At 67.3% G+C, this 109,699-nt stretch carries 119 protein-coding genes, 2 tRNA genes and 1 pseudogene (2 of these 122 running past the window's edge); 40 read left to right on the top strand and 82 right to left on the bottom strand.

Annotated elements, in window-relative coordinates:
* A protein-coding gene (locus IPP91_16295; GenBank protein MBL0143616.1) for an AI-2E family transporter crosses the window boundary here: on the top strand, positions 1–119 show its final stretch. 940 nt of this gene lie to the left of the window's left edge; 119 of the gene's 1,059 nt are visible here — the last part of the coding sequence; its start codon lies off the left edge, out of view; its stop codon occupies positions 117–119.
* A complete protein-coding gene (locus tag IPP91_16300) occupies positions 116–532 on the top strand; it encodes an OsmC family protein (GenBank protein ID MBL0143617.1) in 417 nt (138 codons plus the stop codon). Before IPP91_16295 ends, IPP91_16300 begins: the two co-directional genes overlap by 4 nt.
* Before the next feature lie 75 nt (positions 533–607).
* Here IPP91_16300 and coq7 read toward each other — a convergent pair whose 3' ends face one another.
* The 8 genes from coq7 to rpe form a co-directional block, all read right to left on the bottom strand.
* Positions 608–1,234, bottom strand: a complete 627-nt coding sequence (gene coq7, locus IPP91_16305) for a 2-polyprenyl-3-methyl-6-methoxy-1,4-benzoquinone monooxygenase (GenBank protein ID MBL0143618.1) — start codon at positions 1,232–1,234, stop codon at positions 608–610.
* 91 nt (positions 1,235–1,325) lie between these two features.
* Positions 1,326–2,378, bottom strand: a complete 1,053-nt coding sequence (locus tag IPP91_16310) for a porin (protein MBL0143619.1) — start codon at positions 2,376–2,378, stop codon at positions 1,326–1,328.
* Between the two features lie 203 nt (positions 2,379–2,581).
* Positions 2,582–3,376 (bottom strand): indole-3-glycerol phosphate synthase TrpC, encoded by a 795-nt coding sequence (gene trpC / locus IPP91_16315; GenBank protein MBL0143620.1) that lies wholly within the window; start codon positions 3,374–3,376, stop codon positions 2,582–2,584.
* Positions 3,373–4,410, bottom strand: a complete 1,038-nt coding sequence (gene trpD, locus IPP91_16320; protein ID MBL0143621.1) for an anthranilate phosphoribosyltransferase — start codon at positions 4,408–4,410, stop codon at positions 3,373–3,375. Before trpD ends, trpC begins: the two co-directional genes overlap by 4 nt.
* Positions 4,411–4,412: 2 nt before the next feature.
* Positions 4,413–4,979 (bottom strand): aminodeoxychorismate/anthranilate synthase component II, encoded by a 567-nt coding sequence (locus tag IPP91_16325; protein ID MBL0143622.1) that lies wholly within the window; start codon positions 4,977–4,979, stop codon positions 4,413–4,415.
* 10 nt (positions 4,980–4,989) lie between these two features.
* A complete protein-coding gene (locus IPP91_16330) occupies positions 4,990–6,468 on the bottom strand; it encodes an anthranilate synthase component I (protein MBL0143623.1) in 1,479 nt (492 codons plus the stop codon).
* A 129-nt stretch (positions 6,469–6,597) separates the two neighbouring features.
* On the bottom strand, positions 6,598–7,269 hold the full coding sequence (locus tag IPP91_16335) for a phosphoglycolate phosphatase (GenBank protein MBL0143624.1): 672 nt from the start codon (positions 7,267–7,269) through the stop codon (positions 6,598–6,600).
* 15 nt (positions 7,270–7,284) lie between these two features.
* The gene (gene rpe / locus IPP91_16340) at positions 7,285–7,944 is read right to left on the bottom strand and encodes a ribulose-phosphate 3-epimerase (protein ID MBL0143625.1); all 660 of its coding nucleotides are present in this window, start codon (positions 7,942–7,944) and stop codon (positions 7,285–7,287) included.
* 87 nt (positions 7,945–8,031) lie between these two features.
* On the opposite strand from rpe, the gene apaG reads away from it, so the two are divergent.
* Entirely contained in the window at positions 8,032–8,415 is a 384-nt protein-coding gene (apaG, locus tag IPP91_16345) for a Co2+/Mg2+ efflux protein ApaG (protein MBL0143626.1), read from the top strand.
* Here the strand turns inward: apaG and IPP91_16350 are convergent.
* Complete coding sequence (locus IPP91_16350; GenBank protein MBL0143627.1) at positions 8,412–8,549, bottom strand: hypothetical protein; 138 nt, start codon at positions 8,547–8,549, stop codon at positions 8,412–8,414. The genes apaG and IPP91_16350 overlap by 4 nt on opposite strands.
* 157 nt (positions 8,550–8,706) lie before the next feature.
* On the opposite strand from IPP91_16350, the gene IPP91_16355 reads away from it, so the two are divergent.
* Positions 8,707–9,993 (top strand): MltA domain-containing protein, encoded by a 1,287-nt coding sequence (locus IPP91_16355; protein ID MBL0143628.1) that lies wholly within the window; start codon positions 8,707–8,709, stop codon positions 9,991–9,993.
* Between the two features lie 43 nt (positions 9,994–10,036).
* Here IPP91_16355 and IPP91_16360 read toward each other — a convergent pair whose 3' ends face one another.
* The 8 genes from IPP91_16360 to IPP91_16395 form a co-directional block, all read right to left on the bottom strand.
* Complete coding sequence (locus IPP91_16360) at positions 10,037–10,762, bottom strand: DsbC family protein (protein MBL0143629.1); 726 nt, start codon at positions 10,760–10,762, stop codon at positions 10,037–10,039.
* A gap of 69 nt (positions 10,763–10,831) precedes the next feature.
* Positions 10,832–11,125 (bottom strand): hypothetical protein, encoded by a 294-nt coding sequence (locus IPP91_16365; GenBank protein MBL0143630.1) that lies wholly within the window; start codon positions 11,123–11,125, stop codon positions 10,832–10,834.
* A complete protein-coding gene (locus tag IPP91_16370) occupies positions 11,098–11,997 on the bottom strand; it encodes an FAD-dependent monooxygenase (GenBank protein ID MBL0143631.1) in 900 nt (299 codons plus the stop codon). Before IPP91_16370 ends, IPP91_16365 begins: the two co-directional genes overlap by 28 nt.
* Before the next feature lie 13 nt (positions 11,998–12,010).
* A complete protein-coding gene (locus tag IPP91_16375) occupies positions 12,011–13,159 on the bottom strand; it encodes an FAD-dependent monooxygenase (protein ID MBL0143632.1) in 1,149 nt (382 codons plus the stop codon).
* Positions 13,160–13,175: 16 nt separating this feature from the next.
* Positions 13,176–14,492: an aminopeptidase P N-terminal domain-containing protein gene (locus tag IPP91_16380; GenBank protein ID MBL0143633.1), complete on the bottom strand. Its 1,317-nt coding sequence runs from the start codon at positions 14,490–14,492 to the stop codon at positions 13,176–13,178.
* Positions 14,493–14,540: 48 nt separating this feature from the next.
* On the bottom strand, positions 14,541–15,176 hold the full coding sequence (locus tag IPP91_16385; GenBank protein ID MBL0143634.1) for an FMN-binding negative transcriptional regulator: 636 nt from the start codon (positions 15,174–15,176) through the stop codon (positions 14,541–14,543).
* Positions 15,173–15,859, bottom strand: a complete 687-nt coding sequence (locus IPP91_16390) for a nucleotidyltransferase family protein (GenBank protein MBL0143635.1) — start codon at positions 15,857–15,859, stop codon at positions 15,173–15,175. The genes IPP91_16385 and IPP91_16390 overlap by 4 nt, the downstream gene beginning before the upstream one ends.
* Before the next feature lie 19 nt (positions 15,860–15,878).
* Positions 15,879–16,874 carry a phosphotransferase gene (locus IPP91_16395; GenBank protein MBL0143636.1) on the bottom strand — a complete coding sequence of 332 codons (996 nt, stop codon included), beginning with the start codon at positions 16,872–16,874 and terminating at the stop codon, positions 15,879–15,881.
* 72 nt (positions 16,875–16,946) lie between these two features.
* Between IPP91_16395 and IPP91_16400 the strand changes: the two genes are divergently transcribed.
* The 4 genes from IPP91_16400 to rsmA are packed head-to-tail and all read left to right on the top strand — an operon-like array spanning position 16,947 to position 22,273.
* Positions 16,947–19,145 carry an LPS-assembly protein LptD gene (locus IPP91_16400; protein ID MBL0143637.1) on the top strand — a complete coding sequence of 733 codons (2,199 nt, stop codon included), beginning with the start codon at positions 16,947–16,949 and terminating at the stop codon, positions 19,143–19,145.
* The gene (locus IPP91_16405) at positions 19,142–20,491 is read left to right on the top strand and encodes a peptidylprolyl isomerase (protein ID MBL0143638.1); all 1,350 of its coding nucleotides are present in this window, start codon (positions 19,142–19,144) and stop codon (positions 20,489–20,491) included. Before IPP91_16400 ends, IPP91_16405 begins: the two co-directional genes overlap by 4 nt.
* A 28-nt stretch (positions 20,492–20,519) precedes the next feature.
* A complete protein-coding gene (gene pdxA / locus IPP91_16410) occupies positions 20,520–21,494 on the top strand; it encodes a 4-hydroxythreonine-4-phosphate dehydrogenase PdxA (GenBank protein ID MBL0143639.1) in 975 nt (324 codons plus the stop codon).
* Between the two features lie 8 nt (positions 21,495–21,502).
* Positions 21,503–22,273: a 16S rRNA (adenine(1518)-N(6)/adenine(1519)-N(6))-dimethyltransferase RsmA gene (rsmA, locus tag IPP91_16415; protein MBL0143640.1), complete on the top strand. Its 771-nt coding sequence runs from the start codon at positions 21,503–21,505 to the stop codon at positions 22,271–22,273.
* On the opposite strand, the gene gloA is transcribed toward rsmA, so the two are convergent.
* The 6 genes from gloA to glyQ form a co-directional block, all read right to left on the bottom strand.
* On the bottom strand, positions 22,270–22,653 hold the full coding sequence (gloA, locus tag IPP91_16420) for a lactoylglutathione lyase (GenBank protein ID MBL0143641.1): 384 nt from the start codon (positions 22,651–22,653) through the stop codon (positions 22,270–22,272). The two genes, rsmA and gloA, sit on opposite strands and share 4 nt — an antisense overlap.
* A gap of 105 nt (positions 22,654–22,758) precedes the next feature.
* Positions 22,759–23,487: a M48 family metallopeptidase gene (locus IPP91_16425; GenBank protein ID MBL0143642.1), complete on the bottom strand. Its 729-nt coding sequence runs from the start codon at positions 23,485–23,487 to the stop codon at positions 22,759–22,761.
* Entirely contained in the window at positions 23,474–24,199 is a 726-nt protein-coding gene (locus tag IPP91_16430) for a 1-acyl-sn-glycerol-3-phosphate acyltransferase (protein ID MBL0143643.1), read from the bottom strand. Before IPP91_16430 ends, IPP91_16425 begins: the two co-directional genes overlap by 14 nt.
* On the bottom strand, positions 24,196–24,741 hold the full coding sequence (gene gmhB, locus IPP91_16435; GenBank protein ID MBL0143644.1) for a D-glycero-beta-D-manno-heptose 1,7-bisphosphate 7-phosphatase: 546 nt from the start codon (positions 24,739–24,741) through the stop codon (positions 24,196–24,198). Before gmhB ends, IPP91_16430 begins: the two co-directional genes overlap by 4 nt.
* 4 nt (positions 24,742–24,745) lie before the next feature.
* Positions 24,746–26,851 carry a glycine--tRNA ligase subunit beta gene (locus IPP91_16440; protein MBL0143645.1) on the bottom strand — a complete coding sequence of 702 codons (2,106 nt, stop codon included), beginning with the start codon at positions 26,849–26,851 and terminating at the stop codon, positions 24,746–24,748.
* Positions 26,848–27,750 (bottom strand): glycine--tRNA ligase subunit alpha, encoded by a 903-nt coding sequence (gene glyQ, locus IPP91_16445; GenBank protein ID MBL0143646.1) that lies wholly within the window; start codon positions 27,748–27,750, stop codon positions 26,848–26,850. The genes IPP91_16440 and glyQ overlap by 4 nt, the downstream gene beginning before the upstream one ends.
* 485 nt (positions 27,751–28,235) lie before the next feature.
* Between glyQ and IPP91_16450 the strand changes: the two genes are divergently transcribed.
* Positions 28,236–30,275 carry a tetratricopeptide repeat protein gene (locus tag IPP91_16450; protein ID MBL0143647.1) on the top strand — a complete coding sequence of 680 codons (2,040 nt, stop codon included), beginning with the start codon at positions 28,236–28,238 and terminating at the stop codon, positions 30,273–30,275.
* Here the strand turns inward: IPP91_16450 and lnt are convergent.
* From lnt to miaB, 6 genes are all read right to left on the bottom strand, one after another.
* Positions 30,242–31,741 carry an apolipoprotein N-acyltransferase gene (gene lnt / locus IPP91_16455; protein ID MBL0143648.1) on the bottom strand — a complete coding sequence of 500 codons (1,500 nt, stop codon included), beginning with the start codon at positions 31,739–31,741 and terminating at the stop codon, positions 30,242–30,244. The genes IPP91_16450 and lnt overlap by 34 nt on opposite strands.
* Positions 31,742–31,773: 32 nt before the next feature.
* On the bottom strand, positions 31,774–32,619 hold the full coding sequence (locus IPP91_16460; protein MBL0143649.1) for a CBS domain-containing protein: 846 nt from the start codon (positions 32,617–32,619) through the stop codon (positions 31,774–31,776).
* A 93-nt stretch (positions 32,620–32,712) separates the two neighbouring features.
* The gene (gene ybeY / locus IPP91_16465) at positions 32,713–33,159 is read right to left on the bottom strand and encodes an rRNA maturation RNase YbeY (GenBank protein ID MBL0143650.1); all 447 of its coding nucleotides are present in this window, start codon (positions 33,157–33,159) and stop codon (positions 32,713–32,715) included.
* Positions 33,156–34,112, bottom strand: a complete 957-nt coding sequence (locus IPP91_16470; protein MBL0143651.1) for a PhoH family protein — start codon at positions 34,110–34,112, stop codon at positions 33,156–33,158. Before IPP91_16470 ends, ybeY begins: the two co-directional genes overlap by 4 nt.
* Positions 34,113–34,187: 75 nt before the next feature.
* Positions 34,188–36,860: a zinc-dependent metalloprotease gene (locus tag IPP91_16475; protein MBL0143652.1), complete on the bottom strand. Its 2,673-nt coding sequence runs from the start codon at positions 36,858–36,860 to the stop codon at positions 34,188–34,190.
* Between the two features lie 86 nt (positions 36,861–36,946).
* Positions 36,947–38,293 (bottom strand): tRNA (N6-isopentenyl adenosine(37)-C2)-methylthiotransferase MiaB, encoded by a 1,347-nt coding sequence (gene miaB / locus IPP91_16480; GenBank protein ID MBL0143653.1) that lies wholly within the window; start codon positions 38,291–38,293, stop codon positions 36,947–36,949.
* Between the two features lie 167 nt (positions 38,294–38,460).
* On the opposite strand from miaB, the gene IPP91_16485 reads away from it, so the two are divergent.
* The 3 genes from IPP91_16485 (at position 38,461) to IPP91_16495 (ending at position 42,406) form a co-directional block, all read left to right on the top strand.
* Complete coding sequence (locus IPP91_16485) at positions 38,461–40,293, top strand: S8 family serine peptidase (GenBank protein ID MBL0143654.1); 1,833 nt, start codon at positions 38,461–38,463, stop codon at positions 40,291–40,293.
* A gap of 119 nt (positions 40,294–40,412) precedes the next feature.
* Positions 40,413–41,579, top strand: a complete 1,167-nt coding sequence (locus IPP91_16490) for a hypothetical protein (protein MBL0143655.1) — start codon at positions 40,413–40,415, stop codon at positions 41,577–41,579.
* A gap of 314 nt (positions 41,580–41,893) precedes the next feature.
* A complete protein-coding gene (locus tag IPP91_16495; GenBank protein ID MBL0143656.1) occupies positions 41,894–42,406 on the top strand; it encodes a hypothetical protein in 513 nt (170 codons plus the stop codon).
* 240 nt (positions 42,407–42,646) lie between these two features.
* On the opposite strand, the gene IPP91_16500 is transcribed toward IPP91_16495, so the two are convergent.
* From IPP91_16500 to IPP91_16540, 9 genes are all read right to left on the bottom strand, one after another.
* Positions 42,647–42,722 (bottom strand) — tRNA-Met (locus tag IPP91_16500).
* 128 nt (positions 42,723–42,850) lie between these two features.
* The gene (ychF, locus tag IPP91_16505) at positions 42,851–43,942 is read right to left on the bottom strand and encodes a redox-regulated ATPase YchF (protein MBL0143657.1); all 1,092 of its coding nucleotides are present in this window, start codon (positions 43,940–43,942) and stop codon (positions 42,851–42,853) included.
* Positions 43,939–44,622 carry an aminoacyl-tRNA hydrolase gene (pth, locus tag IPP91_16510; GenBank protein MBL0143658.1) on the bottom strand — a complete coding sequence of 228 codons (684 nt, stop codon included), beginning with the start codon at positions 44,620–44,622 and terminating at the stop codon, positions 43,939–43,941. Before pth ends, ychF begins: the two co-directional genes overlap by 4 nt.
* Before the next feature lie 108 nt (positions 44,623–44,730).
* Positions 44,731–45,471 (bottom strand): 50S ribosomal protein L25/general stress protein Ctc, encoded by a 741-nt coding sequence (locus IPP91_16515; GenBank protein MBL0143659.1) that lies wholly within the window; start codon positions 45,469–45,471, stop codon positions 44,731–44,733.
* Positions 45,472–45,583: 112 nt separating this feature from the next.
* Entirely contained in the window at positions 45,584–46,534 is a 951-nt protein-coding gene (locus IPP91_16520) for a ribose-phosphate pyrophosphokinase (protein ID MBL0143660.1), read from the bottom strand.
* A 37-nt stretch (positions 46,535–46,571) separates the two neighbouring features.
* Positions 46,572–46,648 (bottom strand) — tRNA-Gln (locus tag IPP91_16525).
* 41 nt (positions 46,649–46,689) lie between these two features.
* The gene (gene ispE / locus IPP91_16530) at positions 46,690–47,568 is read right to left on the bottom strand and encodes a 4-(cytidine 5'-diphospho)-2-C-methyl-D-erythritol kinase (GenBank protein MBL0143661.1); all 879 of its coding nucleotides are present in this window, start codon (positions 47,566–47,568) and stop codon (positions 46,690–46,692) included.
* Entirely contained in the window at positions 47,543–48,058 is a 516-nt protein-coding gene (locus IPP91_16535) for a hypothetical protein (protein ID MBL0143662.1), read from the bottom strand. The genes ispE and IPP91_16535 overlap by 26 nt, the downstream gene beginning before the upstream one ends.
* 25 nt (positions 48,059–48,083) lie before the next feature.
* Positions 48,084–49,772 carry a tetratricopeptide repeat protein gene (locus IPP91_16540; GenBank protein MBL0143663.1) on the bottom strand — a complete coding sequence of 563 codons (1,689 nt, stop codon included), beginning with the start codon at positions 49,770–49,772 and terminating at the stop codon, positions 48,084–48,086.
* Positions 49,773–49,938: 166 nt separating this feature from the next.
* On the opposite strand from IPP91_16540, the gene mutM reads away from it, so the two are divergent.
* Both mutM and IPP91_16550 read left to right on the top strand, forming a co-directional pair.
* On the top strand, positions 49,939–50,751 hold the full coding sequence (gene mutM / locus IPP91_16545; protein MBL0143664.1) for a bifunctional DNA-formamidopyrimidine glycosylase/DNA-(apurinic or apyrimidinic site) lyase: 813 nt from the start codon (positions 49,939–49,941) through the stop codon (positions 50,749–50,751).
* A 17-nt stretch (positions 50,752–50,768) separates the two neighbouring features.
* A complete protein-coding gene (locus IPP91_16550) occupies positions 50,769–52,700 on the top strand; it encodes a dynamin family protein (GenBank protein ID MBL0143665.1) in 1,932 nt (643 codons plus the stop codon).
* Here the strand turns inward: IPP91_16550 and IPP91_16555 are convergent.
* From IPP91_16555 to rsmD, 3 genes are read right to left on the bottom strand one after another with little or no spacing between them, the layout of a single operon-like run.
* The gene (locus IPP91_16555) at positions 52,697–52,966 is read right to left on the bottom strand and encodes a YfhL family 4Fe-4S dicluster ferredoxin (GenBank protein MBL0143666.1); all 270 of its coding nucleotides are present in this window, start codon (positions 52,964–52,966) and stop codon (positions 52,697–52,699) included. The genes IPP91_16550 and IPP91_16555 overlap by 4 nt on opposite strands.
* Positions 52,967–52,976: 10 nt before the next feature.
* Positions 52,977–53,477, bottom strand: a complete 501-nt coding sequence (gene coaD / locus IPP91_16560; protein MBL0143667.1) for a pantetheine-phosphate adenylyltransferase — start codon at positions 53,475–53,477, stop codon at positions 52,977–52,979.
* Entirely contained in the window at positions 53,474–54,109 is a 636-nt protein-coding gene (gene rsmD / locus IPP91_16565; protein ID MBL0143668.1) for a 16S rRNA (guanine(966)-N(2))-methyltransferase RsmD, read from the bottom strand. Before rsmD ends, coaD begins: the two co-directional genes overlap by 4 nt.
* Before the next feature lie 64 nt (positions 54,110–54,173).
* On the opposite strand from rsmD, the gene ftsY reads away from it, so the two are divergent.
* From ftsY to rpoH, 4 genes are all read left to right on the top strand, one after another.
* Positions 54,174–55,121 (top strand): signal recognition particle-docking protein FtsY, encoded by a 948-nt coding sequence (gene ftsY / locus IPP91_16570; protein MBL0143669.1) that lies wholly within the window; start codon positions 54,174–54,176, stop codon positions 55,119–55,121.
* Complete coding sequence (locus tag IPP91_16575; GenBank protein ID MBL0143670.1) at positions 55,118–55,783, top strand: ATP-binding cassette domain-containing protein; 666 nt, start codon at positions 55,118–55,120, stop codon at positions 55,781–55,783. The genes ftsY and IPP91_16575 overlap by 4 nt, the downstream gene beginning before the upstream one ends.
* On the top strand, positions 55,780–56,691 hold the full coding sequence (locus IPP91_16580; GenBank protein MBL0143671.1) for an ABC transporter permease: 912 nt from the start codon (positions 55,780–55,782) through the stop codon (positions 56,689–56,691). The genes IPP91_16575 and IPP91_16580 overlap by 4 nt, the downstream gene beginning before the upstream one ends.
* A gap of 66 nt (positions 56,692–56,757) precedes the next feature.
* Positions 56,758–57,609: an RNA polymerase sigma factor RpoH gene (rpoH, locus tag IPP91_16585; protein MBL0143672.1), complete on the top strand. Its 852-nt coding sequence runs from the start codon at positions 56,758–56,760 to the stop codon at positions 57,607–57,609.
* 27 nt (positions 57,610–57,636) lie between these two features.
* On the opposite strand, the gene IPP91_16590 is transcribed toward rpoH, so the two are convergent.
* The 4 genes from IPP91_16590 to IPP91_16605 all read right to left on the bottom strand — a co-directional run bounded on the left by IPP91_16590 (position 57,637) and on the right by IPP91_16605 (position 60,513).
* Positions 57,637–58,218, bottom strand: a complete 582-nt coding sequence (locus tag IPP91_16590) for an SCO family protein (GenBank protein MBL0143673.1) — start codon at positions 58,216–58,218, stop codon at positions 57,637–57,639.
* Positions 58,219–58,232: 14 nt separating this feature from the next.
* Entirely contained in the window at positions 58,233–59,135 is a 903-nt protein-coding gene (locus IPP91_16595) for a protoheme IX farnesyltransferase (GenBank protein ID MBL0143674.1), read from the bottom strand.
* 110 nt (positions 59,136–59,245) lie between these two features.
* Entirely contained in the window at positions 59,246–59,806 is a 561-nt protein-coding gene (locus IPP91_16600) for an SCO family protein (GenBank protein MBL0143675.1), read from the bottom strand.
* A complete protein-coding gene (locus IPP91_16605) occupies positions 59,803–60,513 on the bottom strand; it encodes an SURF1 family protein (protein ID MBL0143676.1) in 711 nt (236 codons plus the stop codon). The genes IPP91_16600 and IPP91_16605 overlap by 4 nt, the downstream gene beginning before the upstream one ends.
* Positions 60,514–60,579: 66 nt before the next feature.
* On the opposite strand from IPP91_16605, the gene IPP91_16610 reads away from it, so the two are divergent.
* The gene (locus tag IPP91_16610; protein MBL0143677.1) at positions 60,580–60,777 is read left to right on the top strand and encodes a twin transmembrane helix small protein; all 198 of its coding nucleotides are present in this window, start codon (positions 60,580–60,582) and stop codon (positions 60,775–60,777) included.
* A 90-nt stretch (positions 60,778–60,867) separates the two neighbouring features.
* Here IPP91_16610 and IPP91_16615 read toward each other — a convergent pair whose 3' ends face one another.
* The 12 genes from IPP91_16615 to IPP91_16670 all read right to left on the bottom strand — a co-directional run bounded on the left by IPP91_16615 (position 60,868) and on the right by IPP91_16670 (position 71,657).
* Positions 60,868–61,719, bottom strand: a complete 852-nt coding sequence (locus IPP91_16615; GenBank protein MBL0143678.1) for a cytochrome c oxidase subunit 3 — start codon at positions 61,717–61,719, stop codon at positions 60,868–60,870.
* Between the two features lie 43 nt (positions 61,720–61,762).
* The gene (locus tag IPP91_16620; protein MBL0143679.1) at positions 61,763–61,936 is read right to left on the bottom strand and encodes a DUF2970 domain-containing protein; all 174 of its coding nucleotides are present in this window, start codon (positions 61,934–61,936) and stop codon (positions 61,763–61,765) included.
* Positions 61,933–62,463 (bottom strand): cytochrome c oxidase assembly protein, encoded by a 531-nt coding sequence (locus tag IPP91_16625; protein MBL0143680.1) that lies wholly within the window; start codon positions 62,461–62,463, stop codon positions 61,933–61,935. Before IPP91_16625 ends, IPP91_16620 begins: the two co-directional genes overlap by 4 nt.
* Positions 62,464–62,596: 133 nt before the next feature.
* Positions 62,597–64,192, bottom strand: coding sequence for a cytochrome c oxidase subunit I (gene ctaD / locus IPP91_16630; protein ID MBL0143681.1), 1,596 nt, complete (start codon positions 64,190–64,192; stop codon positions 62,597–62,599).
* Positions 64,193–64,228: 36 nt separating this feature from the next.
* Positions 64,229–65,395, bottom strand: coding sequence for a cytochrome c oxidase subunit II (gene coxB / locus IPP91_16635; GenBank protein ID MBL0143682.1), 1,167 nt, complete (start codon positions 65,393–65,395; stop codon positions 64,229–64,231).
* 158 nt (positions 65,396–65,553) lie between these two features.
* Positions 65,554–65,790 carry a DNA gyrase inhibitor YacG gene (locus tag IPP91_16640; GenBank protein MBL0143683.1) on the bottom strand — a complete coding sequence of 79 codons (237 nt, stop codon included), beginning with the start codon at positions 65,788–65,790 and terminating at the stop codon, positions 65,554–65,556.
* Positions 65,787–66,542, bottom strand: a complete 756-nt coding sequence (gene zapD, locus IPP91_16645) for a cell division protein ZapD (protein MBL0143684.1) — start codon at positions 66,540–66,542, stop codon at positions 65,787–65,789. The genes IPP91_16640 and zapD overlap by 4 nt, the downstream gene beginning before the upstream one ends.
* A gap of 88 nt (positions 66,543–66,630) precedes the next feature.
* Positions 66,631–67,236 carry a dephospho-CoA kinase gene (locus IPP91_16650; protein MBL0143685.1) on the bottom strand — a complete coding sequence of 202 codons (606 nt, stop codon included), beginning with the start codon at positions 67,234–67,236 and terminating at the stop codon, positions 66,631–66,633.
* Positions 67,233–68,096 carry a prepilin peptidase gene (locus tag IPP91_16655; protein MBL0143686.1) on the bottom strand — a complete coding sequence of 288 codons (864 nt, stop codon included), beginning with the start codon at positions 68,094–68,096 and terminating at the stop codon, positions 67,233–67,235. Before IPP91_16655 ends, IPP91_16650 begins: the two co-directional genes overlap by 4 nt.
* Before the next feature lie 69 nt (positions 68,097–68,165).
* Positions 68,166–69,392, bottom strand: a complete 1,227-nt coding sequence (locus IPP91_16660; GenBank protein ID MBL0143687.1) for a type II secretion system F family protein — start codon at positions 69,390–69,392, stop codon at positions 68,166–68,168.
* Between the two features lie 11 nt (positions 69,393–69,403).
* On the bottom strand, positions 69,404–71,110 hold the full coding sequence (gene pilB / locus IPP91_16665; GenBank protein ID MBL0143688.1) for a type IV-A pilus assembly ATPase PilB: 1,707 nt from the start codon (positions 71,108–71,110) through the stop codon (positions 69,404–69,406).
* A 91-nt stretch (positions 71,111–71,201) separates the two neighbouring features.
* A complete protein-coding gene (locus IPP91_16670) occupies positions 71,202–71,657 on the bottom strand; it encodes a glutathione peroxidase (GenBank protein MBL0143689.1) in 456 nt (151 codons plus the stop codon).
* A gap of 241 nt (positions 71,658–71,898) precedes the next feature.
* Here IPP91_16670 and IPP91_16675 point away from each other — a divergent pair, with 241 nt between their 5' ends.
* From IPP91_16675 to modC, 8 genes and pseudogenes are all read left to right on the top strand, one after another.
* Complete coding sequence (locus tag IPP91_16675; GenBank protein ID MBL0143690.1) at positions 71,899–73,173, top strand: glutamyl-tRNA reductase; 1,275 nt, start codon at positions 71,899–71,901, stop codon at positions 73,171–73,173.
* Positions 73,170–74,252, top strand: a complete 1,083-nt coding sequence (gene prfA / locus IPP91_16680; GenBank protein ID MBL0143691.1) for a peptide chain release factor 1 — start codon at positions 73,170–73,172, stop codon at positions 74,250–74,252. Before IPP91_16675 ends, prfA begins: the two co-directional genes overlap by 4 nt.
* Before the next feature lie 61 nt (positions 74,253–74,313).
* A complete protein-coding gene (gene prmC / locus IPP91_16685) occupies positions 74,314–75,132 on the top strand; it encodes a peptide chain release factor N(5)-glutamine methyltransferase (GenBank protein ID MBL0143692.1) in 819 nt (272 codons plus the stop codon).
* Positions 75,133–75,231: 99 nt separating this feature from the next.
* Positions 75,232–75,555, top strand: a complete 324-nt coding sequence (grxD, locus tag IPP91_16690) for a Grx4 family monothiol glutaredoxin (GenBank protein MBL0143693.1) — start codon at positions 75,232–75,234, stop codon at positions 75,553–75,555.
* Between the two features lie 8 nt (positions 75,556–75,563).
* Positions 75,564–75,752 (top strand): annotated as a pseudogene (locus IPP91_16695) (LysR family transcriptional regulator).
* 75 nt (positions 75,753–75,827) lie between these two features.
* Complete coding sequence (modA, locus tag IPP91_16700) at positions 75,828–76,598, top strand: molybdate ABC transporter substrate-binding protein (protein ID MBL0143694.1); 771 nt, start codon at positions 75,828–75,830, stop codon at positions 76,596–76,598.
* A gap of 5 nt (positions 76,599–76,603) precedes the next feature.
* Positions 76,604–77,296: a molybdate ABC transporter permease subunit gene (gene modB, locus IPP91_16705; GenBank protein MBL0143695.1), complete on the top strand. Its 693-nt coding sequence runs from the start codon at positions 76,604–76,606 to the stop codon at positions 77,294–77,296.
* Entirely contained in the window at positions 77,293–78,381 is a 1,089-nt protein-coding gene (gene modC, locus IPP91_16710; protein MBL0143696.1) for a molybdenum ABC transporter ATP-binding protein, read from the top strand. Before modB ends, modC begins: the two co-directional genes overlap by 4 nt.
* 56 nt (positions 78,382–78,437) lie before the next feature.
* Here the strand turns inward: modC and IPP91_16715 are convergent, their stop codons facing one another.
* Positions 78,438–79,331, bottom strand: coding sequence for a helix-turn-helix transcriptional regulator (locus IPP91_16715; GenBank protein MBL0143697.1), 894 nt, complete (start codon positions 79,329–79,331; stop codon positions 78,438–78,440).
* A gap of 63 nt (positions 79,332–79,394) precedes the next feature.
* On the opposite strand from IPP91_16715, the gene IPP91_16720 reads away from it, so the two are divergent.
* The 9 genes from IPP91_16720 to IPP91_16760 all read left to right on the top strand — a co-directional run bounded on the left by IPP91_16720 (position 79,395) and on the right by IPP91_16760 (position 86,668).
* Positions 79,395–80,099, top strand: a complete 705-nt coding sequence (locus tag IPP91_16720) for an ABC transporter permease (protein MBL0143698.1) — start codon at positions 79,395–79,397, stop codon at positions 80,097–80,099.
* Positions 80,092–80,811 carry an ATP-binding cassette domain-containing protein gene (locus IPP91_16725; protein MBL0143699.1) on the top strand — a complete coding sequence of 240 codons (720 nt, stop codon included), beginning with the start codon at positions 80,092–80,094 and terminating at the stop codon, positions 80,809–80,811. Before IPP91_16720 ends, IPP91_16725 begins: the two co-directional genes overlap by 8 nt.
* On the top strand, positions 80,808–81,659 hold the full coding sequence (locus IPP91_16730) for an extracellular solute-binding protein (protein ID MBL0143700.1): 852 nt from the start codon (positions 80,808–80,810) through the stop codon (positions 81,657–81,659). Before IPP91_16725 ends, IPP91_16730 begins: the two co-directional genes overlap by 4 nt.
* 37 nt (positions 81,660–81,696) lie before the next feature.
* On the top strand, positions 81,697–82,455 hold the full coding sequence (locus IPP91_16735) for a molybdate ABC transporter substrate-binding protein (protein MBL0143701.1): 759 nt from the start codon (positions 81,697–81,699) through the stop codon (positions 82,453–82,455).
* A 7-nt stretch (positions 82,456–82,462) separates the two neighbouring features.
* Positions 82,463–83,557, top strand: a complete 1,095-nt coding sequence (locus IPP91_16740; protein MBL0143702.1) for a helix-turn-helix transcriptional regulator — start codon at positions 82,463–82,465, stop codon at positions 83,555–83,557.
* A gap of 80 nt (positions 83,558–83,637) precedes the next feature.
* Positions 83,638–83,844, top strand: a complete 207-nt coding sequence (locus IPP91_16745) for a TOBE domain-containing protein (GenBank protein MBL0143703.1) — start codon at positions 83,638–83,640, stop codon at positions 83,842–83,844.
* A 3-nt stretch (positions 83,845–83,847) separates the two neighbouring features.
* A complete protein-coding gene (locus IPP91_16750) occupies positions 83,848–84,873 on the top strand; it encodes an iron ABC transporter substrate-binding protein (protein MBL0143704.1) in 1,026 nt (341 codons plus the stop codon).
* Complete coding sequence (locus IPP91_16755; GenBank protein MBL0143705.1) at positions 84,870–85,886, top strand: iron ABC transporter permease; 1,017 nt, start codon at positions 84,870–84,872, stop codon at positions 85,884–85,886. The genes IPP91_16750 and IPP91_16755 overlap by 4 nt, the downstream gene beginning before the upstream one ends.
* Positions 85,883–86,668, top strand: coding sequence for an ABC transporter ATP-binding protein (locus IPP91_16760; protein MBL0143706.1), 786 nt, complete (start codon positions 85,883–85,885; stop codon positions 86,666–86,668). The genes IPP91_16755 and IPP91_16760 overlap by 4 nt, the downstream gene beginning before the upstream one ends.
* On the opposite strand, the gene IPP91_16765 is transcribed toward IPP91_16760, so the two are convergent.
* The gene (locus tag IPP91_16765) at positions 86,665–87,411 is read right to left on the bottom strand and encodes an SDR family oxidoreductase (GenBank protein ID MBL0143707.1); all 747 of its coding nucleotides are present in this window, start codon (positions 87,409–87,411) and stop codon (positions 86,665–86,667) included. The genes IPP91_16760 and IPP91_16765 overlap by 4 nt on opposite strands.
* Before the next feature lie 117 nt (positions 87,412–87,528).
* On the opposite strand from IPP91_16765, the gene IPP91_16770 reads away from it, so the two are divergent.
* Both IPP91_16770 and IPP91_16775 read left to right on the top strand, forming a co-directional pair.
* The gene (locus tag IPP91_16770; GenBank protein ID MBL0143708.1) at positions 87,529–88,314 is read left to right on the top strand and encodes a DUF2189 domain-containing protein; all 786 of its coding nucleotides are present in this window, start codon (positions 87,529–87,531) and stop codon (positions 88,312–88,314) included.
* A 6-nt stretch (positions 88,315–88,320) separates the two neighbouring features.
* Positions 88,321–88,545, top strand: a complete 225-nt coding sequence (locus IPP91_16775) for a DUF2788 domain-containing protein (GenBank protein ID MBL0143709.1) — start codon at positions 88,321–88,323, stop codon at positions 88,543–88,545.
* A 12-nt stretch (positions 88,546–88,557) separates the two neighbouring features.
* Here the strand turns inward: IPP91_16775 and IPP91_16780 are convergent, their stop codons facing one another.
* The 3 genes from IPP91_16780 to IPP91_16790 are packed head-to-tail and all read right to left on the bottom strand — an operon-like array spanning position 88,558 to position 90,220.
* A complete protein-coding gene (locus IPP91_16780) occupies positions 88,558–89,034 on the bottom strand; it encodes a pyridoxamine 5'-phosphate oxidase family protein (GenBank protein ID MBL0143710.1) in 477 nt (158 codons plus the stop codon).
* A complete protein-coding gene (locus tag IPP91_16785; protein MBL0143711.1) occupies positions 89,031–89,831 on the bottom strand; it encodes an ABC transporter substrate-binding protein in 801 nt (266 codons plus the stop codon). The genes IPP91_16780 and IPP91_16785 overlap by 4 nt, the downstream gene beginning before the upstream one ends.
* Before the next feature lie 50 nt (positions 89,832–89,881).
* Positions 89,882–90,220: an MmcQ/YjbR family DNA-binding protein gene (locus tag IPP91_16790; GenBank protein ID MBL0143712.1), complete on the bottom strand. Its 339-nt coding sequence runs from the start codon at positions 90,218–90,220 to the stop codon at positions 89,882–89,884.
* A gap of 168 nt (positions 90,221–90,388) precedes the next feature.
* On the opposite strand from IPP91_16790, the gene IPP91_16795 reads away from it, so the two are divergent.
* Positions 90,389–91,297 carry a cyclic nucleotide-binding domain-containing protein gene (locus IPP91_16795; GenBank protein MBL0143713.1) on the top strand — a complete coding sequence of 303 codons (909 nt, stop codon included), beginning with the start codon at positions 90,389–90,391 and terminating at the stop codon, positions 91,295–91,297.
* 33 nt (positions 91,298–91,330) lie between these two features.
* On the opposite strand, the gene IPP91_16800 is transcribed toward IPP91_16795, so the two are convergent.
* From IPP91_16800 to rnk, 11 genes are all read right to left on the bottom strand, one after another.
* Positions 91,331–91,891: a YdeI/OmpD-associated family protein gene (locus IPP91_16800; protein MBL0143714.1), complete on the bottom strand. Its 561-nt coding sequence runs from the start codon at positions 91,889–91,891 to the stop codon at positions 91,331–91,333.
* Between the two features lie 144 nt (positions 91,892–92,035).
* Positions 92,036–92,404: a DUF1622 domain-containing protein gene (locus tag IPP91_16805; GenBank protein ID MBL0143715.1), complete on the bottom strand. Its 369-nt coding sequence runs from the start codon at positions 92,402–92,404 to the stop codon at positions 92,036–92,038.
* 40 nt (positions 92,405–92,444) lie between these two features.
* A complete protein-coding gene (locus tag IPP91_16810; protein MBL0143716.1) occupies positions 92,445–93,500 on the bottom strand; it encodes a GNAT family N-acetyltransferase in 1,056 nt (351 codons plus the stop codon).
* Complete coding sequence (locus IPP91_16815; protein ID MBL0143717.1) at positions 93,497–93,874, bottom strand: VOC family protein; 378 nt, start codon at positions 93,872–93,874, stop codon at positions 93,497–93,499. Before IPP91_16815 ends, IPP91_16810 begins: the two co-directional genes overlap by 4 nt.
* Before the next feature lie 19 nt (positions 93,875–93,893).
* The gene (locus tag IPP91_16820; protein MBL0143718.1) at positions 93,894–94,142 is read right to left on the bottom strand and encodes a hypothetical protein; all 249 of its coding nucleotides are present in this window, start codon (positions 94,140–94,142) and stop codon (positions 93,894–93,896) included.
* Positions 94,143–94,208: 66 nt separating this feature from the next.
* Positions 94,209–94,769: a hypothetical protein gene (locus tag IPP91_16825; GenBank protein ID MBL0143719.1), complete on the bottom strand. Its 561-nt coding sequence runs from the start codon at positions 94,767–94,769 to the stop codon at positions 94,209–94,211.
* 88 nt (positions 94,770–94,857) lie between these two features.
* On the bottom strand, positions 94,858–95,307 hold the full coding sequence (locus IPP91_16830; GenBank protein MBL0143720.1) for a DUF1134 domain-containing protein: 450 nt from the start codon (positions 95,305–95,307) through the stop codon (positions 94,858–94,860).
* 83 nt (positions 95,308–95,390) lie between these two features.
* Positions 95,391–95,837, bottom strand: a complete 447-nt coding sequence (locus IPP91_16835) for a thioredoxin family protein (protein ID MBL0143721.1) — start codon at positions 95,835–95,837, stop codon at positions 95,391–95,393.
* 172 nt (positions 95,838–96,009) lie between these two features.
* Positions 96,010–96,327 carry a hypothetical protein gene (locus tag IPP91_16840; GenBank protein ID MBL0143722.1) on the bottom strand — a complete coding sequence of 106 codons (318 nt, stop codon included), beginning with the start codon at positions 96,325–96,327 and terminating at the stop codon, positions 96,010–96,012.
* 200 nt (positions 96,328–96,527) lie between these two features.
* Positions 96,528–97,016 carry a hypothetical protein gene (locus IPP91_16845; GenBank protein ID MBL0143723.1) on the bottom strand — a complete coding sequence of 163 codons (489 nt, stop codon included), beginning with the start codon at positions 97,014–97,016 and terminating at the stop codon, positions 96,528–96,530.
* Positions 97,017–97,030: 14 nt separating this feature from the next.
* On the bottom strand, positions 97,031–97,453 hold the full coding sequence (gene rnk / locus IPP91_16850) for a nucleoside diphosphate kinase regulator (protein MBL0143724.1): 423 nt from the start codon (positions 97,451–97,453) through the stop codon (positions 97,031–97,033).
* Between the two features lie 453 nt (positions 97,454–97,906).
* Between rnk and IPP91_16855 the strand changes: the two genes are divergently transcribed.
* Positions 97,907–99,151 carry a GGDEF domain-containing protein gene (locus tag IPP91_16855; GenBank protein MBL0143725.1) on the top strand — a complete coding sequence of 415 codons (1,245 nt, stop codon included), beginning with the start codon at positions 97,907–97,909 and terminating at the stop codon, positions 99,149–99,151.
* Between the two features lie 222 nt (positions 99,152–99,373).
* Here IPP91_16855 and IPP91_16860 read toward each other — a convergent pair whose 3' ends face one another.
* The 9 genes from IPP91_16860 to IPP91_16900 all read right to left on the bottom strand — a co-directional run.
* Positions 99,374–101,083 carry an HAD-IIB family hydrolase gene (locus IPP91_16860; protein ID MBL0143726.1) on the bottom strand — a complete coding sequence of 570 codons (1,710 nt, stop codon included), beginning with the start codon at positions 101,081–101,083 and terminating at the stop codon, positions 99,374–99,376.
* 23 nt (positions 101,084–101,106) lie between these two features.
* A complete protein-coding gene (locus IPP91_16865) occupies positions 101,107–101,337 on the bottom strand; it encodes a hypothetical protein (GenBank protein MBL0143727.1) in 231 nt (76 codons plus the stop codon).
* An 85-nt stretch (positions 101,338–101,422) separates the two neighbouring features.
* Complete coding sequence (locus IPP91_16870) at positions 101,423–104,122, bottom strand: bifunctional acetate--CoA ligase family protein/GNAT family N-acetyltransferase (GenBank protein ID MBL0143728.1); 2,700 nt, start codon at positions 104,120–104,122, stop codon at positions 101,423–101,425.
* Between the two features lie 311 nt (positions 104,123–104,433).
* Positions 104,434–105,270 carry an OmpA family protein gene (locus tag IPP91_16875; protein ID MBL0143729.1) on the bottom strand — a complete coding sequence of 279 codons (837 nt, stop codon included), beginning with the start codon at positions 105,268–105,270 and terminating at the stop codon, positions 104,434–104,436.
* A gap of 389 nt (positions 105,271–105,659) precedes the next feature.
* Positions 105,660–105,890: a hexameric tyrosine-coordinated heme protein gene (locus IPP91_16880; GenBank protein MBL0143730.1), complete on the bottom strand. Its 231-nt coding sequence runs from the start codon at positions 105,888–105,890 to the stop codon at positions 105,660–105,662.
* A gap of 162 nt (positions 105,891–106,052) precedes the next feature.
* A complete protein-coding gene (locus tag IPP91_16885) occupies positions 106,053–108,080 on the bottom strand; it encodes a S9 family peptidase (protein ID MBL0143731.1) in 2,028 nt (675 codons plus the stop codon).
* A 206-nt stretch (positions 108,081–108,286) separates the two neighbouring features.
* A complete protein-coding gene (locus IPP91_16890; GenBank protein MBL0143732.1) occupies positions 108,287–108,694 on the bottom strand; it encodes an SRPBCC family protein in 408 nt (135 codons plus the stop codon).
* Between the two features lie 43 nt (positions 108,695–108,737).
* Positions 108,738–109,037: a hypothetical protein gene (locus tag IPP91_16895; protein ID MBL0143733.1), complete on the bottom strand. Its 300-nt coding sequence runs from the start codon at positions 109,035–109,037 to the stop codon at positions 108,738–108,740.
* Between the two features lie 55 nt (positions 109,038–109,092).
* Positions 109,093–109,699, bottom strand: partial view of a hypothetical protein gene (locus IPP91_16900; GenBank protein MBL0143734.1) — the 3' portion only. Its footprint extends 29 nt past the window's final position; 607 of the gene's 636 nt are visible here — the last part of the coding sequence; the start codon falls outside the window, past its right edge; its stop codon occupies positions 109,093–109,095.

Raw genomic sequence — 109,699 nt, forward strand, 5'->3', positions numbered from 1 at the left:
TCGGTGGGGCCGTGGCCTTCGGGTTCATCGGGATCTTCGTCGGGCCGGCCCTGCTTGCCGTGGCGTGGAGCCTCCTCACCGCATGGCTCAAGGCCCAGGATCTCAAGAAGCCCGCATGAAAGCGCGCGTGAAACTGGTCGAGGGCATCACCTTCGTCGCCGAGAGCGGCAGCGGTCACGCTGTGATCATGGACGCCTCTCCTGATGTTGGGGGGCGCGATCTCGGTGCGCGTCCCATGGAGATGCTGTTGATGGGCGCCGGGGGCTGCAGTGCGATCGACGTGGTGCACATCCTGCGCAAGGCGCGCCAGGACCTGGTGGATTGCGTGGTCGAACTCGAAGCCGAACGCGCGCCGGAGGACCCGAAGGTCTTCACGCGGATCCACATGCATTATGTCGTGACCGGCCGGGGCCTCAATCCCGCGCAGGTCGAGCGCGCGATCAAGCTTTCGAAGGAGAAATACTGCTCCGCAACGATCATGCTCGCGAAGACCGCAGAGGTTACTTCCAACTACGACATTCGCGAGGCGTGACATCGCCGTGGCCCGGCTGCTTTTCGGCTCGCTCCCCGGCCAATCTTTCGTCGGCGGGTTGCGCGACCACGCACGCTAGAGGCGGTAGGCCGTTTCCGTCATCACCTTCGCCATGAGGCGCATCGCGCCCTTGATCGGCGCCGGCAGCTCCGCCGCACCCATGGCCGTGCCCGTATTCGCGTGCCCGATCTCGTCCTCCCGCATCTGCTCGAGGATCGCCCGGCTGCGCGCATCCTTCGGCGGCAGCTGCTCGATGTGTCCGTCGATGTGCTTCTCGACCTGTCGCTCGGTCTCGACGAGAAACCCCATGCTCCAGCGATCGCCTGCGATTCCGGAAGCCACGCCCAGCGCGAACGACCCGGCGTACCAGAACGGCGACAAGAGGCTGGGGCGCGAGTCCAGCTCCCGAAGGCGTTCCGCGCACCACGCGAGGTGATCACGCTCTTGCGCCCCGGCATGTTCCAGCGTCGCTCGTATCGACTCGTCCCGCGCCAGGAGCGACTGGCCCGCGTAAAGGGCCTGCGCGCACACCTCGCCCGCATGGTCCACCCGCATCAACCCCGCGACATGGCGGCGATCGCTGTCCCCCATTGCGCCGCCGTCCTTGTTGCCCGGGATGGGACGGGACGCTGAGTTCCCACCCGACACGGTTCGCAGCGCGTTGTCCGCAACGATGATGAAGCGATCGAAGGCCGTGATCATGGGCTTGCTCCACGATGGCGAGTTGGAATGAAAAAGGGCGCGGCTTTCGCCGCGCCCTTCAGGTGTTGCTTGCAGCTTTCGCTGGAACCGATCAGAACACGTGGCGAACGCCGAGGCCGAAGCCCTTCGGATCCGCACCCGCGCCGCCCAGGGCAGCCGTGCCGAAGTTGCAGTTCATGTTCGCCGCTGCGTCCGTGGTGGAGCTGCTGTTGTCCACTTCGGCGTAGCTCGCGATGAAGAACGTGCGCTTGCTGAAGTCATAGCGGTAGCCGACGGACCACATGTCGCAATCGCCGGTGCCTTGTTCGGCATGCTGGTACGAGCCGATCAGGACATGCTTGCCCATGGCGTAGTCGGTGCCGACGTAGAACGACTTGTCCTTGACGCTGGAGCCGGGGGCCGACTTCTTGTACTCGCCGTATTGGCCCATGAGGCGCCAGTTGCCGAACGCATACCGGGCAGCGAAGGCGTTGCCATCTTCCTTCGCGTTCGGGGTCGCGGTCGTGCCGACCATGTCCTTGTGCTCTTCGTACGAGTAGGCCAGGTACAGCGGGCCCTTGGCGTAGGTAAGCGAGGCGCCATACTGCTGCGGGTTCGCCGTGGCGGTCTTGCCTTCGTTGGGGGACCACATCAGCTTCGCGTTGAAACCGCTCCAGTCGGGCGTCCAGTACGAAATCTGGTTCGCCGTGCGGCGGCTGAAGTTGCCCTGGTCGAGCGCGGCGCCGGTGATGTCGCCGATGGTCAGGTCACCGTACACGTCAACGGCGGTTTGCGACATCTTCATCGGGGAATCCCAACGGCCGAAGAACGCCGTGCCCCAGTTGCCTTGCAGGCCGACCATGCTGTTGCGGTTGGCAAAGGTGCCGGACGCGTCGTCGGGCGCGAATGCCGTCTCGAGCTGGAAGACGGCTTTCAGGCCGCCACCCAGATCTTCCGTCCCGCGAACGCCGAGGTAGGACGCCTGGTCAGAGATACGCGTGCGATTGTTGGCATTGTTGGCTGCGATCGGGCTGCCTTCCGCCTTGACCGATTCCGCGGTCAAGTAGATGCGACCGTACAAAGTCACGGGGTTTGCGGTCTGCGCCATGACGGTCGGGGCAACGCAAGCGCCCGCCACTGCCAGAGCGATCAGTTTCTTGTTCATCAAAAATCTCCTTTATTGAAGTGAGGCCGAATTCACTAAAGCGCTTTGGAACCGCATGGGGATCTTTGCCCCGATTCTTGGCACTTCTCCCAGATATTTATTGAGAAGCCATCCGCATGATGCCAAACCTGGAGCCTTCTCTCAAGGGGGGGGTGGGAAATCTGCAACAAATAGGGGTGCTTGTTGCTCTCCTGCAACGTCCTTCAGGCACACGAAAAGAGGCGCGAAAGCTCCTCTCCGGGGTCGTCGGCAGCCATGAAAGCGCCTCCAACTAAGTAGGCGCTCACTTTCCTATCCCGCAAGCGCCTTACATCTTCGGGGGCGGCAATCCCGCTTTCAGCGACGAGCAGTTTGCCGGGGGGAATCCGATCCGCGAGACCCAGCGTGGTCTCCAGCCGGGTCTCGAAAGTGCGCAGATCGCGGTTGTTGACCCCTACCAAGGGCGTTTTCAGGCGAACCGCGCGTTCCAGCTGGCCCGCATCGTGGGATTCGACGAGAACATCCATCTTGAGCGAAATCGCCAGCGCCTCGAGTTCAGCCAGGTCCACGTCGGGCACGGCATCCACGATCAGCAGGATGCAATCCGCCCCCCATGCGCGCGATTCGACGACCTGGTAGGGATCGACGATGAAGTCCTTGCGGATCACCGGCAGCGAGCAGGCGGCCCTGGCAGCCTCGAGGTCGCCTCGCGACCCGCCAAAATACTCGCGGTCCGTGAGTACCGAAAGGCACGCCGCCCCGTGGCTCTCATAGGATGCTGCGATTCGCGCCGGATCGAAGTCGGCACGAATGAGCCCCTTGCTGGGGCTTGCTCGCTTGATCTCGGCGATCACCGCCGGCTTCCCCTCGGCGACGCGAGACTGCAAGGCGGCGGCGAAGCCGCGCGGCGGCGAGGCCTCCCGCGCGAGCCTTTCGAGTTCGGCTTGCGGCACGGCGGCACGCGCAGCCTCGATCTCGCGGCGCTTCGTCGCGAGGATCTTCTGCAGGATGTCGCTCAAGAGCCCGCCTTGGCAAAGGCCTGAGTGAACGAAACCAGCCGGTCCAGCTTCGCCTTGGCAGCGCCCGAAGTGATCGCCTCGCGTGCGAGCGCCACGCCGTCCCAGAGGCTGGCGGCCACGCCGGAGACATAGAGGGCAGCGGCGGCATTGAGGAGGACCACGTCACGCGAAGGCCCGGGCTCGCCCGCGAGCACCGCCTGCACGCGCGCCCTCGACTCGTCGGGCCCGGCGACCTGGATCGCCTCGAGGGGCGCCACGTCCAGCCCGAATTGCTTCGGCTCGATCGCGTACTCGGTGATGAAGTCGTGCTTGAGTTCGGCCACGGTCGTCGGACCCGTGATCGTGATCTCGTCCAGCCCGTCGTGGCCGTGGACGATCAGCACGTGACGGCTGCCCAGCATCTTGAGCACGCGCGCCTGGATGCCGACCAGGTCGGGATGGAAGACGCCCATCACCTGGTTGGGAGCGCCCGCCGGGTTGGTCAGCGGCCCGAGGATGTTGAGGATGGTGCGCATGCCCAGCTCCTTGCGAACGGGCGCGGCGTGCTTCATCGCCGGATGGTGGCTGGGTGCGAACATGAACCCGAGTCCGACTTCGCGCATGCACAGCGCCACCTGCTCGGGCGACAGCTCGAGGTTCACGCCAAGGCCCTCTAGAACGTCGGCGCTGCCCGACTTCGACGACACCGAGCGGCCCCCGTGCTTGGCAACCCGCGCACCGGCGGCAGCGGCGACGAACGCCGCGGTCGTGGAGATGTTGAACGAATGTGACTTGTCGCCCCCCGTGCCGCAGGTGTCGACGAGATGCTCGAGTCCCGCCGCGTCCACCTTGGTCGAGAACTCCCGCAACACCATCGCGGCCGCCGCGATCTCGGAAACCGACTCCGTCTTCACGTGCAGTCCCATGAAGATGGCGGCGAGCTGCACCGGCGTGACCTTGCCCTCCATCACCTGGCGCATGAGGTCGACCATTTCGTCGTAGAAGATCTCGCGCTTGTCGCAAAGCCGGTTGATCGCTTCGTGGGCGGTGAACATGGCTACTCCTGCGTGAGGAAATTGCGAAGCAGGGCGTGGCCGTGCTCCGTGAGGATCGATTCGGGATGGAACTGCACGCCCTCCACGGGCATCGAGCGATGGCGCACGCCCATGATCTCGCCATCTTCGGTCCACGCGGTGATCTCGAGATCCGCCGGGCAGCTCTCGCGCTCGATGGCGAGCGAGTGGTAGCGGGTCGCGTTGTACGGCGAGGGCAGGCCGCGAAACACGCCATTGCCCGAGTGGTGGATCGGCGAAACCTTCCCATGCATCAGGGTCCTGGCATGAACGACGCGCCCACCGAAGGCCTGGCCGATTGCCTGGTGGCCGAGGCACACGCCCAGGATGGGGATCTTTCCCGCGAAACGCGCGATCGACGGAAGCGATACGCCCGCCTCGTTGGGCGTGCACGGCCCCGGCGAGATGACGATGCGCGAAGGCGCGAGGCGCTCGATGTCGTCCACCGTGACCTCGTCGTTGCGCACGACGCGAACTTCCTCGCCGAGTTCGCCGAGGTATTGCACGAGGTTGTAGGTGAACGAGTCGTAGTTGTCGATCATGAGCAGCATGACGGGATCCTCACGCCTCAGGGGCGTCGAGCCCCGCGTTCACCATCTCGGCGGCCGCGAGGAGCGCCCGCGCCTTGTTGCGCGTCTCGAGCCACTCCTGCTCCGGAATGGAGTCGGCCACGATGCCGGCCGCGGCCTGCACATGCAGCTCTCCCTCCTTCACCACGCCGGTGCGGATGGCGATGGCGAGGTCCAGGTTGCCGTTGAACCCGAGGTATCCCACGGCGCCGGCGTACACGCCGCGCCGCTCCGGCTCGAGTTCGTCGATGATCTCCATCGCGCGGACCTTCGGCGCCCCGGTCACCGTTCCCGCCGGGAAGGTTGCGCGCAGCAGTTCCATCGGCGTGAGGCCCGGGTCCACCTCGCCTTCCACGTTCGAAACCATGTGCATCACGTGCGAGTAGCGCTCGACGGCCATCTGCTCGGTCACGCGAACCGTCCCGACGCTGGCGATCCGCCCGACATCGTTGCGGCCGAGGTCGATCAGCATGAGGTGCTCGGCCCTCTCCTTGGGATCGCTCACGAGTTCGCGCTCCATGGCCAGGTCCTTCTCCGGCGTTGCGCCGCGCTTCCTCGTTCCGGCGATGGGACGCAGCGTGACCTTGTCGCCCTCGCGACGCACGAGGATCTCGGGCGAGGCGCCGACGAGCTGGGAATCCCCGAAATCGAAATAGAACATGTAGGGCGAGGGATTGATGGAGCGAAGGGCGCGGTAAAGGTTCAGGGGAGAACCCGCGAAGCGCTGCGTGAGGCGCTGGGAAATCTGCACCTGCATCACGTCCCCGTCGGCGATGTAGCGCTTGGCCTTCGCGACGGCGGCATAGAAGGGTTCCTCGCCGATGTTCGATCGCGGCGTTTCAGCGGCGCCCGCCGGGACGTGCTCCGGCAGCGATGCCGTGCCCCGAAGCCTTCCGCGAAGGGCCGCGAGCCTTTCCCGGGCCCGCCCGTAGGCATCCGGCTCGCACGCATCGGCATAGACGATGAGGTGCACCTTGCCCGCGACGTTGTCCACGACAGCGAGTTCCTCCGAGAGGAGCAGGCGGATGTCGGGCAGCCCGATGGAGTCCGGGCGCGAATCACGGGCCAGTTTCGATTCGATGTAGCGCACCGTGTCATAGCTGAAATAGCCGGCGAGGCCGCCCGCGAATCTGAGGTTCGAGGCAAGGGGAGCGGCCGCCACGCGCTTTCGGTATTCGTCCACGAAGGCGAGCGGGTCGCCCGCATCGTGCTCCTGCGCGACAACCCCGTCGCGATAAACGCGCGCGCGTCCCTTCGCCACCTCGATCCATTCGCGCGCGGGGAGCCCGATGATCGAGTAGCGGCCGAACCGCTCCCCGCCGATCACCGACTCGAGAAGATACGACCCCGGCGAGTTGGCGAGCGTGAGGTACAGCGAAAGCGGGGTATCGAGATCGGCGAGCGTCTCGAGCGTGAGCGGGATTCTGTTGAAGCCGGCGCGGACAAGCGCCTGGAAGTCATTCTCGGTCATGGTTCACCACACGGCATTCGGGTCGAAGGGAGGTCGGGGCCGGGCGTTTCAGCGCCAGCTGTGCCATCGCCAGTCGAGCAGGAATCCGCGCAGTGCCATGATTGAGGTCGGGGTGTGGGAGCCGAAGGACTAAACCATTGTAATCGATCTGGCGGCCTCTTCCACGCTCGCCACGACCGCATCGGCGCCCAGGTCCTCCAGCGCGAGGCCCTCGCGGTAGCCATACGGGACGACGACCACCGGGCACCCGGCGGCGCGCGCGGAGAGCACGTCGTTGAGTGAATCGCCAACCACCAGCGTCTGCGCCGGGGAGGTGCCAAGCTTTTCCGCCGCGTAAAGCATGGGTTCGGGATGCGGTTTCTTGCGCTCCATCGTGTCCCCCGAGACCACCACGCCGAAGAACCGCCTCAACCCGGTCAGCTCCAGGAGCGGTTCGGTGAAACGGCCCGCCTTGTTCGTCACGCACCCCATGGCGATGCCGGCCCGCTCCAGCGCCTCGAGCCCGCTCACGACGCCGGGGTACAGACGCGACCGGTCCGCGATCCCGGCGATGTAGTGCCGTTCGAATGCTTCCTGGGCGCGCTGCCGTTGGTCCTCGGAGCCGCCGCCAGTCGCCTCGAAGCAGCGGTTGACGAGGTTCACGACTCCCTTCCCGACGTAGTCCCGGATTCGCGTTTCGTCGAGAGGCGCCCGTCCAAGTTCCGCGAGCATACGGTTGGCGGCCGACGCGAGGTCGGGGGCGGTGTCGAGCAAAGTCCCGTCGAGGTCGAACAGCGCGGCGCGAATGTGTCCGCGCGGGATCGGGTCCGGCACGATTCAGGCCCCGGCGAGCGCTTCGCGCAGCCGGCGGATCGCGGCCACGCGATCGCGCTCGCCGAAGACCGCCGAGCCCGCCACGAATGTATCCGCCCCGGCCTTGGCGACCGCGGCGATGTTGTCCGCCTTCACTCCGCCGTCCACTTCCAGCCAGATGTCGCGCCCGCTCGCCTCGATGCGCCGCCGCGCCTCGCGGATCTTGGGCAGCGCGGAGGCGATGAAGGACTGCCCGCCGAAGCCGGGGTTCACGCTCATGATGAGGATCAGGTCCACCTTGTCCATCACATGATCCAGCCAGGCAAGCGGCGTGGCCGGGTTGAACACGAGCCCCGCCTTGCAACCGTTGTCGCGGATGAGGCCAAGCGTGCGATCGACGTGCTCGCTCGCCTCCGGGTGGAAGCTGATGATCGAGGCGCCCGCCTTCGCAAAATCGGGGACGATCCGGTCCACCGGCTTCACCATCAGGTGAACGTCGATCGGCACGCTGCAGTGCGGGTGGATCGCCTCGCACACGAGCGGGCCCACCGTGAGGTTGGGGACGTAATGGTTGTCCATCACGTCGAAGTGAATGAGGTCGGCGCCTGCCGCGATGACGTCCTTCACCTCGTCGCCGAGGCGCGCGAAATCCGCGGACAGGAGGCTGGGAGCGATGCGGAACATGGCGGCTTTCGGGAGGCGGTGGACGATGAAATTCTACGCGATTCCCCGCGCCCTTTCGCGGTGCGGGTTTCCTGCTAACATCGACGCATGCCCGAATCGAAGAGATACGTTGTCGCGGTCACCGCGCATTCGACCTACCTGCCCGACCAGTCGGACGAGGACGACGAGCGGTTCGTGTTCGCCTACACCATCCGCATCACGAACACGGGCGACGTCACCGCGCAGGTCATGAGCCGCCACTGGATCATCACCGACGCGGACAACAAGGTGCAGGAAGTGCGCGGAATGGGCGTGGTCGGCGAGCAGCCCGTCCTGAAGCCCGGCGACACGTTCGAGTACTCGAGCGGGTCTTCCATTCCGACCGCGGTGGGCACGATGCGCGGCAGCTACCAGCTGGTGGCGGAGGACGGCACGCGCTTCGAGGCCCCGATCCCCGAGTTCGCCCTGAGCGTTCCCCGAGTCCTGCACTAGCCGCCCGGCGGCGGGTCCTTGCCTGCCGGATTCCCGGCGCCTTCCTTCGTTTTCGGCTTGCGCGGTATCGTCCACCAAACGAGACCCACGGCGATCGCAAGTGCTGCCGTCACCTCGAGGAACATCCAGCCCATTGGCGGCCCTGTGAGAAATTGGTGAGGAGATGGGGTGGGGTTGCTTTGCAGCGCACAAGCTTCAGCCCGGCTGCTGCAAAGCAATCCGACCCCATTTCCTCTGACTCCATTTTCTCACAGGACGGGCCGCTCAATCTCTTCCGCTATACTCGCCGCGATGCCGCCCGCACTCGCTCTTCCGGCGTTGCGATTGCGCACCGCCGCCCATCTCGGCATCGCGCTCCTGGCCTGCGCCTGCGCCACACCGCCCGCGCCGGTCGCCGTGAAGCCGCCGGAAGCGCTCGTCTGCCCGCCCGCCGAGAAGCTGGTCTGCCCGCCATCGCCCGCCGCGCCCGCGATACCTGCTCCTGTCCCCGAAGTGGAGTACCGGGGCCGGCTGCAGCCGGTCTCATGGATGGACATACCCGATTGGGGGCGCGAGCCGCTGGGCGACTCGCTGCTCGCCTTTGTGCGCGGCTGCAGCGCGCTGGAGATGCTGCCGGCGTGGCAACCCGTCTGCGCCGCGGCCACGGCGCTGCCGCCGAAAAGCGCCGACCGCGACATCGCGGCTTTCTTCGAATCGCGCTTCGACCCGTATCGGGTGATCAATGCGGACGAATCCGCCTCGGGCATGGTCACGGGGTACTACGAACCCCTGCTTCGCGGCAGTCGCACGCGAACGCCCCGCTACCGCTACCCCATCTACGCGGTGCCGCAGGACCTGCTCGTGATCGACCTCTCGTCGGTATATCCGGAGCTCAAGCACAAGCGCCTTCGCGGCAGGATCGAAGGCAATCGCGTCGTCCCGTACCTGGCGCGCGGCGAAATCGACAAGGATCCCGCTCCCCTGAAGGGGCTCGAAATCGCCTGGGTGGACGATTCGGTCGAGCTCTTCTTCCTGCACATCCAGGGCTCCGGACAGGTGCAACTCGAAAACGGCGAGCGCCTGCGCGTGGGCTACGCAGACCAGAACGGATATCCGTTCCGGTCGGTGGCGAGGCTCCTCATCCAGCGCGGCGAGTTGCCGGCGGAGCGCACCTCGATGCAGGGGATCAAGGACTGGGCGCGACGCCACCCGGGCAAGGTGCAGCGCTTCATGAACGAGAACCCGAGCTTCGTCTTCTTCCGCGAGCTGCCGGGCGATCTTCCGGGGCCCATCGGAACGCTGGGCGTACCGCTCACGGCGGAACGCTCGATCGCGGTCGATCCGCGCGTGATCCCGCTTGGCGTGCCCGTGTATCTGGCCACGACCTGGCCCGGTTCGCCTCGGCCTCTCAACCGTCTCATGGTGGCCCAGGACACGGGAGGCGCGATCAACGGCGGCGTGCGAGCCGATTTCTACTGGGGGTTCGGCGATGCCGCCGGGAACCAGGCGGGCAAGATGCGCCAGGCCGCGCGCATGTGGGTGCTGCTTCCGAAGGGCTACACGCCGCCCGCGATCGTGCAGACCGAACCGAAGCCGTAGCGCCAGCGCCGCGCAGCGTGCCCGCGGCAACTCCCGGACAACCCTACGGCTTGCCGGCGGCCTTCGCGTCGGCGAGGCGCTTCTCGAACGCCGCAATGGGCATCGCACCGGGAACGCGTTCGCCATCCTCGAAGAAGATCGTGGGCGTACCGGTGATGCGCTTCTCCCGCCCGTAGGCGACGAGCTTGTCGATCGGGTTCTCGCAGTTCGTCGCACCGTCGGGGTCGGCGTTCTTCAGCATGAGGTCCAGCCAGGCCTTCGCCCGGTCCGGCGCGCACCACACGGCCTTCGACTTCGTCGCCGACTCGGGCGACAGGATCGGATAAAGGAAGACGTGGATCGTCAGGTCGGTCACCCCGGCCAGGTCCTTCTCGAAGCGCTTGCAGTAGCCGCAGTTCGGGTCCTCGAAGATGGCGATGCGCCGCGAACCGTTGCCGCGGACGATCTTGATCGAGGATTCCAGCGGCAGGCTGTCGAACTTGACGGCCGAGAGCTTGCGCACGCGCGCTTCGGTCACGTTCTCCCGGGTCTTCGCGTCGATGAGCGAGCCCAGCAGGAGGAACGTGGTCTTCTCGTCGGTGTAGAAGACCTCCCCTCCCCCGGTCACCTCGATCAGGCCTGCGTACCCGGTCTTGCGGGTCGTCTCGATCTGGGCTTCCGGGAATTTCTTCTTGAGGTCGGCCTTGACTCGCTCCAGGTCCTGCGCGAAGGCGGGAAGGGCAAGAACGAGGGCCAGCATGGCCGCGGAGAGGGAGGCGAGAAGGTTCATGGGGGTCTCAGGGATTCCGGGTTTGGGCCGCCACCGACCGGGGAAGTTCCCGGGGTTGGAGCCGGGCGATTATCGCATTGCGTGGGAAGAAAGGGCCCGCGTGGCCCAGGGGGCTGCGTCCACTGCCCTCAACCCCGCGTTTCGCACCGCGCCGGCGAAGGCGGAATCGATCCCGAAAAGCCACTCCAGGCGGTCGGTGACGAACTGCATCGCGTCCACGTCGGCCCGCCTCGCCCGTTCGTGGCGGCGAAGGAGCGCGAGATCTCCCGGGCGCTCCAGGAACGAGCGCGATCCCAGGGTGCCCGCGAGGCTGGCCGCATCCTGGAATCCCAGGTTCACGCCCTGGCCTGCAAGCGGGTGCACGCCGTGCGCGGCATCCCCGATGAGCACGGCACCGGGCACCGCGATGCGCGGCACGCGAATGAGCCGCAGCGGAAATCGCGCGACCGCGGAATCGAGCGCGAGTTCGCCCAGGGCCGCACCCCCGCGTCGCGAACGCGGCGGGAAAAGTCCTCCGGATCCAGCGCGGCGAGTTCGTCGGCCAGGCCGTCGCGCGCGGACCACACGAGGGAGATGCGGTCGCCGGGCAGCGGCAGCCAAGCGAGGATGCCGTCGGCCCGGAACCACTGCCGGGCCACTCCTGCGTGCGGCTTCTCGCATCGAAAATGGGCCACGACCGCCGTCTCGCGGTATCGCTTGGCCTGCGAGGCGAGCCCGAGTTCGCCCCGCACCCACGAATCCGCACCATCCGCACCCACCAGAAGGTCCGCTCCCGAAGACGATCCGTCCTCGAGAACAGCCTCGGCGCCCCGCGAGTGCGTCGAGATCGAGCGAAGCCGGATGCCGCACGATAGCGAGCAACCGCGTTGGAGCGCGGCCTCTTCGATCGCGCGCGACAGGCGGTTGCCCTCGGCGATCCAGGCAAGCGCCCGACCTCCAGCCGGCGCGAATTCGAGCCGGCTCCTGCCGTCGTCGCCGAAGATCTCCATGCGCGTGACGGCGGCGATCCGGTCGGCCGGCATCCGGCGCCACGCATCGATCTGCCGCAGGAAGGTGCGCGTCCCCTCGCTCAGCGCGAAGACGCGGATGTCGCAAGACTCCGGGTCCGATGCCGGGCGGGGCGGACCGCTTTCGAGAACGCGGACCTCGTCGCCGCAGGCGGCCGCGAACGCGAGTCCCACGGCGCCGCCTCCCACGACGAGGATCCGGCCACGGCCGGCGACATGATTCTTCATCGGCGCGTGCGGTTCACCGGGACGTCGCCCCATGGATCATCCGGTCCGCCAGCCATCGACGCGCGGGCGGAATGATGTCGAGCACCGAAAGGGCGAGCCCGCGTCCCAAAGTCGGCAAGCGGCGCTCGTCCATGAACGCGCCCACGAGGAAGTCGGTGAACGCGACGCCTCGCCCTGCGTCGCGGCGGCGCGAGTGACGGTAGGCCTCGAGCACGGCGCAATCGCCCGGATCCGGCGCGCCCCCGGCCGCCAGGATCGCCACGAGCGAGGCGGCATCGCGCAAGCCGACATTGAGCCCCTGCCCGGCAATGGGGTGCATCGCCTGCGCCGCGTTGCCCGCGATCACCGTGCGAAGCGCGATCGTGGAATTGATGGTCCTGAGCCTCAGCGGGAATGCGGCCCGCGGCCCCGCCCCGACGAACCGCCCTGCGCGGTCGCCGAAATGCGCCTGCAATCGCGCCAGGAACTGCGCGTCCTCCAGCGCGAGGATGCGTTCCGCCTCGGCCGGCGCCGCGGTCCACACGAGGGCATAGCGCTCCCCCACGGGCAGCAGCGCCACCGGCCCCTGCGGCGTGAAGCGCTCGTAGGCGCGGCCGCGGTGCGGCCGGTCGGTGTGCACCGGCCCGGTGATCGCGACCTGTCCGTAATCCTTCTCCGAATAGGCCAGCCCAGGGATTCGCCGCGCGTTGGCGCCGCCGTCGGCCAGCACGAGCAGCCGCGCTTCCAGGCGCTTTCCGTTGGCAAGGCGAAGCTTCGCCGACTGCGCATCCAGCTCGATCGCCTCGCACGGTGTCCCCCACGAAACGCTGGCGCCCAGCGCGACGAGTCGCGCCTCGAGCTCTTCCTCGAGCGCGGCGTACGCCACCGTGTACCCCAGGGCGGCCAACCCCTGGTCCGCTGCCGTGATGAGCGTGCGGCCCGGGCCGCCCTTCTGCGAGACGTGGATGTCCGCGATGGGCGTGACGCCGGCCGAGGGCCAACCGCCCGCCTCCTCGAGCAGCTCGCGGCTCGCCTGCGAAAGGGCGAGCGTACGAGTATCGCGCGACGGGGCGCTGCGGGCCTCGAGGACGCGAACCTGGCGCCCTGCGGGAACGAGTAGGGCCGCGAGCGCAGCGCCGACCGGCCCTGCACCCACGATGGCGACATCCACGCGATCCATCATGCCCGGCGCCCGCGCGCTAGCCTCGGACCGCGGCCTCGACGTCGGTCACGCGCTTGGGACAGCCGGCGGTGAGGACATCGCGGCCCTTCGCGGTGACGAGGATGTCGTCCTCGATGCGAACGCCGATGTTCCAGAATGGCTTCGGCACGTTGTCGGCCGGGCGGATATAGCACCCCGGCTCCACCGTGAGGACCATCCCCGGCTTGAGCTTCCTCCACTTGCCCTTCTGCATGTACACGCCGGCATCGTGAACATCGAGACCCAGCCAGTGGCCGGTGCGGTGCATGTAGAACTGCTTGTACGACTCGTCGGCAAGCACCTTGTCCACGCTGCCCTTGCAGAGCTTCATGTCGATGAAGCCGCGCACCAGCACGCGCGTGGCGGCGTCGTGGTAGTCGACGAAGGCCGCACCCGGCTTCACGGCCTTGATGGCGGCTTCCTGCGCGGCCAGCACCAGCTCGTACACGTCCTTCTGCGCAGCGGTGAACTGTCCATCCACCGGGAAGGTACGCGTGATGTCGGCGGCATAGCTGTCGAGTTCGCAACCGGCGTCGATCAGCATCAGGTCGCCCTTGCGCAGCTCGGCCGTGTTCTCGCGGTAGTGCAGCACGCAGGCGTTGGCGCCCGTCGCGACGATGGATCCGTACGCGGCCGATCGCGCCCCGTTGCGGCAGAACTCGTGCAGGATCTCCGCCTCGATCTCGTATTCGCGCCGACCCGGCGAGGCGGCGCACATCGCGCGCACATGGGCGTCCCCGGAAATTTCCGCGGCGCGGCGCATGATCGCGATCTCGCTCGCATCCTTGAAGAGGCGCATCTCGTTCACTGCTGCGCGCACGTCGCGGATCTCGGCCGGGGCCGAGACGCCCGTGCGCACTTTCGCGCGAACTGCATTGAGCCACCCGGTCACGCGCGCGTCCCACGCGGGATCGGCGCCTACCGGCGTATGGATCACCGGCTGGTCGGCGATGAGCTCCGGAATGCTCGTGTCCAGGTCCGCGATCGGGTAAGCGCCATCGAAGCCGAACGCCTGCTTCGCGAGTTCCGGGCCGAATCGGAACCCGTCCCAGATTTCGCGTTCGAGGTTCTTCTCGCGGCAGAAAAGCAACTCGCGTGGCTTCTTGCCGAGCACGATGACGAGGACGGCCTCGGGCTCGCGAAAGCCCGTGAGGTAGTAGAAGCCGCTGTCCCATCGGTAGTCGTAGTGGGAATCGGCGTTGCGCGTTCGCTCCGGCGCGGTGGGCAGGATCACCACGCCTTCGCGCAGCCCGCGGGCGAGGCTTGCGCGGCGACTGCGGAACGGCTTGATGCGGTGGGGGTTGTCGAGCTTCATGGGAGATCCCGATGGGCTGCGCGCCAGGGCGCCGCGAGGCCGCCGATTCTACCGGGATTCGTGGGGGCGGGCCGCGTGGGCGCGCATGAGTCCGGCGAGCGATTCCTGTCCTTCGGCCTCGAGCGCGGCCGCCACGCCTTCCACGTCCTCCGGGCGGCGGTTCTGCGAGAGCTTGAACTTGCCCTCCAGCCGATCGACCGCGATCTCGAACGCCACGATCGCCTCGAGGAGCTTCGGCGTGTAATCGGCCGGCAGACTCTCCATGCGCCAGGGCGATTGCCGGTCATCCTCGTACGTCCGCGACAGGCGGTCGAGCAGCGGCGCGAGGTCCTGCGGCGCCAGCAATCGGGCGGTGCCGTGCGCGTGCACGACGGCGTAGTTCCACGTCGGAACGCTCGGGTGGTTCGCGTACCAGCCGGGCGAGACGTAGGCGTGGGGCCCTTCGAAGATCACGAGCACCTCCCCTGCCGCCTCGAGCTCTTGCCAGTGCGCATTCGCGCGGGCCACGTGTCCGAGCAGGCGAAGGCGCCCGTCCGCGCCGCGCTCCGGCAGGAAGGGAATGTGGCTCACGGAGAAGCCCGCGGGTCCCGCGGAAACAAGGGCGCCGAATGCATGCGCCTCGACGAAGCGCTCGAGCGTCTCGCGATCGTCGATGCGGAAATGGCGGGGGACGTAGAACGTCATCGCGAAAGCCTCCTGTCGAGATCTGCCAGTTGCGCGGGCGTGCCCAGATTCTCCCACGCGCCCGCGAAGCGCTCGCCCGTGACGCGCCCCTCGTCGATGAACCGGTACGCCCACGGAAAGAGTGCCAGGCGCGTGCCGGACGCAAGGCCCGAAAAAAGCGCCGGGTGGAATACCGCGATGTTCGCGTAGGTGAGGAGCGGCCCGTCCCGGCGCACCCGTTCGCCGGCAAGGCCCATGTCCCCCGCCGGATGGTACGGCGGATTGTCCACGAGCACGAAGTGCGCCGCATGGCGGGCCGGGTCCTTCGCGATCGCCTCGGCCACGCTCGCCAGCCGCGAGTAGTCGTATTCCGTGTAGATGTCGCCGCTCACGACCACGAACGGATCCGGGCCGAGCAGGTCGAGCGCCTTCACGATGCCGCCCGCCGTCTCGAGCGCGGTGCCTTCGCGCGACCACGAGATGCGTACGCCCCAGCGCGACCCGTCTCCCACCGCAGCCTCCAGCTCCCCGCCCAGGTACGCGTGGTTGGCGACGATGCGGCGGATGCCCGCCGCGGCCAGGCGTTCGAGTTGCCAGCCGATGAGGGGCTTGCCGCCGACCGGAAGCAGGGGCTTGGGCACCGCGTCCGTGAGCGGCCGCATGCGCTCGCCGCGGCCCGCCGCGAGGATGAACGCCGGGGGCATCATCGCGGCGTCTTCGGGGTCATCGGGGTTCGCCGCCGGCGTGCGCGCCCGCGCCTTCGAGCCGGTCCAGCAGCCTCGCAAGGGGCGCGAGCTCGCGGTATCGCGCGCATGCGTGGCGCACGTAACCGGCGAAGCGCGGCGTGTCGTCGAGATAGCCGGGCTTGCCGTCGCGATAGTGGATGCGCGCGAAGATCCCCATCACCTTGAGGTGACGCTGCAGGCCCATCCACTCGACATTCCGCCAGAAATCGGCAAAGTCGGCGCGAACGGGCAGGCCGCGCTTCCTCGCCGCCTCCCAGTAGCGCACTGTCCCGTCGAGGACGCGCTCCTCGTCCCAGCTCACGAAGGCGTCGCGGTAGAGCGAAGCGACGTCGTAGCTGATCGGCCCCATCACGGCGTCCTGGAAGTCGAGCACTCCCGGGTTGGGCTCCGACACCATGAGGTTCCTGGGCATGAAGTCGCGGTGCACGAAGACCTGCGGCTCGGCGAGGTTGGACGCAAGAATGCGCCGGAAGACATTGTCCAGATCCTCTCGCGCCGGCGCATCGAGCGTGACACCCAGGTGCCGTGCGACGTACCAGTCCGGGAAGAGCGAAAGCTCGCGGCGAAGCAGCGTCTCGTCGTAGGACGGCAACTCCCCCTCGCGGCTGGCCGCCTGCCAGTCGAGCAGCGTCGCGATGGCGTCGCCGAAAAGCCGGTCGGTGTTGCCGCTGTCGAAAGCCTGCAGGTAAGTCTGCCGGCCCAGGTCGGTGAGCAGGAGAAAGCCCTGCGCGAGGTCCGCCGCGATGATCTCCGGCACGTGCATGCCGGCCGCGCGCATGAGGGCGGCGACCTTCACGAAACTCCGGCAATCCTCGCGTTCGGGCGGCGCGTCCATCGCGACCCACGTGCGATCCTCCGAGAAGACGCGAAAGTAGCGGCGAAAGCTCGCGTCGGCGCTGGCCGGTTCGCGCGTGTACGCGCGCCCGCCGAGGGCGTCACGAAGCCAGGCGTCGAGCGCCTCGAGGCGGTCCATGGGGAGTGAAGCGCAGGGTCTTTCGCGTGTATTCTTGCCGATTCTAGCATCGCGCCGCCCCCCTCTTCCCCGATGGTCCGCCGCTTTTCCACGCTCGTCCTCGCCTGCGCATGCGCCCTGCCGGCATGGGCGGAGGAAGGGATACCCCTGAAGCTCGACCGCACGCTCTCCGCGCCGCCGTCCAGGATCCAGCGCGACGCCGTGCGGTTCTTCTCGGCCGACCGCCTCACGGGCGACGAGGCGCAGAACGTCACCGCCTCGGGCAATGCCATGCTGCGCCAGCGAGGCGCCACCATCAGCGCGGACCTGGTGGAGTACACCGCCGAAACCGACATCGCCGTCGCCACCGGCCATGTGCGCCTCGAGCGCGAGGGGAACACCGCCATCGGCCCGAGACTCGTCTACCAGGTCGAGGAAGGCACCGGGGAGATGGAAAGGCCCGTGTTCGAGATTCCGAAGCGCGAGGACCGCCGCCATGCCTCGCGTGGCTCGGCCGAGCGCGCCGTGATCGAGGGCGAGAACAAGAGCCGTTACTTCAACGGGGAGTACACGACCTGCCCCGTCCCGCGCGACGACTGGAAGCTCAAGGTGAGCGAGCTCGCCGTCGATGGCAAGGGCCAGGTCGGCACCGCCTACCACTCCTCGGTCTGGTTCCTGGGCGTGCCGCTCCTCTACTCGCCCTGGCTCACCTTCCCCATCAACAACGCGAGGACCACGGGCTTCCTCGCGCCCACCCTCGGCTCCTCCGGCCGCGGCGGCTTCGAATTCTCGCTTCCCTGGTACTGGAACATCGCCCCGAACCAGGACGCGACCATCACGCCGAAGATCTTCTCGAAGCGCGGTTTGCAGGTGGGCGGCGAGTATCGCTACCTCTTCCCGACCTTCTCGGGGCAGGCCGACGTCGAGTTCATGCCCCACGACGCGATCACGGACAGCGATCGCTACCTGCTCGCGCTGAAGCACTCGCAACAGCTGCCCTACGGCTGGTCGTTCGCCGTCAACGCGCAAAAGGTTTCCGACGACAACTACTTCCGCGACCTTTCCACGCACGTGGACGCGACTTCGCAGATCAACCTTCCGCGGGACGCGATCCTCGCCTATCACGACGACCACTGGTCGTTCACGACCCGCGCGATCGCCTACCAGACCCTGCAGGACCCCCTGGCTCCCGTCACGCCGCCCTATCGCCAGGTGCCGCAGTTCGTGCTCTCCGGTCTGAAGCAGGACGTTTACGGAGCCGACCTGCAGCTGACGGGCGAGCTCACCAACTACACGCATCCGACGCTCGTGAACGGCCAGCGCCTGATCGTCTATCCCCAGGTATCGCTGCCGATGCGGTGGGCGTGGGGCTACGTGACCCCGAAGGCAGGCTTCAACTACACGCAGTACAACCTCGCGCAGAACAGCGCAGGGCTCAACGACGCGACGCGCAGCGTGCCTCTCGGCAGCGTGGATGCGGGCATGTTCCTCGACCGCCCGTGGGAATTCCAGGGTCGGCGCTACCTCCAGACACTCGAGCCGCGGCTCTTCTACGTCCGGGTCCCGTACCGCGACCAGACGCAGCTTCCCAACTTCTCGACCGCGGAAGTGGACTTCGGCTCCAATTCCCTCTTCCGCGACAACCGCTTCATCGGCGGCGACCGCATCGGAGACGCCAACCAGCTCACGGCGGCGATCACGAGCCGGCTCGTCGAGTCCGACACGGGCCTCGAGCGGCTCAAGTTCACGCTGGGCCAGATCTATTATTTCGACTCGCAGCGCGTGTCGCTCGGCGGCCCGCCGCCGGAAGGCAACCGGTCCGGCCTCGTCGCCCTGGCCACCGGCCAGGTGACGCCAGCGATCGCCATCGACGGCGACTTCAAGTACAACACGGGCCAGAACAATGCCCAGCAATTCGACATCGCCGCGCGCTACAACCCCCGCCCCGGCAGCCTGGTGAACGCAGCCTACCGCTACACGCAGGGGCAGGTGAAGCAGGTGGACCTCTCGGGACAGTGGCCCGTGACCGGGGGACTTTCGGCCGTGGCCCGCTGGAACTGGAGCATCCAGGACAAGAAGCTTGTCGAAGGCCTTGCGGGCATCGAATATAATGCCGGCTGCTGGGAGTTGCGCGCGGTCGCGCACCGATTCATCACCGCCACACAGCAGGTATCGACTTCCTTCCAGATCCAGCTCGAGCTCTCGGGCCTTTCGCGGATCGGCATCAGCCCGCTCGAGACCCTGAGGCAGAACATTTCCGGTTACCGCCGGTCGGACGAAATTTCCCGATGAAGATCACCCGCTTCCTCCTGCGACTGGCCGCCCTGCTCACCGCATTGGCCGCCTTCTCCTCGCTCGCCCAGCAGTCCCCGGCCGCGAAGCTCGACACACGGCTGCCGGCCGCCGGAGCGAAGGTCGTCACCGTCGATCGCATCGTGGCGGTCGTTAACGACGAGGTCATCACGCAGAACGAACTCGCCGAGCGCACTCGCCTCGTCGTCGCGCAGTTGCAGCGCAGCGGCGGGCAGCTGCCCCCGACGGCCATCCTGCAGCGCCAGGTGCTGGACAGGATGATCAACGACCTGGTGCAGCTCCAGCTCGCCAAGGAAACCGGCATCAAGGTGGACGACGCCACGGTGGAAAAGACGATCCAGCGCATTGCCGACGACAACAAACTGTCGATGACGGCCTTCCGCCAGGCGCTGGAGCGCGACGGCATCCGCTATGCCCGGTTCCGCGAGGACATGCGCGGCGAGCTCATCCTTTCCAAGCTGCGCGAGCGCGAGGTCGAGAACGCGGTCGTCGTGACGGACGCGGAAGTGGAGACCGAAGTCGCGCGCGCGGGCAAGGAGCGCGGCGGGGACATCGAGTACCAGTTGCAGCACATCCTGGTGACGGTGCCCCAGCAGGCCACGCCGGAGCAGATCGACAACCGCCGCAGGCGCGCACTGCAGGCGCTCGGCGAATTGCGCAAGGGCGCAGCCTTCGCCCAGGTCGCGGCCTCCTTCTCGGATGCGCCCGACGCCCTGCAAGGCGGAACCCTCGGCTGGCGAGCCGCCGGCCGGCTCCCCTCGCTCTTCCTCGATGCCCTGGAGAAGATCCAGCCCGGCGAAGTAACCGACGTCCTGAGGAGCCCCAACGGCTTCCACATCGTGAAGCTCCTCGACAAGCGCGGAAAGGACAAGGCGCCCGCGATCACCCAGACCCACGCCCGCCACATCCTCATCCGGGCCAAGGAGGGAGTGAGCGAAGCCGACGCGCGCGAGCGCCTCGTTCGCCTGCGCGCTCGAATCGAATCGGGGGAGGACTTCGCGGAACTCGCGCGCGTGCACTCCGACGACGGCACCGCCTCCAAGGGAGGCGACCTCGGCTGGATCTCGCCTGGCGAGACGGTCCCGGAGTTCGAGCGCGCCATGAATGCCCTGCGTGACGGTGAACTGAGCCAGCCGGTGCAGACCCCGTTCGGCTGGCACCTCGTGCAGGTCCTCGGGCGCCGCAGCGAGGAGATGAGCGAGGAGCGCAAGAAGCTCGCCGCCCGCCAGACCGTGCGCGCCCGCAAGGCGGACGAGTCCTACCAGGACTGGCTTCGCCAGACGCGAGACCGCGCCTTCGTCGAAGACCACCTCGAAGAACGCTGATCCCGGCATCGCGACGCTCCAGACGCGCATGAACCCCACGCCCCGCATCGCAGTCACGGCGGGCGAGCCCGCCGGAATCGGCCCCGATCTCTGCGCGATCCTCGCGGCGAGGCCCTTTGCCGCGAGCCTGGTCTTCATCGGCGATCGCGACGTCATCGCCGATCGCGCGAAACGGCGCGGGCTCGCATTCGAGCTTCCCGGCTATTCGCCCGGCCCGCCCGCTCCGTTTTCGATGCTGCACATCGCCGCGCCCGCAGCGGTGACGGCGGGGCGCCTCGATCCCGCCAACGGCCGGCACGTGCTGGCGCTCCTCGATCGTGCGCTCGACGGCTGCCGGGAAGGCGAGTTTGCCGCCATGGTCACGACGCCGGTGCAGAAGTCCACGATAAACGACGCTGGCGTCCCCTTCAGCGGGCACACCGAATACCTCGCCGAGCGCACGGGCACGGCGCGCGTCGTGATGATGCTGGCCGGCGGCGGGCTGCGCGTGGCGCTCGCCACGACCCACCTGCCGCTGTCGGCCGTGCCCGCCGCGATCACGCGCGAGGGCCTCATGGAAACGCTGCGCATCGTGGACCGGGACCTGCGCAACCGCTTCGGCATCGACCGCCCGCGCCTCCTCGTGGCAGGCCTGAATCCGCACGCCGGCGAGTCCGGGCACCTGGGCCGGGAGGAGATCGAAATCATCTCGCCGGCCCTCGAGGCCTTGCGCCGCGAGGGACTCGCGATCACGGGACCGCTGCCTGCCGACACGCTTTTTACGGCCCGCCTCCTCGCCGGCGCCGACGCCGTCGTGGCGATGTACCACGACCAGGGGCTTCCCGTGCTCAAGCACGCCAGCTTCGGGCATGCGGTCAACGTAACGCTCGGCCTGCCGGTGATCCGCACCTCGGTCGATCACGGAACCGCCCTCGACCTGGCCGGTGCGGGGGAACTGGACTCCGGCAGCCTTGAAGCCGCCGTCGAGCTCGCCATCGACCTCGCGCAACGCGCGCGCGGCTAGAAGCCGCGATGCTGCCGCGACCGAAGAGGCGGCTGGGCCAGCATTTCCTGACCGACCGCCACTACGTCGAGCGCATCGTCGCCGAGATCGCCCCCAGGGCGGGCGAGACGATGGTCGAGATCGGGCCGGGACCCGGCGCGCTCACGGAGAGGCTCGCAGCGGTGGTGCGGCCGCTGCACGTCGTCGAGATCGATCGCGACCTTGCCGCGGATCTTCGCTCGAGATTCGACTCCGGCTCGGTCGTCGTGCACGAGGGCGACGCGCTCGCCTTCGATCTCTCCTCGCTTCCGGCCGGCCTGCGCGTGGTCGGCAACCTGCCATACAACATCTCCACGCCGCTCCTGTTCCACGTGGCGTCGTTCGCCCCGCGCGTGCGTGACTGCGTCTTCATGCTGCAGAAGGAGGTGGTGGAGCGCATGGTGGCCGACCCGGGGACGCCGGATTACGGCCGGCTTTCCGTGATGCTGCAGTATCGCTTCGAGATGGCGCTCGCCTTCCGCGTGCCGCCCGGCGCCTTCACGCCGCCACCGAAGGTCGATTCCGCCATCGTCCGCATGGTGCCGCTGGGCCCCGGCAGGCTTGCGGCGCGCGACGAGGCGCTCTTCGCGCGGATCGTGATGGCGGCCTTCACGCAGCGCCGCAAGACGCTTCGAAACGCGCTGCGAAGGGTCGCCGGTGACGAGATTTTCTCCCGGACAGGCATCGACCCCGGGCTTCGCGGGGAGACGCTGTCGGTCGCCCAGTTCGTCGCGCTCGCGGACGCCGCGACCGCCCCCTAGGCTTTCTGGATGAACTCGATCTTGTAGCCGTCGGGGTCCTCGACGAAGGCGATGACGCTGCCGCCATGCTTCATCGGGCCGGCCGGCCGCGTGACCTTCCCGCCCTTGGCCGCCACGTCCGCGCAGGCCTTGTACGCATCGGGCACCGCGACCGCGATGTGCCCGAACGCGTTGCCCAGGTCGTAGGACTTCGTCTCCCAGTTGTGCGTGAGCTCGATCACTGCGCCCTCGGACTCGTCTGCGTAGCCCACGAAGGCGAGCGTGAACTTGCCGTCGGGATAGTCCTTGCGGCGCAGGACCTTCATGCCCAGGACTTCGGTATAGAAGCGGATGGATCGCTCCAGGTCGACGACGCGAATCATGGTGTGAAGGATCTTCATGGTGCCCTCTTCAATCGCTGCAATTGACTTGCCCGGTATCGCGCTGCCCGCCGGCAGTGGGCGACATGAACTCCCAAAGGCATTCATGGTTCCCCGCCGCCGGTTCTAGAAGGACCGGTACAGATGGTCGCTCGCCTCGAGCTCCTCGCGCAACTGCCTGTACTCCGGGCACAGGCGTTCGACCTCGGCCCAGAAATCGCGCGAGTGGTTCATGTGGCGCAGGTGCGCGAGTTCGTGGCAGACGACGTAGTCGACGAGCGCGGGCCGCGCCTTCACGAGGCGCCATGCGAGACGCACTTCGCGCCGGCTGTTGCAGCTGCCCCAGCGCGAGTTGGCCGAGGAAAGCATCACGCGCGGCGGCGCGAGGCCCGCGAGGCGCGAGAAGAAGAAAGCGCGGTGGGCGAGGTGGGCCAGAGCGGTCCTCCGGTACCACGCCACGACCGCGCGCTTCACGATTTCCGCTTCCGCGCCCGGCACCGTGACGCGAAGTTCGGCTCCTGCGATCTGCGCGCCGGCGCGCCGCCCGGCCAGGAGGCGGAGCGTCAGCGCTTCACCGAGGAAAGGCAGGCTGGCGCCATCATCCCAGCTCGGCGCGGGCACCTGGCGCTGTCGCCAGACGGCCAGCTTGTCCCGAACCCACGACTCGCTCTCGAGCACGAACCTTTCGACGCGCGCGAGCGGGATCGTGAGGGGCGCGCTCACGGTGAGGCCCGAGGCATCGACCTTGAGGCCCACGCCACGGCGGCCGCGGCGGCGCACCAGCGTGTAGTCGAGGGGCTCGCCAGCGAGCGCGAGCGTTCGGGCTTCCCGCGACGCCGGGTCACGCCTCGGCATAACGCTCCGGATTGAGCTTGCGCATCTCGCCCTCGATCCACTCCTCGACTTCGCGGTTCACGCTCAGGGCGTCCCGGCCGGCCGTCTGGATCAGCGGGCCGATCACCACCTGAACGGTCCCGGCGCGCTTGCGGAAAGCATACCGGCCCCACACCTCGCCGGCGTTGTGCGCGATCGGCATGATCGGCGTGCCCGTCCGCGTCGCAAGCGTCGCGCCCCCGATGCCATAGCGGCCGCGCTTGCCGACGGGAACGCGAGTGCCTTCCGGGAAGATCGTGACCCACAGCCCCTGCGCGATGCGCTTCTTCCCCTGCTCGACGATCTGGTCGCGCGCCGCCACGCCGCTCTTGCGGTCGATGGCGATCGAACGCACCGCCGCGAGCCCCCAGCCGACGAAGGGGAGCCACAGGAGTTCCCTCTTGATGATCCAGCACTGGTAGGGAAAGGTCCCTTCGATGAAGAGCGTCTCCCACGCCGACTGGTGCTTGGCCATGATGACCGCGGGCCCCCGCGGCACGTTCTCCTGTCCGCGCACGACGTAGCGGATGCCACAGGACCACTTCGCCCACGTCACCAGCCACCGCGCCCACATCGCCGCGGTAAAGAGCGCAGCGCGATAGCTGAACAGCCCGCACACCGGCACCAGCACGCCGAAGAACGAGGTGATGATGACCGCGCCCACGAGGAACAGGGCTGAGCGCAGCGCCGTCATTCTTTCGCCGCGACGAGGTGGCGGGAAACTTCCGCGAGGTCCGCGAAGACCAGGGTCTTGCGTGGCAGCCCGCCGATTTCCTGCGTCTTCTTCCCCTTGCCGGTCAGCACGAGGATGGGCTGGGCGCCCACGGCCTCGGCCACCTGCAGGTCGCGCATCGCATCTCCCACGCAGGGGACGCCCTTGAGGCTCTCCAAGTGCATGCGCGCGGCGATGTCCTCGTACATGCCGGTCTTGGGCTTCCTGCAGTTGCAGTTCTCGGCGTCGGTATGCGGGCAGAAGAAAAGCGCGTCGATCCGGCCGCCCTGCCGGAACACCATCTCCATCATCTTGTCGTTCATGGCGTTGAAGGTCGCCATGTCGAAGAGCCTGCGTCCGATGCCCGACTGGTTTGTGGCCACCACGATCCGGAAGCCGCCCTGGTGCAGCCGGGCGATGGCCTCGATGGAGCCCGCGATCGGCTGCCACTCGGCCGGCGACTTGATGTACTTGTCGCTGTCCTGGTTGATGACGCCGTCGCGGTCGAGGATGACGAGCTTCATGGCTTCAGGCCGCCAGCCGGGAGATGTCGGCCACGCGATTCAGGAGCCGCTCCAGCCCCGTGAGCAGGGCGAGGCGGTTGGCGCGCACGGCAGGATCCTGCGCATTCACGAGCACCTTGTCGAAGAAGGCGTCCACGTCGGCGCGAACGCCCGCGAGCGCCACGAGGGCCGGCTCGAACTGCGCCCGCGCAACCTGATCCTCCACGCCGGGCGTCATCGCGGCAAGCGCCGCGTGCAGGCGCCGCTCCTCGTCCTGTGTGAAGAGCGCGGTGTCCACGCCATCGGATCGTCCCGACTTGTCCAGGATGTTCTTCACGCGCTTGTTGGCGGCCGCGAGTGCTTCCGATTCGGGCAGCCGCGCAAAGGCGGCCACCGCCTCGAGCCTTGCCTTCACCTGGTCGAAACGGGCCGGGCGCTGCGAGACCACGGCCTCGACCTGGTGGGCCGTGAACCCCATCTCGCGCAGGTAGCCGCGCAGCCGGTCGTAGACGAAATCCTCCAGTTCCGCGACCGCCTTGTGCGGGAACGGCTCGAAGGCGAGGCCCACCAGGTCGTGGAAGTCCAGATCGAGTGCGCGCTCGGCCAGGATGCGGATGATGCCCAGGGCGGCGCGGCGCAGGCCGAAGGGATCCTTGTCCCCCGTGGGCACCTGCCCGATGGAGAAGAAGCCCGCGGCCGCATCCAGCCGGTCGGCCAATGCCACCGCGATGCTCACGTCGCCGTCGGGAAGTTGGTCCCCCGCGAAGCGCGGCCAGTAGTGCTGCTCGATCGCGCGCACGACGGAGGGCTCCTCGTCGCCGGCGAGCGCGTAGTACTTGCCCATGATGCCCTGCAGCTCGGGAAATTCGCCCACCATCAGCGTCACGAGGTCCGCTTTCGCCAGGAGGGCCGCCCGGTCGGCATAGGGCATCCCGGTGGCGCCGCGCGGCAGGTTCATCTGGATGCGGGTCGCAAGCTTTCGCAGGCGCTCGACACGCTCGAGCTGCGTGCCGAGCTTGCCGTGATAGACGACGGTCGCAAGCTGCGCGACGCGATCGGCGAGCGGGGTCCTCCGGTCCGTCTCGAAGAAGAAGCGCGCGTCGGCCAGGCGCGGACGCACCACGCGTTCGTTGCCCTGCACGATACGCGAGGGGTCCGCCGGGCGCAGGTTGGACACGAGGAGGAACTTTTCCGTCAGCTTGCCCGCGGAATCGAACAGCGGAAAGTATTTCTGGTTCTGCCGCATCGTGAGGATGAGGCACTCCTGCGGCACAGAGAGGAATTCGCGCTCGAAGCGGCCCACGTACACCGCGGGCATCTCCACCAGCGCGGTCACCTCGTCGAGTAGCGCCGCGTACTCGCCCTCGGGGCCGAGCGAAGCCGGGGCGCCCGCCGCGACCTCCCGGAGGGCGGCCTCACGCAGGAGGTGAAGGATCATCGAACGGCGCTTGCCGAAATCGACAATCACGCGGCCTTCGCTTTCGAGCCGGGCCTCGTACTCCTGCGCGTTCGCGAGCGCGATGTCGCGCGCGCCCTCGAAGCGGTGGCCGTGCGTGAGGCGCCCGGCCGTGAGCCCCAGCGCGCGAACCGTCACGACGTCGGCGCCATGAAGCGCCACGAGCCCGTGCGCGGGCCGGACGAACTGCACGGTGGTCACGCCGTCCGCAAGCTGGTAGCTCATCACCTTCGGGATGGGCAGTCCGGCGATGGCCTCCTCGAGCGCGGCCTGCAGTCCTTCGGCGAGCGAAACCGAGGGTGCGATCGCGTCGGCAAAGAGCGTCTCTGCCTTGCCCTCGATGCGGCGCTTGAGGGTCGCGGGGTCGATCGATTCCAGGCCGGCCGCGGCCAGCTTCTTGCGCAGCGCGGGGGTGGGCTGCCCGTCCGGGCCGAGTCCTACGGCAACGGGCATGAGCTTGACCTCGACCGACCTGGGCTCCGTGGCGGCGCGAACCGCGGAAATGGAAACCGCCAACCGCCGGGGCGTGGCAAATGCCGTTGCCGCGGAGCCGTCGCCGAGGAATCCACGCTTGCGCAGCCCCGCATCGATGCCCGAAGCGAACGCCTCGCCCAGCCGGTTGAGCGCCTTGGGCGGGAGTTCCTCGGTGAGCAGCTCGACGAGGAGATTCTTCACACCGCGCTCCCCAGCATCGGGAATCCGAGCCTTTCGCGGGATTCGAAGTAGCTCTGCGCCACCGCCTTGGCGAGGTTGCGGATGCGCCCGATGTAGGCGGCGCGTTCCGTGACCGAGATGGCGCCGCGCGCATCGAGAAGGTTGAAGGTGTGCGCCGCCTTCAGCACCTGCTCGTAAGCCGGAAGCGCCAGCTGCTTTGCCATGAGGTGCTTCGCGCCCTTTTCGTGATCGCCGAAATGCCGGAACAGGGACTCGGTGTCCGACTGCTCGAAGTTGTAGGTCGATTGCTCGACCTCGTTCTGGTGATAGACGTCGCGATAGGTCAGCCTGCGCGTGTGCCCACCCTCCTCCCACTCGGTCCACACGAGGTCGAACACGTTTTCGACGCCCTGCAGGTACATCGCCAGGCGCTCCAGGCCGTAGGTGATCTCGCCGGTGATCGGCTTGCAGTCCAGGCCGCCCACCTGCTGGAAGTACGTGAACTGCGTGATCTCCATGCCGTTCATCCACACTTCCCAGCCCAGGCCCCACGCGCCCAGCGTGGGATTCTCCCAGTCGTCCTCGACGAAGCGCACGTCGTTCACCTTCAGGTCGAAGCCTAGAGCCTCGAGAGAGCCCAGGTAAAGGTCGAGGATGTCCGGTGGCGAGGGCTTGAGCACCACCTGGAACTGGTAGTAGTGCTGCAGCCGGTTGGGATTGTCGCCGTAGCGCCCGTCCTTGGGTCGCCGCGAGGGCTGCACATAGCCCGCGCGCCACGGTTCCGGCCCCAGGGAGCGCAGGAAGGTCGCGGTGTGCGAGGTTCCCGCCCCGACCTCCATGTCGTAGGGCTGGAGAATCGCGCAGCCGCGGCTGCCCCAGTACGCCTGGAGGCGAAGGATGATGTCCTGGAAGGTGATCATGATGGACGCCGGAAAGGGGCCTATTTTACGGGGTTCGCCTGCGATGCAGTAGGAGCGCGTTGATATACTTCGCCTGGCGTTCGCCGCCCGGAAGGCTGCGCGTGAATGGGCCCGGGCCCGCGCCCCCCACGACGGACATCCATGGCGCTTCCCCCATCCCCCTCCGATCCCGGCGCGTCCCTGTACGACACGCTTCTCCAGGCCGCCACGCAGCACCAGGCGGGCCGCCTCGTGCAAGCCGATGCCCTGTACCGGGCGGTGCTGCGCGCCCATCCCGACAACCGCGACGCGCACCACAACCTGGGCGTGCTCGCCATGCAACGCGGACTCGGCGTGGGCCAGGCGCTGCCGCATTTCAGGACCGCCTGGGAAGTCGATCCCTCGCACGCGCAGCACGGCCTGAGTTACCTGCGTGCGCTCGTGCTGGCAGGCGACATCGTGGAGGCGTGCCGAGTGCATGCGGACGGGTTGCGGCGAGGCTTCGCGTGGCCCTCGATAGAGAGGCGCTACAGGCCGGCCCTTCGGCAGGTGCGGGCGGCGCAAAGCCGCAGGCCCGGGAAGATGGCGGCCCCGGGCGAGACGATGAGGTTGCCCTCGCCCAGGCGTACGCGCAGCGGGATTTTTTCCGCTTCGAGGCGCTCGCACGGACGATCGCGGAGCGATTCCCGGAACACGGGCTGGGCTGGAAGGCGCTGGGAGTTGCTGCCCTGCACCTGGGGCGACGGGAGGAAGCGATCGCGCCGCTGCGCAACGCGGCCCGACTGCTCCCGGGCGACGCCGAAACGCAGGGCAACCTGGGAAACGTCCTCCTCGAAGTGGGCCTTCTGGGCGAGGCGGAAGCAACCCTGCGACGCGCGGTGGTCCTGCAGCCGCGCGATGCGCAGGCGCATGTGCGACTGGGCCGCGCGCTGTGTGCCCTGCATCGATATCCGGAAGCAGAGGCCGAGTTCAGTGACGCGGTGGCCCTTCGCCCGGATTCCGCGGACGCCCGATGCGGACTCGGGCAGGTGATGTTCTCCCGGGGCCGCCTCGCGCAAGCCGAGGCCGCGTACCGGCAGGCCCTGTCCCTGAAGCCCGATCACCGCGAGGCGTACGCCGGCATCGGCGCACTCCTGGTCGGGGGGCAGCGATTGGCGGAGGCAGAGGCACATTGCCGCGCCGCGTTGACTCGCGATCCCGCTCGCGTGGACGCGCATGACGACCTGGGCACGATTCTCCTCAAACAGGGGCGCCTCGCGGAAGCGGAGGCGAGTTACCGCAGGGCGCTTGCCGTGCAGCCCGATCACCTCGAATCGAGAAGCTGCCTGCTCTTCCTCCTGCACTATGCCGCCACGCTGCCGCCGGAAGTCCTGCTCGAGGAGTCCCGGGCCTTCGGGGCGCTGGCCAGCGGCCGCGCCAGCCGTCCTTTCACGGCGTGGACGTGCGATCCGGGGGCCGACCGCTTGCGGGTAGGCCTGGTCTCCGGCGACCTGCGGCAACACCCGGTCGGGTATTTCCTCGAGTCTGTGCTCGCCCATTCGGATCCCCGCCGCATCGAGTGGGTGGCCTACCCGACGTACGCTGACACCGATGAAGTCTCGGGCCGGTTGCGCAAGCACCTTTCCGGTTGGCACTCGCTGGCGGGCCTCTCCGACGAAGGCGCGGCGCGGCGAATCCACGAGGACGGCATCCACGTCCTGATCGACCTGTCCGGCCATACGGTGCACAACCGCCTGCCCGTCTTTGCCTGGCGGCCGGCCCCTGTCCAGGTGACCTGGCTCGGCTATTTCGCCACGACCGGACTGGCGGAAATGGACTATCTCCTGGCCGACAAGGTCACCCTGCCCCCCGGGCTGCAGTCCCGGTTCACCGAGACGATCCGGTACCTGCCGGACACGCGCCTGTGCTTCACGCCTCCCGATACGGCTGAAGAGCCGGCGCCCGCGCCGGCGCTCGCCAACGATTTCGCCACGTTCGGCTGCTTCCAGGCGCTGCCGAAAATCACGGACGACGTCCTGCATGCGTGGGGACGGATCCTGGCGTCATGCCCGCGGTCGCGCCTGAGGCTGCAGAACGAATCGCTGTCCGATGCGGGCGTGGTCGCATCCCTGAAGGTCCGTCTCGCGGCGCAGGGAATCGACTCCGGGCGAGTGGATATGCACGGCTTCGCGCCGCGCTCGCAATACCTCGCCGCTCACGCGCAGGTCGATTTCCTGCTGGACACGTTCCCCTACCCGGGAGGAACCACCACTTGCGAGGCGTTGTGGATGGGCGTGCCCACGCTCACCCTCGCGGGCGAATCGATGATCGCCCGGCAGGGCGCCAGCCTGTTGACCGCGGCCGGTCTCGCCGACTGGGTGGCCACTTCCCGCGACGACTATGTTTCCCGGGCCATCGCGCTTTCCGGCAACCTGCCGCATCTGGCGGCCCTGCGGCAGGGATTGCGCGACCAGGTCCGCGGCTCAGCGCTCTTCGATGCCCCTCGATTTGCGCGAAACCTCGAGGACGCCCTTCAGGCCCTGTGGGCCGCGCGGGCACGCCGCTGAACCAGCAGCCCTGCGGCGATCGCCGCGAGGATCGCCAGCACCGCCAGGTTTCCCCACCGCACGTAGGGAGTGGCGCCGGAGCGCGGCACCGGGCTCGCGAGCAGTTGTCCGCCGGTGAATTGCGGCAACCTCGTCACCACCCGGCCCTTCTCGTCGATGGCGGCCGTGACGCCAGTGTTGGTCGCGCGAACCATCCACCGGCCCGTCTCGAGAGCGCGCATCTGCGAGAGCTGCAGGTGCTGGTCCGCGGCGAGCGACTCCCCGAACCACGCGTCGTTGCTCACGTTGAGCAGCACGCCCGCCTGCGGCAGCGCGTCGATGACCTCCTCGCCGAAGATGTCCTCGTAGCAGATGGCCACCGCCCAGCCGGTGCCGCCTGCCACCAGCAGCGCCTGCCCCGCATCGCCGCGCGCGAAATCGGTGAGCGGGATCTTCAGCACGGCGAGGACCCAGCCGAACCCCGGCGGGATGAATTCCCCGAACGGGACGAGGTGGCGCTTGCGGTATGACTGCGGCTCGCCGGCGCCGATGCGCACGACGCTGTTCCAGTAGTGGAAGCGTTCGCCGGCAAAGCCTCGCTCGACCGTTCCGATGAGGATGTCCTTGCCTCGCGACCGCGCGTGCTCGCGGAGCGACTCGAGGTAGCCCGGCGGCAACTGGTCGATGAAAGCCGGAAGCGCCGTCTCGGGCAGGATGACGACGCGCGCCGGGCTTTGCACGGCCTGCTCATGGTAGTCGCGCAGCGTCCGGCTCCGGACATCGTCGCGCCACTTCAGGTGTTGCGGGACGTTGCCCTGCAGGAGCGCCACGGTGACCGGCTCACCCGACGGCGCGGTCCACGACACGAGACGCAGCGTGCCGCCCGCCGCCAGGAGCGCGATGAAGGCCCCGGCGAGCACCGCGCGCCGCCGCGACCACGCGACGCTCGCCGCGAACGCCGCCAGGAGCGCCGCGGCCAGCGCGGTCGCGAGGCAAACGCCATAGACGCCGAGCACCGGCGCATAGCCCGCCAGGGGGCTCGCAGGTACCTGTGAGTACCCGGTCGCGAGCCACGGGAACCCGGTGAAAAGCCAGCCGCGCACCCATTCGAGGAGGACGAACGCGGCGGGCATCGCCGCCAGCGTGCGCACAAGCCCGGCCACCGAGACCCGGTGCGCCAGCCAGCCAGCGGCCGCCGGAAACACGGCCAGGTAGGCGCAGAAGAGGAAGGTGGCCACGGCCGCGAGGGCGGCCGGCATGTGGCCGAACTCGTGCAGGCTCACGAAAACCCACGACACGCCCGCGAGGAAGTATCCGAGGCCGAACGCGTAGCCCGAGATCGCGGCCTGCAGCGCCGAGCGGCTTCGCGACCACGCGAGGAAGAGAACCGCCAGGGTGGCGATGGGCACGGGCCACGCATAAAACGGCGCGAACCCGAAGACCGTGGCGGCGCCGGCGACCACCGGCAGCGCGATACTCCAGGCCAGTGCGGCGGACGCGGGGGGCGCGCCCGCTGATTTCACCCGCCGTCCCCCGTCGCGCCAGGAGCCGGACGCCGTTCGACCAGGAGCGAGTGGAGCTTGCGGCTGTCGGCGCGCAGCACCTGGAAGGAGATGCCGTCGATCGTCACCGTCTCGCCGCGCTTCGGCAGCCGTCCGAACTGCGACAGGACGAGCCCGCCCACGGTGTCCTGGTCCTCGTCGCTGAACGCGGTGCCGAAGTGCGCGTTGAAGTCGGCGATCTCGGTGACCGCCTTCACGCGGAAGCGGTCGCCCTTCTCGGCGAGGATGTTGTCCTCGGTCTCGTCGAAGTCGTACTCGTCCTCGATGTCGCCCACGATCTGCTCGATCACGTCCTCGATGGTGACGAGCCCCGCGACGCCGCCGTACTCGTCCACCACGATCGCGATGTGGTTGCGGTTGGCGCGGAACTCCTTGAGCAGCACGTTCAGCCGCTTCGACTCGGGCACGAACACCGCCGGCCGGAGCATCTCGCGAACATTGAATTCCGACTCCGCGTAGAAGCGCAGCAGGTCCTTCGCGAGCAGGATGCCGATCACGTTGTCGCGGTTCTCCTCGAACACGGGAAAGCGCGAATGCGTCGTCTCGATCACGAAGGGGATGAACTTCTCCGGGCTTTCCTCGACGTCGATCATGTCCATCTGCGAGCGCGGGAGCATCACGTCCCGGACCTGGGTCTCGGAGACCTGCAGCACCCCCTCGATCATGGAAAGCGCGTCGGCGTCGAGGAGCTTCCTTTCGAAGGCCGAGTGCATGAGGGCCACCAGCTGCTCGCGGTCCTCGGGCTCGCGCAGCAAAAGCGAGGACAGGCGCTCGAGGAGGCTCGGCTTGGGGGAATCGTCCATTCTGGGTCTTGCGGGAGAAAGGGTGAGGAATACTCTATCAGACCCGCGAGAGGCCATCGGAGGGCGCCCGCGCGGCCGGCAGGTGCGCCCGCGCTAGATCGTGTAGGGGTCGCCGAAGCCCAGACGGCGAAGCACCGCTCGCTCGCGCTGCTCCATGCGCGCGGCATCCTCGTCGCTCTCGTGGTCGAACCCCTGCAGGTGCAGCAGCCCGTGCACGAGCAGGTGCGCGTGATGGGCCGCGACGGCCTTCTTCTGCTCCCTGGCCTCGCGCGCGACGACCGGCGAGCAGATGACGATGTCACCCTCGAGAATCCCCGCGGGCGAGTCGTCGAAGATGAACGTGAGAACGTTGGTGGCGTAGTCCTTGCCGCGGAATTCGCGGTTGAGCCGGCGGCCCTCCGCCTGCGCCACGTAGCGAAGGGTCACGCAGGCGCGGCGCGCGATCGCGGCTCGAGCCCAGGTGCGCAGGCGCGCATCCGCGGGGATGTGCGCGGCGCGGGAGGCGCGCTGCACCGAGAGCTCGAGGCGGGGCGCCTTCACTTCTTCTTGGCCGAGCGCTGCTCGTAGGCGTCCACGATCACCTGCACGAGCGGATGGCGCACGACATCCTCGGACTGGAACACGGTGAAGGCGATCCCGCGCAGGTCGGCGAGGACGTTGCGCGCGTCCACGAGGCCCGAGGCCTGCCCGCGCGCCAGGTCGATCTGGGTCACGTCGCCGGTCACCACCGCCTTGGAGCCGAAACCGATGCGCGTGAGGAACATCTTCATCTGCTCCGGCGTCGTGTTCTGCGCTTCGTCCAGAATGATGAAGGAGTGGTTGAGCGTGCGCCCGCGCATGAAAGCGAGCGGGGCCACCTCGATCGCGCCGCGCTCGAAGAGGCGGCCCACCTTGTCGTAGCCCATCAGGTCGTAGAGCGCGTCGTAGAGGGGCCGCAGGTACGGGTCCACCTTCTGCGCCAGGTCCCCGGGGAGGAAGCCCAGCTTCTCGCCCGCCTCGACGGCCGGCCGCGTGAGCATGATGCGCTTCACGGCATCGCGCTCGAAGGCGTCGACGGCGGCCGCGACGGCCAGGTACGTCTTGCCGGTGCCGGCAGGGCCCACGCCGAACGTGATGTCGTGGGTCTGCATCTGCTTCAGGTACTGGGCCTGGCGCGGCGTGCGCGCGTTGAGCTCGCTCCTGCGCGGCAGACGAAGTGCGAGCGCGCCGGCCTCGGCGCCGACCGGCGTGCGCGTGATCTCGACGAGTCCCAGCTGGATGTCCTCGAGCGAGAGTTCGCCCGCCGCCAGCTCATAGAACTTGCGCAGGGCCCGCGCGGCGAGCGCCACCTTGTCCGGCACCCCGGCGACGCTGAAGCGCTCCGACCGGCGCGAGATCGTCACGTCGAGCGCCGTCTCGATCTGGCGCAGGTTGCCGTCGAACGCGCCGCACAGGATCGCGAGCCGCGCGTTGTCGACCGGCGTGAACGCCACTTCCTGGGTCTGGGTCTTCAAGGGTTCCCGAAATGAAAAGGCCTGCCGGAACGACCGGCAGGCCTATTGTAGCGGGGCAGGAACCGCGGACGGACGCTAGACGCCCGCGCGCTGGAGCGGCGCCTTCAGCGCTTCCTCCAGGGTGTTGAGGCTCTCCGCGTAGTGCGCGCGGGTTTCCTTGGACAAACCCGCCTTTGCCTGTGCCGCACGCAACTCCGTCGCCAGGCCGCGAGCGTTCTCGCGAAGGAGGCTGCGCGCATCCGCCGGCAGCGTGGCCGAAGGCTTGAGGAGCGAGCCGGCCATGCGCTTGAGGTGCTCGCGCTGCAGGTTGCGGCGCATCATCGTCGTTTCCTGGCCGTTGCGAGCCTCGCTCCAGATTGCTGCCTGAAGGGTGTCGTAGAGCTCGGAAAGACGGAAGGCCTTGGCGCGGTCGGCGGACTTGTCCGGCGCCTCCACGAGCCGCGCGGCAACGGGGTCCGAGAGCAGCCGGTCCAGGATCGCCTTCTGCAGGTTGAGGACGGTGTTTGCGGGCGAGATGTCAGGATTCGAGGGCCGCTCGAACTGGTCGATGGCCAGCCGCCCGACGAAATCGGGCCGGAAGCGAAAGCTCTGCTCGCGGAAGAAGTCGTTGGCGATGAGGGTGAGCGCCTCGCGCTGGCGCGCAGCCGGGATGGGCTCGAAGAGCGCGCGCCCCGTTCCGGCGCGGTCCCGGCGCGTGGCCACGCCGCCGACGTACTTCGCGGCAAGAGGCGCCGCCCGGCCCAGGTTGCGGAAACCGCTGGCGAAGCTGCGCGTTAGTCGCTCGTAGCTCTCGCCCGGGGCCAGCTTGAGGTCCTGCACGCGATCCCAGAGTTCGCGGGTGACCTTCATCTGCCGCTTGTAGAACTCGACCGGGTCGGAGCCGAGATCGAACTGGTTCACGTCCGGGTCGATGCCGATGTAGCGCATTCCGTAGCCGACGTCCTCGTCGGTCGCGAAGACGAACTGGGGCTCGTCGGAACGCGAGGCGATCCTGGCGAGTTCCTCCTTCTCCTTCGCCGGATCGACCTGCCGGTAGCCGTACTCGATGGCCCAGTAGTCGTAGGGGCCGAGCGTGCTCATCACGTACTCGCCCTGCTTTTCTCCCTTGGGCGAGATGTTGAACGGGTTGTAGTCCATGACCGAGGTCGTGAGGCCGTTGGCTGTCGTGAAGGCGGAGTCCTGGAGCTGCTTGAGGCTGTAAACGGTCGAGGCGCGGAAGTTGTGGCGCAGCCCGAGCGTATGCCCCACCTCGTGCATGATCACGTCCTTCACATAGGCCTGCGCCAGGGCATCGGCCTCGGGGCCTTCCATGTCGAGCCCGCGGGCCTCGAGGAGATCCATGGCGAAATTCAGCTCGTGGACCGCCTCCCGGCCGTAATTGCACGAGGGGGGCCCCTTGTGGGCGTGCAGCGGATCGGCGATGTACGCCTCGTTGGGGTCGAACGACACGGGCCGGCCGAGGTCCTCCACCACCACGCGGCGGGCGCCCCGCGCGAACACGTCGGACATCCCGATGTCGGCGTCCAGGATCTCGCCGGAGCGTGGATCGACCTGCGAGGGCCCGATGGCAAAGCCGACGTCGGCGCCGGTGAACCAGCGGATCGAGGCATGGCGGGCATCCATCGTGTCGAAGGAGTCGACTTCGCCTTGCTGCTTCACCACGACGGCATTGCGGAAGCCCGCCTTCTCGAAGGCCTTGTTCCACTCGAGGATGCCGTCGGCCACCGCCTTGCGGTACTTCTCGGGGATGTTCTTGTCCAGCCAGTAGGTGATGGGTTCCTTCGGCTCGGAAACCGCGGCGGACGGATCCTTCTTCTCCAGGCGCCACCGGTTCGCGATGTTGATGCGCGGCTTGACCTGGGTGTCGTCGTTGTAGTCCACGCGCGAGGTGGCGAAGTAGCCGATGCGTTCGTCGGCGAGGCGCGCCTGCATCGGCTCTTCGGGCAGGCGGGCGAAGCTGTAGTAGAACCCGACGAAGAGGCTGCGCGGGTCGGGCGTGAATTTCGGCGGCGGGGGCGTGGGCACCGGCGGCGGCGTGAGAGGCGGGGCGGCGAGCTTGGGCACCGAGTAATGCGCGCTCACCTGGATGCCGGTGATGGATTCGGCGTTGTTGACGCTGGCGATGCTCGTGTTCTTCGCGTCGAGCGCGAACGGCAGGCGGAACGCCGTCTCGAGCCGCGTGAGGTAGCCCGGGATATCGGCGAAGAGGAGCGCATTGGCCTCGATGACCACGGCCTTCGTTTCCGGCTCCGGCAGCGACGCTACGGCGGCGCTCGCGATGAGGCTGTCGGAGAAGGACTCGGCGACGAACCGGGCCTGCGGCGTTCCTTCCCTCGCGAAGAACTCCGTGTTGCGCGCGATCAGCTGGACCTGGTTGCCGATCTTGTGGAAGACCGCCATGTCCGAGCCGCCCATCTGGCTGCCATACAGGCCGCGCTCGCCGATCGACCGGGGAATGTTGTAGGAAAAGAAGAACGGCTTGTCGAACTGGTCGGCGCGGATCTCGATCCAGACCTTGTCGTCCTTCCGGTGCAGCTTGAAGTACCCCGGGAGTGCCTTGGCATCCTTCAGGACATCCTTGTACGGGCGCGGCTGGCCGGGCGGCGTGGCGGGTGCGGCCGCGGCGACTGGAGCACCGTTGGGAGCGGGGGTTGAGGATGGAGGCGGCGGGGTCGGGCCCTGGGCGAGTGCGACGCTGGCAAGCGTTGCGGCGAGCGTGATGGTCAGGGGACGAATCGCTTGAATCATGGATGCTCCTCTCGTTGCCGGACAGGCGCCGCGCGACACGCGGGCACCGTCCGGGCAGGTATTGTCACCGAAAGCCGCGTGCGCCATCAGGCCGCACGCCAATTCAGGATCTCGCCGCGCAGGCTGTGCGGCAGGGCCGATGTGATGGTCACGTCCACGAACTGCCCCGCAAGGCGCGCGTTGCCCGGGAAATTCACCACCCGGTTGTTGTCCGTGCGCGCCGCCAGTTCATTCCCGTTCTTCCTCGAGGGCCCCTCCACGAGCACGCGCTGGCGAGTGCCGACCATGGCGCGCGAGTACTCCCCGGAGAATTCCTGCAGGCGCTTCTGGAGCCGCTGCAGGCGTTCGAGCTTGAGGGCGTGCGGTGTCTCGTCCGCGAGGTTGGCCGCGGGCGTGCCGGGACGCGGGCTGTAGATGAAGCTGAACGCGCCGTCGAAGCGCACGTCCTCGACCAGCTTCATCGTCTGCTCGAAGTCCGCCTCGGTCTCGCCCGGAAAACCCACGATGAAGTCGGTGGAGAGGGAAATGTCCGGGCGCACCGTGCGCAGCCGCCGGATGATCGACTTGTATTCCATCGCCGTGTAGTTGCGCTTCATGGCGGCCAGCACGCGGTCGGAGCCGGACTGCACAGGCAGGTGCACCTGCGAGACGAGCGTCGGGATCCTCCCGTAGGCGTCGATGAGGCGCTGCGAGAATTCCAGTGGATGCGAGGTCGTGTAGCGAAGGCGCTCGATGCCCCCGACCCGCGCCACGTGCGCCAGGAGGAGCGCGAAGTCCGCCGCCTCCCCGTCCGCCATCACGCCCACGTAGGCGTTCACGTTCTGCCCGAGGAGAGTCACTTCCTTCACGCCCCTGGAGGCGAGCTCGCGCACTTCCGCCAGCACATCGTCGAAGGGACGCGAGAACTCCTCGCCGCGCGTGTAGGGAACGACGCAGAAGCTGCAGTACTTGCTGCACCCCTCCATGATCGAGACGAAGGCGCTCGCCCCCTCCACCCGCGCCGGCGGCATGTGGTCGAACTTCTCGATCTCGGGGAAGGAGATATCGACCTGCGCGCGTCCCGTCGCGCGCCGGTTGGCGAGCAGTTCCGGCAGGCGATGCAGGGTCTGCGGGCCGAAGACCACATCGACGAACGGCGCGCGGCGCACGATCTCCTCGCCCTCCTGGCTCGCAACGCAGCCGCCGACGCCGATCATGAGACCGGGCTTCGCGCGCTTCAGGGGCGCCAGCCTGCCCAGGTCGGAAAACACCTTCTCCTGCGCCTTCTCGCGCACGGAGCAGGTGTTGAAGAGGATGAGGTCGGCGTCCTCGACGCTGTCGGTCTTCTCGTAACCCTCGGCCGCGGCAAGCACGTCGGCCATCTTGTCCGAGTCGTACTCGTTCATCTGGCAACCGAAGGTGCGGATGAAAACTTTCCTGGCGGGTTCGGTCATGGCGTCGGCCTGGGCCGCGGAGGTTGATTCCGGGCAGGCGCAAATCGGGTCGGGAGCGGGATTTTACCGGATCGGGGGCCACCCTTGCGCGGCTGCCTCGCTATAATCGCCGGCTTCCGGCTGACGGGCGCGCCCGGGTAGCCGCACTCACTTGGAGGGTTTCCAGCATGCTGAAGCGTTTCCTGTTCGTCCTGCTCGCGTTCGTCCTTGCCACTTCCGCCGTCGCGCAGGGCAAGAAGCGCGCGGACAAGGCGGCCGACCTGCCGCGCTTCTCGTACAAGGTCGAGGGCAGCCTCGAGGCCCTCGTGCGCAGCGAGGAGTCTTTCCGCAAGTTCGCGGCCCAGGTGCAGCGCGATAACGAGTCCGTGCTGGCCGGCTACGACATCGCCGACAAGGCGGCGCAGCGGGGAATCCTGGCCGTGCTCGCGCAGATCGATTTCCTGGAAAAGCGCTACGAAAGCGCCGCCAGGCGCGCTGCCGAGATCCGCGCGCTCGAGGAAAAGCCCGCGGACAAGCTGATCTCCGGGATGGCCCTGCGCTCGATGGTGGCCGCGCAGGCGAAAGCGGGGAACACGACGTCGGACGCCTATCGCGAGGAAGTCGGACGCCTCATCACCGCCGAGCTCGCCCGGTACCCCTATGCGGTGATCGAGAACGACATCAAGAGCGCGAAGTCCTCGTCCGAGATCATCGGCGAGTCGCTCGTGCTGGGCAACGTGCGCGACCGCCTGCAGCCCGTCGTCGACAAGGCCGGCGGCGTGCTGAGCTCCGAATTCGCGCCGGGGATCGTGGGCGCGCGCTATGCGCTCATCGCGCGCCTGCCGCTCAAGCAGACGCTGATGAAGACCTACTCGACCTACCTCGCGGCCAACAAGGTCGAGAAGGCCGACATCTGGGCCGCCCGCGACGTCGCGCTTCCCAAGGGCAGGAACTACGCGCCCGTGAAGATCGCCATCTGGGACAGCGGCGTCGATGTGTCGCTCTTCCGCGACCGCCTGGTGCTTGACGGCGCAGGCAAGCCCGCCTTCATCGCCTTCGACGTCCACGAGAACCCGTCGCAGAGCGAGCTCATGCCCATCCCGGCGGAGCTGCGCAGCAAGCTGCCCGCCATGAAATCGCGCATGAAGGGGCTTTCCGACCTGCAATCCAACGTCGACAGCCCGGAGGCGACCGAGGTGAAGCAACTGCTGTCGCAGCTCAAGCGCGAGGATTTCAAGGGCGTGATCGAGGAGCTGAGCCTCGCGGGCAACTACAGCCACGGCACCCACGTGGCCGGCATCGCGATGGTGGGCAACCCTTATGCGCGCGTGACCAACGCCCGCATCGAGTTCGGCTACAAGCTGCTGCCCGACCCCTGCCCGACCCGCGAGCTGGTGGAGAAGAATGCCCGCAACGCGCAGGCCTCCGTCGACTTCATCAGGAAGAACGGCGTGCGCGTGGTGAACATGAGCTGGGGCGGGACGGTGAAGGACGCCGAACACGAACTCGAGCTGTGCAACATCGGCAAGACGCCGGAGGACCGCAAGGCGATCGCGCGCGAGTACTTCGACCTGCAGAAGAAGGCGCTCACCGCAGCCTACGCGAGCGCGCCCGAGGTTCTCTTCGTCGCCGCCGCGGGCAACTCCAACGCAAGCGCCGCCTTCGAGGAAGCCATCCCCGCCGACATCGTGCTGCCCAACCTGCTCACGGTGGGCGCGGTGGACAAGGCGGGCGACGAGGCGCCGTTTACCAGCTACGGCCCGACGGTCAAGGTGCACGCCAACGGCTACCAGGTCGAAAGCTACCTGCCCGGCGGCGATCGCGTGGCATTTTCCGGTACCTCGATGGCCTCGCCCCAGGTGACCGGGCTCGCGGCGAAGATGCTGGCTGTCAATCCGAAGCTCAAGCCGGCGCAGGTCATCGCGATCATCGAGAAGACGGCGGAGAAGACGGCCGACGGGCGCCGTATCCTCATCAACCCGGTCAAGGCCGTTGCCGCGGCGCAGGCAGCCGCGGGCTGACCGTACATGCTGCACAATGGCAATCGCCGGCCGGAAAACCGACCGGCGATTTGTTTATGAAGCCTGGTCCGGCAGTACGCGAGCGCAAGCGAAGTGTGGCCGAAGAAGGGGGAAGACCGATGCGATTGAAAAAGATGCTGTGCGACGCGTGCCTGGCCGCAGCCATTGGCGCGATCGCGGCTCTCCTCGTGCCCGGCTGCACAGCTACCGCCCCGCGCATGGACTGGCGCGAGGCCGTGAAGGCCGGCGACTACAAATATGCGTTCGGCGACCTTTACGAAACCTGGCACTCGGGCTCGGTCGACGTGAAGGCGGAAACGCTCAGGAATGCCTGGCGCAACCCCGGAATCGTCGAGGCCGCCAGGCAGGATGCGGTCGACAACATCCGGTTGATCGCGAGCAGCCACACGGGAGACCTGGCGTCCCTCGATCGAGCGGTCAAGAAGGGACCGCTCGAGGACAGGATCGAGTTTTCGAAGGTGGTCAACCGCACGCTGGACCTGGACCGGGAAATCCTCGCCGCATACCAGAAGCGGGGGCAGGCCAAATCGACCCGGCCGGCGGAACCGGCTCAGCCCGCCGCGACGATTCCGCCCGTGGCGAAACTCCAGCCCGCAGAGAAGGTTCAACCCGCACAGAGCCCTCAACCTGCGGCAAGGGTCGAGCCCACTGCTGCGGCTCCACGCGCGGAGCCGATTCAACCGGCGGCCAGGGTCGAGCCCACCACGGTGACCCCACGCGCCGAGCCGATCCAACCTGCGCAGAAACCCAGACCCCCGGAGACCGTTCAGCCCGTACAGGGATCCCAACCCGCGGCGAAGGTTGAGCCGGCCACCGCGAATGCGCTCGCGCAGAAGGGTCAGCCTGCCGCGAAGATCCAGCTTTCGGAGAAGATCGAGCCTGCTGCGAAAGCGGAAAAGAGTGCCGTGGAGAACGCGCCTCTCGCCGGCCTGCTGGCGCAGGCAGCCGAAGCGAAGCGACATGCCATCTGGCGCTGCAAGGGCGCGTCCGCGTGCGACAAGGCCATGGAATCGGCGCAGGACTTTGTTGTCCTGAATTCGAACATGAGAATCCAGGTCGCGACGAATGCGCGCATCGAGACCTACAGGCCCATCGAGATAGGGCAACTCGGCATGACCGTGATGAAGTCCCCCCGGAACGGTGACGAGGCGGAACTTCAGTTGACCGTGAACTGCCGGGTGGGCGCCTTGCGCAAGTTGTGCCCGGCCAGCGAGGCGCGTGTCTACGCGGCGTTTCCGGTTTTCATGCAGTCGGCGGTTCGGTAGCGGAAGACCACGCGGGCCAGCCGCAGTCCCTCAGTCATCTGCCTTCTCCCCGCCTCGAGCCGCAGCCAGTACAGCAGCCCCGCCGCGTCCGGGCAGTTGGCGAACACCTCCCCGGCTGACCCGAATACCTCCAGCGCCTCCCGACAGAAGTTCCCTATAGCCCCCTTCCCGGCGGCGGGGTTGCGTTTGGGCCATGATTGAGAACTTCCATGACTCTTGGCGCCGTCATTGGACGCCGGGACAATTCAGTCCCGCAGAAATCGAACGGAGCCATCCGGGTTCAACCTGGTGTCCGGAAACGTGGAGGAATACCGATGAACAGTACCGTTTTCTTCAGCCCGCGCCCCTTCGTCCTTGCCGCATGGTGCGCCTTGCTGACGGCACCGGGCTGGGCCGCCGACCGCTGTGCACAGTTCACCCTGACCCTGCCACCGGACTTGGGTGGCGCGCCCACCAATACGGTCGAAGGCGGCGTGATGAAGAATGGCAAGCCGCTGCTATCGACGAGTCTTACCTGCGAATTCACCACGAGCAAAGGACGCGTCCTGCTGCACATGCAAAACAACGCAAAGGCGGACACGGTGGCAGCGACTGGACGAACCATGTCGATGAGCAACAATGGCAAACCACCACACAAGCTGGAGGGAGTGGGGGATGAAGCCCTTTACTCTCGCAGCGACAGCGTCATGCGCCATGGGACGATGCTGTACCGCGCAGGCTGGAAGTGGGCGGATCGACGAAGCAATGTCGATCTGACTGAAGCGCAAATCAAAGCCATGCTGACCGCCGTGCTGGCCGCAACACCACCGGGTGGCCCCCGGTTCTAGTGCTGCAGGAGGGGCCCGGCACGCAGGGTATTCACCCAAGTCAGCTCGCGTGAATGGACTTCGATCGCTATCAAATGCCGCCATGCGGAAGGCCCATACCGTGGAATGCGGCGTCTCAGCATACAAGAACCTCTTGCCCACCAAGGGCAAAGGATCATGTCTCCTGAGACGGCCGCACTCCGATGAAGGCGTGCAATAAAAAATGGGGACGTGTTCGCGAACACGTCCCCATTTCAATGTTGGTGGCGAGTCAGGGATTTGAACCCCGGACCAACGGATTATGATTCCGCTGCTCTAACCACTGAGCTAACTCGCCGGAAAGCCGTGCATTTTCCGGGATATGCGCTTCCCGGTCAATCAATACAGGCAAATGGGGTCAGGTTACTCCATCAACGGCGACAAGCGTTGTCGATGCGCACGTAACCTGACCCCATTTGCCTTCGGTCAGACGTTGAACCGGAAGTGCATCACGTCCCCATCCTTCACGACGTACTCCTTCCCCTCCAACCGCATCTTCCCGGCTTCCTTGGCACCCTGCTCGCCCTTGCAAGCGAGGTAGTCGTCGTAGGCGATGACTTCGGCGCGGATGAAGCCCTTCTCGAAATCCGTGTGGATGACGCCGGCCGACTGCGGGGCGGTGTACCCCTTGTGGATCGTCCACGCGCGAACTTCCTTCTCCCCGGCCGTGAAGTAGGTCTGCAGGCCCAGAAGAGTGAAGGTGGCGCGGATGAGCCGGTCGAGTCCCGGCTCGTGCATGCCCATGTCGGCCAGGAACAGCTCCTTGTCCTCCCCCGAGAGGTCGGCGATCTCGCTCTCCACCTTGGCGCAGATGGCCACCACCGGGGCGCCCTCCTTCGCCGCGTAGGCCTTCACCTTCTCGAGCAGCGGATTGTCCTTGAAGCCGTGTTCCTCGACGTTCGCGATGTAAAGCGCGGGCTTGGCGGTGAGGAGGAATAGCGGCTTCAGCAGCTCCCTTTCCTCCGGCGAGAGGTCGAGGGCGCGCACCGGGTGAAACCCGTCCAGCGCCTTCTGCACCTTCTCCAGCACGGCAACCAACTTCGCCGCTTCCTTGTCGCCGGAGCGCGATTTCTGGATGTGGCGTTCGCGAGCCTTGTCGACGGTCGCCATGTCGGCGAGCGCAAGTTCCGTGTGGATCACCTCGATGTCGGAGATGGGGTCCACCTTCCCCGCCACATGCACCACGTTGTCGTCCTCGAAGCAGCGCACCACGTTGGCGATAGCTTCCGTCTCGCGGATGTTGGCCAGGAACTGGTTGCCGAGCCCCTCGCCCTTGGAGGCGCCCGCCACGAGCCCCGCGATGTCCACGAACTCGACCACCGCCGGGATCACCTTCAGCGGCTTGGCGATTGCAGCGATGGCGTGCAGCCTCGGGTCCGGCACCTCGACCACGCCCACGTTGGGCTCGATGGTGCAGAAGGGATAGTTCTCGGCCGCGATGCCGGCCTTGGTGAGCGCGTTGAAGAGGGTGGACTTGCCGACGTTGGGCAGGCCGACGATGCCGCATTGCAGTGTCATTGCTCGTCTTTCGGGTTCTGCGCTCGCGCTTTCGCGGGAACGGCTGGTTCAGACTTCGCGGGCCCGGCGGTTGCCGGCTTCGCGGAAGGGTCGGGCTCGGGTTTGGGCAGCGTATGCAGCCACGTGGTCGCGTCGTTCATGCGGCCGGTGGCGATTCGGGAAAGCAGGCCCAGGCTGCGGTCGAACGCGGGCTCGATCGCCTCGCGCTCCTCGCGCCGGGCTTCGTGCAGGACATAGTCGGCCACGATGTCCTTGTTGCCGGGGTGCCCGATGCCGATGCGAAGGCGCCAGAAGTCGCGCGTGCTTAGCACCTCGTCGATGTCACGCAGACCGTTGTGCCCGCCGGTGCCGCCGCCGAACTTGAGCTTGACGGTGCCGGGCGCCAGGTCCAGTTCGTCATGCACGACCAGCATCCCGGGCGCCTCGATACGGTGGAAGCGCAGGAACGCGCCCACGCTTCGCCCGCTCTCATTCATGTAGGTGGCGGGCTTGAGGAGCCAGAAATCCTTCCCCCCTTCGGTCACCCTCGCGACCCAGCCGGAGAACTTCGTCTCCTTGGCCCAGCGCGCGCCGCGTTCGTGGGCGATCGCATCCACCCACCAGTAGCCGGCGTTGTGGCGCGTGCGCTCGTACTCGCGCCCGGGATTGCCGAGGCCGACGATGAGGCGGATGGTTTCCATGAGGGATGCCGGGAAGATGGTGGTGCGCCTCGAATCCCTGAAACGAACGCGCCCGCCGGGAAAGGCGGGCGCATTCGCGAGGCTCGCTCGAAGCGCCCCGGACGCTTGTTATTTCTTCTTCTCGTCCTTGCCGCCGGCCTTTCCGGCATCCTTGCCGCCGGCTTTCCCCGCATCCTTCGCGGGCTCGTCCTCCTTCACCTTCTGCGCGCTGGTCGGGATGTCCGCCGCCGAAACCGCGGAAGCCGCCGCAGCCGTCACCGCTTCCTCGTCCGCCGTCGCCACGCGCGGGATGAGGATGGTCGCGATCGTCATGTCGTCGCCCTTCGCGAGCGCCACCGATTCCACGCCGGCCGGAAGCTTGATCCCGGAGATGTGCAGCGAGTGTCCCGCCTGGAGATCCATGAGGTCCACCTCGATGAACATCGGCAGGTCCTTCGGCAGGCAGGCGATGTCGATGTCGTTGCGCACGTGCTGGACGCTGCCACCGGCCAGCTTCACGCCGGGCGAGACGTCCGCGTTCACGAAGTGCAGCGGGACCTTCATGTGGATCTTGCGATCGGCGGCGACGCGCTGGAAATCCGCGTGCAGGATCATCTGCTTGAAGGGGTGCATCTGGTAGTCACGCAGCAGCACCTGGGATTTCTCGGAGCCGATCTGCATGTCGAGGATGGAGGCGTGGAACGCCTCCAGCTTCAGCTTGAAGAAGAGTTCCTTGTGGTCGAGCTGGATGGGCTGCGCGTCCTTGCCGGCGCCGTACAGGATGCCGGGCACCTTGGACTCGCGACGCAGACGGCGGCTCGCACCCGTTCCCTGCAGGCTTCGCGGTTCGGCTTTGATTTCGATGTTCATGTTCACTCCAGTGTTCGGCGGGGCCCCGCGACCAGGCGCCCCGCTGTTGAAGGGGGAAAAGGCCCCCTCGGCCTGTCGCCCGCAACCGTTGCCGGCTGCGGACGGGTATTCGTCAGTCCACGAAGAGCGAGCTGACCGAGCTCTCCTCGCAGATCCTGCGCATCGTTTCGGCAAGCAGCTCCGAGACGCTGATCTGGCGGATCTTCTTGCAGGCCTCCGCCTCGGGCCTGAGCGGGATGGTGTCCGTCACCACCAGCTCGTCGATCACCGAGGCCTCGATCCGGCTGATCGCCGGCCCGGAAAGCACCGGATGCGTGCAATACGCGATCACCCGTTCGGCTCCCTCGGCCTTCAGGGCCCGCGCGGCCTCGCACAGCGTGTTGGCCGTATCGACCATGTCGTCCATGATCACGCACGTCCGGCCGCTCACGTCGCCGATGATGTTCATCACCGTGGCCACGTTCGGCCGCGGACGCCGCTTGTCGATGATGGCGAGGTCGCTTTCCAGCCGCTTCGCGATCGCCCTGGCGCGCACCACGCCCCCCACGTCGGGGGAAACCACCACCAGGTTCTTGTACTCGTGCTTCCAAAGGTCGCCCAGCAGGATCGGCGTCGCATAGACGTTGTCCACCGGGATGTCGAAGAAGCCCTGGATCTGGTCCGCGTGCAGGTCCATCGTGAGCACGCGGTTCACCCCCACCGAGGTGAGCATGTTCGCCACCACCTTCGCCGAGATCGCCACCCGGGCGCTCCTGGGCCGCCTGTCCTGGCGCGCATAGCCGAAATAGGGCATCGCCGCCGTGATCCGCGCAACGCTCGACCGGCGCAGCGCGTCCACCATGATCATGAGTTCCATCAGCGTGTCGTTCGTCGGCGCGCAGGTGGACTGGAGCACGAAGACGTCCTTGCCGCGGACGTTCTCCAGCAGCTCGACCATGATCTCGCCGTCGCTGAAAGTGGAGACGCTCGCCTTGCCGAGCTGCACGTTCAGGTGGCGGGCCACCTTCTGCGCAAGCTTCGGGTTGGCGTTGCCCGTGAACACCATCAGGTTGTCGAAAGGCATCACCGTCTCTCTACGCTGCGGTCATCGCCGAAAAAGGTGGCAGGGGAGGAAGGACTCGAACCTTCGAATGCTGGAATCAAAATCCAGTGCCTTAACCAACTTGGCGACTCCCCTCGCGCCCGCGCCCGGCAACTGCCGGCCGCGGGTGTTACTCGTCACATACTGCGCAGGGGGTGCTCCTCGAGGCCCTGCGCGACAAAACCCTTCATCGTCCCGGGGAGCTGCTCCAGCACCCGCTCGGCCGAGTCCCGGTCCGGGAACCGGGCGAAGGCGCATGCGCCAGACCCCGTGAGCCGCCCCCCGCCGTGGCCCGCAAGCCACTCGAGATGTTCGCGAACCCGGGGGTATCGGGCGGCCACGACCGCTTCCAGGTCATTGTGAAACCGGCCCTGCCCGTCATGCGCCGAAAAGTCTTGTATTTTAAGGGGTTCGGTATCCCGGGTCAATTCGGGCGCCGCGAAGATCTCCCCGGTGGACACCGCCACCGGGGGCACCAGTACCAGGTACCAGGCAGGCGCAAGTGCCAGGGGGGCCAGCTTTTCGCCCACGCCCTCGACCCAGGCGCTACGCCCGAAGAGGAAGAAGGGGACGTCGGCCCCCAGCCGGGCGCCCAGCGCCTGCAGGGATTCCCGATCCAGGCCCGTGTCCCAGAGGCGGTTGAGCACGATCAGGGTGGTGGCGGCGTCGGAGCTGCCTGCGCCCATCCCGCCCCCCAGGGGCAGGCGCTTTTCCACTTCGATGTCCGCGCCCAAGGGCGTGCCGGATTCCGATTTCAGGAGCCGCGCCGCCCGGACCACGAGATCCGACTCCGCAGGAACCCCGGGCAGGTCGCTGACCCGGCGGATGTCGCCATCGTCCCGCGTCGCGAACCGCAGCCGGTCGGCCGCATCGATGAGCGTGAACGCGCTCTGCAGCAGGTGGTAGCCGTCCGCCCTGCGCCCGACCACGTGCAGGAAGAGGTTCAGTTTCGCGGGCGCGGGATAGTCGGGGCCGTTCAGTTGCACGGGGCTACTCCGGACGCGCCCGGTAGTCATCGACCACGAGCTTGACCACCGTATCGGCGTGGGAGGCCGTGATGCGCCGCGCCACCTGGGCCGTCCCGAAGCGCTGCGATTCGTCGATCGTCACCGACCAGCCCTCCGGCCCCGCCAGCGCGCGGCCATGCAGCCAGGCGATGAGGAGGCGATCGTCCAGGGGAGCGCCCAGGAGGTTCTCCGTGAGCTCGGAGAAGCTTGCCGCTGCCATGGGCGATGCGCCGGGGCGGAGAACCGAAAGCCCTTCCGGCACGCGCTCGATCCGGGCCACTTCCGTGCCGACCGGCGTGGCGAGCACCCACGAGTCTTGCGCGGGCGCATGGCTCCAGCGCAAACGCAGGATCTCGCCCCGGCCGGCTTGCGCGACGGACAGGCGCCCCGTCATGTCGAACGCGGCGGGCAGTCCGTCGAGCGAAATCGCAACCGGCGGGGGCACGGCGGCGCAGGCCGCGACGAGCAGCGCCGCAGCGATCGTGGCGGAACGGGTCACGGGGGAAGGCGCGGGCCCGCAGGCCTCAAGGCTTGAACTTCTGGATCACCGCGAGGAGCGTCTCGTGGTCCGGGTTGTCGGTAAGCGCCGTCTTCCAGAGCTTGCTGGCCTCGTTATGCCGGCCGAGCTTCCACAGCACCTCGCCCAGGTGCGCGGCGATTTCCGGGTCGGGGCGGTTCTCGTAGGCGCTCGTGAGGGTCTTGAGCGCCTCGTCGAAGTTGCCGCGCCGGTACTGGACCCAGCCCAGGCTGTCGAGGATGAACGGGTCGTCCGGCGACAGCTTGAGCGCCTTTTCGACCAGCGAGAGGGCCTCATCGAACCGATCGGTGCGGTCCGCGAGCGTGTACCCGAGGGCGTTGTAGGCGTGCGCGTAGTCGGGCTTCATCTCGATCACGCGGCGCAGGTCGGCCTCGAGGACATCGAGCCGGTCCACCCGCTCCGCGGCCATGGCCCGGTCGTAGAGCAGCTCGTAGGAATCCGGGTAGCGCTCCACCGCGCTCGAGAGCATGTCGTAGGTGTCCTGCCAAGCCTTCGAGTCACGCAGCAGCTGGGCCTCGATCTGGATCACCTGGATGCGCTCGTCCTGGGTGCGTGGGTCGAGCGTCTGCAGGTAGGCGCGGCCCTTCGCGAGGCCGTCGCGCTTCGCGATCAGGGTGGCGATCCTCGCCTGCGCGCGCATCCGGTCGGTCGAATCGACCTTGCGATACCAGTCGAGGGCCTCGTCGGGGTGCTTGGCCAACTCCGCCGCCTGTCCGAGGCCCAGATAGACCGCGCCGGGGTCCGGGTGGCCCATCCCGAGGGCACGGCGAAAGGCGGTCTCCGCGTCCGCGTAATCCTCGAGCTGAAGGGCGAGAAGCCCGATCGCGTAGGGCACCATCGGGTCGGTGCCCGAAAGCCGCTCCACGACCCGGAATTCCTGCCGGGCCTCGGCGTTTCGCCGTGCGCCCGCGAGTTCGCGCGCGAGCTGCAGGTGCACTTCCTTCGCATCCGGATACCGCTCGACGAATGTCCGGTAGAACGGGATCACTTCCGCGGGCGCGACCTTCCTCAGGACCTGGCCCTGGAGGATCGCGGCCAGCGCCCAGCCGGGCCTCATGGCGAGCGCCGCCATCGATTCGGTGCTCGCCAGGTCCAGCCTGCCCGCCAGGAGCGCGGCCACGCCGAGGGCGTAACGCGACTCGGGGAGCTTCGGGTACAGGGCGGTGATGGTGCGCGTTGCCTCCAGAACGGCGACCTTGTCGGGATACCTGCCGAAATAGAACGCAAGCTGGGTGAGGAGGAGCGGCTTGTCCTGGCTCGCCTGCACGAAGCCCGCGATGGTCGCGCGAGCCGCGTCCAGCTCGCCGCGGTTGGCCAGGAGTGACGCCACGAGGTCGCGCCCGAGGGGCGATTCGGGCTCGAGTTCCACCAGCAGCATCGCCATCTCGAGCGCTGGCTCCATCTCGCGGGCGCGAATGGCCAGCTCGACGGCGCGGCGCGCGATCTGCGGGTCGCGCAATTCGCGCGCAAGCCGGGCCAGCGTGGCGAGCGCGGGCCCCGTTTCGCCCCGCTGCGCGGCCAGCTCCGCGGAGAGGAATTCGAACATCGCGGCCTCGCGGCTCGGGGGCGAGCTTCTCTTCGCCGCAGTGGCGTTAGCCTGCTGTGCGTCCGCAGACGGGGAGAACGCCGCCGCCACGGCCAGCATCGCCACCCAACCGATCAATCCTTTCGCCATCGACTTGTCGCTCCCGCCGCTGAAGGTTCGCGCTTTTCGCGCCCGTCCATGATAGAACTTTTCCGTCACCCGTCCATGGGACGTCGAGCCGATTGGACCGCGCGAATGCGCGGTCGGTTCTCCCGGTGGCCTTATAATCGCCTGCTACTTCCTCACGCCCTCCCCCATGCCGGAACTCCCGGAAGTCGAGACGACACGCCTGGGTCTCATTGCCCGCGTCGTGGGCCGCTGCATCCGCGATGTCGTGGTTCGCGAGCCGCGCCTTCGCTGGCCCGTGCCCGGGAACCTCGCGGCGCGCCTGCGCGGGGCGCGGGTGCGGGACATCCGCCGGCGGGGCAAGTACCTTCTCTTCGATTTCGAATCCGGGCACCTGCTCGTGCACCTGGGCATGTCGGGCACCCTGACCGTGGTCCCTGGGGACCGCCCCGTGCGGCGGCACGACCATGTGGACCTGGCGCTCGATAGCGGCGACATCGTGCGCCTGAACGATCCGCGCCGTTTCGGCGCCGTGCTCTGGATGCGCGATCCCGCGAAGCACAAGCTGCTTGCCGGGCTCGGCGTTGAGCCGTTCGACGAGGCCTTCGGCGGCGCCTTCCTGCACCGCGAGTCGAGGCGGCGCCGGGTTCCGGTGAAACAGTTCCTGATGGATTCCCGCGTGGTCACCGGCATCGGCAACATCTATGCGAACGAGGCGCTCTTCGCCGCGCGCATCCTGCCGTCGCGGGCCGCGGGGCGGATTTCGCGTGCCCGGTTCGACTGCCTCGCCCGTGAAGTGCTGGCGACGCTGCGCCGGGCGCTCGCGGCCGGCGGCAGCACGCTGCGCGACTTCGTCGGCAGCGACGGCGAGCCGGGGCATTTCCAGCGCGAATACGCGGTGTACGGCCGCGCATCGGAACCGTGTCCGGCGTGCGGATCCCCGATCCGCGCTTCGCGGCACGCGGGCCGCTCCACCTTCCACTGCGCGTCGTGCCAGCGATGACGGGCGAGGGCGGAATCATGGACCATCGCGCCTTCGAGCCCAGCCTGGCGGCCCTGAAGGCGTGGCGCGAGGAGATGGCCAGCGCCCTGGCGGACCTTCGGCGCTGGGCCCTCGTGAATCACCTCGCCGACGAGCACAGCGTCACGCGCCTGGCCCACCTCGAGCGCCGGCTGGCTGCCGACCGGCTGTCGATCGCGTTCGTGGCCGAGATCTCGCGCGGCAAGAGCGAGCTCATCAACGCGCTGTTCTTCGCCGATATCGGGGCGAGGCTGCTGCCCGCGGGCGAAGGGCGCACGACGATGTGCCCCACGGAGATCCTGCACGACCCGACGCGCGCGCCCTCGATCCGGCTCCTGCCCATCGAGACGCGCGAGAGCCCGCGCGCCCTTCGCGAGTTCATCGCCGATGCGGGCAGCTGGAAGGAGATCGCCCTCGACCCGACGCGAACGCAAAGCATCGCCGACGCCTTCGACGTGCTCCTGGAGACGCAGTACATCTCCGCCACGGAAGCGCACAACCTCGGGCTGGAGGGCGAGGCGGGGGCGCGGGTCGAGATCCCGCGCTGGCGGTATGCGATCGTGAACTTCCCGCATCCGCTCCTCGCGATGGGGCTCACGATCCTCGACACGCCCGGCCTGGGCGCGCTGGTCGCGGAGCCCGAGCTCACCCTGCACCGCCTCCAGGAGGCCGACGCCGTCGTGTTCATGCTGTCGGTGGATTCCGGCCCCTCCAGCGCCGACGTCGAGCTCTGGCGCGAACACGTCGAGCCGATGGAAGGCCTCGGGCACACGCGCTACGTCGTCCTCAACAAGATCGACGGCCTGAGGGACGGCCTCAAGTCGGAAACGCAGGTCCTCTCCGAAATTGACCGGCAGGTGCGCGAAATCGCCGAGACCCTGCACGTCGATCCGACGCAGGTCTTCCCGCTTTCCGCGCGGCAGGGGCTCGTCGCGCGCATCCAGGGCGACGGCGATGCGCTCGCGAAGAGCCGGCTGTACCGGCTCGAGCAGGCGCTGGCGCGCGGGCTCGTGCACGAGCGCCGCGTGGACCATTCGACTTCCGTACGCGCCGAAGTGCGCGCGCTCCTCACCGAGGCGCGAACGCTCATCGAGAGCCGCCGCTCGTTCGTCGAGGAGCAGGTGGGCGAGCTCGGGCAGCTCCAGGGGAAGAACCAGAAGCTGGTCGATACCCTTGGCCGCAAGGCCGCCGACGAGCGCACCCGCATCGAGGACGCCCGGGCCGCGCTGACCGGACTGCGGGCCGTCCATAACCGCCATGCGGACGAGCTTGCCGCGCTGCTCGAACCCGACTCCGCCCGCGAATGCGGCATCCGCGTTCGCGGCGCCGTGCTCGCGAGCCCGTTCAGCGGCGGAATCAGCGAGGCCATCGACGGCTATTTCGCCGAGATGCGCGCGCGGATCGCGCGTGCCGTCGAGGTGATCGGCGAGGTGAAGGCCATGATGGCCACGGTGAACCGCAAGTTCGTCGATTCGTGGGGTCTGTCCCCCGTCGACGTGGCGCCGTTCTCGACCGACCGGTTCCTTCTCGAGCTCGACCGGCTCGAGGAGCATTGCTCACGCGACTTTCGCAGCGCTTCCAGCCTGCTCACGCGCGGACGCCGCACGCTCGCCGCGCTTTTCTTCGACACCGTGGCGCTCAAGTCCATCCACGTCTTCGAGATCGCGGACCGCGAGGTCCGCTCCTGGATGAACTCGTTCATCCGGCCCCTGGAGGCGCAGGTGGGCGCCTTCCAGGACCAGGCGAACAACCGGACGGAGGGCATGGCGAGGGTTCGGGACGCCGAGTCGGGCCTGGTGGATCGCATCGAGGACCTGAACCGGTTCCTGCGCGAATGCAGGGAGCGCACCCGCGAGTGGGAAGCGCACGATCAGCGGCTCGCGCAGCTCCTCGAGGTCGAAGGCGGGGCCGACTTCAGCCCGCCGCGCTAGCCGGCGGCCTTGGCCGTTCCGGTGGCCACCAGCCGCTCGTACTTCGCCCGCAGTTCGTCCTGGGATTCCTTCCAGTCCGGGTTGAGCGGAATGCAGTCCACGGGGCACACCTCGCGGCACTGCGGCGCATCGAAATGACCCACGCACTCGGTGCACTTGACGGGGTCGATCACGTAGATCTCGACGCCCGCCGAGATGGCGCCGTTGGGGCACTCAGGCTCGCAGACATCGCAATTGATGCATTGGTCGGTGATCATCAGGGCCATGGACGGCCCTTCATTCCCCGGCGAGCGGCCGGCCGATCTTCTCGCGGATGCGCTCGGCCGTGATCGGGTGGACGAACGCGGTGATGTCCCCGCCAAGGACCGCGATCTCGCGCACGATCGTCGCCGACAGGAAGAGATAACGGTCCGAGGGCGTGAGAAAGAGCGTCTCCACCCCGGGCGCCAGGGTGCGGTTCATGCCCGCGAGCTGGAACTCGTACTCGAAATCCGACACGGCCCTCAGGCCGCGCAGGATCACGCCGGCCTGGTGCTCGTGGACGAACTCCGAGAGCAGGCCCGCGAACCCCAGGACCTTCACGTTCGAGTAGGCGGCGAGGATTTCCGTCGCGATGCGCACGCGCTCCTCGAGCGAGAAGAACGGGCGTTTCGCCTGGCTGTGGGCGACCCCCACGATCACCTCGTCGAAGAGCCGCGAGGCCCGATGGACGATATCCTCGTGCCCGTTCGTGATCGGGTCGAAGGTTCCGGGATAGACGGCGCGCTTGATGGTCATGGTTCGTTTTCCTGTCGGGCCGGCTCGCCGGCCTGCCCTGCGAATTCGTAGAGCGCGAACTTCACGGCGCCCGCGGCGCCCTCGCGCAGCCTGGTCCATCGCGAAGACGGCGCCTGCAGTGCCGTGGGCGCCTCCACGTAAACCCTTGCGCCGGGATTGAGCCTGTGCTCGAGCGCCTCGAGCGCGGGCGCGGCGAGCCCCGAGGCATAGGGCGGGTCCACGAAGGCGATATCGTAACGCCCGCCGGGCCTGGCGAGCCACGTAATCGCGTCGGCCAGCACCACCTCGACGCCTTCGCCTGCACCCAGTTCCTGCGCCGAACGCCTGAGCTGTTCGAACACCTTCCGGTCGCGCTCGACGAGGACCACGCGGCCGGCCCCGCGCGATTTCGCCTCGAAACCGAGCGCCCCGCTGCCCGCGAAGAGGTCCACGCAGGCCAGCCCGGGCAGCCGCTGCCCGAGCCAGTTGAAGAGCGTCTCGCGGACGCGATCGGGCGTGGGGCGCAGCCCTTCGGCATCGGGAAAATGCACGACCCGGCTGCGCCACAGGCCGCCGACGATGCGAAGGCGGTTCACCCTCGCGCCGGGTCGGCCCGGCTTCGGCTCGTTCGCGATTCGGCGCGCGGCGGTCATCGCGGGCGATCATACCGTAAAATAATCGCGACTCCTCCCCTCGCGGCGCACCGGGCCGCAGCCCATGTTCTCCCTCGGATCGAAGCAACCGGACGACGCTTCCGCGTCAGACTGGAAATCCCGCCTGAAGCGCGGGCTCGCGCTCACGGGTGAGCGCCTGAAGCAGGTGGCGGGCATCTTCAAGGCGCACCCGAAGATCGACGAGGCGCTGTACGAGGCGCTCGAAGGCCAGCTTCTCGCGGCCGACGTGGGCGTGCACGCGACCGCGCACCTGATCGGCTGCCTGCGCAAGGCCGCCCACGACAAGCGCCTGGAGGACGGCGCGCAGCTCGAGGCCGAGTTGCGACAGGCGCTGGCAGCACTCCTGGCGCCGCTGCAAACGCCCCAGGCCACCGCGATGCCCAAACCCTTCGTGATCCTGCTCGCCGGGGTGAACGGCGCCGGCAAGACCACCACCATCGGCAAGCTCACCCGGCGCTTCCAGTCGCAGGGCCTCACTGTCCTGCTCGCGGCCGGCGACACGTTTCGCGCTGCGGCGCGCGAGCAGCTGCAGTCCTGGGGCGCCCGCCACGGCGTCACCGTCGTCTCCCAGGAAGGGGGCGATTCCGCCGCGGTCATCTTCGACGCCATCCAGTCGGCCCGCGCGAAGGGCATTGACGTGGTCCTCGCCGACACCGCCGGGCGGCTGCCGACGCAGCTGAACCTCATGGAGGAGATCCGCAAGGTGAAGCGCGTCATCGCCAAGGCCGATCCCGCCGCACCGCACGAGATCTGGCTGGTCCTCGACGCCAACACGGGGCAGAACGCGGTGGCGCAAGTGAAGGCGTTCGACGCGGCGCTCGCGCTCACCGGGCTCATCGTGACCAAGCTCGACGGCACCGCGAAGGGCGGCTCCCTCGCCGCGATCGCGCGCGAGCACCCGGTGCCCATCCGTTTCATCGGCATCGGGGAAAAACCCGAGGACCTGCGTCCCTTCGTCGCCGCCGAATTCGTGGACGCGCTCTTCGAATGATCCAGTTCTCCGCGGTCGCCAAGCGCTATCCGGGCGGGCACGAGGCGCTGCACGACGTGACGTTCGAGGTGGGCACGGGCGAGCTGGTCGTGGTCACCGGGCACTCGGGCGCGGGAAAGTCCACGCTCCTGAAGCTGGCCTCCGGCATCGAGCGCGCCTCCCGCGGCAGCGTCGTGGTCAACGGCCAGAACCTCTCTTCGCTGGGCGAGACGGCGCTCGCCATCCTGCGGCGACACATCGGGTTCGTGTTCCAGGATCACAAGCTGCTCTTCGACCGGCCGGCATGGGACAACGTGGCCCTGCCGCTGCGCATCGCCGGGGCCAGTGCCGACGACGCGGGGCGGCGCGTGCGCGCAGCCCTCGACAAGGTGGGCCTCCTGGGCAAGGAGAAGGCGATGCCGATCACGCTTTCCGGCGGCGAGCAGCAGCGGCTGTGCATCGCGCGCGCGATCGTGAACCGGCCCGCGATCCTGGTGGCCGACGAGCCGACCGGAAACCTCGACGCCGATTCCTCCCACGCGATCCTCGAGCTCTTCCTTTCGTTCAACCGCGTGGGCGTGACGGTGCTCCTGTCGACCCACGACGAGTCCTCGCTCGCGCAGCTCGGCGGGCGGCGGCTCGCAATCGCGGGCGGCCAGCTCGTGGCCGGAACCCCCGCATGAAGACCTGGCTTCGCGTGCATCGCCTGGCGCTCGCCGATGCCACGCGCCGCATCGCAGCCCAGCCCCTGGCCAGCACGCTCGCCATTGGCGTCATCGCGCTGGCGGTGGCCTTGCCCGTTCTCGCGTTGGCGCTCGTGGGGAGCGTGTCGCGAGCGACGATGGGGCTCGACACCGACCCGCACGTGAACGTCTTTCTCGCCCTCGATGCGACCGACGAGGACGTGCGCCGCGTCGAGGCCGCGCTCAAGGCCCACGCGGAGACCTCCTCCGTGCGCTTCGTGTCGCGCACCACGGCGCTGGAGGAACTCAAGTCCACCTCGCACCTCGCGGAGCTCCTGGCAAACCTCGACCGCAACCCCCTCCCGCACGCTTTTTCCGTGCGCACGAAGACGAGCGACGCCGCCCGGCTGGGCGCGGCCCGGGCCGAATGGTCGAAGCTCCCCAAGGTCGATCAGGTATCGGCCGAGTTCGAGTGGGCCGAGAAAATCTCGCACTGGACCCGGTTTGCGGAGCGCGCGCTTGCCGGCCTGGCGATCATGCTTGCCGCGGCGGTCCTATTCATCGTCGGCCACCTCATCCGCCTGCAGGTGCTCACGATGAAGGACGAGATCGAAGTGAGCCAGCTCATCGGCGCCACGGCGGCAGACGTCCGGCGGCCGTTCATCTATCACGGTTTCCTCCAGGGGCTGGCGGCGGGACTGGCAGCCGTGGGACTGGCAGGGCTCGTAGTCGCCTGGCTCAATTCGGAGCTGCTAGCCCTCACTTCTTCATATGCCTATGAATTCAAAGTTGTTTTTCTGGATACACCCACCGCCATGGCGGTCGTACTTGCCGTGGCGAGCCTGGCAATCGCGGGCGCCTGGCTGTCGGTTTCGCGCGAGCTTAAGCAGTTCTCGGGCCGGATTTGAGGAACCTCGGGGGCAATTAGCACTCAAATACCCCGAGTGCTAAAATACGCGAAGGAGGATGACCGAATGACCAGTGCGACCTTGCCCGTTCTTTCACCTGTTTCCAGCCTGGAGGGCTACGTCCAGGCCGTAAATGCGATCCCGCTGCTCAGCGTGGAGCGCGAGGTGGAGTTGGGACGCCGCCTGCGCGAAACCGAGGATCTCACCGCGGCCCGCGACCTGGTCCTGTCGCACCTGCGGCTGGTGGTGTCCGTTGCGCGCAATTACATGGGGTACGGCCTGCCGCAGGCCGACCTGATCCAGGAGGGCAACCTCGGCCTCATGAAGGCGGTTCGCCGCTTCGATCCGAACCGCGGCGTGCGCCTCGCCTCCTTCGCCATCCACTGGATCAAGGCGGAGATCCACGAATACATCCTGCGTAACTGGCGGCTGGTCAAGGTCGCCACGACCAAGGCGCAGAGAAAGCTCTTCTTCAACCTGCGCAGCATGAAGAAATCGACCGCCACGCTCTCGCCGAGCGAGGTCCGTGACATGGCCGAGACCCTTTCGGTGAAGGAAAGCGACGTCGTCGAGATGGAGCAGCGCATGCAGGGCCGTGAACTGTCGATCGACCCGGCTCCGGAAGACGGCGAAGAGCGGGTGGGCCCGATCGCGTTCCTGGCGGATGCCTCCGAGGGCCCTGCCGAGTCCGTCGAACGCCGGCAGACCGAAGGCCTCGAAACAGCAGGGCTTGCGAAGGCGTTGGCTAACCTGGACGCGCGCAGCCGCCGCATCATCGAGGCGCGCTGGCTGGCCGATGGCGAGACGAAGACGCTGCATGAGCTCGCGGACGAGTTCGGCGTATCTGCGGAGCGCATTCGCCAGATCGAGGCGAAGGCCCTGCAGAAGATGAAGGGCAGCCTCGCCGCGCTTCGCTAGAAAAAAGGGGACAGTCCCCTTTTTTACTCAGGAGTTGAGCAGGATCTTCAGGTCCGAGGCGATCCTGTCGGCGGGAGCCCCATATGGAAGCATGAGGCGCAGCCGCCCATTCGTGTCGAAGACGAGCGTCTGCGCCGAATGGTCGACCGTGTACGACTCCGGCGTCTTCCCCGGCCGCTCGGCCGCGTAGATCTTGAAATCCTTCGTGACCTTCGCCGTCGCTGCGGCGTCCCCGTAGAGCCCCAGGAACGTGGGGTTGAACGCGGGCACGTAGTTCTTCAGGAGCTCCGGGGTGTCCCGCCTTGGATCCACGGTCACGAACAGCACCTGCACGCGCTGGGCATCGGGCCCGAGCGCCCGCAACGCGTTCGCCATGTCCGAGAGCGTCGTCGGGCAGACATCCGGACAATGGGTGTAGCCGAAGAAGAGCGCGACGACCTTGCCGCGAAAATCGGCGAGCGTGCGCTCCTTGCCGTCGTGGTCGGTCAGGCGGAAGTCGGGACCGAGGTCGGAGCCGGTGATGTCCACGCCGTGGAAGGGCGTCGCCTGCCAGGGCAGGAGCTTGTCGCATCCGGCGGCCACCAGGGACGCCAGCGCCAGGCCGAGGATTTCGCGGCGCTTCGTCACGGCCACGGCAGCCACGGCAGGTAATGATCGACCATCAGCGCCGCGAACAGCATGGCCAGGTAGAAGATCGAATAGCTGAAGGTGCGCTTCGCCAGCGAGTCGGTGTAGGTCACGTAGATCGCCACGGCATAGACGAGGAAGACCGCATCGAGCACCAGCGCCGAGCCCAGGTAGAAGAGCCCGGACATCCCGGTCGCGAAGGGCAGCAGGGTCGTCGCCACCATGATCAGCGTGTAGAGCAGCAGGTGCAACCGCGTGTACTCCTCGCCGTGGGTGACGGGAAGCATCGGGATGCCGGCGTGCTCGTACTCCCGGCGCCGGTAGAGGGCGAGCGCCCAGAAGTGCGGCGGCGTCCACGCGAAAATGATGAGGAAGAGCAGCAGCGGCTGATACGGTACGTCGCCAGTGATCGCGGCCCAGCCCAGCACCGGCGGCATCGCCCCCGAGGCGCCGCCGATCACGATGTTCTGCGGCGTCGCCGGCTTGAGTATCACGGTGTACACGATCGCATAGCCCACGAACGTGGCAAGCGTGAGCCACATCGTGAGCGGGTTGACCGCGTGCCAGAGGATGGCAAGTCCGAGGCCGCCGACGGCGCCGGACATGAGGAGGATCTGCGCCGTGGTGATCGAGCCGATCACCGTGGGCCTTCCCCGCGTGCGCGCCATCACGGCATCCAGCTTCTGCTCGACAAGGCAGTTGAACGCCGCCGCCGCGCCCGCCACGAGGGCGATGCCCACCGTGCCGAAGAGTGTGGGCAATGCGGGCGGCAGCCCCGGCGCCGCGAGCAGCATGCCGATCACCGCGGTGAAGACGATGAGCGACACGACGCGCGGCTTCGTCAGGCGCCAGAACTGGCCCAGAACGTCCGTCACGCCCGGTATCGCGTGCGCCGTCATCGATGAATTCCCTGTCGCATGGCTGGCATCGCCCCTGTTCGCCCTTCGTAGCGGGTCGGTGATTATACCGTCCGGGCATCCGTCCCCGGGCATGGCGCGGCGTGGGAGCCCTAGCCGATCTGGGAAGCCTTGAGGAGCCGCTCCAGGTCCTTGAGCATCCGCCGCGGTTCGGCGTTGGCGGGAAACCGCATCATCACATTGCCCCGCGGATCCACGAGGTAGAAGTGCGCGCGGTCGTTGACCGGGGCGGTTGGCAACGCCAGGCCGGAGGGCGGCGTGATGGCCACCGTGCCCGCGTAGGGCTCCAGCGCCTCGGGCGCCAGCGGCCGCGTGTCGTCGGCGACAAAGACGCGCGCCACGCGGGCAGCGTTGCGGCCGAGCATGAGGCGAATCTGCCGCATCAGAACGAGCTTGGCGACGCACGACTCCGGGCACGCCCCGGAATCGGAGGCGATGAGCACCCACTTGCCGCGCAGCTCCTCGAACCGGAAGGCGGCGCCGTCCGCGCGCAGGAACTGCGTCGTGGTGATCGGTGGCGGAGGCGCGAGGAGCTCCCCGTAATTGGCGGTCGCCTCGGGCCGGAAGAAGTGATAGGCGAGCATCGAGGCCGCGATGGGCGCCGCGAAGAGCGCCATGATCGCCAGCAGCTTCAAGCGCGCGCTGCCGATCACGGCGCAGCCTTTCGCAGGTTGACGGCCACCCAGAGCGCCGCCACGGTCGCGGCGAGTGCGAACCACGTGAGGGAATATTCGCGGTGCTTGGCGATTCCCGCATCGGGCGTCTCCTCGACCGCGACGAGCCCGGCTCCGGGCGGCGAAGCCAGGATCTCCACCGGCAGCACGTCGCGCTTCGCGCGGGAGGCGTAGCGCTCGATCGAGAGGTTCTGCCACACCGTGCCTGAAACCGTCTCCGCCGAGAGTTCGAGAACGCGGGCCGGCGGCACCGTCGCGAGCCCCTGAACCGTCTGGTCGCCTGCCGGGACGGGGACCTCGGGCGGCGCGGGATAGGCGGCGGATCGGGCGACCCAGCCGCGGTTCACGAGCACGAGCGCGCCGCCGTCCCCGATCGCGAGGGGCGTCATCACGTGGAACCCGGCTCGGCCTCCGTGGATCCGGTTGTCCACGAAGATCTGCCCCTCGGGGAGATAGCGTCCCTCCACCCGCACGCGCCGGAACAGGAGCTCATCGGCGGCGCGCACCATTCCCGTGAGCCGAACCGGGGCTCCCGCGACGCGTGCATCGAGGAGCGCCTGGCGCTGCGTCTTCTCCTCGGCGCGGCTCGCCTGCCACCGGCCGAGCGATATCGTGAGGGCGATCATCGCCAGGGCCGCCACCGTGGGAACAAGGCGCGGCGCAAAGACGAAACCCGCGATCCTCACCGGGGCGCCCTGCACCGAGGCGCGTAAAATAGGCGCTCGCGGGCGGTTCCCGCGCGGATTCCCGCCATGAAGATCGTCGTCATCCTGTTGCTTCTCGCCATTGTCGCGAGCCTGTTCTCGGGCCTGTACTTCGTTTACAAGGACAAGGGGGACTCGAACCGCGCGGTGGTCTCCCTCACCATCCGCATCGTGCTCTCGCTCACGGTATTCCTGATACTCATCGGATCGTATTACTTCGGGCTGGTTCCGGGCGGGCGGCTGTAGAAAAAGGGGACAGACCCCATTTCCCCGAATCAGGGGAAATGGGGTCTGTCCCCTTTTTCCTTGCTGTCGCGGCGGCGTCCCGCGCGGGCGCTACACCCAGTACACGAAGATGAAGAGCAGCAGCCAGACCACATCGACGAAGTGCCAGTACCAGGCCACCGCCTCGAAGGCGAAGTGGTGCTCGGCCGTGAAGTGGCCCTTCATCGCGCGAACCAGGATCACGGTGAGCATCACCGCGCCCAGGGTCACGTGAAAGCCGTGGAAGCCCGTGAGCATGAAGAAGGTCGAGCCGAACACGCCCGTGGTGAGCTTGAGATTCAGCTCGGCGTAGGCATGGACGTATTCGTAGATCTGGAACCCCAGGAACGTGAAGCCCAGCACCACGGTGGCGAGAAGCCCGAGGATGAGGCCCTTGCGGTTCCCCATCCTGAGCGCCCAGTGCGCGAAGGTCACCGTCACGCCCGAGGAGAGCAGCAGGAAGGTGTTGAGTGCCGGGATGCCCCAGGCGTGCATCGGCGAGAACTGCGGCGGCAGGTACGGGCCGGCCGAGGGCCACTGCGCGCGGAAATCGGGCCACAGGAGCTTGTTGTCCGCGTCTCCCAGCCACGGCAGCGAGTACACCCGCGCGTAGAAGAGCGCGCCGAAGAACGCGGCGAAGAACATCACTTCCGAGAAGATGAACCAGCTCATGCTCCAGCGGAAGGACATGTCCACCTGCTTGTTGAACAGGCCCGCCTGGCTTTCACGGATCACGGTGCCGAACCATCCGAAGAGCATGTAGATCAGGATCGCGATACCGACCCCGAACGGCGTCCATCCCGAGCCGATGCTGTTCATGAGGAGGACCCCGCCGATGGCCATCAGCAGGAGCGCGATCGATCCCACGATCGGCCAGTGCGACGGGGGTGCGAAGTAGTAGCCGCCAGGTTGTGCGTTGCCCACGATATGACTCCCTTGGAATTCCCGAATCGAAACCGTTGCCTGCCTACCGCGTGACGAGCTTCACGAGACCGAGGAGGGCGAGCACGAGGATCAGCGCCGAGACGACTCCCGCTGCGATCACCGCCTGCGGCGTGATGCGCTTGGCGTCCTTGTCGTACTCCGCCTTCTTCCTGATGCCGAAGAAGCTCCAGAAGACCGCCTTGAAGGCGTCCATCATGTCGCGCTACCCGCCGGCTGCTCGAAGAAAGTGTACGAAAGCGAGATCGTCGTCATGTCCTTCGGGGCCTTCGGGCTCACGAGGAACACGACGGGCATCACCTTCTCCTCACCTGCCGCGAGCGTCTGGTTGGAGAAGCAGAAGCAGGCCTGTTTCTCGATGTACTGGGCGGCATTCGCCGGCGCCGCGTTCATGATCGCGTGCGCAGTCACCGGCCGGCCGAGCGTGTTCACGACCCGGTAGCTCACCGTGACGAGCTGCCCGGGGTGCAGCTTCACCTCCGGCTCGAGCGCCTCGAAGCGCCACGGCAGCCCCGCGCTCGAGGCCACCAGCTCCACCGTCACGGAGCGGCTCGCGTCCACCTGCGTGTTGGCGCTGCCCACCACGCGGCCCTGCGTGATGCCCACCGCGTCGCAGAACTGCCGGTACATCGGCACCATCGCGAAGCCGAAGCCGAGCATCGTCACCGCGATGACGAGGAGCTTCCCCATCATCTGGCGGTTGCGGGCGTCGAGGGTGGCGTCCATCAACCGGTGAACTTGAGCACGTAGGTGAGGTAGATGGCCGCCACCAGCGCGGCGAGCACGACGGCCGTGACCACGGCATTGCGCTTCTGCCCCGGGGTGGGCTTGTGTCCCTCGGCCATGGCGTGCGGCGCGTTCACTTGACGACCGGAGCCGTCTCGAACGTGTGGTACGGCGCCGGGCTCGGCAGGTGCGTCCACTCGAGCGTGTCGGCGCCTTCCCACGGGTTGTCCGCCGCCTTGCGGTCCGAGCGGATGCACTCGATCACGATGTAGAGGAAGAGCAGCTGCGAGAACCCGAAGATGAACGCGCCGATCGAGGACACCATGTTCCACTCCGCGAACTGCAGCGCGTAGTCGGGAATGCGCCGGGGCATGCCCGCGAGCCCGAGGAAGTGCTGCGGGAAGAAGGCGACGTTGAATCCGATCACCGACAGCCAGAAATGCAGCTTGCCCAGGCCTTCGTGGTACATGTGGCCCGTCCACTTCGGGAGCCAGAAGTACACGCCCGCGAAGATCGCGAAGAGCGCGCCCGAGACCAGCACGTAGTGGAAGTGCGCCACCACGTAGTAGGTGTTGTGGATCGTGATGTCCACCGGTGTGATGGCGAGCACGAGGCCGGAAAAGCCGCCGATCGCGAACAGGCACAGGAACCCGATCGAGAAGAGCATCGGCGTCTCGAAGGTCATCGAGCCCTGCCACATCGTGGCGATCCAGTTGAAGATCTTCACGCCCGTGGGCACGGCGATGAGCATCGTCGCGTACATGAAGAAGAGCTGTCCCGCCGCGGGCATGCCCACGGTGAACATGTGGTGGCCCCAAACGATGAAGGACAGGATCGCGATCGAGGCCGTGGCGTACACCATCGAGGCGTAGCCGAAGAGGGGTTTCCTCGCGAACGCCGGGATGATCGCCGAGATCACGCCGAAAGCCGGCAGGATCATGATGTAGACCTCGGGGTGCCCGAAGAACCAGAAGATGTGCATGAACATCGTGGGGTCGCCGCCGCCGGCCGCGTTGAAGAACGACGTGCCGAAGTGGCGGTCGGTGAGAAGCATCGTCACGGAACCGGCGAGCACCGGCATCACGGCGATGAGCAGGTACGCGGTGATGAGCCAGGTCCACACGAAGAGCGGCATCTTCATGAGGGTCATGCCCGGCGCGCGCAGGTTCAGGATCGTGGTGATGATGTTGATCGAGCCCATGATCGAGGACGCGCCCAGGATGTGCACTGCCAGGATCGTCATGTCGACCGAGATGCCCTGTTGGATGATGAGCGGGGGATAGAGCGTCCAGCCCGAGGCGGCCGCGCCGCCGGGGACGAAGAACGAGGACACCAGCAGGATCGCCGCCGGCACCACGAGCCAGAAGCTCCAGTTGTTCATGCGCGGGAAGGCCATGTCGGCCGCCCCGATCTGCATCGGGATGAGCCAGTTCGCGAACCCCACCCACGCCGGCATGATCGCGCCAAATACCATCACCAGGCCGTGCACGGTGGTCAGGGAGTTGAAGAACTCCGGGTTCAGGAACTGGAGCCCCGGCTGGAAGAGCTCGGCGCGGATGAGCAGGGCCATCACGCCGCCGGTGAGGAACATCGCGAACGAGAACCACAGGTACAGCGTACCGATGTCCTTGTGGTTCGTCGTGAAGAGCCAGCGCTTGAGCCCGGCGGGATGGGCGTGGTCGTGCGCGTGGTCGTCGTGGTGGTCGTGGGCGGGGGCAGCTGCGCTCATTTCGGAACTCCGATTTCTTGAATCCGTTGGGTGGGGCTACTTGCGGGCGGCCTTGACCTCGGCAGGCTGGATGGCCTCGCCTGTCTTGTTGCCCCAGGCATTGCGCGTGTAGGTGATGACCGAGGCGAGCTCGCTGTCGGAAAGGCGCGCGAAGGAGGCCATCGCCGTGTTCGGCTTGCCGTGGAGCACGAGCGCCAGCTGGGCGGCCTTCGGTCCCGTCACCACCTTGGAGCCGTCGAGGGGCGGGAAGGCCGGCGGCAGTCCCTTGCCCGTGACCTGGTGACAGGCCACGCAGTTGGCGGCGAAGACCTTCTCCCCGTTCGCCTTCAGCTCATCGGCCGTCCACTTCTTGTTGGGGTCGTCCGCGGGGACGGCCGCGGCCGCAACGGCGGCATGCGCCGCCTCGGCCTGCGGCATCTTCGCCTTCTGTTCCTTCACCCACGCGGCATACTCATCGGGGGTCTTGGCGATCACCACGATGGGCATGTAGCCGTGCTCCTTGCCGCAGATCTGGCTGCACTGGCCGCGGTACCTGCCCGGCTTGTCCGCCGTGAACCAGGTGTCCTTCACGAAGCCGGGGATGCCGTACTGGTTCACGCCGAGCTGCGGGACGTACCAGCCGTGGATCACGTCGTTGGACGTGATGAGGAGGCGCACTTTCTTGCCGACCGGCACCACCATCGGGTTGTTCACCTCGAGGAGGTAGTCGGCGTTCTTCTTGTCGCCCTTCTTCTCCCACTCCTCGATCTGCGAGCGCGGGGTCGCGAGCAGCGAGTTGAATTTCACCCCGTCCTGGAGATAGTCGTACTCCCACGCCCACTGGTAGGCCGTCACCTTGATGGTGAGGTCCGGGTTGGAGGCATCCTTCATCTCCAGCACCGTCTTGGTCGCGGGATAGGCCATGCCGATGAGGATGAGGAACGGGATCACCGTCCAGATGATCTCGACGGTCGTGTTCTCGTGGAACTGGGCCGCCTTCGCGCCCGCGGCCTTGCGGTGCTTGAACACCGAATAGAACATCGCGCCGAAGACGAGAACGAAGATCGCCACGCAAACCCAGAGGATGGCCCAGTGCAGGTCGTAGATCTGGCGGGCGATCGGAGAGGCCGGCGGGAGGATGTCGACGTCGTAGGCGGCGTTCGCCGTGGCGGCCGTCGCAAGCGCGGCGGACAGGACGGCGTTTCGGAAGGTATTGCGAAGCATGTCGAGGCCCATGTTTTCCGTCTTTTCAAGTCAGGTCCAGGTCGCCGGCAGCCGGCGGCCAAGTTCCGCGGCCCGTTGTCGCAGTCAAGGCGGGCAGGCGCCGGGAAGGCAGCCGCGAATTCTAGCCGATGACCTTGATCCAGCGCAAAGATACCTTCCTACCGGGGGGTACCTGAACCCGGCCCTTCGTCGCCGTCACTGTCGGTGGCGGGCGTGTCCGGATGCTCTGCCTTGAGGGGTATCCGGTAGGCCTCCGAGGCCCAGGCGCCCAGGTCGATCTGGCGGCAACGCTCCGAGCAGAAGGGTCGCCAGGGATTGGCGGGGGAGTATGCGGCAGGCACGCCGCAACGGGGGCAGTTGACGAGCCTCGCGGGCCGCTCGGGTGCGCCGCTCACAGGTTGCAGAAGGCGAGGTCGAAGGCCACGTCGTGCTCGAACACCCGGCTCTTCTGCACCCCTTCCGGAACGAGGAAGCGGATGTTGAGCGCGTACTTGTTGGCGCTGATCTCGGGCACGCAGGCCAGCGCCACGGGCAGCCAGAGGCGAAGCATCTGGGCCGGCTTTTCGCCCGGGCCCTGCTGGAACACGCCCTGGGTTGCGACAAGGGAAGAGGTGCGGCCGCTCTCGCGAAGCACCTTCAGCACGATGGACAGGGCCGCGTGCACCGGATCGATGGGGCGGATCCACCCCATGAGATCGGCACGACGCGCATCCGGAGGCCGGTTCATCCAGTAGTGGTAGGAGGGCAGGTCGAATTCACTCGTGCCGCCGGGGATGCCGGCCCGCTGCTTGATCGCCATCAGCCACTCGTTCTCGCGCAGGTTCTGGCCGGTCTTGCCGGACAGGCCGTGCAGGTTCGAGAAGGTGCGGTCGATCTCCGTGAGGATGTGGTCGAGCTTTTCCTCGGAAATCGCCGGGTTGGCACGCAGGGCGTCGAGAAAGGTGCGCTGGCGGTCCAGTTCCTGGAGCAGGTCGCTCTTCAGGTCGGCGCGGCTCGCCACCTCGATGATCTCGAAGATTCCGGTCAGGCAGGCGTGGTGATCGTGCGCGCTGTCATGCTGCAGGAAGAAATGCACGCGCTCGTAGAGATCCTCGAGCCGAAGCAGCGTGCGCACGCGTTCGTTCAGGGGATATTCGTAGATGATCACGGCCGCGCGGAGCCCCTGGGTGACGGGACGACTTTCGGGATCGCAGGATTGTGGGGCATCCGTCCCATCCTTGACAAATGACCGTGTTTCACCGGGGTTCGCCCGCCGCGCAAAGCCGCGCGTGCAGGCGCTCGCATTGCGCCTGGAGCGCAGCGACGTCGCCGCCGTTCCAGAGCACCTCGTCGGCCGACTGCAGCCGCCGCCAGCGCGGCCACTGGGTCGCCATGATGGCACGGACCTCGGCAGGCGAGAGCCCCGAGCGGGCGACCGTGCGCCGGACCTGGATCTCCTCGTCCAGGTCCATCACGACGACGCGGTCGACGCGGCCGGCGTGGGAACCCGATTCGAGAAGCAGGGGCACCGCGAGAATCGCGTACGGGCCGGTGGCCTGCGCGAGCTGCCGGGCCGACTCCTCTCGGATGAGCGGATGCAGGATCGCTTCCAGCCGGGCGCGGGCCGCGGGGTCGGAGAAAGCCAGCTTGCGCATCGCCGCGCGGTCGAGGGCGCCGCCGGGCGGGACCAGTGTTTCGCCGAAGGCGTCGCGAAGGGAATCAAGCGCCGCCCCGCGGGCCGCCGTGAGGCCGCGCGAGATTTCGTCGGCGTCGATCACCGCGGCTCCCAGCTTGGCGAGGATTCCGGCAGCCGTGGATTTGCCCGAGCCGATTCCTCCCGTGAGCCCGACCGGAAGCTTCACGCCGGGAACCGACCGAGGTACGCAATGACCGCCTCGCGGCCCCAGAAAAGCGCCACTAGCCCGCCCGCGGCGAGGTACGGCCCGAACGGGATGCGGGCATCGCGCCCCTTGCCCGCAAGCCAGATCATGGCGACCCCGATGATGGCGCCTGCCCCAGCCGACACCAGCAGGATGAGCGGCAGGGTCTGCCATCCCGTCCAGGCCCCGAGAGCGGCCAGCAGCTTGAAGTCGCCGAAGCCCATGCCTTCCTTGCCGGCCAGGAGCTTGAACCCCCAGTAAACGCTCCACAGCAGCAGGTAGCCGGCGGCGGCCCCCAGCACCGCGGAACGCAGGTCCACGAACAGCCCGAAGACGTTCACGAGCAGCCCCAGCCACAGGAGGGGCAGCGTGATGCGGTCGGGCAGGAGCTGGGTATCCAGGTCGATGGCCGCGGCCGCGATGAGCGCCCAGGTGAAGACAAGCGCCGCCGCAAGCGCCGGCCCCCAGCCGAAGCGCCAGGCGAGGAAGGCGGAAGCAAGGCCGGTGAAGAGTTCGACCAGCGGGTAGCGCACGCTGATGGGCGCCTTGCACGCGGCGCACTTTCCCCCCAGCGCGATCCAGCTGGCGAGCGGGATGTTCTGCAGCGCGGTGATCGGCGTCCCGCAGGAGGGGCATCGCGAGCGCGGCGTGACGAGGTCCAGCTTTTCGGCCGGCGCGACCTCCCTGCCCTCGAATTCCGCGCAGTCCGCGCGCCACTCCGCCTGCATCATGACCGGCAACCGGTGGATCACCACGTTGAGGAACGAGCCCACGGTGAGCCCGAGCAGGCCCGTGGCGATCGCCAGGAGCGCGGGGGAGGACTGCAGCAGGGAAAGATCCATCGTCATCCGCTCAAAAGAAAGCGGGCGCGGAAATCGCTTTCCGCGCCCGTTGCATCGTCCGTTTCCGGGTCAGACCGCGGAACCCATCTTGAAGATCGGCAGGTACATGGCGATCACGAGGCCGCCGATGAGGCCGCCGAGCACCACCATGATGAGGGGCTCCATCAGTGAGGAGAGCGCCTCCACGGCCTCGTCCACCTCGGCCTCGAAGAAGTCGGCCACCTTGGAGAGCATGGAATCGAGCGCACCCGACTCCTCCCCGATGGCGGTCATCTGCAGCACCATGCTCGGGAAGACGTTGGTGTTCTGCATCGACACCGTGAGGCCCGTGCCCGTCGAGACCTCCGCCTGGATGCGCTTGGTCGCCTCGTAGTACACGTAGTTGCCGGCGGCGCCCGCCACGGAGTCCAGCGATTCCACGAGGGGAACGCCCGCCGCGAACATGGTCGAGAGCGTCCGGCACCAGCGCGCGATCGAGGCCTTGCGCACCACTTCGCCAAGGACCGGGATGCGCAGCATGAGGCGGTCCAGGCCGTTCTGCATCTTCGCGGAGCGCTTGTAGGTGTACATGATGAAATACACGGCGCCGAAGATGCCGCCGAAGATGAGGTACCAGTTGGCGACGAAGAAGTCCGAGATCGCCATCACCACCTGGGTGGGCATGGGGAGGTCGGCGCCGAACCCCTTGAACAGGTCCCTGAAGGTCGGAATCACGAAAATCATGATCACCGACGTGATGACGAGCGCGATCACGATGATCGACACCGGGTAGAAGAGGGCGCTCTTGATCTTGCCCTTGATGGCGAGGATCTTCTCCTTGTAGCTCGCGAGACGCTCGAGGAGGGTGTCCAGGATGCCCGCCTGCTCGCCGGCGCCCACCAGGTTGCAGAAGAGCGCGTCGAAATGCTGCGGGTACTTGCGGAAGGCGGTCGAAAGGGACGACCCCGTCTCGACTTCGGTCTTGATGTCGAGCAGCAGCTTGCCCACGGCAGGATTGCTGTGGCCCTTGCCCACGATGTCGAAGGCCTGCAGGAGCGGCACGCCCGCCTTCATCATCACCGCGAGCTGGCGCGTGAAGATCGTGATGTCCTTGTCCGTGACCTTGGAGCCGCCGCGTTGCGACACCTTCTTCACGCTCGAGACCTGGATGCCCTGGCGCCGCAGCGTGGCCATCACGACGTGTTCGCCACCGGCGCGCACCTCGCCCTTCACGATCTTGCCGGTCTTGTCCTTGCCGCTCCACGAATAGTTGTAGAGCTTGACGTCCTTGCTGTCCTTCTTGGCTAATGCTGCCATGTCCGTCCCCCCTACTCGTTCGTGACGGCCTCGACCTCTTCCAGCGAGGTGAGCCCCTTCCTGACCTTGAGAAGTCCCGACTGGCGCAGGTCGCTCACCCCGTCGCGTCTGGCCTGATCGGCCACGTCGATGGCCGTCCCGTTCTTCATGATGATGCGCGCGATCTCTTCGGAGATCGGCATGACCTGGTAGATGCCGACACGCCCCTTGTAGCCGGTATTCTTGCACACCTCGCAGCCCACAGGCTCGTAGGTCTGCCACGTGCCGTCAAGCTCTCCCTCCTTGAACCCGGCTCGCAGCAGCGCTTCCTCGGGGATGGACACCGGCCGCTTGCACGTGCACAGCTTGCGCGCCAGGCGCTGGGCGGTGATGAGGATGACCGAGGACGCGATGTTGAACGGCGCGACGCCCATGTTCATGAGGCGCGAGAGGGTCGCGGGCGCGTCGTTGGTGTGCAGGGTGGAGAGCACCATGTGGCCGGTCTGCGCGGCCTTGATGGCGATCTCGCCCGTCTCCAGGTCGCGGATCTCGCCCACCATGATGATGTCCGGGTCCTGGCGCAGGAAGGCCTTGAGCGCCACGGAAAACGTGAGCCCGGCCTTGTCGTTCATGTTCACCTGGTTGATGCCGGCCAGGTTGATTTCCGCGGGATCCTCGGCCGTCGAGATGTTGATTCCGGGCTTGTTGAGGATGTTGAGGCAGGTGTAGAGCGACACGGTCTTGCCGGAGCCCGTCGGCCCGGTGACCAGCACCATCCCGTAGGGGCGCTGGATCGCGCGCATGAGCGATTCCTTCTGCTCCTGCTCATAGCCCAGCGCCTCGATCCCGAGCGTGGCGCTCGCGGGGTCGAGGATACGCATGCAGATCTTCTCGCCATGCAGCGTGGGCAGCGTCGAGACGCGAAAGTCGATGGCGCGCGTCTTGGACATCACCATCTTCATGCGCCCGTCCTGGGGCAAGCGCTTTTCCGAGATGTCGAGCCTCGAGACCACCTTGATGCGCGAGGCGATCTTCTCCTTGATCGCAAGCGGCGGCTGGGCGATGTCATAAAGGACACCGTCGGTCCGGTAGCGGATGCGATAGAACTTCTCGTACGGCTCGAAGTGGATGTCGGAGGCGCCGCCATTGATCGCGTCGAGGAGGATCTTGTGCACGTACCTCACCACCGGGGCGTCGTCGATCTCCTCGGTGACGACCTCGACCTGCGCCTCCCCGTCCGTCACCTCGACGCCCGAGAGATCCACGTCCTCGGTGGCGATCTCGAGGGTCTTGTTCGTGGACTCGACGAGCTTTCCCACGATCACCGAGAGCTTGTCGTCCTCGACCACCACCGGCTCCATGGTCATGCCGGTGGCGAACTTCACCTCCTGCATCACCTGCTCGTTGGTGGGGTCGGACATGCCGACGAAGATGCGGTTGCCGCGCTTGCCCAGCGCGATCACGCGATGGTTCGCGACGATCTTGTTGTCGAGGAGGTTGAGCGGCAGCTGGTCGGTGTCCACGGCCGCGAGGTCGAGCAGCGGGTAGCCGAAGGCGCTGGCCGCGAAGAGCGAAACGTCCCGCGCGGAAATCTTCTTGGAGGCGACGAGCTGCTGGACGAATGTCACGCCGGTCTTCGACGCCTCGAGCTGTATCGCGGAGGCGTCGGATTGCACCAGCCGACCCTGCTGGACGAGGGCGCGGCCGAGTGCACTAAAGGTTCCGGAGGCAGCGGACATTGAAAAGATTCCTTTAAATCAACGCAATAGTGCACCTTTTTCGTTCTTATTGTAAAGAATCGGGCCGGGGATGCCGGCCCCGCAACCCGGGTCAGGAGCCGGAGAGGGCCTTTTCCACGGCCGACACCAGCTGCGCATCGTCGGGCGCCACCTTGCTCGGGTAGCTTGCGACCGGCTGCCCGTCCCGGCCCAGCAGGTACTTGTGGAAGTTCCATTTCGGCGCCTGGCCCGTCTTGCCGGCGAGCGCGCGGTAGAGGGGAATGGCGTCCGGTCCCGAGACGACCGCCTTGGAGAGCATCGGGAAGCGGACCTTGTAGGTGCGCTCGCAGAAGTCGGCCACCTGTTCGTTGGACCCGGGCTCCTGCTTGCCGAAGTCGTTCGAGGGCACGCCCAGCACCACGAGGCCCCGCTCCCCGTACTTCCGGTACAGCGACTCGAGTCCCTCGTATTGACCGGTGTAGCCGCAATAGCTGGCCGTATTCACCACCAGCACGACCTTCCCGGCGTACTGGCAGAGGTCCGTCGGTTGGCCTTTTATCGACTCCATGCGGTAGTCGAGCAACGGCGGGCAGGTCCCTGCAGAGACGGGCAGCGCGGCGCAAAGCAGGGCGGCAGCAAGGTTTCGGGTCACGAGGTCTGCCTCTCCAGGGGGTCGATCGCGCCCATCATACGCAGGCCGGCCGGCGCTCTGGCCCCCCGAATCACGCAAGGGCACCGGTGGCCCCCCCTGTATAATTCGCCACTTTCAATCGCTCGCCCATTGTCCGGCGCGGCGAGCGTCACCGCCCATGCCCCTTCACGTACTCGGCATCAACTACCACAGTGCGCCGCTCGAGGTACGGGAGAAGCTCGCGTTCCCCCCCGAGAATCAGGCGGAAGCCCTCACTTCGCTAGCCGGCCGACCCGGCGTGTCCGAGGCCGTGCTCGTCTCCACCTGCAACCGGACCGAGATCTACTGCCACGCCGAAGACATGTCGCCTGTTCGCGCGTGGCTGAAGGAGCAGGCTGCCCTGTCCGGCCTCGACATCGAGGGCCACCTCTACGCGCACAGCGAGTCCGGCGCCATCCGCCACGCCTTCCGCGTCGCCTCGGGCCTGGATTCGATGGTGCTGGGCGAGCCGCAGATCCTCGGGCAGGTGAAGCAGTCCGTGCGCACCGCCGAGCACAGCGGCACGCTCGGGTCGACGCTCAACCGCCTCTTTCAGCACACGTTCTCGGTGGCCAAGGAGGTGCGCACGCAGACGGCCATCGGCGCGCAGTCGATTTCGATGTCGGCGGCCGCCCTCAAGCTCGCGCAGAACCTCTTCGGCGACATCTCGCGCACGAAGATACTGCTCATCGGCGTGGGCGAGATGGTGGAGCTCGCCGCCACCTACTTCGTGGCGCAGGGCCCTCAGTCGGTGGTGGTGGCCAACCGGACGCTCGCGCGCGGCGAGGCCTTCGCCGAGCGCTTCAACGCGACTGCCATTGCCCTGGAACAGCTCCCGGAACGCCTGCACGAGTTCGACGTGGTGATCACGGGCACCGCGTCCACGCTGCCCATCCTTTCCAAGGGCGCCTTCGAGCGCGCCCTCAAGGCCCGCCGCTACCGCCCGATGTTCGTGGTCGATTTCGCCGTGCCGCGTGACGTGGAGCCGGACGCCTGCGAACTGGAGGACCTGTTCCTCTACACGATCGACGACTTGGGCACGATCGTGCAGGAAGGCGCCGGCCAGCGGCAGGCCGCGGTGGTCGAGGCCGAGGCGATCGTCGAGGTCCAGGTCGAGGTCTTCCAGGCCTGGCTGGGGGCCCGGGGGGCGGTGCCCGCGATCGTGCAGCTGCGGGCCAAGGCGGACGAGTACCGCGATGCCGAGCTCGCAAAGGCGAAGGCCCGCCTCGCGAAAGGCGACGATCCTGCGAAGGTGCTCGAGGCCCTCGCGAACGGGCTCGTGAACAAGATCCTGCACCACCCGACGCAGGCCCTCAGCCGCGCCGCCCAAGGCGAACGCGATTCCCTGGTGCGAGCCGTCGAGATCCTGTTCCCCGAAAACGGCATCGGCCGGGAAGATCCGGGCGGCTCATGAAGCCGAGCGTCGCCTCGAAGCTCGCAAGCCTGGTGACGCGCGCGAAGGAACTGGACGCGCTCCTGTCCGACCCCGGCCTCACCGCGAACCTGGACAACTACCGCAAGCTCACCCGGGAGCACGCCGAGATCGCGCCGGTGGTCGGGCGCTACGGCGACTACCTGGCGGCCGAATCGGACATCGCCGCGGCGCAAGACATGACCCGGGACCCGGAGATGCGCGACTTCGCCGAGGCCGAGATCAAGGCCGGCCGCGAAAGACTCGAGGAAATCGGCGCCGACATCCAGAGGATGCTGCTGCCGAAGGATCCGAACGACGACAGGAACCTTTTCCTCGAAATCCGCGCCGGCACCGGCGGCGACGAGAGCGCGCTTTTCGCGGGTGACCTCTTCCGCATGTACTCGCGCTTCGCGGAGAGGAATCGCTGGCAGGTCGAGGTGATCTCCGAGAGCTTCGGCGACGCGGGCGGCTACAAGGAGGTCATCGCGCGCATCGCCGGCCAGGGCGCGTATTCGCGTCTCAAGTTCGAGTCCGGCGGCCACCGCGTGCAGCGCGTGCCCGTCACCGAGACGCAGGGTCGCATCCACACTTCGGCCGCCACCGTGGCGGTGATGCCGGAAGCGGATGACGCGAGCGGGGTGGACATCAACCCGGCGGACGTGCGCGTGGACACCTACCGCGCGAGCGGCGCGGGCGGCCAGCACGTGAACAAGACCGATTCGGCCGTGCGCCTCACGCACGTCCCGACGGGCATCGTGGTCGAGTGCCAGGAAGCGAGAAGCCAGCACAAGAACCGCGAGCAGGCCTGGCGCGTGCTCGCCGCGCGAATCAAGGACAAGCAGGTTCGCGAGCAGGCGGCGAAGGAGGCGAGCGAAAGGAAGACTCTCATCGGCTCCGGCGACCGCTCCGACCGCATCCGCACCTACAATTTCCCGCAGGGCCGCGTGACCGACCACCGCATCAACCTCACGCTCTACAAGATCGACGCGGTGATGGACGGCGACCTTTCGGAACTTACCGGTGCGCTGATGGCGGAGCACCAGGCGGAGCTTCTCGCGAGTCTCGCCGAGGGCCCATGAACACGCCGCTCGCCTTCGATAGGCGGCTTCGGGGGGCGCGCATGGGCGTGCTGGACGCGGCGTGAGGCGCACGGTTTCCGCGGCGCTCGAGGAAGCGGCAACCGACATCGGCCGCGTGGAAGCGCGCGTGCTGGCCTGCCATCTCCTGGGCGTCGACCGCGCCTGGCTCGCCGCCAACGCCATGCACGTCCTCACCGAATCACAGGACGCGCAGTTCGACCTGCTGGTGGCAAGGCGGGCAATGGGCCATCCCGTCGCCTATATCGTCGGCACGCGTGAATTCTACGGGCGCGATTTCGAGGTGGGCCCCGCGGTGCTCATTCCGCGCCCCGAGACGGAATTCCTGGTCGAGGCCGCCCTGTCGCGCCTGGGCGCCACGGGCGACGTCGTGGACCTGGGCACGGGCAGCGGCGCCATCGCGGTGACGCTCGCCTGCGAGCGGCCCGGCTGGAACGTCCTCGCCACCGACGCAAGCGAGGCGGCGCTGGCCATCGCGCGCGCCAATGCGAAGCGGCAATCGGCCCGGGTCGCGTTCGCGCCCGGCCGCTGGTACGAGGCGGTCGAAGGGTTGCGCTTCGACCTGGTCGTCGCCAATCCGCCCTACGTGGCGGCCGGCGACGCCCACCTCGCCGAGGGGGACTTGCGTTTCGAGCCCCGGGACGCCCTCACGGATGGAAGCGCCGACGGCCTGGATTCCATACGCGCCATCGTCTCCGGCGCCCCCGCGCACTTGAAATCGGGCGGCTGGATCCTCATAGAGCAGGGATACGACCAGGCACAGGCCTGCCGCGTGCTGCTTGCGGAAGCCGGGTTTACCGAACTCGTGTCGATTCCGGACCTCGCCGGCATTCCGCGTGTCGCCGGCGGGAGGCACCAATGACCCCACCAATTCCGGGGCTTTGCACGGGAACGCCGCGGTGCTGTCCTCGTCGTATCATGTCCGCCTGATCCCGATCCACCGTAACCGGAATATCCGCCCATGAGCGCCCAGGAAAAGATCCGCAGCACCGTCACCTCGAACCCCGTCGTCCTCTTCATGAAGGGCTCGCCGCAGATGCCGATGTGCGGCTTCTCCGCGACCGCCACGCAAATCCTGCAGTCGTGCGGCGTCGAGAATTTCACGGCCGTCGACGTGCTGACGGATCCCGAAGTCCGCCAGGGCATCAAGGAATTCGCCAGCTGGCCCACCATCCCGCAGCTCTACGTGAACGGGGAATTCGTGGGCGGCTCGGACATCATGCGCGAGATGTACCAGTCGGGAGAACTTCAGAAGCTCCTCGAGGGCACGAAGAAGCCCGCCTGAGGCCTTCCGTGGCCGCGCGCCGTCACCGCGTCGCGCCCGCCAGGCTGCGCATCCTCTTCGGCCCCGAGATCGCCATGGGGCCCGGCAAGGCCGACCTGCTCGATGCCATTCAGGAGACCGGCTCGATCACGGCCGCGGCGAAGCGCTTCGGCATTTCCTGTCGGCGTGCCTGGGTGCTCGTGGATACCATGAATCGATGAACCCGGTCGGCCGCAGGCTGCACTGCCCGATCGTCATATCCGTCGATATATTGCGGTCTCCCCCGACAGGAGATTCCCGTGCCCACCCTGCGCCCTGCCCTCCTTGCCTTCGCCCTCGCTCTGGCCGCCCCGCTTCTCGCCGCGGCCGCGGACCTGACCGTTCTTGCCGCCGCGAGCCTCAAGGGCCCGCTTGACGAGATCGCCGCGACCTTCGAACGGGCGAGCGGCCACAAGGTCCGCATTTCATTTGCCGCCAGCTCCGCGCTCGCGCGGCAGGTCGAGGCCGGCGCCCCTGCGGGCGTATTCATTTCCGCGGACCTCGACTGGATGGACTACCTCGACAAGCGCGGCTTGATCGCCGAGGGCACGCGTGCCAATCTCCTCGCCAATGACCTCGTCCTCATCGCCCCGAAGAGCAGCACCGTGATGCTGCGCATCGGCCCGGGATTCCCCATCGCCGCCGCTCTGGGCGATGGCCGCATCGCGCTCGGGCAGCCCGATTCCGTGCCGGCGGGAAAGTACGCGAAGGCGGCGTTCACGTGGCTCGGCGTCTGGCCCTCGATCGAGAGGAAGGTGGCCGGCGCGGAGTCGGTTCGTGCCGCGCTCGCGCTCGTCTCGCGCGGCGAGGCGCCGCTGGGCGTCGTTTACCGCACGGATGCACTGGCGGACCCTGGCGTGCGCATCGTCGATACGTTTCCCGCCGGCTCCCATCCACCCGTCGTCTATCCCGCCGCGGCACTGAAGGGCGGCCAGGTGCCCGAGGCAAAGCGCCTGCTCGAGCACCTGCGATCGCCGGCCTCGCGCGCCACCTGGGAGAAGGCGGGCTTCAAGCCCGCGTCCTGACCTGCATGGATGGGCTGAGCGCCGACGAGTGGGGCATCATCGGGCTCAGCCTCAAGGTCGCGCTCCTCAGCGTGGCCGCGAGCCTGCCGCCGGCGGTCGCGTTCGCCTACCTGCTCGCCCGCTCGCGCTTTCCGGGCAAGGTGCTCGTCGATGCGGTCGTGCACCTGCCCCTGGTGCTGCCGCCGGTCGTGGTGGGCTTCGGCCTGCTCCTGCTCCTCGGGCGCAGCGGGCCGATCGGCTCGCTCCTGGCACCCCTGGGAATCACCTTTGCATTCAAGTGGACGGGCGCGGCGCTCGCCGCGGCCGTGATGGGATTTCCCCTCCTGGTCCGCGCGACCCGGCTTTCCCTTGAATCGATGGACACGAGACTCGAGTCCGCGGCGCGCACGCTGGGCGCGGGCCCATGGCGCGTGTTCTTCACCGTGACGCTACCCATCATCCTGCCGGGCATTGCCACGGGAGTTCTGCTTTCCTTCGCCCGCAGCCTCGGCGAATTCGGCGCGACGATCACGTTCGTCTCGAACATACCGGGTGAAACGCAGACGCTGCCTCTCGCCATCTATGGCGCCACGCAGGTGCCGGGCGGCGAAGCCATGGCCCTGCGCCTGTCCGCGATCTCCGTGGTGCTCTCCCTGGGCGCGCTCGCGGCCTCCGAGTGGCTGAGCCGGCGCGCGCGCGGCACGCGGATCGCAGCATGATCGACGTCCGCCTCGAGATCCGTCGCGGCGGCTTCACGCTTTCCGCCGCCTTCTCGACCGAGGCGCCCGTGGTGGCGCTGTTCGGAAGGTCGGGCTCGGGCAAGACCACGATCGTGCAGGCGCTCGCCGGGCTGGTTCAACCGCTTTCCGGCCATGTCCGCGTGGGCGAGACGACGCTCTACGACAGTGCGGGCGGCACGAACCTTCCGCCGGAACGCAGGCGCATTGGCTACGTGTTCCAGGATTCGCTGCTTTTTCCCCACCTCACCGTGCGCGGCAACCTCGCCTTCGGCGAAAGGCTCGTCGCGCCGGCGGAGCGCTATGTGGATCGCAAGCAGATCGTCGACCTGCTGGGCCTCGCCTCTCTCCTGGACCGGTCCCCGTCCACGCTGTCCGGCGGCGAGCGCCAGCGGGTGGCCATCGGACGCGCGCTCCTCGCGAATCCGCGCCTGCTCCTGCTGGACGAACCCCTCGCCTCGCTCGACGGCCTGCGCAAGGCGGAGATCCTCGCCTACATCGAGATCCTGCGCGACGAGCTGAAGATCCCGATCGTCTACGTGAGCCACTCGATCGAGGAGGTGACGCGGCTCGCCGACCACATGGTGCTGGTCTCGGAAGGACACACGATTGCCGCCGGAACCGTGACCGAGATCATGGGGCGCGCCGACCTCGAGCCCTTCACGGGGCGATTCCAGGCCGGGGCGGTCATCGAGACCCGCGTCGTGTCCCACGACCCGGATGACGGGCTCACGACGCTCGCGTTCGCGGGCGGAACCTTCGTGGTACCAGTGGTCGACGCGCTGCCCGGCGAGAGGGTGCGTGTCCGGGTGCGCGCGCGGGACGTGGCGCTCGCGCTCGCGCCGCCCGCCGATTCGAGCTTCCTCAACGTGCTCGAGGGAGTGGTGACCGCCGTATCGGCGCGGGCGGGACCGATCGTGGACGTGACCCTCGCCATCGGCAGCAACTCGATCATTGCGCGCCTGTCGCGTCGCTCGTGCGAGCGTCTGGGCATCGTCCCCGGGAAGCGCGCCTACGCGCTCGTGAAGGGCGTCGCGCTCGACCGTCACGCGGTCGGCTTCGCCTAGCGCCGCCTTCGACGAGGCCGGTCCACGTACCCGACACGTGAACCGGGCTCGTTCATTCAGCCCGGGTCGTTCCAGGTGACGGTGCCGAGACCGGCGACGCCGTAGCCGCCGAGCGCGTGGGCATGCTCGGCGAAGGCCTTGCCGCGCGCGAAGGTAAACAGAACCTGCATCGGCGCCTCGAACCAGGCCGCGCGCGAGACACCGAGGTCCAGGCGCTCGACGGCGAGCGGCACGAAGTCGAGCCCCAGCGGCCGGGCCGCCGCGCGCGCCCCCAGCCCCACGTCGGCATCTCCCGATTTCACCGCCATCGCGAGGTCGTTCTCGCCCATCGCCGTGGCGCCAACTCGAAGGCGCTTGCGGTCGATTCCTTCACGGGCAAGGAGCCGATCCAGCAGCAGCGCGCTTCCGGCACCCGCCTGGCGAGTCGCGACCTTCACGCCGCGCTTCGCGAGATCCGCCACGCTTCGGATCTTCATCGGATTGCCGCGCGCGACCAGCAACCCCTGTTCGCGCCGCGCCCATTCCACGAGCACGATGTTGCGGCCGCGCAGGTGCTCATCGGCTTCGGCGCGGTTGAAGTCCGTGATGTCCGCGGACGGCATGTGCATGAGCGCGCCCGACACCTCGCCGCGTGCGAGGCGCTCGAGCCCGTCGGCGCTGCCCTGCGTGAGAAGCGCCAGGCCGCAGCGCGACTCCCGCACCGCCCATTCGAGGAGCGGGTCGTGGCTGCCGCCCAGCGTGGGCGGGGGAACCCCCCGGCGTGCGGCAGTGCCCGACGCCGATTGCGCAAGCCAGCGCTCGACTTCCGCCAGCTCGAATAGGAGCTTTCCACCCGCGCGCGCATGCGGCAAGCCCTTGCGCGCGACCAGGTCGTAGACCTTGCGCGTGCCCAGCCTGAGGTGGCGGGCGACCTCGGCAACCGTGAGCCGGGAAGGGACTTGGGCGCGCATGGGAATCGATTTTACCGGACGGGGGTCAAGGAACCGTTTCCGCAGAGTTGGTAAAATTGACCGATGTTTGAAATATTTGCAAGCTTTGGCGTGGCGTTAGGCCTCATCACCGGGGCCGACGAGGCGCTCGCGGGGATCGTCTCGCTCTCGCTGGGCCTGTCGCTCGTCTCCGCTGTCGCCGGCGCCGCGATCGGGCTGCCGCTGGGCGCGCTCATCGGCGTCGGGCGCTTTCCCGGCCGGCGCTCGCTCATCGTTCTGCTCAACGCGCTGCTCGGGCTCCCCAGCGTCGTCGTGGGCCTCGTGGTCTATCTTCTCCTGTCGCGCGCGGGGCCGCTGGGCTCGCTCGGGATCCTCTTCACGCCATCCGCGATCGTGGTGGCGCAGGCCCTGCTCGTGGCCCCCATCGTCGCTGCCCTCGCGCGCCAGATCGCGGAGGACGCCTGGAAGGAGTACGAGGAGCAGCTCACTTCCCTTGGGGTCTCCCGCCTGCGCGCCGTGCCGACGATTCTCCGGGACGCCCGCTACTCGCTCCTCACGGTGGTCCTCGCCGGCTTCGGCCGCGCCGCCTCCGAGGTGGGCGCGGTGATGATCGTGGGCGGCAACATCGACGGTGTCACGCGCGTGATGACCACGGCCATCGCGCTCGAGACCAGCAAGGGCGACCTGCCGCTCGCACTCGCCCTGGGCATCGTCCTCATTTCAGTCGTCCTTGCCGTGAATGCGGGCGCCTACGCGATCCGCGAGTGGAGCGCGCGGCACCATGGCTGAACGCGCCCCGTTCCTGCTGGAAGCGCGCGACCTCACCGTCATTCTGGGTGGCGTGGTCGCGCTCGATCGCCTGAGCCTTACCCTCGAGCCGGGCCTGCGCACCGTGGTGCTCGGGCCCAACGGCGCCGGAAAGAGCGTCCTCCTGCGCACGCTTCACGGACTCATTCCTCCCACCTCGGGCACCATCGAATGGCAAGGGCGAAACGGGCGCGCCACGAGGCAAGCCATGGTCTTCCAGCGCCCGGTGATGCTTCGGCGTTCGGCCATCGCCAATATCCGTTACGCGCTCGCCGTGAACGGCGTGCCCGAGCCGGAAAGAACGCACCGTGCTTCCGCCGCCCTGTCGCGCGTCGGCCTCACGTCCCTCGCCTGCCGCCCCGCGCGCGTCCTCTCCGGCGGCGAGCAGCAACGCCTCGCCCTCGCCCGCGCCTGGTCCCTCGAGCCGGAGATCCTCTTCCTCGACGAGCCCACGGCGAGCCTCGACCCGGGCGCCACCGCCGAGATCGAGCGCGTGATCGCTTCCATCGCCTCCGCCGGCACGCGCATCGTCATGACCACGCACAACCTCGGCCAGGCGCGTCGACTGGCCGACGAGGTCGTCTACATCGACGCCGGCCGCGCCCTGGAGCGCACGGCGGCCGACCGCTTCTTCCACCAACCCGCAACCCCGGATGCACACCGGTTCCTTCAAGGAGAACTTCCATGGAAATGACACTCGCCCGCACCTACTGGCGCTTCAGCCTCGCCTGGATCACCGCGGCCATTGCCGCCGCCTTGCTGCTCACCGTGCACCCTGCGCAGGCGCAAGGCACGTTCATCACCGTCGCTTCGACAACGTCGACAGAGCAATCCGGGCTCTTCAAGCAACTGCTGCCCGAGTTCCGGAAGGCCACGGACATCGAGGCGCGCGTCGTGGCCCTGGGCACCGGCCAGGCGCTCGACATGGGCCGGCGCGGCGATGCTGACGTGCTGTTCGTGCACGACAAGGCGGCAGAGGAGAAATTTCTCGCCGAGGGCTTCGGGGTGAAGCGCTTCGAGGTGATGTACAACGATTTCATCATCGTCGGCCCGAAAGCGGATCCGGCGAAGGCGAAAGGCAACGACGTGCTCGCCGGCCTCAAGGCGATCGCCGCCGCGAAGGCGCCCTTCGCCTCGCGCGCCGACAAGAGCGGCACCCACGCCGCGGAGATGCGCTACTGGAAGGCCGCCGGCATCGATCCCACCCTCGACAAGACGACGTGGTACCGCGAGACCGGGTCCGGCATGGGCCCCACGCTCAATACCGCCTCCGCCATGAACGCCTATGCCCTCGCCGACCGCGGCACCTGGCTTTCGTTCAAGAACCGCGGCGAGCTCGCCATCGTCGTGGAAGGCGACAAGCGGCTCTTCAACCAGTACGGCGTGATGCTCGTGAATCCCGCGAAGCACCCGCACGTGAAGACGGAAGCCGGCCAGAAGTTCATCGACTGGGTGATCTCGCCCGCGGGCCAGGCCGCCATCGCTGCCTACAAGATCGACGGCGAACAGCTCTTCTTCCCGAACTACAAGCCGGGCAACTGACGTGCGTCTCCCGCTTCTCTTCGCGGCCGCGGTGCTCATGTCCACGCCGGTCCTCGCGCAGGACGCCGTCAAGGTATTCGCCGCCGGCAGCCTCAAGGCGGCGCTCACCGAGGCGGCCGCTGCCTTCGGGAAGCGTGCCGGCGGTGCCCGGGTCGATTTCACTTTCGGGCCATCGGGCCTGCTCAAGGAGCGCCTCGAGAAGGGCGAGGCGAGCGACGTGTTCGCCTCCGCCAACATGGCACACCCGAAGGCGCTCGCCGATGCCGGGAAGGCGGGCCCGGTGCGCGCCTTCGCGCGCAACACGCTGTGCGCCCTGGCGGGAGCCTCCGTCAGGATGACGCCGGACACGCTTCTGGAGACCTTGCTCGACCCGAAGGTGAAAGTCGGCATTTCCACGCCGAAAGCCGATCCGTCGGGGGACTATGCCTGGCAGCTATTCGCCAACGCGGAAAAGTCGAAGCCGGGCGCGCAGAAGGCGCTGGAGGCCAAGGCCCTGCAGCTCACCGGCGGCCCGAACTCTCCGCCGCCGCCGAAGGATCGAACGGTCTACGGCGCGATCGTCGCGAAGGGCCAGGCCGACGTGTTCCTCACCTACTGCACCAACGCGATCCTCGCGAAAAAGGAGGAGCCGCAGCTCCAGGTCATCGCCATCCCCGCGAGCCTCAACGTGGGCGCGGATTACGGGATGGTCGTGATGAAAAATGCGCAGCCCGCCGGCGTGCGTTTCGCCGACTTCCTGCTCTCGCCCGAGGGGCGCGCGATCCTGGGCAGCTCCGGGTTCGCCCCGCCTCAATGACAGGGACATGATCAACGTCGACCTTCGCGCCGTCTGGCGCGTTCGTTCCGGAAAGCTCGAGCGCGAACTCGACCAGATGCTCATTGCGCTTCTGGCCGCGCTGGGCCAGTCGGGCAAGCTCACGGTGGCGGCAAGGGCGGCCGGCATCTCCTACCGGCACGCCTACAACCTGATCGAGCAGTGGGGCACCTTTTTCGGCGCGCCGCTTGTGACGATGCGGCGCGGCAAGGGCACGCAGCTCACGACGCTCGGCGAGCGCCTGCTGTGGGCCGGATGCCGCGTGCAGTCGCGCCTGGCTCCGGAGCTCGACGGCCTTGCCAGCGATTTCGCGCGCGCGCTGAACGAAGCCCTCCACCGACGCCAGGTCAACCTCATCGTGCACGCAAGCCACGATTTCGCCGTCGGGATCCTGCGCGACCTGCTCGCGACCGCGCGCATCCCGATGGACCTCCAGAGCCGCGGCAGCTTCGATGCATTGGCTTCCCTGCTGCGCGGTGATTGCGCCGTGGCCGGCTTCCATGTGGCCGACGGGCCCCTCGGCGCATTGATGTCGCGCCGCTATTCCGAGGGCCTCGAGGGCCGCGACGTGCGTCTGCTTCCCCTCGCGCGGCGGATGCAGGGGCTCATCGTCGCGCGCGGCAACCCGATGGACCTCACGACGGTGGCCGACCTGACGCGCCCCGGGGTGCGCATCGTCAACCGCCAGCGCGGGTCGGGCACGCGCGCCCTGTTCGAGTTTCTCCTCACCGATGCGGGCGTCGACCGCACGATGCTCCAGGGTTACGACAACGAGGAGATCACGCATTCCGCGGTCGCTGCCCTGGTGGCGGGTCACCAGGCCGATGCCGGATTCGGGCTGGAGGCCGCCGCCGCGCGTTTCGGCCTCGGCTTCCTGCCGGTGGCCACGGAACGCTATTTCCTCGCGGTCATCGGGGAGCGCGCCGCCACTCCCGGCGTGAAGGCGTTGCTCGCGAAGGCCGTCACGCCCGGATTCCGCGCGGCGATCGCGGCCTTGCCGGGCTACCGGACGCTGCCCGAGATGAACCTCGTGACCGTCGCCGAGGCCATCGGAATGGCGCAACCGCTCACCGCAGGTCCGTAGCCGCCGGCCGCAGGCACCGCGTATCGAGCCAGAGTGCGCCTTCGTGGATAATGGCGTTTCCAACCTGAAGGAACACGAACATGAAGCTGAGCGCCCGCAACCAGATCCCCGGTCGAATCCTCGAGGTCAAACGCGGGGCGACGACGGCGCACGTCCGGATCGAAGTCGCGCCCGGCATCGTCGTGACCGCCTCCATCACGAACGAAGCTGCGGACGAGCTCTCGCTCGCGGTTGGCAATGCGGTGACGGCCGTCATCAAGGCTTCCGACGTCATGGTAGGCAAGTAGTACGTGCGGCGGGCCATTGCGCTGCTGGCGGCGCTGGTTCCGCTGGCGACCCTCGCGGCACGGGACTTCGTCGACGACGCCGGTCGCAGGGTATCGCTGCCCGACAAGGTCGAACGCGTCTACGCCGCCGGCCCGCCGGCCTCCGTCGCCGTCTTCGCGCTGGCTCCCGACAGGCTCATCGGCTGGACGCGCGCCTTCCGCGACAACGAGAAGGCGTGGGTTCCGAAGAAATACGCCGACCTGCCCGAGCTGGGCCGGCTCTCCGGCCGCGGCAACACGGCCAACGTCGAGGTCGTTCTCAAGGCGAAGCCCGACCTCATCGTCGATATCGGCTCCACGGCCGGCACCTTCTCCTCGCTCGCCGACCGGGTGCAGCAGCAGACCGGCATTCCGTACGTGCTTCTCGACGGCAGGCTCGACACCACACCGCAGCAGATCGAGAAGCTCGCGAAAATTCTGGGCACCGAGGCAAGAGGCAAGGAGCTCGCGGATCTCTGGCGCTCGCGGGTCGATGCCCTCAAGGCGAGGATCGCCACCATCCCCCACGACAATCGGCCGGAGGTCTATTACGCACGCGGCCCGCAGGGACTCGTCACCGGCCTGGGCGGCTCGATCAATGTCGAGATGATCGAATTCCTCGGCGCGAAGAATGTGGCAGGCGGCGAGAAGGGCGGGCTGGCGCAGGTGGGCTTCGAGCAGGTCGTGCTGTGGGATCCGTCCGTGATCGTGACCAACGACCCGAATTTCATGCGCGACATGTGGAAGATGCCCGTGTGGACCAGCGTGACCGCCGTGCGGAAGAAGCGCGTGTACCTCTCGCCGCACCTGCCCTTCGGCTGGTTCGACTACCCACCGGGTGCCAATCGCCTCATCGGACTGCTGTGGCTCTCCGAGATCCTGTACCCCGACCTCTTCCGCCACGACTACCCGATGGAAATAGCGACGTTCTACAAGCTCTTCTACCATCAGGAGCCGACGGGGGAGCAGATCGCGAAGATGCTGGCCGAACCGGGCGTCCTGCCACGATGATCCTCGACCGCGCGCGCTTTCCCCTGTGGCTTGCGGTCGCGCTCGCGGTTCTCCTCGTCCTGGCGGGTTGGAGCTTCACGGTCGGGCGCTTCCCCGTGTCCCCGGGCGATGTCTGGGCGGCGCTCTGGTCCGCCATCGCCGGTGGCGAGAGCGGTCTCGCGAAGAACGTCGAGGCGGTGATACTGCAGGTGCGCGCGCCACGGCTCGTCGCATCGCTGGTGGTGGGTGCCGCGCTTGCCGCTGCGGGCGCCGCCTACCAGAATCTCTTCAAGAACCCGCTCGTCTCGCCCGACATCCTCGGCGTCTCCGCCGGTTGCGCGCTGGGCGCGGGGCTCGCGATCCTCTACTCGCTGCCGATCGTCGCGATCCAGGCGCTCGCGTTCGCCGGCGGCCTCGCCGCCGTGGCGCTCGTGGTCGCCGTGGGCAGCTGGGTGCGCGGGCGCGACCCCATCCTTACCCTCATCCTCACCGGCGTCGTCGTGGGCTCGCTCTTCGGCGCGGGAGTCGCCTTGGTGAAATACGTCGCCGACCCGTACAACCAGCTCCCCGCCATCACCTTCTGGCTGCTGGGCAGCTTCAGCGGCGCGCTGCCCAAGGACCTCGCCGTGGCCATGCCCCTGTTGGCGGCCGGACTCGTTCCGCTCGTGCTGCTTCGCTGGCGCATCGACCTCCTCGCGCTCTCCGAGGACGAAGCGCGCTCCCTGGGCCTCGACGTTGGCAGGCTGCGCCTGCTCGTCATCGTCTGCGCCACGCTCGTCACCGCCTCCGCCGTGGCGCTGGCCGGCGTCATCGGCTGGGTCGGCCTCGTGATCCCGCACGCGGCGCGCTTGCTCGTGGGCGCGAGCTTCGCTCGCGTGATGCCGCTTTCCCTCGTGCTGGGCGCGGCCTTCATGCTCGCCGTCGATACGCTCTGCCGCACCGTGGCCGCCACCGAGATTCCGCCGGGCGTGGCCACCGCCTTCATCGGAACGCCCGTCTTCATCGCCTTGCTGGCCGTCACCTTTCGCCGATGACGCTCGCCGCCCGGGCCCTGGACTTCGGATTTCGCGACCACACGGTCGGACGCGGGCTCGATTGCGCAGTCAAGGCCGGCGAGGTCGTCTGCCTCCTGGGTCCCAATGGCAGCGGGAAGTCGACGTTGCTGCGCACGCTGCTCGGACTGCAGCCGCCACTGGGCGGCGATGTCACCCTCGATGGCCGGGTCCTCGGCGCATGGGGCGCGGCGGAGCGCGCACGCCGGCTGGCCTACGTCCCGCAGGCCGCGGACAGCTATTTCGATTTCAGCCTGCGCGAGACTGTCGAGATGGGCCGCACGGCGCATCGCGGCATGTTCGCGAGTCCCGCTCCCAGGGACCGCGAGGTCGCCGCCGCCGCACTCGAGCGATTGGGCATCGCCGGCCTCGCCGATCGCCCCATCCATGCGGTGAGCGGCGGCGAACGCCAACTGGCCCTCATCGCCCGCGCGCTGGCGACCGAAGCCGGCTACCTCGTGATGGACGAGCCGACGGCGAACCTCGATTACGGCAACCAGTCGCGCGTGCTGGACGAGGTGGCGCGCCTCAGGGAAGCGGGCATAGGCGTGCTCGCCTCCACGCATCATCCGGAGCAGGCCTTCCGCATCGCCAACCGCGTGTTGCTGCTCGCCGCGGGAAAGCTAGTCGCGCAGGGGCCCACCGAAACCACGCTCACGTCGGAGACGCTTTCCGCGCTCTATGGCCGGCGCATCGAAGTGGCAACGGTGAGGCTGGCGGACGGGGCCGAGCGGCGCGTCTGCGTGCCCGCCTCCGGAACCTAGCGGCCGCCGGAAACGTCGATGAAGGCGCCCGTGACGAACGAGGCCTCGTCGGACAGCAGCCACAGGATGGCATTGGCCACTTCCTCCGGCATGCCGCCCCGCCCGAGGGGAACGGACGACTTCATGCGCTCCACGCGCCCCGGCTCGCCGCCGGCTGCATGGATGTCCGTGATCACGAGTCCCGGCCGCACCGCGTTCACGCGGATGCCTTCTGCCGCGACCTCCCGGGAAAGGCCGATGGTCATCGTGTCCACCGCGCCCTTGGAGGCCGCGTAGTCGATGTACTCCTCGGGCGAGCCCAGCCGCGCCGCGCCGGAGGAGACGTTCACGATCGCGCCTCCCTTGCCGCCGCGGTTCGTGGACATGCGCCTCACCGCTTCGCGCGCGCAAAGGAACGATCCGACGACGTTGGTCGCGAGCACGCGTCCGATTCGCGCGCCGTCCATGTTCTCCAGGCGCATTTGCCGCTCGAGGGCGCCGGCGTTGTTGACGAGGGCGTTGAGCGGACCCAGCTCCCAGTCCACGGTCTCGAAGAGACGCACCACATCGGCTTCCTTCGCCACGTCGGCCGCCACCACGATGGCCCGGCCCCCGGCGCCCTTGATCGCGCTCTCCACCTCCCGAGCCGCAGCCTCGTTGCGCAGGTAATTCACGCAGACCGCATACCCGCGGCTTGCCGCGAGAATCGCGGTGGCCGCGCCGATGCCGCGGCTCGCCCCGGTGATGATCGCCACACGCTCCATGTCGCCCCTCGCGCTGCGGGCATGCAAGTCCCGCCAATCCCGAGTCTAGCCGATGGAGCCGGCTGGACAGTGCGGCGGGCGCGCCTCAGAATCGTCCGTTGCCCCACCCGCTTGCCGATGGAACCCGATTTCCCTTCCGCGCCGCTCCAGCCCGTCGTCCGCACCGTGCCCGTCCTGCGACCGTTCGCGTGGCTGGCCAGCGGGTGGCGCGACCTCGCCTATTCGCCGGGCGTGAGCCTGTTGCACGGCTTCATCGTCGCGGTCGGCGGCTGGGTGATCGCGGCGCTGGCGCTGAAGTGGCCGCCCCTCCTGCCGGGCGCGTTCTCCGGTTTCGTCCTCGTCGCGCCCATCCTCGCGACGGGACTCTACGAGATGAGTCGCTGCCGGGAACTCGGCAAGTCCGGCGACATGGCCGCCGCCGTGGACGCGTGGCGCCGCGGCACGCGCCCCCTGGTCTGGATGGGGCTGGGGCTGGCGATTGCCGGTACCGCCTGGGTGCTCGTCTCAGCCGTGCTCATGGCCCTCTTCGTCACGGCGCCCATCACGGGCGGGGAGGCATTCGTGCGCCATGTGATCCTCTCGCAGGGGTCCAACCTGTTCCCGGTATGGATGACCCTGGGCGCGCTGGGCGCCTCGCTCGTCTTTGCGGCGACCGTCGTCTCCGCCCCGTTTCTCCTCGACCGCGACACCGACCTGCTCACCGCCGTGAGGACGAGCGTGCGCGCCGTGGGCGAAAACCCGATGGCCATGGGCGTGTGGGCCACGTTGATCATGCTGGCCACGGCGCTTTCCATGGCGACGGCAATGCTGGGGTTCATCGTCGCGATCCCCGTGATCGGACACGCCACCTGGCACGCCTACCGCGAGACGGTGGACGCGGCAGGCATCCCCCTGCGGGAGTGAGCGGCGATGTTCGGTCTCGAGGGCATCCAGATCACCGAGGCGCAGGTCGCCGAATTCGGCATGACCTACGGGGTGGGCGGGTTCATCCTGTTCATGCTCTTCGTGATCGCGAGCATCGCGAAGGAATCGAAGGCGGGCAAGTTCGGCACGTTCGTGCTCTTCTTCGTCCTGGCGTTCGGCATGGTGGGCTTCGTCGCCAAGGGCATCATCCAGAAGATCCTGGGCATGTAGCGCACGGCGCGCCTAGCGCCGACCCAGCGCCTTCGCCAGCGTATCCCCGGTGACGCTCTTCGCCTGCGCGAAGCCCGCCACGAAGCGCGCCTGCGAAGGGCGGATCGCGAAGAACGAGAAATCGCCGAACTCGGTGAGCGGCGCCGCCTCCGGAAATCGCGCCAGGTACGAATCGCGGCATGCGTGCTCGCCGCCGGAGCCTTTCTCCATCTCGGCCGCCTCGCCCTGCACCGACACGCGCGCGAGTGCCTGCGCGGCCACGCCCTCGCCTTCGGGCTGCATCACGAGGAGCGAGACGCGCGGATCGGCCAGCATGTCCTTCGTATGCGCCGCGAGCCGGCTCACGTGGATCACGAACGCGCTTGCATCGGGCAGGACCGCGTAGGGCACCATCGAGACGAAGGGCGCGCCGGCGTGCAGCGTGCCCAGGGCTGCCACGGTGCGGCGGTGCACGAGGCCTGCCAGTTGCGCGGCGAGCTCCGGGCTCAAGGCGCGCCGCCGGGGGGAGCGACCACGGCACCCTTGATCTGGTGACGCCCGAGGGCATCGAGCACGAATCCCGATGCCTTCATTTCCTCCACGAACTCGGCGAGGTATCTGGCGCCCGCCTCTTTCCCTTTCGTCATGCCCATGGCCTGGTTGATGACCATGAACCGGCCCGGCAGGAGTCGCAGGCCCGGGATGCGCCTGGCGTCTAGTTCCAGCTGCTGCTTCACGCCCGCGGCGACGTCGAGCTTGTTGGCGAGGAAATAATCGACCACCGCGGGCGAGGTGGGTGCGCGCTCGATCTTCGCCTTCTTCAGGTTGCGGGCCAGGTAGAGGTCATAGGCGCTCTTGTTGCCGACCGCCACGCGCACGCCTTCCCGATCCACTTCCTCGTTGGCGCGGATCGGGGAATCGTTCTTCACGAGGTAGGCGCCCTCGATCTGCACGTAAGGCCCGGTGTACGACGTGGTCGCCGCGCGTGCCGGGTCGATGGCGAAGAAGCCGACGTCGACGCGCCCGGAGGCGAGCGTCTCGACCGATGTTCCCGCGGAGGTCACCGTCACCAGCTCGGCCTCGACGCCCAGGCGCTTCGCCAGTTCCCGCGCGAGATCCACCGACACGCCCGTCGGCACGGCCGACGCGGACTCCCGTTTCGCGAGGATGGGATTGCCGAGGTTGATGACGGCGCGCAGCTTGCCGGTGGGCGCGAGGTCGGAGACGACCGCCGGGGGCGCCATGGGCGCGGTGGCACAGGCACAGAGAAGAACGGCGGCGGAGGCGGCGAGGGCTTTGCGGATCATGGCCTTCCTTTCGTGGAGGACGTTGATTGACTCGGACTTGGGGCGATTGGCTACTCGCCCGGCGGGTGCGCGTCGAGCAGCTTCTTCGACGCGACATTGCGCCAGGCGGCATCGGCCAGTGCGCGAAGCTGTGCGGCGTTGACTCGCGGGAGGTTCACCTGCGTGAAGCCGAGGCGCCCCCAGCTGCCCACCGAAAAGGCTTCCGGGTCCATCTGGACCAGCGCCTGCTGGTCGGCAGGGGCGAGCTTCATCACGGCGCGCTTGTCCGCCGGCCACAGCGTCATGAAGATCTTCCCGCTCACGCGGAAATCCGGATGACCCATGTGCGCACCCTCGACGGCCTCCGGGCAGGCAAGGGCGATTCTCCTGGCGGTTGCGACGGTGGCCATGGCGGCACTCCTTTCCGGGACTGGTCGCAGCACTTCACCGCGAGGACGAGGGGCATCAGCGCAACGAACGCAAGCATCGCATGGTAGCCCACCGCGGCGTCCGGTCGTGCTGCACTGACGTGGCGGACTATAATCGCCTTTCCGCAGACCGCACCACATCCCCCCACCATGGAAGAGCTGGATTTCACCAAGTCGCCGCCCGCGACATCGCCGCCGGTCGCGCCTTCGGCGCCCTTCAAGGCGGCCGCAAGCCCGTTCTACGATCGCGCCGTTGCCGAGAAACTGTTCCAGGAGTCGGGACACGCCGAGCGCTTCGCCGCCGGCGCCACCCTTTTCGTCGAGGACGAGAAGGCCTCCTCCGGCGGCTTCTTCTCGCGTGGCTCCGCAAGCCGCATGTACATTCTTTCCGAAGGTCAGGTTTCGCTCAGCACCGACGGACGGACGCTCGACACCGTCGGCGCAGGCGAGGTGATCGGCGAGATGGCGGTGATCACCGACCGCCCGCGCAGCGCGACGGCTCTTGCGAAGACCGATTGCGCCGGCTGGTCGATGAGCGCCGAGGAACTCAAGGGGGCGCTCGCGCGAAAGCCCGAGTTCGCGATGATGCTGATGAGCGTCATATTCGACCGCCTGCGCTTTGTCACGGCTCGCCTTGCGTCCCGCCGGGTTGCCGCCGCCGCGCCATCCGGCGAACCGCCGGTTTTCGACCCGCCCTTCCTTGCGCGCCTCGAGCAGGCGCTTCCGCGTTCCGCCATCACGCGCTACCCGGCCGGAGCCGCCGTCATGCGGGAGGGCCAGTCGGGAGCCTACATGTACGTCGTGAAGGCGGGTTGCGTTGCCATCTCGGTTCGTGACCACGTCGTCGCCGTGGTGAACCCGGGCGGCACGTTCGGCGAGATGGCCCTGGTGGACCAGTCGCCGCGCTCGGCAACCGCAACGGCGCAGGCCGAGTGCGAACTCCTCTCGATCGATCGCCCCGCCTTGCTGGAAGTGGTAAGGAATCAGCCCGAGTTCGCCATGGCGATGCTTCGCGCCTTCGCGGAGAGACTGCGGCACGCGAACGCGCAAATCGCCTGAGGGCGGTCGCTTCCCGCGCCTGCGGCGCCCCCGTCAGATCATGCGGCCGTGCGCCGACTCCTCGGCGAGCTTGGCCAGCCGCCTGAGGCGCGTCTGCTCCTTCTTCGCGCTCGCGACCCACCAGCTCGCCTTCCTGCGGTACCAGGGCGGCTGGGCCTCGAAGAACTGCCACGCCGCCTTGTTCCGGCGGAGCATGGCCGCATACGGCTCGACCAGCTCGCCGTGCAGCTGCTCATAGGAATAGATCCCCGACTTCTCCTCTCGCCGCGCGCCGTGGGCCTTCAGTCCGGACTGATGCATGCGGCCTTCGATTTGGAGGGCCTCTATCCGCCTCACGTTCACGGCGCTCCAGGTGCTGCCGGGCCTGCGCGGGGAGAAGCGGATGGCGTAGCTCTCGTCGTCGATGCGCTTGCGCACCCCGTCGATCCAGCCGACGCACAGCGCCTCGTCCACCGACTCCGGCCACGTGATGCTCGCGGTGCCCGTGCCCACCTTGTGGAACCCGACCCAAAGCTCGGTTGCGCTGCCGTGATGCTTCGCGAACCATTTCCGGAGTTCCTCGGGCGAGCGGAAGAACGTGGCTTTTGCGAACATGGTGGTCATCCCGACCTCCCGGTTGGATGCAGTTCCCTGCGAATGACGAGCCTGAGCCCCGACCACACCTCGTCCACCGCGCGGACCTTCACATCGGCGAGGCCCATCGGCAAGGCCAGTTCGCGCAGGACGGGCGCGGTTGCACTATCGGTCTATGGCCCCGGTGGCGGGTTCCTCGCGTTGCCAGGGCCACCGGCCGCTCACTTCCAGTTCAAGCGTGAAGCTCAGCAGCGTCCGGATGGCCACGATGGCCGCCAGCACTCCCAGGTTCTGGAACGTGGGCTTGATGGCGACGGTGCCGATGATGTCCGCCATCACCAGTAGCTCGAGTCCCAGCAGGATGGCGCGGCCGAGATTGACGCGCAGGCCGTGGTAGGCGTCGCGGAAGTCGTGGCCGCCAGTCAGGCGCCAGGCGAAGGCTCCAGCGGCAACAAGAGCACCGAAGATGAGCACGGATACGCCCGCCGCCTCGACAATGCGCGCCGCGCCGGTAATGAGTTGGTCGTATTCCATGGATGCCGTCTCCACGCTCCCGTCCTCCGCCCGAACCGCGCTAAGGAGCCTCGGGGCGATCGCGAGCCACGATTCCAAGGTACTCCGCCAGTCGCCCGTTCGCCAGCGGCTTGGTCATGACCCGCATCGTGTGGACCCGCCTGCCTATCTCGATGCCTTCGCGCGTGCGGACCTGCGCGTAGCCGGCCCTCTCCCAGAAGCGTTCGGCCCGGGAATTCCCCGCGGCCACGTTGAGCCGGAGCCAACGCGCGCCGTCGCACCGGATCCAGTCTTCGAGACCGGAATGGACGGCCTTCGCGGTCCCCGTCCCGTGGAGCGCGGTGGCGATGATGAAGAGTCCGATGTGCCAGACACCCTCGGCAAGAAGGTCGGAGACCACGTCTGCCACCCCGATCGTCGAGCCCTTGCCGTCCACGAAACGGATGAACCACTTCCGGCTGTAAGGCCAACCTTCCGGCGGCCTGTCGTCGAATTCCTTGCGCGCCTCGTCCGTGCCGGGTCCCATCCCGCCGACGGCAAGGAAGTATTCCGGGTTGGCCTCGAAGAAACACTGGATCTCATCCAGATCCTGCGCGCCAACTTCCAGCGCCTGGAACGAAGGCCCCGAAAACAGTACCTCTCCCGTGCGCATCTTCTCCGGCGTTCGCAGGCTCGGCAGCGCGAACCGCATGATGCAGAACCCGGCCGTGACCTGCTCGTGAAGCTGCGCCCCCAGGCGCGTGTAGAACCCCGGCCCGTCGGTCCCGAAATAAACGCCCCCGAATCCGAGCCGCGAAGCCTCGGCCAGGAGCGCCTGCACGAGGAGCGTTCCGATGCCCTTCCCGCGATGCCGCTCCACCACCACCATGGCCGCCAGCCACGGATGCAGGTGCGTGCGCTTGCGGTCGTCGTTGTCGATGAGGTTCACGGTGCCGGCCAGCTCACCATCCACGAGCGCGACGAGGCAAATCGGGATGCGATCGGGATTCGTCGCGGTTTGCAGGTGTGCCCTCAGATCTGCGACGCTCATGCCGTCCCGGTCCTTCCAGAACTCGTCGTAGATCAGCTGCGCAACAGCGTCGGTCAGGTGCGCGTGCCGGAACAGGGGCTCGATCATGCCCCGACCCGCCAGGGCGGATCGAGACGGTTCCCGCCCGCATGGTAGAGACAGATGACATTGCCCGAAGGATCGACGAGCCGGGCCTCCCGCCAGAGCCACGGTTGGTCTCGCGGCTCGTGGATGAAGCACAGCCCCTTGGCGCGCAGCTCGGCGACCTGTTCGTCCAGCGCGGGGCACTCGAAATAGACCACTGTCGGAGGAGGTTCCGCGAGCGCTTCGACCGCATGAAGCGAAAACGTCGCGTTGCCGACCGTCGCCTTGAATCGTGCGTAGTGCGGAGAATCGACGATCAACTCGAACCCCATGGCCCGATAGAACGCCACCGAGGCGGCGACATCCCGTGCGGGAAGCGTGACCTGGTTCAGGTCCATGGGGCGAGTGCGTGAAGCATCAAGCCGCGGTCGGCCTGCCGTGCCGCCGGCTTGCAAGGAGCGCCGCCCCGGCAGGGGAAACCGAGACGAGCGTTTCGCCGCCGTCACGATGCTCGTGGGTCAGCAGGCCGCGCGCGTTGGCTTCCTCCCAGACGGGCAGGCGGGGGCACGAAGTGCGCCACGCTTCGAGCACCTCGGCATACACGCGAGGCCGGGGCCCGACCCATTCAAGAAGATCCAGGATGAGCGCGTCAACGGGATCGGCCATCGGTTTCGTCCTTCCTGAAGTGCACGTAGGCGAGGCTCGCGATCGCAAGGGTCGTGTTGATCACGTTCAGGGCCACCCATGGGGATCGGCCTTGAGTTTCCATGCAGGCACCGAAGATCCATCCCATGTCCGTTTCGACGACGAAAGCCACGATGATCGCAGGCCGCCCCCAACTTGCGCGCCCCACATAGCCGATGGCGCCCACCGCGAGGACGATCGCCAATGCCAGAAGCGCAGCCCGGGAGCCTCGCCGCGGGGACCGTATTCCCGCCCGATGACCTCCGAGACAAGGTGAACGGCCTGCATGACGTAAACGGGGTCGTGCAGCGGCGTTTCGCCCGGATATTCGAGCCGCATCCGGTAGCGCGTATAGCTGTCGAGGTTCAGGTCGCCCGGCAAGGGCTCCTCGCCATACGCTTTCGCGCGCCGTCCTTCGATCTCGCGGAAGATGTCGGCGTCCGCGTAGCCGTTGGAACGGTACTCGAACCAGCCGTGAACGATGGCCGCGATGGTCGCCTCCGGGCGGGCACCCAGTTCGGCGGCGCTCATGCACGCGACCTCGGGCTCGGGAACGCGGTCCCGGGTACGCAGGCCGACGAGCTGGCGGACAAGGGACGAGGATTCCATTCCGGTCACTGTACCCGTCTTCGCCGGCCCTCATGCGCCGGCGCCGCCCGAAGGCGGCGCCGGAATGCTCACGCGAGAGGCGCGTGCACTATTTCATCGTGACCTTCACGCCGCTGGCCGAGCCCACGTTGAGCTGCAGGCCCTGGGTGCGCGCCGTCAGCTTCATGACCACGCCGTTCTCGTTCTTGAGGTGCAGCGCGCCGACGCCGCCGCCCAAGGTCGCGCTTGCGTCGAGCTTGGTGTAGGTGCCCGGAAACTTGGCCAGGTCCTTCAAGTCGTAAACCTCGCCAGCGGCGCTCATCTTGGACACGCCGATGTTCGCGCCGGCAGTCAGGCCGTCGATCTTGAACGCGTGCACCTTGCCCTTGTAGGTCAGCTTGCCCCCCCCTATCGAGCCGCCGACGATGACGGCGAACTGGGTTTCATCGATGGCGACAGTGCCGTCGGGCTTCTTGGTGTCTGCTGCAAACGCGAGACTCCCGGCCAGCAGCGTAACCGCCACGGCGAGGATACCGACTGCTTTCCGATGGTCTTTCATGATTTGCGCTCTCCTTGACAGATTCAATGATGGAAATGGGGTTCGGGTACAGGGCAATTTTATCCCAATCGGACTCAGCGGGTTCATGGGGCCCTTCTGGCCGCCGCGGACGCCCTGAGGAAGAACTCGTGGATGCCGCTCTCGCCCATCCTGCGGGCGTCGGCCAGTTCTCCGCCGCGAGTTGCATAGACGACTTCGTTCTGCGCCGAGAGCACGACGACGGCTGGAATGCCCTTTTTCAGCGGGATACCGTAGGCCTCGGCAATGTCGACGTTCCTGTCGAACCGGCCCACATCGACCTTGACGACCTTGAAGTCCCGCGCAATTCCGGGCGCGCTGGACCCGCTCTTCATGGCGATGTCGAGCGCCTTGCAGTCGCCGCACCAGTTTGCGCCGAACACCACGAGCACCGGCACCTTCGCCGACGTCGCCTGGAGTAGGGCCTGGCGGATCTCCTCTTTCGCATTGGCGCCTTCGTGGTAGGGCTGCCCCGCGGCGGCCGTGCGCTTGCCGTCCTGCTTCGCGGCCATGATGCCGCTCTCCAGGTCGCCCGCGAAGCAGCAAACGGCAAACAGCGCCCATGACGCACCGATGACGGATCCGAGTCTCATGTTTCGCGTCTCCACTCTGACCAATGCCACCGGCAGGCCCCGCAGGGATCGGGGTTGCGCATTTCCATCAAGCGCGCCGATGCCGCGAAGCCTACTGCATGAGGTGCCGGATCGACCCGCAGACGGAAAGAAGCTGCGGCCCGTCCATCCGTACGATGATGTTTCGGATGACGGTGCCCAGGACCTGCAGGGCGCCCGCCATGCCCACGCGCGCGGATTGTTGGACGATGAATCCCGCCTTCGACTGCTTGAGCGGCTTCATGAAGTAGTAGTCCATGCCGGCATTCGTCATCTCCACGACGACATCCGCGAGATCATCGCGGTGCTGCGCGGGATCCTTCGATTTCTCGAGAGAGGAAAGGACCGCCAGCGCCCTCGCGTGTAGGTCTTCGGAATAGAAGAACCGCATGGACGGTTTCGGGCCCGCCGCCGGCTTTCGCGCCGGCCGGGCGGGACGTTTCAATGCCACCTTGGGGGATCGTTTGGGCGGTGCAGTCATTCGAGCATGATAAACCGGGATCCCCGCGACAGGCGCGGCCCACGTCCGCCGTGCTGCGGATATCCGAGTCCGCCCGCACGAGAACTCCTGCAAGACGCTCCTCGAAAGCGTCAAGGCGCGTAGTGGCTTAGCCTCATCGTGTGCCTGGCGGTGCCGCCGGACAGGGCCGCGAGCCGCTCCCCCAGGCCCAGCAGGTCGCGCAGCGGCGCCTGGGCGCGGAAGATGAACTGGCGTCCGCGATCGCATGTCACCTTGATGCGGGCGTTGCGGTGGCGCAGCTCCTGCTGGACTGCAAGCGAGTGCTCGCGCTGCGCCATCACGCGAAGGGCCATCACCGGCTGCTGCAGCGGGTGGCCGGGCAGGCACCGCACCCGCGGCGGGCGGATGTCCACGACGTCGCCGTAGCGCTGCTGAAGCACCGCGACGGGGCGCGCGAGGTCGTCCTCGCTGGCGGCGAACATCGCGAGCCCACGATGCGTCGGCTCGAATCGCGCGTCCTTGGCCTCATCCAGTGTGACCAGGGCCTCGCGCGCGAAGTCGAGCTGCGAGGACTTGCCGCGGTGGCGCGCCATCCGCTCGATCGGAAGCTGGAAGTACATGGCTGCGCCCTCCTTCAAAGGTTGAAATCACCCGAGGCCTCGGGCTGGTAGTGGATCTCCAGCACGCGGATGACCCGCTGGCTGTCGTCGGGCAGTTCGACCTCGGCAACGTCACCGACTTTGCGCCCCAGGAGCGCCCGACCGACCGGCGAGAGGACGGAAATGCGATGCGCGGCAATCGACATCTCTGCGGGATAGACCAGCGACATGCGGGAGACAAGGCCGGTCTGCTCGTCCCGGAACGAGACGGTCGAGTTCATCGTGACCACGTCGGCCGAGACTCTCGGGCCCGGGACGATCTCGGCGTCCTCCTGGACCTTCTCGACGAGGTCGCGCAGGCTCTGCAGGCCGCGTCCGCCGTCCGGCAGCCGTTGGCCCAGTTCGCGGATGCGTGCGGCATCCAGATCGGTGACGACGAGGGGCGTGTATTGCATCATGATTTTCTCCTGGGCGGGCGCCCGCGCAGTGCGCAAGGCCCGCATACCGATGCCGTAAATGGGGAGCCGGCGCGACTTGCGCGCAACGCTCGGAATCGATTCTGAAGGGAGGCCCGGAAGCTGCCGGAAGGGGAACCCGCTGGTTTCGCGGGGCCTTCGGGCGCGGCTACCGGGCCGCGGAGACGAAGACCGTCGCGCGGCCCTGGCGGATGCCGGGCTGCGTTGCCATGGTGCGGTGGGCAAGACGAGTCTTCATGCCCGCATTTTACCTTCATTCGTCCACCGGGGTCAATGCGACGCGAGCGCCGCCGGTCGTGCTGCAGTGCTGAACGCCGCTCGCAAACCCCGTGTGAGCCCGTCCGGGAAATGGGCTCGCGAAAGCCGTTCGCCGGGACGGCTCCAGGCCGTTGCCCCTGATCGACTTGCCCGCCCGGCGCAAATCACGTCAAATAAATGCACGCGTTGCCGACCCGGCCCGCAGGAAGCACGGGGAGCGAGCCGGCGTGGATCGCGATTCGACGAAATTGCCGCCTTCAACGGGAGACCTCCTGCGTGGAAACCGGCATTGACCCCATATCCGTGTGCTCGTCCTTCGGGTTCGACGACGCGCGAATCCATGAAACCATCGTGGCGCTGGGCATCCGTGCCGAGCATGCCGAGCTCGCGGAGCGGATTCGCAGGGAGATCATCGGGGACGCGGCCGAGCGGATCGTGGATGCCTGCCTCGCAGCATTGGCGAGCCTTCCGGAGGCTGCCCGTGTCGAGGCCGATCCGAGTGCCCCGGCCTGCAGGCAAGCCCTGAGCGACCAGTTGCGACGCTTCGGCTCCAGATTCGACACGCCCGAGTATTTCGCGGAGTACCTTGCCCTGTCGACGACGCGCAGCCATGCCGGCTTTTCGCTGCGCATGCTGCTGTTGCAGCAACACGTTACGCAACAGGTGCTGCTCGAACGTCTGCACGATCGCGTCCCGCACGATTCCGATGCGGCCCGGGCGCTTGCGTCCTGCATTCTCAAGTTAACCGCATTGAACCTTCTCCTGATAATGGAGGGGTTCCATCGGCATCAGGCCCACGAATTGCAGGAGGCGCTGGACAGATCGCGCGCTGAAGCCGCCAGGCTTCATCAGAGCGTCGCGACGGACGCACTCACGGGGGCGATCACTTTCAGCCATGCGATGAAAGAGCTCGACAGCCAGATCAGGAAGGCAGCCGGGTCGGGAAGGCCCCTGTGCGTCATGATGGCGGACCTGGATTTCTTCAAGAAGGTCAACGACACCTATGGACACCTGGTGGGTGACATCGTGCTCAAGCACACCGCGGAGCGCATCAAGTCCGCCGTGCGGGACTTCGACGTCGTGGGGCGCTTCGGCGGGGAGGAGTTCGTCGTTTTCCTCGCGAATACCGACCTGGCGTTGGGCAAGGTCATTGCCGAGAGAATCCGCCATGGCATCGCGCAGACTCCATTCCGCGCGAAGAGGTTCACCATCGACGTGACCATCAGCATCGGGGTGGCCCTGCTGAAGCCGGGCGAAACCCGTGAAGCCCTCCTGGAACGCGCGGACGCAGCCATGTATCAAGCGAAAGGGGCCGGGCGCAACAAGGTGGTGGTCGCCGAGGATATCGAAGGGTCGGCAAGTGCCCAGGGGCGTCACGCCGACAGACTGGACGGCACAGCGCGAGGTGATGGCGGGGCTTGATGCATGATCGGGATGGTTGAAGCCCGCGAGCCCTCGATCACCCCGTCCATTCAGCTGGTGCTTCCTGGCGATATCCTCGATCCGGCGCTTCGTGATTGGACCAGGGCGCGCAGCGACATGGGGCCGCGCTGGCCTGCTCCTCGCATCCCGGGACCGCGCCGACGGCCCGGCCTGCGTGAATGACCCGCGGCCGCGGGCGAAATCACTCGCCGGCGTCGTTGCTCATTCCGGCAGCGTGTAACGTGCGATGATGAGCTCGCGGATCATTTGCCGTGTCTGCCAGGGCGCGAGATCGTCGCGACGCTCGATGCGTTCTGCTTCATCCGCAAGATAGTCGTCCTTGATCGCGTGACGGAACCAGCGCGAGTAGTCGCCGCGATCAAGGTGGTACATCCAGGTCGCCTCGTCGATGCCCTGTCCAATCTGGCAGAACATGTCGAGGTTCTGCGCCTTGAGATTGTGCCGGTCATCGGGGCCGCGAAAATAGAAGCTGTGCCACCGCAAATTGCCCTCCGCGTACTTGCGGTGATGACGAATGCGCTCGGCGCATCCAAGCTTCGCCTGCATGGCGAAAGGCGGCTGCGCGTTGCGCAGGAACCAGGCCACGGCCTGATTCTGCTGGTGCGACAGGTCTGCGGGCCACTGGAGGGCCTGGTCCGCCGCCTCGGCGAATTTCGCCAACGTCTGCTCGGGCGCATCTCCGATGGCCACCACGACATCGATCGACGCAAGGATGACCGGGCTCACGTGGCCCGGATGCACCGTGACCAGGATGGTCTCCCCCAGCCGCTGCGGCAGCGTCGACGCCGCGTGACCCCAGGCATTGGGCAGCATATGGTGCGCTTCGTCCAGCACCAGCCAATGCGGTCGCCCCGTCCGGGCGCGCATCGCCTGCAAGTGCGGGATGAGCTGCGCGAAGAACGCCGGACGATCAGTCAACGGGATGCCGAGCAGGTTTATGCTCACGTTGATTTCGGGATCCTCGATGATCGACAGCACTTCGCTCACGTCCGGGGCGCGCCACTGGTTGCCGAGCGCCACAACGCCGCGCAGCGTCCCGTAATCGCCTTCCGGATCGACGATGCAGACCTGGTAATTCTTCTCGATCAGCCGCTCGATGATGCCCGCGGCGAACGTGGATTTGCCGCTTCCCGAAGGCCCTGCGACCAGCATGCTGGAACCGTACGGGGATAGATCCACCGACGTGCCGTCCGGACGGTCGCCCAGGTGGATCAGATGCTGCGCGAGCCTGCCCTGCATGCGATGCAGGTCATCGGCGTTCAACTCGTCGATCAGCTCGCGTACTCCGGCGCCATTCTCCGCCTTCGTGACGAATGCCGTGGCCGCCTTGATCGCAGGCACCGCGTTGGCTACCGCAACGGCGCATTCGCAGGTAGCCAGGAAGGAATGATCGTTCTCGGCATCGCCGACGCCAACCACCTCGTGACGCGAGAGACTCATCTTGCGCAGTGCGCACGACAGGCCGGTCGCCTTGTTGATACCGGCCGGAAGAACCATGATGGAGCCGCGATTGGCGATTACCTGGGCCTCGAGGCCAAGCTCCCAGACGACGTCCTGTACGGCCTTGCGGTGAGCCGCCTGTGTCGCGACGACGACCTGGCCGATCTCCAGCGAATCGACTCCGCGTGCCCGCAGGCCCCGCACGAACTGCCTGGACGGGGGATTGGCGCGGCGTATTTCTTCGCGCGTTGCCGGGTCGTAGACGATTGCGCCGTTCTCGGCGACGATCAGATCGAACAGCCGCGCGCAGGAGCAGACGGCGAGCAGATCATCGAGCCGCCTTCCGGTGACCAGGATCGCGCGCCGCCCTGAAGCCCGCAAGCGCTCGAGCGCGAGCACGGTGGCCGCCGATACCTTGTCATCGGTGGCGAGCGTGCCATCGTAGTCCGTCACCAGCGCGAGGTAACGCATGGGATCAGGGCACGGGCAGGCGATCAGCGGCCCATGCGACTGTCGCGCACGACCCGAACCGGGCAGGGGGTCGAACGTGCCACTTCGAGCGCCACGCTGCGCTGACGCGATTCGGCCACGCCGATCGTCCGGTCCGGGGGCGGCAGGCTATGAACCAGATCGACCCCCACGTCCTGTTGCGTCACGTGTTGCGCGACGAATCGGGCTGCCGCAAGCGCGTAGCGGAAACCGTCTATTGCCATCAGGATTTTCATGGCTTCATGCTCCGTTGGCTTGCTGCAAGGCGCTGCGGTGGCAACGCGGGACACTTTCGGCGCGCCTTCAAAAGAGAAGGGCGGGTTATGGAGGTCCTTTTTGCAGATCGAGATGAGCCACTGCAATGCTCATTCCGGGTTGCGCCTCGACCGTCATGCCGCAACGCTGCGCAAGTACGATCATCGCCCGATTTTCCGAGCGGATCTGGCCGATCAGCTCCTGGACGCCGCTCGCCCTGCAGTAGGCGATCATCTTCTGCAGAAGCGCGCGTCCCAGGCCACGCTGTTTCATGTCGCTGCGAACCAGGATCGCGAATTCGGCGGTCGCGCTATCCGGATAGCGGAACGCGCGCACTTCCCCGACGATTTGACCGCCGTCCCGGCTCACGCAGTCCACCGCGACAAACGCCATGTCACGATCGTAGTCTATCTGGGTATAGCGTGCCAGATCCCTTGCGGGCAACTGGCGGATCAGCGTAAAGAATCTGAACAGAATGTCGGGGCTATCGGTTCGCGCAATGAATTCGGCATAAAGCCGCGCGTCCTCGGGTCTGATCGGACGCAGAAGGAAGCGATGGTCGCGAAGCTCGATGAATTCCTCGAGCTGCTTCGGATAAGGACGTATGGCAAGGCGGTCGCACCCGCTGGCGCTTCTGCCATGCTCCAGGCGTATCAGCACTTCAAGCGCCATCGCTCCCCTGTCATCGCAGAGCAGGGGATCGATACGGATTTCGACGATCTCCGGACGATCGACGAGGAGCTGCGACACCCGGGTCAAGACCGTGGCAATGGCGCCAACATCTGCTGCGGGGCGGTTCCGGGTCGCCGCGAGTACCCCGGACAAGCGAGTGGTTGCGATCATTTCACAGGCGAGCGAGGCATTCAGCGGCACCAGGCCGACCGCGGCGCTGTCCGCACGGCCAGCCGGCCGAAGGTGGATGACGGGGCCGAAGATCGCATCCTCGATCGCTTCAACGACGAGTTCATGCCCGGAATGGCGCAGAGGCATCGTGCCGGGCCTGCGTATCATCCTCTGTACGGCGAATCCGGCGAGGGATGCATCAGGACGCCATTGCTTCATGCGCCGCGAAATGTCCCCGGCTGCCCGGCGCACCTCATCTTCGCTTTCCAGGTTCAGCATGACACCGCCCACATCGGCACGGTGCTCGAGCTCGGGGGAAAGTACCTTCAACGCGACCGGGAAGCCGATTCGTGCGGCGATCTCCACGGCTGCCTCGACCGTCGAGGCAACATGCGTTGCGACGGTTGGAATGCCGTAGGCAGCGAGCAACATCTTGCCTTCCGGGTCGCCGAGCCAGACGCGCTTGGCTGCGGCCGCCTGATGCAGGAGGCTTTCCGCTTCCGCTCGATCGGGAGCGAAGTCGGACGGCAGCGACGATGGGGCTTCCTGCAATGCCTCCTGACTGCGTTTGTGGCGCACGCCATGCATGAATGCCTCGACCGCCGCCTCCGGGGTGGCATGGACCGCCACGCCCGCCCCTCGCAATGCGGCGCTGGAGCGGCGCGCGCCTTCGCCTCCCATCCAGCAGGCCAGCACATTGCGGCTCGACTTGCGGACGACCGCGGCGCACGCTTCGCCGATCTGTCGGCTCCGCGCCGCGCCACTGGGCCCGTTGATCAGCAATACGGCGTCTGACACCGGCTCGTTCAGCAGTATCCCGAGCACCTCGGCGTAGCGCTCCGGAGTCGCGTCCCCGCCAAGATCGATCGGATTGCCGGCGTGCGAAGACGGCGGCAGAAGCGGGCCCAGCCGTTCGGTCGTTTCGCCCGTGAGCATTGCCAGCTCGCCACCGCTGGTGATCAACGCATCGGTTGCGACGACGCCCGGCCCGCCCGCATTGGTCAGGATGGTCATTCTTTCGCCGTTGGGCTCGCGCCCCCGCGCGAGTGTCTCCGCCGCAGCGAACAACTCCGCGATCGTGCGCACCCGCAGCATTCCCGCCCTGCGTATCGCTGCGTCGAAGACCTGGTCGTTGCCGGGATGGCTACCGGTATGCCGCATCGCTGCCTGCGCGCCCGCGGCGGTGCGGCCGGCCTTGAGCACGACGACTGGCTTGTTGCGCGACGCCGAGCGGGCCGCCGACAGAAACTTGCGCGCGTTTCCCGTCGATTCAATGTAGAGCAGCACCGCGCGCGTGTCCGGATCGGTGCCCAGATAATCCAGCGTATCGGCCGCATCCACATCGACCGCGTCCCCGAGGCAGACGATGGACGAGAAGCCGATGCCGCGTGACGCCGCCCAGTCCAGCGCAGCAGCGGTCAGCGTGCCCGACTGTGAAACGAAGGCGACGTGTCCGCGCTTTGCGGGGGTGGGGAACAAACCCGCATTGAGACCCAGCTCGGGCACGACCAGACCCATGCTGTCGGGCCCCAGGATGCGCAGCAGGTGCGGCCGCGCGGCGGACAGGATTGCCTGCTGCGGCGAATCCCCTTCGGGCTCGCCCGGCGTGTGCAATGTGCTCGCGACAATCGCGATTGCGCGGGTGCCGCGCTCACCGAGCTCGTGCACGATCTGCGGCAAGGTCTCGCTCGGCGTGCAGATCAGTGCAAGGTCGGGCGCTTCCGGCAGCTGGGCCACATCCCGATAGGCGGGCACGCCGGCAATCTTCGCGCCCTTCCGGCTGACGGGAAATATCGATCCGCCGAACCCTCCCTTGAGCAGATTGCGCATGACCATGCCGCCCACGCTGTGCACACGATTGGAGGCACCGATTACCGCGAGGGAACGCGGTCGGAACAGAAACTGCAGGTTGCGCACGGTCATGTTGCGTCACCTCGCGGGCCGTCGGACCCATTCATTCACTTCACGGGAGCGGCGGCGATCTGCGGGATCCTCATGACATCGGCGGCCGGATACGCATCTTGCGGGGTGGATGTCGATTCATGTCACCGGGTGCCCATCGATCTTTTGCCAGGGCGCCGCGGCAAGCGCTCTACCGGGCAGGCTCAGGAGCACTGCGCCGCCTTGTCGCACAGCGTCCCCCGGAGCATGGTGTTGGGCGGACGTTTTCAATCGTGGATGTGCCGAAGTTACCGAAGCACCATCTCCACTCGCCGGTTCTTGGCTCTTCCCGGCTATGTCGCATTGCTCGCTATCGGTGCCAGGGGGCCCACGCCGTCAACGGAAAGCCGCTCGCCCTTGATGCCGTGGTCCTTGACCAGTGCGGCGCTCACCGCCGCTGCGCGATCGCGCGAGAGCTTTTGATTGCCGTCGAGCACGCCCTGCATGTCGGTGTGGCCGACGATGAAGACTTTCTGGTTGCCGCTATTCTTCAGCAACTTGGCCATCTCCGCCAGCGTCGGTGCGGATTCCGTCTTTATGGTCGCCTTGTCAGTGTCGAAATAGATGCCGTAGAACACCACCTTGCCACTATCCCCCATGTCCTTGGCAATCTGGTCAGCGGACACGACCACCGATTGCTCCATGGCTGCAACGCGAACAATGGTGTGCACAATGGCTCCACACGATTTGTCGCCGCTACCGCCACTGCACTCGACGTGGCCCCAGTATTCGCCATCAGGCCGGTTGATCTGGTAGTACACGTCTCTGGCATCCGAATTCAGCACGGCTCCCTTTGCTTGCCGGACCGCATTTTCGTCATTGCGCCTGATCTCGAGCTGGCTTGCCAGATACGACCCGCTGCCGTCCCTGTCCACGAGCGCCTTGATATACCAGTATTGACCCTCCTTCTGGAACGCTTCAGGCGCTGCGCCCGGCTTTGCGCCGTCTCTTGTCCTGAGCATTTTCACGGCATTGAATCGCGATTGCTCGCAATCAATGACCGAGGTGTTGGGAAAGGGCTCGAACACCGGGTTTGGCTTGCACCCCGGCTTGTCCTTTGACGCTGCGGGTAACAACACGGGCAATGCAAGACATGCGAGTACCAGAAACCGCGTCGTGATCATGCGCATGGGTACTCTCCTCCAGTGAATCATGAATGGCTTGCGGATACGGTGATGTCCTGAAGTTTCCGGAACTTCGGGATGGGAAGCATTTATCGGCTCGAACGCCTGGCGGCGCCTGGATCGATCAAACAAGAAGGTGATACCCCCCGCACTCGGAGAACGGGCGGCGATGAAGCTCATGGTCGCCGCGCTCATCCGGGCGAGTGAATTCCGGAAGAAGGTCGCAATCACGGAATTGGACCTTCGACAACTGGAGCCGTGACGCGAGCACCTGAACCACCGTCACGCCCGCCGCATCGCGTTCGTCGTGAAGAGCCCCGCGTCCCGCTCACGACATTCCGGCAATCACGGGACTTGGCCCGGACCTGCAGCGAAGTGCCCGACGCCTTTCCCGTTCACTTGCGCCAATAGTTGTTCGCAGCAGCAACAGTCTGGAAGTTGATGGCAATTACCTGGGATGCTGCCGTAAGCGCCGGCGCGTCATTGGCGTATTCGGGGCGAAGCTTGTGAAGAACTTCCGAATCCGGCTGCGTGTACTTGACGCCGCGACGGCTCAATGTGATTGCGAGCTCAAAGCCCTCTTGTGGTGTGTCCGTGATGAGCGTGGCAAGCCATTTGTCAGCCATGATCGAGTCCTCACTATTGATGGATAACGATGCCATTACTTCCGGTTATGGTCAATGGAAGCCTCTGACCCGTGGCGTCCGGACATTGGTCGAACAAGTTCAGTGGGTTCGTGGCCGCGATGGCGGCTTTCCGGAACTCGGCCAAACGCATGCGGATGTTCCCTATTGCCGGTCATCCCGTTTCGTCGGCGGCGCTGCCGTGTCGTGGGCGGCCAGCCAGTCGAAGACCTCCGCGTACCAGAGCTTCGAGTTGCGCGGCTTCAGCACCCAGTGGCTCTCGTCGGGGAACCAGACCAGGCGCGAGGGAACGCCGCGCGCCTGCAACGTGTTGTAGTAGGCGAGCCCGTTGTGGTCGGGCACGCGGTAGTCGTTGGTGCCGTGAATGACGAGCGTGGGCGTGGCCATGCGATGCGCAAAGGTGACGGGGCTCTGCGCACGCACTTTCGCCGGGTTCTCCCAGTAGCGGGCATGGAGGTCCATCGGGCGCTCGGCGTACGAGTCGGCGCTGAAGGTGGCCACCCGATCAAATACGCCGGCGTGGCAGACGTAGGCGCGGTAGCGCCCTGCGGGGACGTGACCGTTCATCCACGCGACGAGAAAACCGCCGTAGCTGCCGCCGGAGGCGAAGATGCGCCGCGTATCCACCCAGCGTTGCGCGAGCAGCCAGTTCGTCGCCGCCTCGATGTCCTCGGTCTCGAGTTTCCCCTGCCGGCCCATGATGCTGTCGCGGAAGGCGAAGCCGAACCCGCTCGAACCGTGGTAGTTGACGCTGGCGACCACGTGGCCGCGCGAGGCGAGCAGGTGCGGGTTCCAGCGGTAGCCGAAGGTGTCACCGGCCGCGGCATAAGGACCGCCGTGGATCACGTGCAGCACCGGATGCTTTCGTCGCGGGTCGAAGCGCGGTGGAAAGGTGAGGAACATCTGCACCGCCTGTCCCAATGCCCCCCTGAAGGTGACTTCGCGCGTCTCGCCCAGGGCCACGCGCGAGAGGATCGCGTCGTTGAATCGCTCGAGACGGCGCGGCGGGCGGTCGCCGCGGATCGCGTGCACCTGCGCCGGATGCGCGGCGCTGTCGATGGCAACGACGAGCGTCTCGTCGCCTGCGGGCCCGGCGAGGTCGAAGCCTTGCACCCAGCCGCCGGGCACGGCGATCGTGAAGGATTCCGTCGCGGCATCGAGTCGCCAGAGGTGTTTGCGCCCCCGCTGCTCCGCCGTGAAGAGCAGCGAGCCGCCGTCCGCCGCCCAGCGAAGCGGTGCCTCGACGTCACCGTCCCAGCGTTCACCCAGGATTCGCCACTCGCGGTCGCCCTCCCGCAGCGCGACGCGCCCCGGCATCGTGTGACGCCTGCCTGTGTTGGCGGTAATGCAGGCAAGCTTGCCGCCGGGGCCGTAGCGCGGCGCATCGTAGCTCCAGGCGGAGTTGTCGGTGATTGCGGCAACGCGCCCCGTGTCGAGGCGGATTTCGGCGAGCGCGAGCGGATTGCCGGCACACTTGCGCGGCGCCGGGTCGTGCACGAAGGCGATGCGACGGCCGTCAGGCGAGATGTCGAAATGCCGGGCACCCGGCTCCGCTCTCGGCAGCTCGTAACCGGTGCCTTCGAGGAGGTCGGTGACGCGCCCGCTCGCGAGATCGAGGACGAGCAGGTGCGGCACGCGCCCCATGGGAAGGTTCCGGTCGAAGTGGCGGTACTGCGCCTCGGCGGTGACATAGGCACTTTCCTTGCGCCCGGAGAATGCCGCGTGGCTCCTGGCCTGCGCCTTCGCGCCGCGCAGCTCCGGCCAGACCCACGAGACGAACGCGACGCGCCGGCCATCGGGCATCCACTTGAAGTCCTCGATGCCGGGGCCGAAGTCGCTCCTGCGCTCGGCCTCGCCGCCATCGGCGCGAATCACGAAGAGCTGGCGCTCCGCGTCCTTCTTTCCCTCCTGCTCGCGCTTGGCAAGAAAGGCGATGCGGTCACCCTTCGGCGACCACGCGGGCTGGCCGTCCTTGTCGCCGCAGCGCGTGAGATGGCGCGGGGCCCGGCTCGCGGTGGGCAGGAGCCACAGTCCCGTAGTGCCCCTGTTCTGCATCATCGAGCATGAAGTGACCGCGCATACCGCGGCGGATCCGTCCGGAGCCATCGAAAGGCTGCCCACGCGCTCCATCTTCCAGAGGGCTTCGATGTCGATGGGTTTCGTCTTGTTCATGGGGTCCGAACGGGGCTGGGGAAGCACGCATTGTATTTCCCCCGCGTGGCCTCGGGACGCGGCGGGATTACGACGATTCAGCCTGGCGTATCCCTCAAGCTGCGTAACGCTCGACCGGTGAGGCTCGACCCGGCTTGCCGGCGCGAGGTCTCCCGAAGGAAGGGTTGGGCATCGCTTGCCGTGAGTGGCACGCCATGCTCATCAAGTCATCGGAGCGCTTCAACGTGCCTGGCAAAGTTGTTCAGGATGGCTTGCCACCCCTGACGCTGCTGTTCCACAGGGTTTTCGGATTCAGCATCGAACGTGACACGTATTGTCACGCCGTCCGTGCCAGGCAAGAACTCGACCAGTGCAGCACGGTCCCCGAACGAATACTCGATCAACTCGTTGGGCACGATCCTGGTATATGTTCCGGCGAAATCAAAGCCGAAGCTGCCGTCTTTGGCCTCCATGCGCGACGAAAATGCGCCTCCCACGCGCAAATCGACGGTGGCATTGGTTGTGTGCCAGTCATCGGACGCGGCATTCCACTGCTTGATGTCGTCTGGCGTCGTGTAGGCGCTCCAGACCCTGGCGACGGGGGCTTTGACGATGGCTTCAACGGCAATCTTCACAAGTTGCTCCTCGAACATGTTGTCAGTCGTCACGGTCATTGAGCTATCCATAGGCCACAGCACCTATGATTACAGCCGCATCAAGCGCAACCCATCCAACGCAGGGCAGGTAGATGTTCCTGTCTCCCTTCTGCAGCCCGTACCAGAACCAGAGAATGGCGGAGAGCAGGTATGCGCTCCACGACACCACCGAAACGCCGGCAGCCTGGTGACCGACCCATATCGTCAGAACCTGGGGGACAGTCATGAGCATCGTGAAAACGGACATACCACCGAGGAGGCGACTGAAGACCGTCCCCGAAGGGAGGGTGACGCCTTCCGGAGTCTTGGGATCTGGTGCCATCGTAACCTCCCGGTTTCGCGTAACGCCTGGCGTCGCAAGTGGCTGCACTACTGCGCTACTTCGAGGGCGGCGGATAGCGCAGCTTCCAGGTCCAGGTCTTGGTGAACGGGTTGTACTCCATGTAGCCCTGGAGCGGGGCGGGCTGCGCCTTGGCATTGTCCGGCGTGGCGGTGGGCTTCGCGGGTGCCTTGTCGCCGGCGACCACCTTGTTCATCTGCACCGATCCCAGAAGACTCTGTATGGCCGGCGCGAATTCCTCGCTGTTGGTGACCGCGACGATGCCGGTTGTCCTGCCGTGGCCGGAAATGGTCGTCAGCATGGCCGCCGAGACGCCACCGCTGTACGCGAAGGACGCCACGCCGGTCTTGACGCGCCAGCCACCCCCGAGCTCGGACTCGGTCACCCGGGGATCCGTTGTCACGGCGTATGTCGACAGGATCGAGGCCTTCCAATCATTGTCGAAGTCGGCGGTGATGCTGCCCTTGCTGGCGACCCCCAGCAGAACGAAGATCTGGCAGTAGGTGCCCTTCGCCCTGTTGATGGTGCTGTAGCTCGTATAGGTCCTCGCCTTGACCTCCTTGTTCCACGTATCGGGTGGTGATGCATAGCTGAGGAGGTCATTCGAGACCCGTTCCGCAAACGCCGTTGCGGTCGAGAGGCAG

The organism is Betaproteobacteria bacterium (assembly GCA_016720855.1).
Taxonomy (GTDB): Bacteria; Pseudomonadota; Gammaproteobacteria; order Burkholderiales; family Usitatibacteraceae; genus FEB-7.

Bases quoted from the DNA above. Each gene is read 5' to 3' on its own strand.
- IPP91_16880 (MBL0143730.1), bottom strand. From the start codon at position 105,890: ATGGCTGACAAATGGCTTGCCACGCTCATCACGGACACACCACAAGAG.
- IPP91_16730 (MBL0143700.1), top strand. From the start codon at position 80,808: ATGACACTCGCCCGCACCTACTGGCGCTTCAGCCTCGCCTGGATCACC.
- IPP91_16875 (MBL0143729.1), bottom strand. From the start codon at position 105,270: ATGCGCATGATCACGACGCGGTTTCTGGTACTCGCATGTCTTGCATTG.
- IPP91_16520 (MBL0143660.1), bottom strand. From the start codon at position 46,534: ATGCCTTTCGACAACCTGATGGTGTTCACGGGCAACGCCAACCCGAAG.
- IPP91_16790 (MBL0143712.1), bottom strand. From the start codon at position 90,220: ATGGCCACCGTCGCAACCGCCAGGAGAATCGCCCTTGCCTGCCCGGAG.
- IPP91_16885 (MBL0143731.1), bottom strand. From the start codon at position 108,080: ATGAACAAGACGAAACCCATCGACATCGAAGCCCTCTGGAAGATGGAG.
- IPP91_16745 (MBL0143703.1), top strand. From the start codon at position 83,638: ATGAAGCTGAGCGCCCGCAACCAGATCCCCGGTCGAATCCTCGAGGTC.
- IPP91_16390 (MBL0143635.1), bottom strand. From the start codon at position 15,859: ATGCCCCCGGCGTTCATCCTCGCGGCGGGCCGCGGCGAGCGCATGCGG.
- IPP91_16765 (MBL0143707.1), bottom strand. From the start codon at position 87,411: ATGGAGCGTGTGGCGATCATCACCGGGGCGAGCCGCGGCATCGGCGCG.
- IPP91_16660 (MBL0143687.1), bottom strand. From the start codon at position 69,392: ATGGCAGCATTAGCCAAGAAGGACAGCAAGGACGTCAAGCTCTACAAC.
- ftsY (MBL0143669.1), top strand. From the start codon at position 54,174: ATGTTCTCCCTCGGATCGAAGCAACCGGACGACGCTTCCGCGTCAGAC.
- IPP91_16550 (MBL0143665.1), top strand. From the start codon at position 50,769: ATGGACCATCGCGCCTTCGAGCCCAGCCTGGCGGCCCTGAAGGCGTGG.
- coxB (MBL0143682.1), bottom strand. From the start codon at position 65,395: ATGCTTCGCAATACCTTCCGAAACGCCGTCCTGTCCGCCGCGCTTGCG.
- modC (MBL0143696.1), top strand. From the start codon at position 77,293: ATGATCGACGTCCGCCTCGAGATCCGTCGCGGCGGCTTCACGCTTTCC.
- IPP91_16580 (MBL0143671.1), top strand. From the start codon at position 55,780: ATGAAGACCTGGCTTCGCGTGCATCGCCTGGCGCTCGCCGATGCCACG.
- rpe (MBL0143625.1), bottom strand. From the start codon at position 7,944: ATGTTCCGCATCGCTCCCAGCCTCCTGTCCGCGGATTTCGCGCGCCTC.
- rpoH (MBL0143672.1), top strand. From the start codon at position 56,758: ATGACCAGTGCGACCTTGCCCGTTCTTTCACCTGTTTCCAGCCTGGAG.
- IPP91_16575 (MBL0143670.1), top strand. From the start codon at position 55,118: ATGATCCAGTTCTCCGCGGTCGCCAAGCGCTATCCGGGCGGGCACGAG.
- pdxA (MBL0143639.1), top strand. From the start codon at position 20,520: ATGAACCCCACGCCCCGCATCGCAGTCACGGCGGGCGAGCCCGCCGGA.
- IPP91_16555 (MBL0143666.1), bottom strand. From the start codon at position 52,966: ATGGCCCTGATGATCACCGACCAATGCATCAATTGCGATGTCTGCGAG.
- gloA (MBL0143641.1), bottom strand. From the start codon at position 22,653: ATGAAGATCCTTCACACCATGATTCGCGTCGTCGACCTGGAGCGATCC.
- IPP91_16610 (MBL0143677.1), top strand. From the start codon at position 60,580: ATGAAGATCGTCGTCATCCTGTTGCTTCTCGCCATTGTCGCGAGCCTG.
- IPP91_16755 (MBL0143705.1), top strand. From the start codon at position 84,870: ATGATCCTCGACCGCGCGCGCTTTCCCCTGTGGCTTGCGGTCGCGCTC.
- IPP91_16360 (MBL0143629.1), bottom strand. From the start codon at position 10,762: ATGAACCTTCTCGCCTCCCTCTCCGCGGCCATGCTGGCCCTCGTTCTT.
- IPP91_16425 (MBL0143642.1), bottom strand. From the start codon at position 23,487: ATGCCGAGGCGTGACCCGGCGTCGCGGGAAGCCCGAACGCTCGCGCTC.
- IPP91_16300 (MBL0143617.1), top strand. From the start codon at position 116: ATGAAAGCGCGCGTGAAACTGGTCGAGGGCATCACCTTCGTCGCCGAG.
- IPP91_16375 (MBL0143632.1), bottom strand. From the start codon at position 13,159: ATGATGGATCGCGTGGATGTCGCCATCGTGGGTGCAGGGCCGGTCGGC.
- IPP91_16370 (MBL0143631.1), bottom strand. From the start codon at position 11,997: ATGAAGAATCATGTCGCCGGCCGTGGCCGGATCCTCGTCGTGGGAGGC.
- IPP91_16475 (MBL0143652.1), bottom strand. From the start codon at position 36,860: ATGATTCAAGCGATTCGTCCCCTGACCATCACGCTCGCCGCAACGCTT.
- glyQ (MBL0143646.1), bottom strand. From the start codon at position 27,750: ATGATCACCTTCCAGGACATCATCCTTCGCCTCCAGGCGTACTGGGGC.
- rsmD (MBL0143668.1), bottom strand. From the start codon at position 54,109: ATGACCGCCGCGCGCCGAATCGCGAACGAGCCGAAGCCGGGCCGACCC.
- IPP91_16460 (MBL0143649.1), bottom strand. From the start codon at position 32,619: ATGGACGATTCCCCCAAGCCGAGCCTCCTCGAGCGCCTGTCCTCGCTT.
- IPP91_16675 (MBL0143690.1), top strand. From the start codon at position 71,899: ATGCCCCTTCACGTACTCGGCATCAACTACCACAGTGCGCCGCTCGAG.
- IPP91_16800 (MBL0143714.1), bottom strand. From the start codon at position 91,891: ATGTTCGCAAAAGCCACGTTCTTCCGCTCGCCCGAGGAACTCCGGAAA.
- miaB (MBL0143653.1), bottom strand. From the start codon at position 38,293: ATGACCGAACCCGCCAGGAAAGTTTTCATCCGCACCTTCGGTTGCCAG.
- IPP91_16825 (MBL0143719.1), bottom strand. From the start codon at position 94,769: ATGGAATCCTCGTCCCTTGTCCGCCAGCTCGTCGGCCTGCGTACCCGG.
- IPP91_16810 (MBL0143716.1), bottom strand. From the start codon at position 93,500: ATGATCGAGCCCCTGTTCCGGCACGCGCACCTGACCGACGCTGTTGCG.
- IPP91_16895 (MBL0143733.1), bottom strand. From the start codon at position 109,037: ATGGCACCAGATCCCAAGACTCCGGAAGGCGTCACCCTCCCTTCGGGG.
- IPP91_16380 (MBL0143633.1), bottom strand. From the start codon at position 14,492: ATGAAGCTCGACAACCCCCACCGCATCAAGCCGTTCCGCAGTCGCCGC.
- IPP91_16870 (MBL0143728.1), bottom strand. From the start codon at position 104,122: ATGACCGTGCGCAACCTGCAGTTTCTGTTCCGACCGCGTTCCCTCGCG.
- pilB (MBL0143688.1), bottom strand. From the start codon at position 71,110: ATGTCCGCTGCCTCCGGAACCTTTAGTGCACTCGGCCGCGCCCTCGTC.
- IPP91_16840 (MBL0143722.1), bottom strand. From the start codon at position 96,327: ATGCGGTTCTTCTATTCCGAAGACCTACACGCGAGGGCGCTGGCGGTC.
- IPP91_16490 (MBL0143655.1), top strand. From the start codon at position 40,413: ATGCGATTGAAAAAGATGCTGTGCGACGCGTGCCTGGCCGCAGCCATT.
- grxD (MBL0143693.1), top strand. From the start codon at position 75,232: ATGAGCGCCCAGGAAAAGATCCGCAGCACCGTCACCTCGAACCCCGTC.
- prfA (MBL0143691.1), top strand. From the start codon at position 73,170: ATGAAGCCGAGCGTCGCCTCGAAGCTCGCAAGCCTGGTGACGCGCGCG.
- IPP91_16495 (MBL0143656.1), top strand. From the start codon at position 41,894: ATGAACAGTACCGTTTTCTTCAGCCCGCGCCCCTTCGTCCTTGCCGCA.
- IPP91_16830 (MBL0143720.1), bottom strand. From the start codon at position 95,307: ATGAAAGACCATCGGAAAGCAGTCGGTATCCTCGCCGTGGCGGTTACG.
- IPP91_16735 (MBL0143701.1), top strand. From the start codon at position 81,697: ATGTCCACGCCGGTCCTCGCGCAGGACGCCGTCAAGGTATTCGCCGCC.
- IPP91_16515 (MBL0143659.1), bottom strand. From the start codon at position 45,471: ATGAACATCGAAATCAAAGCCGAACCGCGAAGCCTGCAGGGAACGGGT.
- IPP91_16355 (MBL0143628.1), top strand. From the start codon at position 8,707: ATGCCGCCCGCACTCGCTCTTCCGGCGTTGCGATTGCGCACCGCCGCC.
- IPP91_16350 (MBL0143627.1), bottom strand. From the start codon at position 8,549: ATGGGCTGGATGTTCCTCGAGGTGACGGCAGCACTTGCGATCGCCGTG.
- IPP91_16815 (MBL0143717.1), bottom strand. From the start codon at position 93,874: ATGGACCTGAACCAGGTCACGCTTCCCGCACGGGATGTCGCCGCCTCG.
- IPP91_16385 (MBL0143634.1), bottom strand. From the start codon at position 15,176: ATGACGTTCTACGTCCCCCGCCATTTCCGCATCGACGATCGCGAGACG.
- IPP91_16760 (MBL0143706.1), top strand. From the start codon at position 85,883: ATGACGCTCGCCGCCCGGGCCCTGGACTTCGGATTTCGCGACCACACG.
- IPP91_16725 (MBL0143699.1), top strand. From the start codon at position 80,092: ATGGCTGAACGCGCCCCGTTCCTGCTGGAAGCGCGCGACCTCACCGTC.
- IPP91_16805 (MBL0143715.1), bottom strand. From the start codon at position 92,404: ATGGAATACGACCAACTCATTACCGGCGCGGCGCGCATTGTCGAGGCG.
- trpD (MBL0143621.1), bottom strand. From the start codon at position 4,410: ATGTTCACCGCCCACGAAGCGATCAACCGGCTTTGCGACAAGCGCGAG.
- rsmA (MBL0143640.1), top strand. From the start codon at position 21,503: ATGCTGCCGCGACCGAAGAGGCGGCTGGGCCAGCATTTCCTGACCGAC.
- gmhB (MBL0143644.1), bottom strand. From the start codon at position 24,741: ATGAAGCTCGTCATCCTCGACCGCGACGGCGTCATCAACCAGGACAGC.
- IPP91_16655 (MBL0143686.1), bottom strand. From the start codon at position 68,096: ATGGATCTTTCCCTGCTGCAGTCCTCCCCCGCGCTCCTGGCGATCGCC.
- rnk (MBL0143724.1), bottom strand. From the start codon at position 97,453: ATGATGCAATACACGCCCCTCGTCGTCACCGATCTGGATGCCGCACGC.
- ctaD (MBL0143681.1), bottom strand. From the start codon at position 64,192: ATGAGCGCAGCTGCCCCCGCCCACGACCACCACGACGACCACGCGCAC.
- IPP91_16400 (MBL0143637.1), top strand. From the start codon at position 16,947: ATGGTCCGCCGCTTTTCCACGCTCGTCCTCGCCTGCGCATGCGCCCTG.
- ychF (MBL0143657.1), bottom strand. From the start codon at position 43,942: ATGACACTGCAATGCGGCATCGTCGGCCTGCCCAACGTCGGCAAGTCC.
- IPP91_16820 (MBL0143718.1), bottom strand. From the start codon at position 94,142: ATGGCCGATCCCGTTGACGCGCTCATCCTGGATCTTCTTGAATGGGTC.
- modB (MBL0143695.1), top strand. From the start codon at position 76,604: ATGGATGGGCTGAGCGCCGACGAGTGGGGCATCATCGGGCTCAGCCTC.
- IPP91_16405 (MBL0143638.1), top strand. From the start codon at position 19,142: ATGAAGATCACCCGCTTCCTCCTGCGACTGGCCGCCCTGCTCACCGCA.
- IPP91_16485 (MBL0143654.1), top strand. From the start codon at position 38,461: ATGCTGAAGCGTTTCCTGTTCGTCCTGCTCGCGTTCGTCCTTGCCACT.
- IPP91_16310 (MBL0143619.1), bottom strand. From the start codon at position 2,378: ATGAACAAGAAACTGATCGCTCTGGCAGTGGCGGGCGCTTGCGTTGCC.
- IPP91_16845 (MBL0143723.1), bottom strand. From the start codon at position 97,016: ATGTACTTCCAGCTTCCGATCGAGCGGATGGCGCGCCACCGCGGCAAG.
- IPP91_16715 (MBL0143697.1), bottom strand. From the start codon at position 79,331: ATGCGCGCCCAAGTCCCTTCCCGGCTCACGGTTGCCGAGGTCGCCCGC.
- IPP91_16670 (MBL0143689.1), bottom strand. From the start codon at position 71,657: ATGGAGTCGATAAAAGGCCAACCGACGGACCTCTGCCAGTACGCCGGG.
- IPP91_16540 (MBL0143663.1), bottom strand. From the start codon at position 49,772: ATGGCGAAAGGATTGATCGGTTGGGTGGCGATGCTGGCCGTGGCGGCG.
- IPP91_16740 (MBL0143702.1), top strand. From the start codon at position 82,463: ATGATCAACGTCGACCTTCGCGCCGTCTGGCGCGTTCGTTCCGGAAAG.
- IPP91_16625 (MBL0143680.1), bottom strand. From the start codon at position 62,463: ATGGACGCCACCCTCGACGCCCGCAACCGCCAGATGATGGGGAAGCTC.
- IPP91_16395 (MBL0143636.1), bottom strand. From the start codon at position 16,874: ATGGACCGCCTCGAGGCGCTCGACGCCTGGCTTCGTGACGCCCTCGGC.
- IPP91_16620 (MBL0143679.1), bottom strand. From the start codon at position 61,936: ATGATGGACGCCTTCAAGGCGGTCTTCTGGAGCTTCTTCGGCATCAGG.
- IPP91_16595 (MBL0143674.1), bottom strand. From the start codon at position 59,135: ATGACGGCGCACGCGATACCGGGCGTGACGGACGTTCTGGGCCAGTTC.
- IPP91_16855 (MBL0143725.1), top strand. From the start codon at position 97,907: ATGCACGCGTTGCCGACCCGGCCCGCAGGAAGCACGGGGAGCGAGCCG.
- IPP91_16775 (MBL0143709.1), top strand. From the start codon at position 88,321: ATGTTCGGTCTCGAGGGCATCCAGATCACCGAGGCGCAGGTCGCCGAA.
- pth (MBL0143658.1), bottom strand. From the start codon at position 44,622: ATGGAAACCATCCGCCTCATCGTCGGCCTCGGCAATCCCGGGCGCGAG.
- IPP91_16865 (MBL0143727.1), bottom strand. From the start codon at position 101,337: ATGAAAATCCTGATGGCAATAGACGGTTTCCGCTACGCGCTTGCGGCA.
- mutM (MBL0143664.1), top strand. From the start codon at position 49,939: ATGCCGGAACTCCCGGAAGTCGAGACGACACGCCTGGGTCTCATTGCC.
- IPP91_16770 (MBL0143708.1), top strand. From the start codon at position 87,529: ATGGAACCCGATTTCCCTTCCGCGCCGCTCCAGCCCGTCGTCCGCACC.
- IPP91_16860 (MBL0143726.1), bottom strand. From the start codon at position 101,083: ATGCGTTACCTCGCGCTGGTGACGGACTACGATGGCACGCTCGCCACC.
- IPP91_16795 (MBL0143713.1), top strand. From the start codon at position 90,389: ATGGAAGAGCTGGATTTCACCAAGTCGCCGCCCGCGACATCGCCGCCG.
- IPP91_16785 (MBL0143711.1), bottom strand. From the start codon at position 89,831: ATGATCCGCAAAGCCCTCGCCGCCTCCGCCGCCGTTCTTCTCTGTGCC.
- coq7 (MBL0143618.1), bottom strand. From the start codon at position 1,234: ATGATCACGGCCTTCGATCGCTTCATCATCGTTGCGGACAACGCGCTG.
- IPP91_16430 (MBL0143643.1), bottom strand. From the start codon at position 24,199: ATGACGGCGCTGCGCTCAGCCCTGTTCCTCGTGGGCGCGGTCATCATC.
- IPP91_16330 (MBL0143623.1), bottom strand. From the start codon at position 6,468: ATGACCGAGAATGACTTCCAGGCGCTTGTCCGCGCCGGCTTCAACAGA.
- IPP91_16835 (MBL0143721.1), bottom strand. From the start codon at position 95,837: ATGGCCGCGAAGCAGGACGGCAAGCGCACGGCCGCCGCGGGGCAGCCC.
- IPP91_16720 (MBL0143698.1), top strand. From the start codon at position 79,395: ATGTTTGAAATATTTGCAAGCTTTGGCGTGGCGTTAGGCCTCATCACC.
- ispE (MBL0143661.1), bottom strand. From the start codon at position 47,568: ATGACTACCGGGCGCGTCCGGAGTAGCCCCGTGCAACTGAACGGCCCC.
- coaD (MBL0143667.1), bottom strand. From the start codon at position 53,477: ATGACCATCAAGCGCGCCGTCTATCCCGGAACCTTCGACCCGATCACG.
- IPP91_16325 (MBL0143622.1), bottom strand. From the start codon at position 4,979: ATGCTGCTCATGATCGACAACTACGACTCGTTCACCTACAACCTCGTG.
- apaG (MBL0143626.1), top strand. From the start codon at position 8,032: ATGCCCGAATCGAAGAGATACGTTGTCGCGGTCACCGCGCATTCGACC.